The sequence below is a fragment of the Nocardia sp. NPDC059195 genome, from assembly GCF_042754695.1.
Taxonomy (GTDB): domain Bacteria; phylum Actinomycetota; class Actinomycetes; order Mycobacteriales; family Mycobacteriaceae; genus Nocardia.
In genome coordinates this window covers 131022-236480 of record NZ_JBHZBG010000010.1, presented here as the reverse complement: position 1 = coordinate 236480, position 105459 = coordinate 131022, and the positions used below count along the sequence as shown (strand labels likewise).

General features: G+C 67.5%; 103 protein-coding genes and 1 riboswitch. Of the genes, 44 read left to right on the top strand and 59 right to left on the bottom strand.

The annotated features are described in order from the left end of the window. Positions 1-552: 552 nt before the first annotated feature. The 7 genes from tyrS to ACFXKN_RS16015 form a co-directional block, all read right to left on the bottom strand. A complete protein-coding gene (tyrS, locus tag ACFXKN_RS16045; RefSeq protein ID WP_379433263.1) occupies positions 553-1839 on the bottom strand; it encodes a tyrosine--tRNA ligase in 1287 nt (428 codons plus the stop codon). A 28-nt stretch (positions 1840-1867) separates the two neighbouring features. Beyond that, positions 1868-2716 carry an alpha/beta fold hydrolase gene (locus ACFXKN_RS16040; protein ID WP_378955015.1) on the bottom strand — a complete coding sequence of 283 codons (849 nt, stop codon included), beginning with the start codon at positions 2714-2716 and terminating at the stop codon, positions 1868-1870. A gap of 202 nt (positions 2717-2918) precedes the next feature. Next, on the bottom strand, positions 2919-3344 hold the full coding sequence (locus ACFXKN_RS16035) for a DoxX family protein (RefSeq protein ID WP_379433262.1): 426 nt from the start codon (positions 3342-3344) through the stop codon (positions 2919-2921). 74 nt (positions 3345-3418) lie between these two features. Beyond that, positions 3419-4069 (bottom strand): DNA-3-methyladenine glycosylase, encoded by a 651-nt coding sequence (locus ACFXKN_RS16030; protein WP_379433261.1) that lies wholly within the window; start codon positions 4067-4069, stop codon positions 3419-3421. 59 nt (positions 4070-4128) lie between these two features. Then, positions 4129-4485, bottom strand: a complete 357-nt coding sequence (locus ACFXKN_RS16025; RefSeq protein WP_379433260.1) for a DUF4377 domain-containing protein — start codon at positions 4483-4485, stop codon at positions 4129-4131. A 71-nt stretch (positions 4486-4556) separates the two neighbouring features. Beyond that, on the bottom strand, positions 4557-5435 hold the full coding sequence (locus ACFXKN_RS16020; protein WP_379433259.1) for an RNA polymerase sigma-70 factor: 879 nt from the start codon (positions 5433-5435) through the stop codon (positions 4557-4559). A 91-nt stretch (positions 5436-5526) separates the two neighbouring features. Then, positions 5527-6705 (bottom strand): NAD(P)/FAD-dependent oxidoreductase, encoded by a 1179-nt coding sequence (locus ACFXKN_RS16015; RefSeq protein WP_379433258.1) that lies wholly within the window; start codon positions 6703-6705, stop codon positions 5527-5529. A 187-nt stretch (positions 6706-6892) separates the two neighbouring features. Here ACFXKN_RS16015 and ACFXKN_RS16010 point away from each other — a divergent pair, with 187 nt between their 5' ends. From ACFXKN_RS16010 to ACFXKN_RS15995, 4 genes are all read left to right on the top strand, one after another. Then, positions 6893-8407 (top strand): multicopper oxidase family protein, encoded by a 1515-nt coding sequence (locus tag ACFXKN_RS16010; protein ID WP_379433257.1) that lies wholly within the window; start codon positions 6893-6895, stop codon positions 8405-8407. Between the two features lie 73 nt (positions 8408-8480). After that, positions 8481-9215 carry an ABC transporter ATP-binding protein gene (locus ACFXKN_RS16005; RefSeq protein ID WP_379433256.1) on the top strand — a complete coding sequence of 245 codons (735 nt, stop codon included), beginning with the start codon at positions 8481-8483 and terminating at the stop codon, positions 9213-9215. Next, positions 9212-9973, top strand: coding sequence for an ABC transporter permease (locus ACFXKN_RS16000; protein ID WP_378955116.1), 762 nt, complete (start codon positions 9212-9214; stop codon positions 9971-9973). Before ACFXKN_RS16005 ends, ACFXKN_RS16000 begins: the two co-directional genes overlap by 4 nt. Before the next feature lie 29 nt (positions 9974-10002). After that, a complete protein-coding gene (locus ACFXKN_RS15995; RefSeq protein ID WP_378955146.1) occupies positions 10003-10638 on the top strand; it encodes a TetR family transcriptional regulator in 636 nt (211 codons plus the stop codon). 122 nt (positions 10639-10760) lie between these two features. On the opposite strand, the gene ACFXKN_RS15990 is transcribed toward ACFXKN_RS15995, so the two are convergent. From ACFXKN_RS15990 to ACFXKN_RS15980, 3 genes are read right to left on the bottom strand one after another with little or no spacing between them, the layout of a single operon-like run. Continuing rightward, positions 10761-10985, bottom strand: coding sequence for a Trm112 family protein (locus ACFXKN_RS15990; RefSeq protein ID WP_266287518.1), 225 nt, complete (start codon positions 10983-10985; stop codon positions 10761-10763). 9 nt (positions 10986-10994) lie between these two features. After that, positions 10995-11432 carry a GtrA family protein gene (locus ACFXKN_RS15985; RefSeq protein WP_378955173.1) on the bottom strand — a complete coding sequence of 146 codons (438 nt, stop codon included), beginning with the start codon at positions 11430-11432 and terminating at the stop codon, positions 10995-10997. Next, a complete protein-coding gene (locus ACFXKN_RS15980; RefSeq protein ID WP_379433255.1) occupies positions 11429-13669 on the bottom strand; it encodes a hypothetical protein in 2241 nt (746 codons plus the stop codon). Before ACFXKN_RS15980 ends, ACFXKN_RS15985 begins: the two co-directional genes overlap by 4 nt. A 221-nt stretch (positions 13670-13890) precedes the next feature. Between ACFXKN_RS15980 and ACFXKN_RS15975 the strand changes: the two genes are divergently transcribed. Further along, the gene (locus tag ACFXKN_RS15975; RefSeq protein ID WP_378957510.1) at positions 13891-14931 is read left to right on the top strand and encodes a glycosyltransferase; all 1041 of its coding nucleotides are present in this window, start codon (positions 13891-13893) and stop codon (positions 14929-14931) included. After that, a complete protein-coding gene (rffA, locus tag ACFXKN_RS15970) occupies positions 14928-16064 on the top strand; it encodes a dTDP-4-amino-4,6-dideoxygalactose transaminase (RefSeq protein ID WP_378955199.1) in 1137 nt (378 codons plus the stop codon). Before ACFXKN_RS15975 ends, rffA begins: the two co-directional genes overlap by 4 nt. A 138-nt stretch (positions 16065-16202) precedes the next feature. Here the strand turns inward: rffA and ACFXKN_RS15965 are convergent, their stop codons facing one another. Together ACFXKN_RS15965 and ACFXKN_RS15960 are read right to left on the bottom strand one after the other, a co-directional pair. Beyond that, positions 16203-19160, bottom strand: coding sequence for an AMP-binding protein (locus ACFXKN_RS15965; protein ID WP_378955212.1), 2958 nt, complete (start codon positions 19158-19160; stop codon positions 16203-16205). A gap of 128 nt (positions 19161-19288) precedes the next feature. After that, positions 19289-19423 carry a hypothetical protein gene (locus ACFXKN_RS15960; protein WP_378955227.1) on the bottom strand — a complete coding sequence of 45 codons (135 nt, stop codon included), beginning with the start codon at positions 19421-19423 and terminating at the stop codon, positions 19289-19291. Between the two features lie 175 nt (positions 19424-19598). On the opposite strand from ACFXKN_RS15960, the gene ACFXKN_RS15955 reads away from it, so the two are divergent. The 5 genes from ACFXKN_RS15955 (at position 19599) to ACFXKN_RS15935 (ending at position 24505) form a co-directional block, all read left to right on the top strand. After that, positions 19599-21170 carry a family 2B encapsulin nanocompartment shell protein gene (locus ACFXKN_RS15955; RefSeq protein WP_378955254.1) on the top strand — a complete coding sequence of 524 codons (1572 nt, stop codon included), beginning with the start codon at positions 19599-19601 and terminating at the stop codon, positions 21168-21170. A 12-nt stretch (positions 21171-21182) separates the two neighbouring features. After that, positions 21183-22538, top strand: a complete 1356-nt coding sequence (locus ACFXKN_RS15950) for a family 2 encapsulin nanocompartment cargo protein terpene cyclase (RefSeq protein WP_378955287.1) — start codon at positions 21183-21185, stop codon at positions 22536-22538. Further along, entirely contained in the window at positions 22535-23407 is an 873-nt protein-coding gene (locus ACFXKN_RS15945) for a geranyl diphosphate 2-C-methyltransferase (RefSeq protein ID WP_378955326.1), read from the top strand. The genes ACFXKN_RS15950 and ACFXKN_RS15945 overlap by 4 nt, the downstream gene beginning before the upstream one ends. Next, positions 23404-23964, top strand: coding sequence for an isopentenyl-diphosphate Delta-isomerase (idi, locus tag ACFXKN_RS15940; RefSeq protein ID WP_378955342.1), 561 nt, complete (start codon positions 23404-23406; stop codon positions 23962-23964). Before ACFXKN_RS15945 ends, idi begins: the two co-directional genes overlap by 4 nt. A 187-nt stretch (positions 23965-24151) precedes the next feature. After that, positions 24152-24505 (top strand): hypothetical protein, encoded by a 354-nt coding sequence (locus ACFXKN_RS15935; protein ID WP_378955346.1) that lies wholly within the window; start codon positions 24152-24154, stop codon positions 24503-24505. Positions 24506-24512: 7 nt separating this feature from the next. Here the strand turns inward: ACFXKN_RS15935 and ACFXKN_RS15930 are convergent, their stop codons facing one another. From ACFXKN_RS15930 to ACFXKN_RS15920, 3 genes are all read right to left on the bottom strand, one after another. Beyond that, positions 24513-25241: an aspartate/glutamate racemase family protein gene (locus ACFXKN_RS15930; protein ID WP_378955353.1), complete on the bottom strand. Its 729-nt coding sequence runs from the start codon at positions 25239-25241 to the stop codon at positions 24513-24515. Beyond that, a complete protein-coding gene (locus ACFXKN_RS15925) occupies positions 25241-26728 on the bottom strand; it encodes an NCS1 family nucleobase:cation symporter-1 (protein WP_378955360.1) in 1488 nt (495 codons plus the stop codon). Before ACFXKN_RS15925 ends, ACFXKN_RS15930 begins: the two co-directional genes overlap by 1 nt. Before the next feature lie 84 nt (positions 26729-26812). Further along, positions 26813-27535: a GntR family transcriptional regulator gene (locus ACFXKN_RS15920; RefSeq protein WP_378955379.1), complete on the bottom strand. Its 723-nt coding sequence runs from the start codon at positions 27533-27535 to the stop codon at positions 26813-26815. Positions 27536-27641: 106 nt separating this feature from the next. Here ACFXKN_RS15920 and ACFXKN_RS15915 point away from each other — a divergent pair, with 106 nt between their 5' ends. Together ACFXKN_RS15915 and ilvA are read left to right on the top strand one after the other, a co-directional pair. Next, positions 27642-28820 carry a serine hydrolase domain-containing protein gene (locus ACFXKN_RS15915; RefSeq protein ID WP_378955387.1) on the top strand — a complete coding sequence of 393 codons (1179 nt, stop codon included), beginning with the start codon at positions 27642-27644 and terminating at the stop codon, positions 28818-28820. A gap of 80 nt (positions 28821-28900) precedes the next feature. Continuing rightward, positions 28901-30124, top strand: a complete 1224-nt coding sequence (gene ilvA, locus ACFXKN_RS15910) for a threonine ammonia-lyase (RefSeq protein WP_378955407.1) — start codon at positions 28901-28903, stop codon at positions 30122-30124. A gap of 22 nt (positions 30125-30146) precedes the next feature. Here ilvA and ACFXKN_RS15905 read toward each other — a convergent pair whose 3' ends face one another. The 3 genes from ACFXKN_RS15905 to ACFXKN_RS15895 all read right to left on the bottom strand — a co-directional run bounded on the left by ACFXKN_RS15905 (position 30147) and on the right by ACFXKN_RS15895 (position 33326). After that, positions 30147-30461 (bottom strand): DMT family transporter, encoded by a 315-nt coding sequence (locus tag ACFXKN_RS15905; protein ID WP_378955418.1) that lies wholly within the window; start codon positions 30459-30461, stop codon positions 30147-30149. Positions 30462-30471: 10 nt separating this feature from the next. Beyond that, a riboswitch (guanidine-III (ykkC-III) riboswitch) is annotated at positions 30472-30536 on the bottom strand. 63 nt (positions 30537-30599) lie between these two features. Beyond that, on the bottom strand, positions 30600-32018 hold the full coding sequence (argH, locus tag ACFXKN_RS15900; protein WP_378955432.1) for an argininosuccinate lyase: 1419 nt from the start codon (positions 32016-32018) through the stop codon (positions 30600-30602). 105 nt (positions 32019-32123) lie between these two features. Beyond that, positions 32124-33326 (bottom strand): argininosuccinate synthase, encoded by a 1203-nt coding sequence (locus ACFXKN_RS15895; protein ID WP_378955446.1) that lies wholly within the window; start codon positions 33324-33326, stop codon positions 32124-32126. A 268-nt stretch (positions 33327-33594) separates the two neighbouring features. On the opposite strand from ACFXKN_RS15895, the gene ACFXKN_RS15890 reads away from it, so the two are divergent. From ACFXKN_RS15890 to ACFXKN_RS15870, 5 genes are all read left to right on the top strand, one after another. After that, entirely contained in the window at positions 33595-33735 is a 141-nt protein-coding gene (locus ACFXKN_RS15890) for a hypothetical protein (protein ID WP_379433254.1), read from the top strand. A gap of 25 nt (positions 33736-33760) precedes the next feature. Next, complete coding sequence (locus tag ACFXKN_RS15885) at positions 33761-33892, top strand: hypothetical protein (RefSeq protein WP_378955464.1); 132 nt, start codon at positions 33761-33763, stop codon at positions 33890-33892. A 61-nt stretch (positions 33893-33953) separates the two neighbouring features. Further along, on the top strand, positions 33954-34109 hold the full coding sequence (locus ACFXKN_RS15880) for a hypothetical protein (RefSeq protein WP_378917529.1): 156 nt from the start codon (positions 33954-33956) through the stop codon (positions 34107-34109). 73 nt (positions 34110-34182) lie between these two features. Then, positions 34183-34983, top strand: a complete 801-nt coding sequence (locus tag ACFXKN_RS15875) for an aldose 1-epimerase (RefSeq protein ID WP_379433253.1) — start codon at positions 34183-34185, stop codon at positions 34981-34983. Between the two features lie 88 nt (positions 34984-35071). Beyond that, positions 35072-35809, top strand: a complete 738-nt coding sequence (locus tag ACFXKN_RS15870) for a DUF4184 family protein (protein WP_379433252.1) — start codon at positions 35072-35074, stop codon at positions 35807-35809. A gap of 121 nt (positions 35810-35930) precedes the next feature. Here ACFXKN_RS15870 and ACFXKN_RS15865 read toward each other — a convergent pair whose 3' ends face one another. The 10 genes from ACFXKN_RS15865 to ACFXKN_RS15820 form a co-directional block, all read right to left on the bottom strand. After that, positions 35931-36434 carry an arginine repressor gene (locus tag ACFXKN_RS15865; RefSeq protein WP_056824335.1) on the bottom strand — a complete coding sequence of 168 codons (504 nt, stop codon included), beginning with the start codon at positions 36432-36434 and terminating at the stop codon, positions 35931-35933. Positions 36435-36471: 37 nt separating this feature from the next. After that, a complete protein-coding gene (argF, locus tag ACFXKN_RS15860) occupies positions 36472-37404 on the bottom strand; it encodes an ornithine carbamoyltransferase (protein ID WP_378955515.1) in 933 nt (310 codons plus the stop codon). After that, entirely contained in the window at positions 37401-38603 is a 1203-nt protein-coding gene (locus ACFXKN_RS15855; protein ID WP_379433251.1) for an acetylornithine transaminase, read from the bottom strand. The genes argF and ACFXKN_RS15855 overlap by 4 nt, the downstream gene beginning before the upstream one ends. After that, positions 38600-39514: an acetylglutamate kinase gene (argB, locus tag ACFXKN_RS15850; RefSeq protein ID WP_378917517.1), complete on the bottom strand. Its 915-nt coding sequence runs from the start codon at positions 39512-39514 to the stop codon at positions 38600-38602. Before argB ends, ACFXKN_RS15855 begins: the two co-directional genes overlap by 4 nt. Continuing rightward, positions 39511-40737: a bifunctional glutamate N-acetyltransferase/amino-acid acetyltransferase ArgJ gene (gene argJ / locus ACFXKN_RS15845; protein ID WP_379433250.1), complete on the bottom strand. Its 1227-nt coding sequence runs from the start codon at positions 40735-40737 to the stop codon at positions 39511-39513. The genes argB and argJ overlap by 4 nt, the downstream gene beginning before the upstream one ends. Further along, on the bottom strand, positions 40734-41792 hold the full coding sequence (argC, locus tag ACFXKN_RS15840; RefSeq protein WP_378955580.1) for an N-acetyl-gamma-glutamyl-phosphate reductase: 1059 nt from the start codon (positions 41790-41792) through the stop codon (positions 40734-40736). Before argC ends, argJ begins: the two co-directional genes overlap by 4 nt. Positions 41793-41819: 27 nt before the next feature. After that, a complete protein-coding gene (locus ACFXKN_RS15835) occupies positions 41820-43043 on the bottom strand; it encodes a cation:proton antiporter (RefSeq protein WP_378955592.1) in 1224 nt (407 codons plus the stop codon). 55 nt (positions 43044-43098) lie between these two features. Next, on the bottom strand, positions 43099-43653 hold the full coding sequence (locus ACFXKN_RS15830) for a hypothetical protein (RefSeq protein WP_378955600.1): 555 nt from the start codon (positions 43651-43653) through the stop codon (positions 43099-43101). After that, positions 43650-44219 (bottom strand): TetR/AcrR family transcriptional regulator, encoded by a 570-nt coding sequence (locus ACFXKN_RS15825; protein ID WP_378955610.1) that lies wholly within the window; start codon positions 44217-44219, stop codon positions 43650-43652. Before ACFXKN_RS15825 ends, ACFXKN_RS15830 begins: the two co-directional genes overlap by 4 nt. A 195-nt stretch (positions 44220-44414) precedes the next feature. Next, on the bottom strand, positions 44415-44906 hold the full coding sequence (locus ACFXKN_RS15820) for a pyridoxamine 5'-phosphate oxidase family protein (protein WP_378955623.1): 492 nt from the start codon (positions 44904-44906) through the stop codon (positions 44415-44417). Positions 44907-44968: 62 nt separating this feature from the next. On the opposite strand from ACFXKN_RS15820, the gene ACFXKN_RS15815 reads away from it, so the two are divergent. Beyond that, complete coding sequence (locus ACFXKN_RS15815) at positions 44969-45949, top strand: helix-turn-helix transcriptional regulator (RefSeq protein WP_379433249.1); 981 nt, start codon at positions 44969-44971, stop codon at positions 45947-45949. Positions 45950-45992: 43 nt separating this feature from the next. Here ACFXKN_RS15815 and ACFXKN_RS15810 read toward each other — a convergent pair whose 3' ends face one another. Beyond that, positions 45993-46388 carry a MerR family transcriptional regulator gene (locus ACFXKN_RS15810; RefSeq protein WP_379433248.1) on the bottom strand — a complete coding sequence of 132 codons (396 nt, stop codon included), beginning with the start codon at positions 46386-46388 and terminating at the stop codon, positions 45993-45995. Between the two features lie 47 nt (positions 46389-46435). Here ACFXKN_RS15810 and ACFXKN_RS15805 point away from each other — a divergent pair, with 47 nt between their 5' ends. Then, entirely contained in the window at positions 46436-47422 is a 987-nt protein-coding gene (locus ACFXKN_RS15805) for an MBL fold metallo-hydrolase (RefSeq protein WP_379433247.1), read from the top strand. A 166-nt stretch (positions 47423-47588) separates the two neighbouring features. On the opposite strand, the gene ACFXKN_RS15800 is transcribed toward ACFXKN_RS15805, so the two are convergent. Continuing rightward, positions 47589-48686 carry an FAD-dependent oxidoreductase gene (locus ACFXKN_RS15800; protein WP_379433246.1) on the bottom strand — a complete coding sequence of 366 codons (1098 nt, stop codon included), beginning with the start codon at positions 48684-48686 and terminating at the stop codon, positions 47589-47591. 101 nt (positions 48687-48787) lie between these two features. On the opposite strand from ACFXKN_RS15800, the gene ACFXKN_RS15795 reads away from it, so the two are divergent. The 4 genes from ACFXKN_RS15795 (at position 48788) to ACFXKN_RS15780 (ending at position 52529) form a co-directional block, all read left to right on the top strand. After that, complete coding sequence (locus tag ACFXKN_RS15795; protein WP_379433245.1) at positions 48788-49336, top strand: TetR/AcrR family transcriptional regulator; 549 nt, start codon at positions 48788-48790, stop codon at positions 49334-49336. Between the two features lie 93 nt (positions 49337-49429). After that, positions 49430-50842, top strand: coding sequence for a serine hydrolase domain-containing protein (locus ACFXKN_RS15790; protein WP_379433244.1), 1413 nt, complete (start codon positions 49430-49432; stop codon positions 50840-50842). Continuing rightward, positions 50839-51864 carry a sensor histidine kinase gene (locus tag ACFXKN_RS15785; RefSeq protein WP_379433243.1) on the top strand — a complete coding sequence of 342 codons (1026 nt, stop codon included), beginning with the start codon at positions 50839-50841 and terminating at the stop codon, positions 51862-51864. Before ACFXKN_RS15790 ends, ACFXKN_RS15785 begins: the two co-directional genes overlap by 4 nt. After that, the gene (locus tag ACFXKN_RS15780) at positions 51861-52529 is read left to right on the top strand and encodes a response regulator (protein ID WP_379433242.1); all 669 of its coding nucleotides are present in this window, start codon (positions 51861-51863) and stop codon (positions 52527-52529) included. The genes ACFXKN_RS15785 and ACFXKN_RS15780 overlap by 4 nt, the downstream gene beginning before the upstream one ends. Positions 52530-52535: 6 nt before the next feature. Here ACFXKN_RS15780 and ACFXKN_RS15775 read toward each other — a convergent pair whose 3' ends face one another. The 4 genes from ACFXKN_RS15775 to ACFXKN_RS15760 are packed head-to-tail and all read right to left on the bottom strand — an operon-like array spanning position 52536 to position 57533. Further along, positions 52536-53966 carry a GntP family permease gene (locus tag ACFXKN_RS15775; protein WP_379433241.1) on the bottom strand — a complete coding sequence of 477 codons (1431 nt, stop codon included), beginning with the start codon at positions 53964-53966 and terminating at the stop codon, positions 52536-52538. A 10-nt stretch (positions 53967-53976) separates the two neighbouring features. Then, positions 53977-54618: a bifunctional 4-hydroxy-2-oxoglutarate aldolase/2-dehydro-3-deoxy-phosphogluconate aldolase gene (locus ACFXKN_RS15770; RefSeq protein ID WP_379433240.1), complete on the bottom strand. Its 642-nt coding sequence runs from the start codon at positions 54616-54618 to the stop codon at positions 53977-53979. Further along, positions 54615-56228 (bottom strand): amidohydrolase family protein, encoded by a 1614-nt coding sequence (locus tag ACFXKN_RS15765; protein ID WP_379433239.1) that lies wholly within the window; start codon positions 56226-56228, stop codon positions 54615-54617. Before ACFXKN_RS15765 ends, ACFXKN_RS15770 begins: the two co-directional genes overlap by 4 nt. 9 nt (positions 56229-56237) lie before the next feature. Further along, positions 56238-57533 (bottom strand): amino acid deaminase, encoded by a 1296-nt coding sequence (locus ACFXKN_RS15760; protein WP_379433238.1) that lies wholly within the window; start codon positions 57531-57533, stop codon positions 56238-56240. 155 nt (positions 57534-57688) lie between these two features. On the opposite strand from ACFXKN_RS15760, the gene ACFXKN_RS15755 reads away from it, so the two are divergent. The 4 genes from ACFXKN_RS15755 (at position 57689) to ACFXKN_RS15740 (ending at position 60177) form a co-directional block, all read left to right on the top strand. Next, entirely contained in the window at positions 57689-58723 is a 1035-nt protein-coding gene (locus ACFXKN_RS15755) for a sugar kinase (protein ID WP_379433237.1), read from the top strand. Next, complete coding sequence (locus ACFXKN_RS15750; protein ID WP_379433236.1) at positions 58720-59490, top strand: IclR family transcriptional regulator; 771 nt, start codon at positions 58720-58722, stop codon at positions 59488-59490. Before ACFXKN_RS15755 ends, ACFXKN_RS15750 begins: the two co-directional genes overlap by 4 nt. Positions 59491-59495: 5 nt before the next feature. After that, positions 59496-59903 (top strand): RidA family protein, encoded by a 408-nt coding sequence (locus ACFXKN_RS15745; RefSeq protein WP_378955879.1) that lies wholly within the window; start codon positions 59496-59498, stop codon positions 59901-59903. Positions 59904-60009: 106 nt separating this feature from the next. Further along, entirely contained in the window at positions 60010-60177 is a 168-nt protein-coding gene (locus ACFXKN_RS15740; protein ID WP_378869122.1) for a hypothetical protein, read from the top strand. Between the two features lie 3 nt (positions 60178-60180). On the opposite strand, the gene ppc is transcribed toward ACFXKN_RS15740, so the two are convergent. The 3 genes from ppc to ACFXKN_RS15725 all read right to left on the bottom strand — a co-directional run bounded on the left by ppc (position 60181) and on the right by ACFXKN_RS15725 (position 64705). After that, complete coding sequence (ppc, locus tag ACFXKN_RS15735; RefSeq protein ID WP_379433235.1) at positions 60181-62952, bottom strand: phosphoenolpyruvate carboxylase; 2772 nt, start codon at positions 62950-62952, stop codon at positions 60181-60183. A gap of 79 nt (positions 62953-63031) precedes the next feature. After that, on the bottom strand, positions 63032-63589 hold the full coding sequence (locus ACFXKN_RS15730) for a sugar O-acetyltransferase (RefSeq protein WP_379433234.1): 558 nt from the start codon (positions 63587-63589) through the stop codon (positions 63032-63034). A gap of 48 nt (positions 63590-63637) precedes the next feature. Further along, the gene (locus ACFXKN_RS15725; protein ID WP_378955937.1) at positions 63638-64705 is read right to left on the bottom strand and encodes an ABC transporter substrate-binding protein; all 1068 of its coding nucleotides are present in this window, start codon (positions 64703-64705) and stop codon (positions 63638-63640) included. An 83-nt stretch (positions 64706-64788) separates the two neighbouring features. On the opposite strand from ACFXKN_RS15725, the gene ACFXKN_RS15720 reads away from it, so the two are divergent. The 6 genes from ACFXKN_RS15720 (at position 64789) to ACFXKN_RS15695 (ending at position 70532) form a co-directional block, all read left to right on the top strand. Continuing rightward, entirely contained in the window at positions 64789-65820 is a 1032-nt protein-coding gene (locus ACFXKN_RS15720) for a FecCD family ABC transporter permease (RefSeq protein WP_379433233.1), read from the top strand. Next, entirely contained in the window at positions 65817-66899 is a 1083-nt protein-coding gene (locus ACFXKN_RS15715; protein ID WP_378955990.1) for a FecCD family ABC transporter permease, read from the top strand. The genes ACFXKN_RS15720 and ACFXKN_RS15715 overlap by 4 nt, the downstream gene beginning before the upstream one ends. Beyond that, on the top strand, positions 66899-67705 hold the full coding sequence (locus ACFXKN_RS15710) for an ABC transporter ATP-binding protein (RefSeq protein WP_378956004.1): 807 nt from the start codon (positions 66899-66901) through the stop codon (positions 67703-67705). Before ACFXKN_RS15715 ends, ACFXKN_RS15710 begins: the two co-directional genes overlap by 1 nt. A 16-nt stretch (positions 67706-67721) precedes the next feature. Further along, on the top strand, positions 67722-68363 hold the full coding sequence (locus ACFXKN_RS15705) for a TetR/AcrR family transcriptional regulator (RefSeq protein ID WP_379433232.1): 642 nt from the start codon (positions 67722-67724) through the stop codon (positions 68361-68363). A 79-nt stretch (positions 68364-68442) separates the two neighbouring features. Continuing rightward, on the top strand, positions 68443-69825 hold the full coding sequence (locus ACFXKN_RS15700; RefSeq protein WP_378956042.1) for a lipase family protein: 1383 nt from the start codon (positions 68443-68445) through the stop codon (positions 69823-69825). A gap of 80 nt (positions 69826-69905) precedes the next feature. Continuing rightward, positions 69906-70532, top strand: coding sequence for a hypothetical protein (locus tag ACFXKN_RS15695; protein WP_379433231.1), 627 nt, complete (start codon positions 69906-69908; stop codon positions 70530-70532). 64 nt (positions 70533-70596) lie between these two features. Here the strand turns inward: ACFXKN_RS15695 and ACFXKN_RS15690 are convergent, their stop codons facing one another. The 9 genes from ACFXKN_RS15690 to ACFXKN_RS15650 all read right to left on the bottom strand — a co-directional run bounded on the left by ACFXKN_RS15690 (position 70597) and on the right by ACFXKN_RS15650 (position 79510). Further along, a complete protein-coding gene (locus tag ACFXKN_RS15690; RefSeq protein ID WP_378917609.1) occupies positions 70597-71142 on the bottom strand; it encodes an ATP/GTP-binding protein in 546 nt (181 codons plus the stop codon). Between the two features lie 43 nt (positions 71143-71185). After that, positions 71186-71626 (bottom strand): DUF742 domain-containing protein, encoded by a 441-nt coding sequence (locus ACFXKN_RS15685; RefSeq protein ID WP_378956064.1) that lies wholly within the window; start codon positions 71624-71626, stop codon positions 71186-71188. Then, positions 71623-72051, bottom strand: coding sequence for a roadblock/LC7 domain-containing protein (locus ACFXKN_RS15680; protein ID WP_378956074.1), 429 nt, complete (start codon positions 72049-72051; stop codon positions 71623-71625). The genes ACFXKN_RS15685 and ACFXKN_RS15680 overlap by 4 nt, the downstream gene beginning before the upstream one ends. A gap of 28 nt (positions 72052-72079) precedes the next feature. Further along, positions 72080-74938 (bottom strand): nitrate- and nitrite sensing domain-containing protein, encoded by a 2859-nt coding sequence (locus tag ACFXKN_RS15675; RefSeq protein ID WP_379433230.1) that lies wholly within the window; start codon positions 74936-74938, stop codon positions 72080-72082. 309 nt (positions 74939-75247) lie between these two features. Next, positions 75248-76273 carry a hypothetical protein gene (locus ACFXKN_RS15670; protein WP_378956097.1) on the bottom strand — a complete coding sequence of 342 codons (1026 nt, stop codon included), beginning with the start codon at positions 76271-76273 and terminating at the stop codon, positions 75248-75250. Between the two features lie 48 nt (positions 76274-76321). Further along, a complete protein-coding gene (locus ACFXKN_RS15665) occupies positions 76322-76822 on the bottom strand; it encodes a PspA/IM30 family protein (protein ID WP_379433229.1) in 501 nt (166 codons plus the stop codon). Positions 76823-76862: 40 nt separating this feature from the next. Beyond that, the gene (locus tag ACFXKN_RS15660) at positions 76863-77621 is read right to left on the bottom strand and encodes an alpha/beta hydrolase (protein ID WP_379433228.1); all 759 of its coding nucleotides are present in this window, start codon (positions 77619-77621) and stop codon (positions 76863-76865) included. After that, positions 77618-78979 (bottom strand): TerD family protein, encoded by a 1362-nt coding sequence (locus tag ACFXKN_RS15655; RefSeq protein WP_379433227.1) that lies wholly within the window; start codon positions 78977-78979, stop codon positions 77618-77620. Before ACFXKN_RS15655 ends, ACFXKN_RS15660 begins: the two co-directional genes overlap by 4 nt. Before the next feature lie 54 nt (positions 78980-79033). Then, on the bottom strand, positions 79034-79510 hold the full coding sequence (locus tag ACFXKN_RS15650) for a MarR family winged helix-turn-helix transcriptional regulator (protein WP_379433226.1): 477 nt from the start codon (positions 79508-79510) through the stop codon (positions 79034-79036). 80 nt (positions 79511-79590) lie between these two features. Between ACFXKN_RS15650 and ACFXKN_RS15645 the strand changes: the two genes are divergently transcribed. Further along, on the top strand, positions 79591-80166 hold the full coding sequence (locus tag ACFXKN_RS15645) for a hypothetical protein (protein ID WP_379433225.1): 576 nt from the start codon (positions 79591-79593) through the stop codon (positions 80164-80166). Positions 80167-80229: 63 nt separating this feature from the next. Here the strand turns inward: ACFXKN_RS15645 and pheT are convergent, their stop codons facing one another. The 3 genes from pheT to ACFXKN_RS15630 form a co-directional block, all read right to left on the bottom strand. Further along, a complete protein-coding gene (pheT, locus tag ACFXKN_RS15640) occupies positions 80230-82731 on the bottom strand; it encodes a phenylalanine--tRNA ligase subunit beta (protein ID WP_379433224.1) in 2502 nt (833 codons plus the stop codon). A gap of 19 nt (positions 82732-82750) precedes the next feature. Continuing rightward, complete coding sequence (gene pheS, locus ACFXKN_RS15635) at positions 82751-83857, bottom strand: phenylalanine--tRNA ligase subunit alpha (protein ID WP_378956208.1); 1107 nt, start codon at positions 83855-83857, stop codon at positions 82751-82753. 176 nt (positions 83858-84033) lie between these two features. Beyond that, positions 84034-84609 carry a Uma2 family endonuclease gene (locus tag ACFXKN_RS15630; protein WP_378956235.1) on the bottom strand — a complete coding sequence of 192 codons (576 nt, stop codon included), beginning with the start codon at positions 84607-84609 and terminating at the stop codon, positions 84034-84036. A 758-nt stretch (positions 84610-85367) separates the two neighbouring features. Between ACFXKN_RS15630 and ACFXKN_RS15625 the strand changes: the two genes are divergently transcribed. Next, positions 85368-85613 (top strand): hypothetical protein, encoded by a 246-nt coding sequence (locus tag ACFXKN_RS15625; RefSeq protein WP_379433223.1) that lies wholly within the window; start codon positions 85368-85370, stop codon positions 85611-85613. Here the strand turns inward: ACFXKN_RS15625 and ACFXKN_RS15620 are convergent. Then, positions 85598-87031 carry a DHA2 family efflux MFS transporter permease subunit gene (locus tag ACFXKN_RS15620; RefSeq protein WP_379433222.1) on the bottom strand — a complete coding sequence of 478 codons (1434 nt, stop codon included), beginning with the start codon at positions 87029-87031 and terminating at the stop codon, positions 85598-85600. The two genes, ACFXKN_RS15625 and ACFXKN_RS15620, sit on opposite strands and share 16 nt — an antisense overlap. Positions 87032-87133: 102 nt before the next feature. On the opposite strand from ACFXKN_RS15620, the gene ACFXKN_RS15615 reads away from it, so the two are divergent. Then, positions 87134-87706, top strand: a complete 573-nt coding sequence (locus tag ACFXKN_RS15615; RefSeq protein ID WP_378930454.1) for a TetR/AcrR family transcriptional regulator — start codon at positions 87134-87136, stop codon at positions 87704-87706. Positions 87707-87712: 6 nt separating this feature from the next. Here the strand turns inward: ACFXKN_RS15615 and ACFXKN_RS15610 are convergent, their stop codons facing one another. Then, entirely contained in the window at positions 87713-88579 is an 867-nt protein-coding gene (locus ACFXKN_RS15610; RefSeq protein ID WP_379433221.1) for an NmrA/HSCARG family protein, read from the bottom strand. Positions 88580-88683: 104 nt separating this feature from the next. Here ACFXKN_RS15610 and ACFXKN_RS15605 point away from each other — a divergent pair, with 104 nt between their 5' ends. Further along, positions 88684-89163, top strand: coding sequence for a MarR family winged helix-turn-helix transcriptional regulator (locus tag ACFXKN_RS15605; RefSeq protein ID WP_378956320.1), 480 nt, complete (start codon positions 88684-88686; stop codon positions 89161-89163). A 3-nt stretch (positions 89164-89166) separates the two neighbouring features. Here ACFXKN_RS15605 and ACFXKN_RS15600 read toward each other — a convergent pair whose 3' ends face one another. From ACFXKN_RS15600 to infC, 4 genes are all read right to left on the bottom strand, one after another. Next, entirely contained in the window at positions 89167-89964 is a 798-nt protein-coding gene (locus ACFXKN_RS15600) for a TrmH family RNA methyltransferase (RefSeq protein WP_379433220.1), read from the bottom strand. Positions 89965-89999: 35 nt separating this feature from the next. Beyond that, positions 90000-90386, bottom strand: a complete 387-nt coding sequence (gene rplT, locus ACFXKN_RS15595) for a 50S ribosomal protein L20 (protein WP_019046423.1) — start codon at positions 90384-90386, stop codon at positions 90000-90002. A 116-nt stretch (positions 90387-90502) separates the two neighbouring features. After that, positions 90503-90700 (bottom strand): 50S ribosomal protein L35, encoded by a 198-nt coding sequence (rpmI, locus tag ACFXKN_RS15590; RefSeq protein WP_056824456.1) that lies wholly within the window; start codon positions 90698-90700, stop codon positions 90503-90505. 29 nt (positions 90701-90729) lie between these two features. Further along, positions 90730-91461, bottom strand: a complete 732-nt coding sequence (infC, locus tag ACFXKN_RS15585) for a translation initiation factor IF-3 (protein ID WP_378957514.1) — start codon at positions 91459-91461, stop codon at positions 90730-90732. Positions 91462-91795: 334 nt separating this feature from the next. Between infC and ACFXKN_RS15580 the strand changes: the two genes are divergently transcribed. Beyond that, positions 91796-92137, top strand: a complete 342-nt coding sequence (locus tag ACFXKN_RS15580) for a DUF1844 domain-containing protein (RefSeq protein WP_378956366.1) — start codon at positions 91796-91798, stop codon at positions 92135-92137. Between the two features lie 476 nt (positions 92138-92613). Here ACFXKN_RS15580 and uvrA read toward each other — a convergent pair whose 3' ends face one another. Then, positions 92614-95604 (bottom strand): excinuclease ABC subunit UvrA, encoded by a 2991-nt coding sequence (uvrA, locus tag ACFXKN_RS15575; RefSeq protein WP_379433219.1) that lies wholly within the window; start codon positions 95602-95604, stop codon positions 92614-92616. A 229-nt stretch (positions 95605-95833) separates the two neighbouring features. Between uvrA and ACFXKN_RS15570 the strand changes: the two genes are divergently transcribed. Then, a complete protein-coding gene (locus ACFXKN_RS15570) occupies positions 95834-96466 on the top strand; it encodes a response regulator transcription factor (RefSeq protein WP_056824462.1) in 633 nt (210 codons plus the stop codon). 4 nt (positions 96467-96470) lie between these two features. Here the strand turns inward: ACFXKN_RS15570 and ACFXKN_RS15565 are convergent, their stop codons facing one another. Then, positions 96471-97253, bottom strand: a complete 783-nt coding sequence (locus ACFXKN_RS15565) for a sigma 54 modulation/S30EA ribosomal C-terminal domain-containing protein (protein ID WP_379433218.1) — start codon at positions 97251-97253, stop codon at positions 96471-96473. Between the two features lie 139 nt (positions 97254-97392). Between ACFXKN_RS15565 and ACFXKN_RS15560 the strand changes: the two genes are divergently transcribed. Continuing rightward, positions 97393-99216, top strand: a complete 1824-nt coding sequence (locus tag ACFXKN_RS15560; RefSeq protein ID WP_379433217.1) for a GAF domain-containing protein — start codon at positions 97393-97395, stop codon at positions 99214-99216. Between the two features lie 42 nt (positions 99217-99258). Here ACFXKN_RS15560 and ACFXKN_RS15555 read toward each other — a convergent pair whose 3' ends face one another. Beyond that, complete coding sequence (locus ACFXKN_RS15555; RefSeq protein ID WP_379433268.1) at positions 99259-100404, bottom strand: beta-ketoacyl synthase N-terminal-like domain-containing protein; 1146 nt, start codon at positions 100402-100404, stop codon at positions 99259-99261. Positions 100405-100537: 133 nt separating this feature from the next. On the opposite strand from ACFXKN_RS15555, the gene ACFXKN_RS15550 reads away from it, so the two are divergent. The 3 genes from ACFXKN_RS15550 to ACFXKN_RS15540 are packed head-to-tail and all read left to right on the top strand — an operon-like array spanning position 100538 to position 104560. Beyond that, positions 100538-101875, top strand: coding sequence for a diguanylate cyclase domain-containing protein (locus ACFXKN_RS15550; protein ID WP_378956490.1), 1338 nt, complete (start codon positions 100538-100540; stop codon positions 101873-101875). A 13-nt stretch (positions 101876-101888) separates the two neighbouring features. Next, positions 101889-102224, top strand: coding sequence for an antibiotic biosynthesis monooxygenase family protein (locus ACFXKN_RS15545; protein WP_378956533.1), 336 nt, complete (start codon positions 101889-101891; stop codon positions 102222-102224). A gap of 44 nt (positions 102225-102268) precedes the next feature. Continuing rightward, the gene (locus tag ACFXKN_RS15540; protein WP_379433216.1) at positions 102269-104560 is read left to right on the top strand and encodes a HelD family protein; all 2292 of its coding nucleotides are present in this window, start codon (positions 102269-102271) and stop codon (positions 104558-104560) included. Between the two features lie 177 nt (positions 104561-104737). Here ACFXKN_RS15540 and ACFXKN_RS15535 read toward each other — a convergent pair whose 3' ends face one another. Further along, on the bottom strand, positions 104738-105190 hold the full coding sequence (locus ACFXKN_RS15535) for a universal stress protein (protein ID WP_378956561.1): 453 nt from the start codon (positions 105188-105190) through the stop codon (positions 104738-104740). Between the last annotated feature and the right edge of the window lie 269 nt (positions 105191-105459).

The window sequence follows — 105459 nt, the reverse complement described above, 5'->3', positions numbered from 1 at the left end:
TCCGTTGAAGACTCTCAACCAACCCCGAAGGGTCAATCAGAATAATCTAAAGACTAGAGTCCGAAAACCTAGCAAAGCCAAACACCAGCAAAAAAATTCGCTGTTGTTTATGTCCAACCTCCCACGACCGGGGGGTACGCGAAGGTTGGAACCAATATAAATATTGGCACTGACATTCATCGACACACTATTGAGTTCTCAAAGAACACACGCACAACCAGAATGACCGGATCGTTCCGGATCTCCTGAAGGGCAACTGTTCCAGCCTAACCTTGCATCCAGACGAAGTCAATCGTAAGCCTGGTCACAAGATCTTTAGCTCCATCAGGCGCTTCCCCGTACTACCGCGTTTCCCTGGCCCGCCAGCCTCTCGGGCTAGCGTCTCGGCTCCGGGTTGGTGTCCGTGTCGCTCTGACTTCCAATAAGTTACGCGCCGGATAACGCCGCGTCAAATCGCCTGGACAACACCAGATCTCCGCAGGTCACGGTGGTGCGTTCAGCCGATGCGGCTGCCTGAATCACACGGATGTGATTCAGGCCTCCGCAACGACGTCAGGCTATCCGATGCACGCCCGCCATGTTCTTCTTTCCGCGCCGCAGCACCAGCCACTCACCGTGCAGGTAGTCGGCATCGGACGGAGTCCAATCGACGTCGCTGACCCGCTGGTTGTTCACCGACGCGCCGCCTTCGTTGACTGCCCGACGCGCCGCGCCCTTGCTTTCGCACAAACCCGACGCGACGAGCAGGTCGACGATCGTGTTCGGTTCACCCGGCACGACCTCGGCGACCTTGCCGTCGACCGCGGCTTCGCGCAGCGCGGCGCCGAGCGTGGACAGCGGAAGTTCGCCGAGCTCACCGCGACCGAACAGGGCATGGCTGGCCAGTTCCGCCGCGCGGGTCTCGGCCTCGCCGTGCACCAGCGTGGTCATCTCCGCCGCCAGCCGCTTCTGGGCCTCGCGGGCGAACGGACGTTCCGCCGTCGCCTGCTCGAGTTCGTCGAGTTCCTCGCGGCTGAGGAAGGTGAACCAGCGCAGGTAGCGCACGACATCGGCGTCGGCGGTGTTCACGAAGTACTGGTACCAGGCGTAAGGGCTGGTCAGTTCGGGGTCGAGCCACAGGCTGCCGCCGCCGGTGGACTTGCCGAACTTCTTGCCGTCGGCCGAGGTCACCAGCGGCACGGTGAGCGCGTGCACATGCGCGCCGTCGACCCGCCGGTTCAGTTCGACGCCGGCGATGATGTTGCCCCACTGATCGGAGCCACCGACCTGCAGCGTGCAGCCGTGCTCGCGCCGCAACTGCAGGTAGTCGTTGGCCTGCAGCAGCATGTAGCTGAACTCGGTGTAGGAGATACCGTCGCCTTCGAGCCGCCGTTTGACGGTGTCGCGGGCGAGCATGACGTTCACCGAGAAGTGCTTACCGACGTCGCGCAGGAAGTCGACGGTCGACAGCGGGCCGGTCCAGTCCATGTTGTTGACGATCACCGCACCGGTCGGCGAATCGTCGAGGTCGACGAAACGCTCGAGCTGGCCGCGGATGCGCTGCGCCCACTCGGCGACGGTGTCGGTCGAGTTCATGGTGCGTTCGCCCACGTCACGCGGGTCGCCGATCATTCCGGTCGCGCCGCCGGCGAGCACGATCGGCCGATGCCCGGCCAGCTGGAAGCGCTTGAGCGCGAGCAGCGGGACGAGGTGGCCGGCGTGCAGGCTGGCGGCGGTCGGGTCGAAGCCGGCATAGAGCGTCAGGGGCGCGGCGGCCGCGGCGGCGCGCAGCTCGTCCAGGTCGGTGGACTGCGCGATCAGGCCGCGCCAGGTCAGTTCGTCGAAGATGTCGCCGGTCACGCTGACCCATCTTTCCGCATGCGGTTCCTCAGTCGCGTGCGCGGGTGATCCAGGCGAGCAGATCGGCTTCGACCTCGTCGCGATTGGTTTCGTTCAGGACCTCGTGGCGGGCGTCCGCGTAGACCGCGTAGGTGATGTCGTCCAGGCCCGCGTCGCGGTAGCGCCGCACGAGCAGGTCGGACAGGCGGAGCTTGTCGTTGAGCGGGTCCTTGTCACCGACCATCACATAGATCGGCAGGTCGGAGCGCACGGTGCTCGGATCGGACAGGCGGGTCTGGGCGTTGGCGGCGAGTAGGCCCATGTTGGCGTCGTCGATGGCGAAACCACACCAGGGGTCGGCGTTGTAGGCGTCTACCTGGGCTTCGTCGCGGCTGATCCAGTCGGCGTCGGTGCGGGTGGGCTGGAATTGGGCGTTGAAGAAGCCGGTCAGGTCACCGCCGGCGGCCGCGATCTCGCCGAACAGGCCGTCGACGGCGGTCGTGCCGCTCAGGACGACCTCGTCGACGAGGTCGGAACGGTCGAGCAGGTACTGCTGCACGGCGAAGGAACCGAGGCTGTGGCCGATCAGGGTGACGGGCAGGCCGGGATGACGTTCGCGCAGGATCTCGGTGAGCGCGACCTCGTCGGCGACGAGCAGGTTCCAGCCGTCGGGGCCGAGGTCGCCCGGTACTTGCCCCATGGTGAGGCCGTGTCCACGGTGGTCGTCGGCATAGACGGCGAACCCGAGGCCCGAAAGCCGTTCGGCGAGATGGCCGTAGCGGTCGGAATGTTCGCCCATGCCGTGCGCGATCTGCACGACGCCGCGGGGCTCGGTCTCCGTGGGGAGCCAGCTCCGCACGTGGATCGCGGTGCCGTCGCTACTGGGAAAGGTGAACACGGGCGCTCCTGCTCGTACGGTCTTTTCGACGTGGTCTTCGATCGTCGCACCCCCGAGGATTTCGCCATATTGGATTCACAGACGAGATCAGGGCGGTGATCTTGGCTCTGCGGCCGAACCCGCATCGACCGAATGCCTCGACACGCCGATGATCGCCGGAACCCCCCGGGCTCCGGCGATCATCGGCGTGTCGAGTCGCGGTTCATCGCACCAGCGCGGTGATGGTGGCGCGGCGTTCGTAGGCGATCCAGGCGAAGATCGCGGCCAGCACCAGCGGGAAGATCGCCATCGCGGGCTTGTCGGCGATGAAGGCCTGTGTCGCGGCGGCGAGCACGGTGAGCACGGAAAGGCCTACCGCCGCAAGGCCGCTGAGCCGCGGCACCATCAGGCCGATACCGCCCGCCACCTCGACAACTCCGATGAAGATGAGCAGCCCGATGGGGATGGTCAGGTTCTCGGGGGCGTTGTCCATCAGAGTGTTCGGGATGACGAGTTTCGGGCCGCCCGAAGCGATCACGAAGAAGAGGCCGAGCACGATCTGCAGGGTCCACAGGACCCGGTTGCGGATCTTGCCGGGGCGGTAGGTGGCGGCGTCGGAGAAGTTCGCGGAGGGGGTCGCAGTGGTCATTGTCTCGTCCTTCGAGTCGGTCGCGCCGGGTTGGTAGCGCGTTCAACAGATTGGACGGACCGTCGCCCGCAAACTCATCGCTGTCGGCGAAGTCTTTCGGAACCGCTGCTCGGCTCGAACGCACGTGGGCTACGCCGATAGACCGAGACGGCGGGCGAGGCCGGTAGCCAGAACCGCCAGGGGATCTCGGCGGCGACGCTGACGCCCACCCTCGGGCCGGAGGCGATATCGGATTGCGGCACAGCTGGTTTCAGTTCCAGGTGCAGCGCGGAGAACGGATCGAACAGCTCGGTGCCATAGTCGGACATGCTGATGCCGAGCGCGCTGCCGACATTGCCCGGTCCTCGCGCCAGATCGGCGTCCTTGCGCGCGGCGGGCCTACGTTCGCGTGCGATGTCGACGCCCCCGACCACTTCGGCCGCACGCACGAGTACCGCACCGGCCACACCGTCGTAGCCGACGGTCACATTCACACACAGGTGAATTCCGTACGAGCGATAGACGTAGAGCCGCCCGGGCGGGCCGAACATCACCGCGTTGCGGGCGGTCGGCCCCGGCCAGGAGTGCGCGGCGGGGTCGGGCCACGGTCCGGCGGGATCGCTGCCGTAGGCCTCGACCTCCACGATCCGCAGGGCGACCGAACCCGACGTCAGGATGGCGCCGAGCAGTCGGTGCGCGGCGGTGGGCGGATCGACTGCCAGTTCCTGGGCGGACACAACCATCATTGTCGTCCGGGCCCGGTGGCCCGACGCTGCCGGGTCAGGCGCTGTGCAGGCCTCGTGTTTCAGGCCGGGGTTTTGGCCTCGACCTCGATCAGGTCGTATCGGAGCGACGAGTGGTCGGCGGGTGGATTCTCGACCGGGTCGACCCTGACCAGCAGTTCGTAGGTGTAGCCGGGTTCGTAGGTGAATCCGGTGATGCCGTCGTAGAACAGTTGCCACGGCTCATCAGGGGAATAGCGGACCTGCATGCACCGCATGGGTGCGACGCCATGGCAGTCGACCTGCTCAGCGGCGACGAACATCCGGACGGTGTCCCGCTGCTCGGTGGTCGCGGCATCATCGCTGGTGTCCGCGCAGCCCAGGATGCCGAAGCCGGTCGCGAGCACCATGGTGGCGATCAGGGTCGGTCGTCGAGCCATGGTGTCGTCCTCCGGCTGTCGGGTGTCCAGGAAGGGTAGCTGATACGTAACCGGCCGGGGCGGAGGATTCGTCAGCCGAGCAGGTCGGTGCCGCGGTACAGACCGGCCAGCTTGCTGGGGTTGACCTGGAATCGCAGGTTCTGGATGCGTCCGTCGACGAGGTCGAAAGTGAATGCGGCGCCGGGGTTTCCGGCGAAGGACGCCAGGGCGCCGAGCTCGCCGTTGATGTCGGCCGCGGTGAGTTCGAAGCCCGCGGACGACGGTTTGGCGAGGACGCCGAGAATCCAGCGAGCGACGTGGTCGGGGCCGTACAGGGGTCGGCGCGCGGCGGTGACCACGCCGCCACCATCGGACCAGCACGTGACATCGGGGGCGAGCAGATCCATCAGGGCATTGAGGTCACCGCCCGCGCAGGCGGCCATGAATTGTGCGGTGACCTGGGCGCGAGCGGCCTTGTCGGCATCGAATCGGGGGCGGCGGGATTGGACGTGGTTCTTCGCGCGGTGCGCGATCTGGCGCACACCCGCCTCGGGACGGTCGAGGGCGTCAGCGATTTCGGCGTGCGAGTAGCCGAACACTTCGCGCAGCAGGAACACGGCGCGTTCGACGGGGGTGAGGGTTTCCAGCACGACGAGCATGGCGGTGGAGACGGTGTCGGCCAATTCGGTGTCCTCGGCGATATCGGGCGAAGTCAGTACCGGCTCGGGAAGCCAAGGGCCGACATAGCTTTCGCGGGTCGCGCGGGCGGAGGTGAGCCGGTTGAGCGAGAGATTGGTGACGGTGCGGACCAGATAGGCCTTGGGGTGGGTGACCGTGGCGTGGTCGGTGTCGTTCCACTTGAGCCAGGTGTCCTGCAGGATGTCCTCGGCGTCGGTGACCGTACCGAGCATGCGGTAGGCCGTCGCGAACAGCAGGCGGCGGTGTTCGAGGAACGGATCCTGATCGGACATAGGTCCTACCATCTCGCACGCTCCGTCACTGTGGCGAATCAGCGGGCGCCGATGGCTGACCGACGCCCGATCGGCGACGGCGGCAGGTCCCTCACGCGATGGCGCGAGTTACCTTGCCGCCCTTGGACAATTGCACGTTCATGGTCATCTTCTTACTGGCCTTGAACGTCGGAACGGGGCTGCTGCTGACCATCTCCTTGTAGGTGCGCGCGGTCCAGCCGGTGAGGTAGAGGCGGCGCGGGGTGTCGTCGGCGTTGGTGAACTGGATGACCGCGTCGCGACGGCCGAGGCTGACAGGCTGGTGGAAGTAGCCGAAACGGAACGGCCGCGTCTTCTTGCCGCGCAGTTCGGCGGCGATCACGTCGGCGGTGTAGGCGGCGGTGGGCATGCCGCTCTGGCAGGTGCCGTGCACCTGCCCCCATGCCTGACGAACGGCGGCCGCGTCACCGATCGCGTGAATCGTGGGGTGCGACACCGACTTCAGCGTCGGGTCGACGACGATGAGGCCGCGCGCGTCGGTCTCGATACCCGCCTCGGCCGCCAGCGGCGAGACCCGGACCCCGGTGGTCCACAGGGTGAGATCGGCGCCGATCACCGTGCCGTTGGCGAGCTCGACCGCGTCGGGCTGCACTTTGGCGACGCGTACGCCGATCTCCCGGACGATGCCGAGCCGGTCCAGCGCCTTGTTCAGGTGCGCGCGAGCCTTGTCGCCCATCATCGCGCCCGGCTCGCCCGAGCTGATCAGGGTGACGCGCAGACCGGGGTGGCTTTCCGCGATCTCGGTGGCGGCTTCGATGCCGGTGAGGCCGCCACCGCAGACGGCCACAGAGGCGCCCTGGGTCGTGAGAGTGGCCAGCTTGCCTGCGAATTCGTGGGCGCGACGGGGGTTGTCGAGGGTGAAGGCGTGTTCGGCGACGCCGGGCACCACGGTCGTCTCGGCGGTGCTGCCGAGGGCGTAGATCAGCTCGTCGTAAGCGAGCTCGCCCGCACTGTCGACGTGGACGCACTGGCCGGTGGGGTCGATGGCGGTGACCCAGCCCTGGACGAACTCGATGCCGGTGCCGTCGAGGATTTCCGGGATGTCGTGGTGGGCGAGTTCCTGACCCGCGGCGATCTGGTGCATCCGCAGCCGCTCGGTGAAGCGGGCCGACGGGTTGACCAGGGTGATCGCGACATCCAGTTTCCGCGTGCGCCGGGCCAGGCGGATCGCGGCCAGCATGCCGGTGTAGCCGGCGCCGAGGACGACGATGCGGTGCGTGGTGGTGGTCATTGCGGTGCTCCTTGTCGGTGGGGTGTTCATGGGACAAAGCAGCCCGCCGGAACGTGACAACCCTTCATAGTGATCCACATCACATAGCCTGACCTGCGGGAAACCCTGAACACCTCGGTGCGGAATCAGGGACGAACCCGGGATGCACCCCGATGTGGCGCCACGTTTACGTCCCTACCGTCGATGTATGGCTTCTCCCCCACGTCGGCTACGCCGAATCCTGCTCGGCGCGTGCGCCCTCGTCGTCACCCTGCTCACCGCGATCGGCGCCGGGGTGGCGTGGACGTGGTCCGGGGCCAGCGTATCCACAGTCGGCGCAACGGAATTCACCCAGCCGCTGCACATTCCGCCGCTGGCCGATTCGACGGTCGATTCCGCCGGAACACGGGTGTTCTCGCTCGATATGCGCACCGGGACAACCGCGTTCGAACCCGGACGGGAGACCGAGACCTGGGGTTTCAACGGTAGCTATCTCGGCCCGACCCTGCGTGCGGCCCGTGGCGAACGGGTGCGCGTCCAGGTGCGCAACCAGTTACCCGAAGCATCGACGGTGCACTGGCACGGCATGCATCTGCCTGCCGCCATGGACGGCGGGCCACACCAGATGGTCGATCCGGGCGCGTCGTGGACACCGGAATGGACTGTGGCCCAACCGGCTTCGACGCTCTGGTATCACCCACACCCACACGGCGCGACCGAGGACCACGTGCGCCGTGGCCTAGCGGGGATGTTCCTGATCGATGACGCGCCGAGCGCCGAACTGCCGCTGCCGAACACCTACGGTGTCGACGACATCCCGGTGATCGTGCAGGACATGCGACTGCGCGGAAACCGCCTCGACGGCGCGCACACGATCTTCCGCGATACCGGATTCCTCGGTGATCGCACCATGGTCAACGGCACGCTCGCGCCCTACCAGGAGGTCGGCGACGAACTGGTGCGGCTGCGCCTGCTCAATGCGTCGACCGCGCGGATCTACACCTTCGCCTTCGACGATGCCCGCCCGTTCGCGATGATCGGTTCCGACGGTGGCCTGCTCGAACGCCCGACCACCCTGGATCGCATCCAGCTCTCACCCGGCGAGCGCGCCGAGATCGTGGTGCGGATGCGGCCCGGTGAGCGCACCGTTCTCCGCAGCGAGAAGCTCGAGGCGGGCCTGGACTTCTGGTCGAACCGGTTCTCGGGCGGTGACGACAGGTTCGATGTCCTCGAACTGCGCGCCGCGTCCATTTTGCGGCCCTCTCCCGCGCTGCCGGAAACCCTTGTGCCGCCGTCGATTCCCGATGGCACGGACTCGGTCGTACAACGCCGCTTCGATCTGAGCCTGGCCGGTATCAACGGCGAGCGCATGGACATGAGCCGCATCGACACGACCGTCACCCGGGGCACCACCGAGACCTGGGTCGTGCACAACATCGACGGCATGCCGCACAACTTTCACGTCCACGATGTGCAGTTTCGGGTGCTCGACTACGACGGGGCCCCACCCCCACCCGAGCTGGCCGGCGCCAAGGACACCATCTTCCTACCGCCGAATACGGCGGCCACCCTGGTCCTGCGCTTCGACGGGCCTGCCGATCCGACGACACCGTACATGTACCACTGCCACCTGCTGTGGCACGAGGATGTCGGGATGATGGGCCAGTTCACCGTCGTCGAACCAGGTCAGCAGGCTGCGACACCCCCTGGACACGCCCACTGACCCTTGCCACATCGACATCATCGCGCTAAATTCATCACGTAGTGAATTCAACACTCGATGAATTGAGGCGACCATGTCGCACACCGCACCGCCACCGATCGCCGTTCAGGTCGCGGACCTGACCGTCAAGCGCGGAAAACGCGCTGTCCTGCGCGGCCTGACCATGGACATCCCGCGCGGCTCGATCACCGGCCTACTCGGCCCGTCGGGCTGCGGGAAGACCACCCTGCTCCGCAGCATCGTGGGAACGCAGCTGGTGGAATCGGGCACCGTCACCGTGCTCGGGGAGCCGGCGGGTAGCGCCGGATTGCGCCGCCGGGTCGGCTACGTCACCCAGGCGCCGAGCATCTACGCCGACATCAGCGTCCGCGACAATGTGGCCTACTACGCCGCGCTCTACGGTCGCGACCGGGACGACACCGAATCCGCGCTCGTCGCAGTCGGTTTGGCCGATCACGCCGATCAGCTCGGCGATCAGCTCTCGGGTGGGCAGAAGACCAGGGCGTCGCTGGCGTGCGCGCTGGTCGGCAAGCCCGAACTGTTGGTGCTCGACGAACCGACGGTCGGCCTCGATCCGGTGTTGCGGGTGGAATTGTGGAAGCAGTTCCGCGAATTGGCCGCGGCGGGAACGACTTTGCTGGTGTCGAGTCATGTGATGGACGAAGCCGACCACTGCGACAAGCTGCTGCTGATGCGCGACGGCGAACTGCTCGCCCAGGTCAGCCCCGACGAACTGCGCGAGCGTACCGACGAACAGAACCTCGAGGCCGCTTTCCTGACCTTGATCACGATGGGAGAGCACCCATGACCACCCTGCGCCCCTACACCGCCACCACCGGCCGGATCCTGCGGCAACTGCGCAACGATCACCGCACCGTGGCGATGATCCTGGTTGTCCCCGCCCTGCTCATGACCTTGCTGTACTTCATCTATCAGGACGCACCGCGTCCGCCGCATTCCCCGCTCACACTGTTCGATCGGGTCGGCATCACCATGCTCGGGATCCTGCCGTTCATCGTGATGTTCCTGATCACCGCGATCGCGATGCAGCGTGAACGCACATCGGGAACCCTCGAACGGCTGCTCACCACTCCGCTGAGCAAGCTCGACCTGCTCGCCGGGTACGGCAGCGCGTTCTCCCTCGCCGCCGCCGCGCAGGCCGCCGTCGCCAGCGTGGTCGCGTTCTGGCTGCTCGGATTGACCGCTGCGGGCAATCCCGGCTGGGTCCTGCTGATCGCGATGGTCGACGCGGTGTGCGGCGTCGGACTCGGCCTGCTGGCGAGCGCCTTCGCGCGCACCGAGTTCCAGGCCGTGCAGTTCATGCCGGTGATCGTCGCACCGCAGATCTTCCTGTGCGGCCTGCTGGTCCCGCGCGACCAGCTACCCGGCTGGCTGGAGGCGATCAGCAATGTGATGCCGTTGAGTTACGCGGTGGACGCGCTACAGCAGGTGTCGGTCCATGCGGAGCCGACGGGCGCGATGTGGCGCGATATCGCCGTCGTCGCCGGGTTCGCGGTGGTGGCGCTCGGCCTCGCCGCGGCTACTCTGCGTCGACGCACCCCGTAGCGAGCAAAGCCCCGATGAGAGGATCCATGATGAGTGACGGCGAATCCAGTTCCGGCACAGCGAAATCCGGGCGGACCGGGCGCAGGCCGGGCAACGCCGACACCAAGATGGCGATTCTCGACGCGGCGCGGGTGCGGTTCGCGGGCGCTGGGTTCGACAAGACGTCGATCCGCGCGATCGCGGCCGATGCCGATGTCGACCCGGCGCTGGTGCACCACTATTTCGGCAACAAGCAGCAACTGTTCGCCGCGGTGGTGGACTTCCCGGTCGACCCGGACACGACGCTGCGCGCGGTCGACGCCGCACCGATCGAAGAGCTCGGACACACCATCGTGCGCGCGGTCGTCACGGTGTGGGACTCCCCGGCCGGACCCGGCATCGTGGCCATGGTGCGCAGTATTTTCGCGGGCGGCGATCAGAATCTCGCGCGCTCGTTCCTGCTCCAGGTGGTGCTGGAACGGGTCCGCGTGCGCATCGCGACCCCGGATGACGACGGACGGGCCAGGGTCTCACTGGCCGCGGCCCAGATGGTGGGGGTGTTGACCGCCCGCAAGATCATCGCGCTGGAACCACTGGCCTCGATGCCGATCGATGCCGTGGTCGAGGCCGTCGGCCCGGCCGTCCAGCGCTACCTGACGGGCGATATCACCACCGGCAGTTGGTGATCGAACGCGAACTCACCCGTACGACGGCCGGTGGCACATCGCGCGGGATGGGCGTCGAGTCAGCACCTCCGCATGCACCAACTCCGATTCCGGAGGAATGCGGAAGCTACCGGGTGTGCCGGTCAGGATTCGGCGACGAAGAATTCGTGTTCGGCGTCGGTGACGTCGCGGGCCTCGTCGATCAGCAGCACCGGGATGCCGTTGTCGATCGGGTAGGCGCGCCGCAGACGGGGGTTGTAGAGCACACTCACATCGGCTTCGGTGCGCACCAGTTGCAGCGGGCCCTTGTCCTGGGGGCAGGCCAGCAGGCCGAGCAGGGTTGCGTCGATGGTGGATTCGTGCGCCATGTCCCTAACCTACCGCGCCCGGCGAAACGAGATGTAGCGGTGTCCGAAGAAGCTGAGCACCGCGACCAAACCCATAACGATCACCGAGGCGGGCGCGGCGGGGAAGCCGAGAACGGTGACCGCGAGTTCCACCAGGATCACATTGAGCACCAAGCCACTCGCGTTCACGCCGCAGAAGGCGAGGATGTCGCGGACCAGGTGGCCGTGTACCCGGAACACCAGCGTCCGATGCAGGACGAACGCGACGAACGTGCTGATCCCGTAGGCGGCGATGACGGCCAACCCCGGCCTGTCGTCGCCGAAAACGTGCAGCCAGAACACCGCGAGGGCCATGCCCAACAGCGTGTTGAAGCCGCCGACGATCGCGAACGCCAGCTCCTGGCGTTTCACGATCCGCAGCAGCGGACCCGGTGTCTCGAGCACGCCGCCCGCGGCCTCGATCGTCATCGCACCGCGTCCGCGAGCGCGGTGTCGTCATCCGCGATCGACTCCGCCGCCGGGGCGTCCAGTTCCTCGTCGTCAGGCTTGCGTCCGCGCACATACAGCCACTGGAACACGGCGAGACCGAGCAGTCCGAGGCCGATCGCGGCGCCGCCGATCTTCCAGCCCGGCGGACGCCAGGTCAGCTCGAGATCGCCGTTGCGCGTCCCCGCCGGAATATCGACGGCGACGAAACTCTTCGCGACAACCTTGAACGGGATGTCCTTGCCGTCGAGGCTCACCCGGTAACCCGGCCAGCCCAGGCGCGCGAACACCACACGGCCGCCGGTCTCGGAGCTCACGGTGACCCGGCTCGTCGTATCGCTTTCCGACGCCGAGACCGCGGTGGCGTTCTCGACCGCCGAGATCCGGCCGTTGCGGGTGGAGATCAGGCCGTCCTCGCGTTCGAGGACCGAGATGTAGTTCTCGTGGCCGGGGTAGTCGACCCACTTCCAACCGGACGGAGCGGGCTCGGTGCGGGCGGCCGGGTAGAGCGCGCGTTGCAGTACCACCCGGTCGATGTTCATCAGATCGACAACGGTCTTGCCCGTCGACGGCTCGACCGCGAACGCGCGGCGGTAGGCGTCGGGGCACACGCTGGTGTCCCAGCGCATGCAGAGCATGTCACCGAACCAGAAATGGCCGTTCGGGGTGTAGCCGCTCACGTAGGTGCGTTCGATGTCCTTGGCGTAGTTGCCGAACACCAGCGAGCCGTAGGCGCCGTCGAGTGTGCGCTCCCCCGGCTGGATCAGTGCGCGATCACCGAGCTGCAGCGTGGTCCCCGCGAATTCGGGGAACGCCGCGCGCGCCGCGGCTCGATCGCTGGGCAGATTCCAGCTCATCGGCGTCGGCTGCGCCCGTTCCACCTGGACATAGGCGATCGGGGACACCGCGATGATCGCCAGCGCGACCGCCGCCGAGATCCCCTTGTTCACCGCCAGCCACACCATCGCGGCGCCGAGCGCGGCGATGGCCAGTGCGGCGATCACATGCGCGATCCAGTTGTGCGGGTCGGCGGAGAACGACCGCACCCACAGCAGTCCGATCAGCACCGCGGCCGCGGTCCCCCGCGCACGCCAGTCCTTGAAGGTCGCGAACCGTCCGAGCAGCACGCACACCAGCAGCAGCAGACCCAGCGCCACCATCGGCAGCACCCGGGCGGGCCAGCGCAGCGGGCCGATCGTGCCGGGACCGGCAGTCCACATCAGCGCCGCGATCGCGAACAGCCCGATGCCGCTGAGCTCGCGCCAGGCCGCGCGCGCCTTGCCCCAGTCGATGAACGCCAGCGCCGGAATCAGGAACCAGGCGATGTAGACCACCGGCAGCGGCTGGACGTAACCCCACCACGAGGTGAAGGCGGGCAGAGTCGAGGGCAAGCTCGCGTTCAGCGATTCCGACCACGGCACAGTGAGGAACTGGTCGTTGTTGATCTGGGCGGTGCCACGCCAGGTCACCTTCGCCGACAGCATGCTCGGCAGATACGTCGCCGCGCCCGCTAGCGCCGCAAGCCCCGCCACCGTCAGCAGTCTCAGCGATGGACGCCAGGTCCGCTGGTAGATCAGCTCACCGACCGCGACCGCGCCGATCATCAGACCGGCTTCGACCGCCGGGAAGATGTACTGCACCGAGATGGCCAGGTAGAGGTACACAAATACCGGGATCGGGCCGCCGTGACCGCGCGAGTACCGCACCCCAGAAGCCCACGCGTGCACCATCCACGCGGTGCCGGTGAAGGCGGTCATCCAGCTGGCCTCGTCGAAGAACAGCAGCCATCCGGTGAACGAGATCGAAACACCGGCCAGCGCCGCCCACTGCACGCGCGAGCCGTAGGCCAGGCAGATCCGGTAGACGCCGAGGCCGAGGATGATCGCGAAGATCAGCTTCACCACGGTCGCGTACAGCACCAGATTGTCGACCGAGGGCGCGATCAGATCGATCAGCAGCTGCGGCGGATTCAGCAGGCCCGCTTCCTCGATCGCGTAGTTTCCGGCCATCCAGTGCTCGGGCACCATCACCGGCAGATCACCATTGCGGAGCCGGTTTCCGAGCATCACCCACAGCGGGACGTACTGGGATTCGGTGTCGTCGGTATAGAAATGCCGAACGTTGGCGAGGAGAACCGCACCATAGCCCGCGATCACTCCGAGGGCGGTGATCAAGCCCCAGATGTAGACGGAACGACGGGACGGGGTTCTACTTTCCACCACGAGGACCAGACCCTACAGGCACACGCCCGAACAAGCACCGCCGCACAGCGGATCGGCTACCGCCGACCTGTCACGCCCCGGTGTTAAAGTGCGCACACTGTTGGGTCAATTCCTCCGAAACACCGAAAGTGTCCGCGATGCCGATTCCGTCCGCACCCTTGTCCAGGCCCGGCGCTGTGGTGCGTGCGGGCGCGCCCGATCGCAACGGGTCGAGTCCGGTGCACTCGGTGTCGGTGGTCGTTCCGGTGTATCGGGGTGAGGACACGATCGCCGCGCTGGTCGCCGAGTTGGACCGGCTCACTGGCCCGAGCACGACGGCAGCGGGCGCCCGGTTCGCCGTCGAGGAGGTCATCCTCGTTCACGACAACGGTCCCGACCGCTCCGATGTCGTCCTCCAGGAACTCGAGGGCTCCTTCCCGCAGGTGCGCGCGGTCTGGTTGAGCCGCAATTTCGGTCAGGACGCGGCGACGATCGCCGGTATGGCGGCGGCGCAGGGCGACTGGATCGTCACGATGGACGAAGACGGTCAGCACGACCCCGCGTTCATCGCCGACTTCCTCGACGCGGCGCTGGCCTCGCGCGCTGACCTGGTCTATTCGAAACCGTCCAACACCCGCCCGCACGGCTTCCTGCGCAATCTCACCTCGCGCGGCGCCAAAGTCGTCCTCGCGACGGTGTTCGCGTTCCCCGATTCGACACGCTTCGAGAGCTTCCGGCTGATCCGCGGTGACATCGGCCGCCAGCTCGCCGAGGTCGCGGCCAACGGTGTGTACCTCGACGTGGCACTCACCTGGGTCGTCGGCAATACGGTGTCGGTGCCGGTGGTGCTGCGCGCCGAGGGCCGTGAGGAGTCCGGCTACAACTATCGCCGGCTGTTCTCGCTGTTCTGGAAGATGGTGCTGTGCAGCGGCACTCGTGGCCTGCGGCTGGTGAGCATGCTCGGCATCACGCTGGCGCTGGCCGGGGTGATCATGGCCGCGGTGGTCATCGTGCAGGCCCTCACGCAGGACAATCACGATCCCGAGGGCTGGGCGTCGATCATCGTCGTGATGCTGCTGTGCTCGGGCGCGATGCTGTTCTCGCTCGGACTGATCGCCGAGTATCTCGGTGTCGCGCTGCACATCCTGGTCGGCAAGCCGCTCTACCTGACCGTGCAGACCCCCACACCGCGCCCGGATACGATGCATGCGCCGGCCGTGAACCATCTAGTCGACGCCGCGGTACCGGCAGCCGCGACGGAGAAGGGCCACCGCGAGTGAGCGACCGCATCATCTTCAGCAGGCCGTTCCGCGCCGCCGCTGAACGCCCCAATCTGATGACCGTGCTCGATTCCGATCACAGTCATGGCGACGGTCAATTCACCAAGTCGGCGACCGCGAAGATCAAAGCCATCACCGGCGCCGAGCACGCGCTGCTCACCACGTCGTGCACGCACGCACTCGAATTGGGCGCGCTGCTGCTCGAGCTGGGCCCCGATGACGAGGTGATCGTCCCCAGTTTCGCCTTCACCTCCGCGGCCACCTCGATGGCATTGCGCGGGTCCACCTGTGTGTTCGTCGACATCGACGAGGCCACCGGCAATATCGACCCCGCCGCCGCGGCCGCCGCGATCACCGACCGCACCAAGGCCATCGTGGTGATGCACTACGGCGGTGTCGCCGCCGACATGGAACCGCTGCTCGCGCTGGCTGCTGCGCACGGTGTGGCGATCATCGAGGACAACGCGCACGGCCTCGGTGGCACCTGGCGTGGCAGGCAGCTCGGCACGATCGGCACCCTCGGCACGCAGAGTTTCCACGACACCAAGAACGTGCACTGCGGTGAGGGTGGCGCGCTGTTGCTGTCGGACGAGATCCTGATGGGTCGCGCCGAGATCATGCGGGAGAAGGGCACCGACCGCGCTCGCTTCCTGCGCGGTCAGGTCGACAAGTACTCCTGGCAGGACATCGGTTCGAGCTACCTGCCCAGCGAACTCAACGCCGCCGTGCTCGACGCCCAGCTGGCCGAGTTCGACACCATCCAGGCCAACCGCCACCGGGTGTGGAACACCTACGCGGCCGCGCTGCCCGACTGGGCGAGGCGAAACGACGTGCGCCCGATGACGGTGCCCGCCGACGCGGGCCACACCGCGCACCTGTTCTTTTTGCGCATGCCCACCGAGGACAGCCGCGACGGCATCATCGCCCATCTCGCCGAACACGGCATCGTCGCGCCGTTCCACTACATTCCGCTGGATTCGAGCCCAGCGGGCCTCAAGTACGGCCGCACCCCGGTGCCGTGCACGCGCTCGGCGAATTTCTCGGCGACGATCGTGCGTCTGCCGCTGTGGCCGTTGCTCAGTGCGGGTCAGCTGGACCGCGTCATCGACGCGGTCACCGAATACCAGGTGTAGCGGTCGCTGTCGCGCTGCCGATCGAGGATCGCTGCGTTCTGGATACTCACACACGAAGGCCGCCCGGTTTCTGCCGGGCGGCCTTCGTCGTGAGATCGCCAGGGCCGTGGCGAGGCTGTGCCTGCCGCGGCCGACGGGTCAGCTTCCGCCGAACAGTGTTGCCGCCGCGGCGTCGGTGAGCGCTTCGTAGACCTCGGTTTCCCGGTTGTAGATCCAGGTGCCCGGTCCGGCCTTGGGCAGACCGGCGGCCTGCACTGCCGACGCCGAGGGGCGGAAGCTGGAACTGCGGGGGATCTCGTCGACGACGTAGACCAGATCGGGGCGCTGACCGTGCTCCAGCCCGCGCATCGCCTCGGTGACATCGCCCGGTTCGATCCGGAAACCGTGGCGCACGCTCAGCGCTGCCGCCGCGATCGTGCCCGCCGAGGTCTTCAGCCCGAACGCGACCTCCATGTCGACCGGCGTGATGTCATTGAGCACGTCCACGATCGGCTGGGTGAACACCGGCCCGCGCGCGGTGTGGATCACCGTGTCGCGACGGTCGACCAGCCAGTAGTCACCGTCGCTGTCGCGCCGGAACAGGTTCTCCGTCGGCCACCAGGCGTCACCGGCCTGGAATACACCGCGCAGTCCACCGTCGGAGATGTCACCACCGTCGACGGCCTTGCCGAGCAGCAGGCCGGGTTCGTTGTCGGCGCAGCGGCGCGCGAATCCGTCGTCGCCGACGAGGATCTGCTCGCTGACCGGGTCGTAGGCGACCAGTTCCACCCGCGCGGTGCCGGGCACCGGCCTGCCCTTCGAGCCGATCTTCGCGCCGGTGACATTCGCCAGCACCACATCACCGTCGATCGAGGCGTAGAACTCCAGCACACTGGCCGGGACGAACTGTTCGACCGTGCGCCGCCAGAGTCCAGCGGGCATACCGGATCCGATGAACAGCCGGATCGGGTGGTTATGGCCGGCCGGGAAGACCTGGGCGTCGAGCAGATCGCGCAGCATCGTCCAGGTGTAGGTGACGACGGTGACGCCGTAGCGGTGCACCTCTTCGGCGAAGCGGCCCGGGTCCATGCCCATCGGCCTGGCCAGCGCGATCCGGCTGCCACCGGCGATCGCCCCACCGAGGCTCACCAGCAGCCCTGACGAATGATGCAGTGGTGCAAGGCAGTACACGGTGTCGCGCCGGTCGAGATCGGCCGCGCTCGCGGTGCCGAACGCCGACAGCGCCCAGCGATGGTTGGTGATGTACTTCGCCTCCAGGCGGTCGCCGGAGCCGAGCACGAGCACGAACGCGAGTTCGCGCGCCAGACCTGGGTTCGGCCGGTACCAGGCGGGCACCCTGACCTTCACCGGGTCGATCTGCTCGAGGTCGATCACCCGGTCGCTGGTCGCCACCGCGAGCGAACGACTGTCGCCGCCGCCGAGCACGAGCACCCTGGCGGCGGTCGCCGCGGCGGTGCGCAGGTTCTCCGGGTCGGTGATCAACGTCTGCACGCCGGTCAGCTCGATGGCCCGGTCGAGTTCGGCACCCGGTGCGAGCAGCACCGCGACGGCACCGATGCGGGAGAGCGCGGCGACCGAGGCCAGCGCGCTCGGACGCGTCTCCATCATGATGCCGACGCGCATCGCGGGCCGGATCCCGACGGAGATCAGGCCGCGCACCACGTTGTCGACGCGCGCCTCGACGGCGGCATTGGTGTGCACCCGGTCGTCGAAGAGGACCAGGTCCTTCTGCGGCGCACGGCTCGCGTGCTCGCTGAGCAGTTTGCCGAGCGAGATGCGGGTGTGCGGCTGGATCATCCCGAGCCGCGTCAGCCGGGGCAGCGCCCGCGCGGCCTCCCCCGCCATTTCGAGCGAACCGCGAATCGTGTTGCCCGCGATACCTTCCAGTGCTTTGCCGACGCCCGCGCCCGCCTCGGCCAGACCGGCGGCGGTGTGCACCATCCGGGTGGCGGCGGTGCGCGGCGCGTTGCTCGCGACGTGTTCCTGCATGGGCACGATCTGCTCGGGCAGGGTGCCGTTGCCGTCCATCCACGCGATCCAGTCGCACACCATCGGCCAGGTGTGGTTGGTGGCTGTCGAACCGGCGACGAGCCCGAAATGCCCTGCCACCAAACTGGCTTCGTACACCTCGGCGTTGGGGGCGGCCCGCACGATGCCACGCACCGCGGCGGGCTGACCGATGTCGTCGACCTCGCCGACGAACGCCAGGATCGGGCACTTCAGCTCCGCGAGCGATACCGGGTGATCACGAATCACGAAGCCGCCGAGCATCATCCGGTTGTGGGCGACGAACTGCTTGAGCAGATCGGCCACCGCCGGGCCCGAATACCCCACCCAGCCATCGCTGTTGAGGAAGCGGCGCTGACGTTCCTTGGGCAGCAACGCTTCCCGGTCGTGCAGCTGCCGAAGGAAGTCGATCCGCGACTTGGCCGTCTTCACCGGGTCGAGCATTTGGAAGCCGATGCGCACCATCGACTCGGTGATCGGCAGCCGGTGCATCACATGGTCGGCCAGGAAGTCGGCGACCTCGGAGACCAGACCGTAGGGCAGGCCGAACGGCATACCGTTGACGATGTCGACGGGACTGCCGAAGGTGACGATCGAGGCCACGCCCTTGCCGTAGCGGTAGGCGGTGGTCTGGTAGGCGAACATGCCGCCCTGGGAGTACCCCATCAAGTGCAGCTGCGCGCCGGTGGCCTCACAGACGGTGTCGATGGCGGAGTTCACCGCGAGCACGTGGTCGGCCAGGTCGCGTTCCCAGCCGCCCTCCTCCGTCGCGGGCGAGCCGAAATCGATGACCCAGCAGTCGATTCCGCTGGCGTGCAGGATGCCGACCGCGCCGCCTGCCGCATTGACGTCCCAGATGTCGGCGTTCACCATCAACGGCGGCACGAGCAGCGCCACCGGACGGCCGGGCGTCGTATCGTCGGGGAAATAGTGCCGCAATCGATACATGCGTCGACGCTCGACGACCTCGAAGGGCGAGGACTCGACATCGTGTGACAACCCGCCGAAGCGGATCACCTCCAGCCCGTTCTGCGCGGTAGCCAGCAACCGCTGCACCGAACCGACCACACCTTTTGGACTGATATCCACCGTTCCCACCTGGCCCTACCTGCTTAAAGTGACACACCTCACACACCCCGATGTGCTCATATGAGCTAACCACACCGGACCTCCATTATGTGTCGGCTGTGACAGGCCGCATGTTGCGGCGATTCGGGTCACATCGCGCCGAGGAAGAAGCCGAACAGGCTCGTTCCGCCGGGCTCGGGCTCGAAGGCCCGCCGCACCACGCGCGGGCTGAGCAGAATCGCCGACACGGTGAACCGACGGCGGCATTCGACCATAACGACCACGGCCTGTTCACGACGTCGATCGGCAGGCTATCCCCGGACATCTCGCTGTCCGCAATCGCCTCCCGCACAACGGATCTCCCGGTCATCACCATGTTTTCCCGAATTCCCGACGCGCGGCCACTTCGACCACCTACCATCGTTGACGTCCGGAACGTACTGACACACATCAGGTTTCGTGCAACACCGTTTCACATGCCAGACTTCTCCGCGCTGGACCATCTATTTCGCGCAGGACCATTCGCTTCGCACTGTTACCCACCCCTTAAGCCTGTCGCGCACCGTCGCGCCGCACAGGTCGATCGGCCGTGCAAATTTCCGTCCCGAGGTGAGGACCAATGCCATGACCATCGAAATGCCGCTGCCCACAGACAATTCCGTGCGCAAGAGCCTGAGTACCACGGCCGCGCAGAAGCTCACACATACCACCAAGTCCGAACCGCAGATGCAGGGCATCAGCTCGCGCTGGTTGTCGCGCGCACTGCCATGGGTGCAGGTCGCGGGCGGTATCTACCGGGTCAACCGCAGGCTCACCCATACCGTCGGCAACGGGGAAGTCGAATTCGTCGTCGACGGATCCCGGGCCAGGGTGATTCCCCAGGAACTGCGGGAACTTCCGCCGCTGCGTGATATCGACGACGATCAGCTGTTGCGGCCGCTGGCGGAGAACTTCGTGCAATACGACCTCGATCCGGGAACAGTCGTCGCCGAATTCGGCAATCCGATGGATCAGGTGATCCTCGTCGTCCACGGGAAACTCGCCCGGCTCGGCTCCGGTGAGTACGGCGAGTCCACCAAACTCGGCATGCTGTCCGGCGGCGACTATTACGGCGAGGAAATGCTCACCGATCCCTCGGCGATCTGGCCGGACACGGTGAAGACCGTGACCAAAACCACCATTCTCTGCCTGCCTCGACAGCAGTTCGAGCAATTCCTCGAGCTGAACCCGGAATTGGCTCAGATCCGCGCCGAAGCGGCCCAGCTGTCGAGCCGGATCAAGAACTCCAAGGGCGAAGCCGATATCGAGATCTCGTCCGGTCACTCTGGCGAACCCCTGCTCGAGGGCACCTTCGTCGACTACGACGCCAGCCCCCGCGAATACGAACTCAGCCTGGCCCAGAGCGTGCTGCGGATCCACACTCGCGTCGCCGATCTGTTCAACGATCCGATGAACCAGGTCGACCAACAGTTGCGACTCACCGTCGAAGCACTCTATGAGCGGCGCGAGCACGACCTGGTGAACAACCCGGAGTTCGGTCTGCTGCACAACTGCGATCTCAAACAGCGCATCACCACCGAATCCGGAGCGCCGACTCCCGACGACATGGACGAGCTGCTCAGCATGCGGCGCGGCACCAAATTCCTTCTCGCACACCCGAAAGCGATCGCCGCGTTCGGTCGCGAATGTACCCGCCGCGGCCTGTATCCCGATCCCGTGGAGTTCCAGGGGCACCGGGTGCCCGCTTGGCGCGGGGTGCCGTTGCTGCCGTGCGGCAAGATCCCGGTCAGCGATACCCAGACCACATCGATCATGGCGATGCGCATCGGTGAGAAGGATCAGGGCGTCGTAGGTCTGCATCAGACGGGCATTCCCGACGAATACGAGCCGAGCCTCAACGTCCGGTTCAAGCAGATCGACGACCAGTCGATCATGTCGTACCTGGTGAGCTGCTATTACTCCGCAGCTGTGCTCGTTCCCGATGCGCTCGGCGTGCTCGACGACGTGCTCGTCGCGCGCCGAGCCGACTGATCGGCGCGGGCCGTGTCTATCCTCACCAGGGCCGGTGCCCCGATCGCAGCCGGCGATCTGGCGGTCGCGGTGGCGGCCCTGTTACACGGTGCCACCGCCCCGGCCGACCTATTCGCGGGCGCCGCGCCACTCCCCCGGCAAACCTCGTCACTGCTGTCGATACCCCGACCCAGCGCCCCGAAATCACCGCTCACCCAACGGGCTTCACTCTCACCGTCCGAGGCCGCCACCCACGCGCCGCACCGGGTCGACACCATCACGCCACGTCGTCTACTCGGCCCGACCGGGCTGGGCACTGCCGGCCTGCGATTGTTCCCGACGCAGCACTCCCCTGCCGGATCATCGAATTCCGGTGGACCACAAACCATTCCGACGCTCTACTGCCCACCTCCCGAGCGTGACGACCCGGCATTGGCTGAGGCCGTCAATACGGGTCTGCTCGCCTGGGCTGCCGAGATCGGGCTCTACGAAGGACGCCTCGACGAGCTCGGCAAGGCCGATTTCGGACGCCTGATCATGCTCGCCCATCCCGATTGCGACGACCCAGACCTGCTGCTCGGCGCCGCGCGCTGCGCGGTGGCGGAATGGTCGGTCGACGACTACTACTGCGAGGAGGACGCCCCTGGCGACACCGCACCCGACGGCACCCCGTCCAGCGCCGCCGCCGAACTCGGGCCACGGCTCGAATTGGCCGCCGCCGCAATGGATCCAGCCCATCTACCCGTCCGCTACGCACCCAGGCTCGAACAGGCCATGCAGGCCGACCCGATCCTGCGCGCGTTCCGCACCTCGTTCGCGCACCTGGCGGGGTACGCGAGCCCGGCCCAGCTCGCCCGGTTACGCACCGAGATCGCGGGATGGTTCATCGCACTCGGTGCCGAGGCGGGCTGGCGCACGGCGAACCGGATGCCACCGGTCTGGGAGTATCTGACCAATCGGCAGCCACATAGTTTCCTGCCGTGCATGGCACCCATCGACGCGGTCGGCGGCTATGAACTCAGCGCCGCCGACTACGCCGACCCCGCGGTCCGACGGGTGGTCACCACCGCCGCGCTGGCCGCCCAGATGGTGAACGACCTGTATTCGATGGCGCGCGAGGACCTTTCGGGTGGCAGGGAATTCAACCTGCCGACGGTCCTGGCCGCCGAGGAGGGCTGCAGCCGGGCCGAGGCCGTGCAGCGAACAGCCCAGATCCACGACGAATTGATGCACCGCTTCGAACGGGAGGCGGCCCCGCTCGCCGCCTCGGGCTCACCCCAGCTGCGCCGCTTCCTGGCCGGCCTGTGGGCCTGGATGGGTGGCAACCGCGCCTGGCACGCGGGCAGCCGCCGCTACCACGACACCACCCCAGGAGAGGACGACAGATGACCATCGTCAACACCCCCGACCGCACGGTCCTGCGCACCACCTACCAGCGTTCGGTCGCGGCGTACTGGAACAACAATCCCAACGACGACCGGGTCAACACCGAACTGGGCAAGGTCGACGGCCTCTACCACCACCACTACGGCATCGGCGAACCCGACTGGTCGGTGATCGAGGGCCCCGAACAGACCCGCCAGGAACGGATCGTGCGCGAACTGCACCGCCTCGAAACCGCGCAGGCCGACTATCTGCTAGACAACCTCGGCGGCATCACCCCCGACGACCGCCTGATCGACGGTGGATCCGGGCGCGGCGGCACCAGCTTCATGGCCGCCGACCGGTTCGGCTGCCACGTCGACGGGGTGAGCATCTCCGAGTACCAGGTCGGCTTCGCCAACGATCAGGCCAAGACCCGCGGGGTGACCGAGCGGGTCGGGTTCCACTTCCGCAATATGCTCGATACCGGCTTCGCCGACGAGTCGGCCCGCGCCATCTGGACCAACGAAACCACCATGTACGTCGACCTTTTCGATCTCTTCGACGAATTCGCTCGCGTGCTCGAACCAGGCGGCCGCTACGTGTGCATCACCGGCTGTTCCAACGATGTCACCGGTGGCCGGTCCGCCTCGGTCAGCTGGATCGACGCGCACTACGGCTGCATGATCCACCCGCGTAGCGAGTACTTCCGCGCCCTGTCCGACAGCGGCCTTGTACCGACCACGGTTGTCGACCTCACCCCCGACACCATCCCGTACTGGGATCTGCGCACCCATTCCGAGCTCGCCACCGGCGTCGAGCAGCCCTTTCTCACCGCCTACCGCGAGGGGAGCTTCCAGTACCTGATGATCGTCGCCGATAAGGTGGCCAGGTGACCGAACAGCTCGCCGACCCGTCGACCGACCGTGAAGCCCTGCCTGTCGAGTTGGTCGACGAATCAGGTGTAGCGATCGGAGCGTGCTCGGTGGCCGATGCTCATCGGCCACCGGGCACGCTCCACCGCGCCTTCTCCGTGCTGCTGTTCGACCGGGACGGGCACGTCCTGCTCCAGCAGCGCGCCGCGGTGAAGACCAGGTTCCCGCTGCAGTGGGCCAACACCTGCTGTGGGCATCCGGCGCCCGGTCAGGCGGTGACCGAGGCCGCCGCGATCCGGTTGCGTGAGGAGTTCGGGATGGCGGCCGAGCTCACCGAGGTCGGTGTGTTCACCTACCGCGCCGGCGACGAGACGACCGGACGCATCGAATACGAATACGACCACGTCTTGATCGGTGTCGTCGGCGACCTGCCGCCACGGCCGGACCCGGCGGAGATCGCCCACTGGGCGTGGCTCCCTCCACAGGCCGTGCGTGCCGATATGGCGGAGAACCCCGGCAAGTTCACGCCATGGCTCGCCCAGGTGCTCGAGATCGCCGGTCAGGCCCACCAGCCCTGACCGGGCCGTCCCTGCGATCTCTTGCATTCGGGCCTTCCCTGGTCAAAGACCGGATAGATGCGCATATCTACATCTGTCGATGTTTCTTAGTTCCTTGGCGAAATCACAGGCTCACCACAGTCCGCGAACAGGCCACCCGGCGAAGCTGGACTTCGAACGGTCCCCGCGACGGCGAGTGAGGTATGTGATGGTCGAGGTCGAGATCAACGACGACACGGTGACGGTCAATGTGCTCGGTGGGCATCGCCTACTCGCCCTGCGCCAGCAGGTCGTGATCGACCGTGCGGCGATCACCGAGATCGCCACCGCCGAGGTGGACCTGCGGCCCCCGTGGGTCCGCGCTCCCGGCACCTTCATCCCCGGCGTGATCGCCGCGGGGGTCTATCGCGGCAAGGGCCGCAAAGAGTTCTGGGACACCACCTTCGGCGGCAGCGCGGTTCGGATCGACCTGGACGGGCCCGACTTCACCCGCCTGGTCGTCGACGTCGGCGATCTCGAGGCAGTGCTCAACGCACTGAGCATCGAGACCGCCGGCGTCTGAACAGCATTCACGAGCCGAAGGATTCCAGCAGACCCGCATAGATCTTCGGCGGCGGTGTCGCGAACTCTCCCCTACCCGACTTGCGCAACCCCATAGTCAGCAGCGACTGCACGGTCAACGTCGCCGCCGCGACACCGTCGATCACCGGCACCCCGATCTCGTCGCGAATGTGCGCGCACAGATCGGCCATTCCCGCGCACCCGAGCACCACAGCGTCGGACTCGTCCTGCGCGATGGCCGCCCGGCAGGCCTCGGTGACGATCTTGCGCGCGTCCGGGTCGGTATCGAGCGCGAGTACCGGTATCTCACACGCGTGGATCCCCCGGCAGAACCGTTGCATCCCATAGTGTTCCGCCAGATCGGCGGCCCGCCCGATGGTGCGTCCGAGCGTCGTGACGACACTGAATCCGCGACCGAGATGACTCGCGGTGTGCATGGCCGCCTCGGCGATCCCGATCACCGGCCCCGAGGCCAGTTCCCGTGCCGCGTCCAATCCCGGATCACCGAAGCAGGCGATGACATACCCGTCCACGCCGTCGACCTCGCCCTGCCGGATCGCGGCGAGCAGGCCCGGCACGCTCATCGCCTCGTCGTAGTGGCTCTCGATGGAGGCGGGCCCGATCTCGGAGGTAACCGCGTCGAGCAGTGTGCCCCGGCCTGCGACGGCCAGTGCGCACTGCTCGATCGTGTCGGTCATCGCCCGCGTGGTGTTCGGGTTGACGACCCGGATGCGCATCAGACACCGACCTCCTCGGCAGCGGCCGCGCGCCTGGCGCCGGTCAGCAGATAGTAGACAACGAAGCCGATGCCGCAGCCGATGAACCAGCTGTACTGGGCGGCGGTGTGCATGCCGGGCAGGCTGTTGGCCAGCACCGGGAACACCGCGATCACGGCGGCGACGGCGGTCGCGATGATCGCGGCCGGGTGATAGCCCTTCGTGTAGTAGTAGGTCCCCTGCTCCGACATCGTGAACAGATCGTCGACGAATACCTGCTGCTTGCGCACCAGGTAGTAATCACAGATCAGCACCCCGAACAACGGTCCGATGAAGGCGCCGAGCACCTCGAGGGTGTAGTGGATCACATCGGGATTGTTGTACAGATTCCATGGCGTGATCAGCACCGAACCGACCGCCGCGATCATGCCGCCCGCCCGCCAGCTGATCCGCTGTGGACTCACATTCGAGAAATCGAAAGCCGGCGAGATGAAGTTGGCGACGATATTGATACCGATGGTGGCGATGGTGAAGGTGAGCGCACCGAGCACGATCGCGAAAGTAGAGTCGATCTTGGCGACGGTGGCGACCGGATCGGTGATGAGCTCGCCGTACACCGGCAATGTCAGCGAGGCGGTGACCACGACCAGCACCGAGAAGACCAGGAAATTCACCGGGAGCCCGAGGAAATTCCCTTTCTTCACCGCGGCGAAACTCTTGCCGTATCGGGAGAAGTCGCCGAAGTTGAGCATCGGCCCCGAGAAATACGACACCACGAGCGCGATCGCGCCGAGCATGACCGGCACCGACGCCCAGCCGGTGTATCTCACATCGCCGAGGTTCAGGTCGATGGCACTCCAACCGGCCTTCGCGATGAGGTATCCGCAGAGCAGGAACATCACGACATACACAGCGGGGCCGCAGAAGTCGATGAACTTGCGGATCGATTCCATGCCGCGCCAGAACACGCACGCCTGCAGCACCCACAGCAGCAGGAAGCTGCCCCAGCCGAGCGCCGACAGTCCGAGGAAACCGTAATCAGCAGTGATCGCGTAGGGTGCCAACCCCGGAAACAGTTTCACCAGAACGACATCCAATGCCGCCGACGCGAGGAACGTCTGAATTCCGTACCAGGCCACCGCGATCAACCCGCGGATGATCGCGGGGATGTTCGCCCCGAGCACGCCGAACGCGCTGCGGCAGATCACCGGATAGGGCACACCGGTCATCTGACTCGGTTTCGCCACCAGATTGCAGAAGAAATACACGATGGTGATGCCGATGAGCAACGCGGCGAGCACCTGCCAGCTGGCCAGGCCGAGTGCGAAAAGACTTCCCGCCGTGACATATCCGCCGACGCTGTGCACATCCGACATCCAGAACGCGAAGATATTGTAGGTGCCCCAACTCTGCTTGCGGAGCGGCGCCAGGTCCTCGTTCGTCAGCCGCGGATCATAGGTGGGTGGTTCACCGGCGGGAATCGCCGAGGACGTAATGGTGTCGGTCATGATCGTTCCCGTCCGAAAAGGTACATCTGCTGAACTGACGGTAAGTATCAGCGGTTGCCCTGCGGTTTCCCGGGAATTTCACGCCTATTGCACCGAAGATATATCTTCCGGCGCGAGCAGTCCGGTGTCGGTCGGCAGGGTCGCTACCACCGTTTCCAGCCTGCGGTGGTGCTCGTCGGCGGCGACGAGCAGGCGGTCGATATCGCGTGCGAGGAACGCGTCGAGCATGGCGATGTGGTCGATGTGCAGGCGCTCGCGGTCGAGCCGGTCGATGTGGACCATCGACTGCACCGGTTCGGTGACATTCCACGCGGCTTCGAGCATGTGCAGCAGCCGGAACATCCGCGACGGCCTCGTGAGCGCCACATGGAAGCTGCGCGACTGTCGCTGGTAGGCCGCGGGATCGTCGTCGAGGATGGCGCGTTCGAGTAGCTCGTTCACCGCGAGCAGGTGTGCGCGTTCGGGCTCATCGGCGTGCAGCGCGGCGGCGGCAAGTGATGCCGTCTCCAAAGTGTCACGCACGATGTACATTTCGCGCAGTTCACGGGCGGTGAGCTGGGCCACCTGATAGCCGCGCTGCGGGCGGTGGGTGACCAGCCCCTCCCCGATCAGCGTCTTGAGCGCCTCGCGGACCGGGATGTGACTCACCCCGAACAACTCGGCGACTTCGCGCAGCGGGATCACGGTGCACGGCGGTACGGCACCGTCGAGGATCACCCGGCGCAGTTCGCCGAGAATGACCTGCGGTCGGCCTGGCTCATCGACCACAAGCCTTGCCAGCAGCGCCGATCGTCGTCTCGGGGGCATGCGAACATGCTATGGACCGTGTATTGCGCGCGGGCTGTTCGATGTGACAGTTGGGAAACGATCACCGTACCGACCGGTCCCTAGTGCGTGATGGCATGCTCGGAGGATGGGAGTTTCGACAGCGCAGTCGGTGGATCGCCGTTTCGTCCGTTTGGTCAGTGTCTTCGACCATCTGTTCCGCAAGCCCTCGCACGGCGGTGGCGCGCTGTGTGTGTATCTGCACGGCGAGCCGGTGGTTGACGTGTGGGCGGGCTACGCGAGTCCGGGTGTGCCGTGGACAGCCGATTCGGTGGCATTGGGTTTCTCCACCGGAAAAGGCGTGGCTTCCACGGTGATTCACCAGTTGGCCGATCGTGGGCAGCTCGATTACAACAGCCCCGTCGCCGAGTACTGGCCCGAGTTCGCCGCAGCGGGCAAGGCTGACATCACCGTGCGTGATGTGCTCACCCACCGGGCCGGCCTGCACCGGCTGCGCGGTCTGCTGCCGGGCCCGATCGAGAGTTTCCTCGACGACAACGCCGTCACCGCCGCCCTGGCCGCGGCTACTCCCGACCCACGGCGCCAGCTCACCAGCGGCTATCACGGAATCAGCTACGGGCACCTGGCCGCCGAGATCGTCGCGCGGGTCACGGGTCGTGAGTTCGTCGATGTCGTGCGCACCGAGCTCGCCGAACCCCTTGGCGCCGAGGAACTCTGGTTCCGCGTACCGCACGACCAGCGCCACCGCATCGCCACCACCTTCCCGCGGCTGCGCGCCGCGGGCATGGACTGGGACACCGGCTCCGATCTGCTGACCCGCACCCGTTTCGCCGCCGCGGCGGAAACCACCCCGCGCGGGTTCGCTGACCTGATAGTCGATGCGCGCGTCCATGATTCGGTGATGCCCGGCGTGAACGGCGTCTTCTCCGCCCGCGCCTTGGCCCGCGTCTACGCCGCCCTCGCCAACGGCGGTGAACTCGACGGCACCCGCATCCTCTCCCCCGACTCGATCCCCCGGTTCGCCACCCGTCAGGTCTTCACTCCCGACTACGTCCTGGCATTCCGCATCCCCTGGGCCATGGGCTTCCACGGCGTCCCGATGAAACCCTCCAAGGCCGACCCGATCTCCGCCTTCGGCCACTTCGGCCTCGGCGGCTCCGGCGCCTTCGCCGATCCCGAAACCGGCCTCTCCCTCGCCTTCGTCACCAACCGCCTCGGCGGCAAACTCACCCCGCTGGGCGATGCCCGCCTCACCCGCCTCGGCACCATCGCCCACAACATCGCCACATCGTCGCGACTCCCCTGAGCCACTGGCTGGGCGGTTGATCACTGCACAATATGGACGCAACACCTGGATACCCGACTCACGATGCCGAACCTGGCACTATGTGGCCGATGGAGACCGTGGGACTGGAGCGGATCGAGGAAGCCGCGCGACTGCTGGCGCCGGTGATCCGGCGGACGCCGATCGTGGGGTCGCGGGTGTTGTCGGAGCGGGCGGGCACGCGGGTGCTACTCAAATGCGAGAACTTGCAGCGGACCGGGTCGTTCAAGCCGCGCGGGGCCTATAACCGGATCGCGAATCTGCCCGCGGCGGATCGGGCGCGGGGTGTGGTGGCGGCCAGCGCGGGCAATCATGCGCAAGGAGTGGCGTGGGCGGCGAGCGAACTCGGGATCGCCTCGACGGTGTTCATGCCGGTCGGGGCCTCGCTACCGAAGCTGGTCGCTACCCGCGCCTACGGTGCCGACGTGCATCTGGTGGGTGACACAATCGACGAATCCTTGGTCGCCGCACAGGAATTCGCCGATCGGACCGGCGCGACCCTGATCCATCCCTTCGACCATCCCGATATCGTCGCCGGTCAGGCGACGGTCGCGCTGGAAATCCTCGAGCAGGTTCCCGAGGTGGGCACGGTGGTCGTGCCGACCGGTGGTGGTGGGCTGCTCGCGGGTGTCGCGGTGGCATTGCACGCGTTGGCGCCGAATGTCCGGGTGATCGGCGTGCAGGCGGCCGAGGCGGCGGCGTGGCCGGATTCGCTGGTGGCGGGCAGGCCGGTCCGGGTGCCGCGAATGTCGACGATGGCCGACGGTATCGCGGTCGGGCTACCCGGTGCGGTGCCTTTCGCCCACGTCGCCGAGCTGGTGTCCGAGATCGTCACCGTCGACGAGGACGCCCTGTCGAGAGCACTGTTGCTCTGCCTCGAACGGGCCAAACTCGTCGTCGAACCCGCGGGTGCGGCGGGCGTCGCCGCCTTGCTCACCTCCGCTCTCGAGGACCCGCCCGGCCCGGTGGTGACCATCTTGTCGGGCGGAAATATCGACCCGCTGTTGCTCACTCGCGTGATCGGCCACGGTCTCAGCGCCGCGGGCCGCTACCTGGCCATGCACGTCACGATCGATGACCGGCCGGGCGCGCTGTCCGCACTGCTCGCCGTGGTCGGGCGCGCGGGCGCGAGCGTGGTGGATGTCGTGCACTCACGGACGGGTCCGTGGTTGGCTGTCGACGAGGTCGAGGTGTCGCTCACCGTGGAAACCCGCGGCTCCGCGCACCGCGACGACGTCCTGGAAGCACTGCGTGACTCGGGTTTCCGCGTACACGCCGAGCTCTAGAAACCCGTGCGCCCCACCGAGTTCAGTGCGCCATTTTCAGCCCGACCACACCGGCAACGATCATCACCAGGAACACGGCCTTCACAACCGAGAACGCCTCCGCGCCGGTGACCATGGCATAGACGACGGTCAGCACGGCGCCGATGCCAACCCAGACCGCATACGCGGTGCCGACGGGAAGATCGCGCATGGCCAGCGCGAGTCCGGTCATGCTGGCGGCCAGGGCTACGCCGAACACCACGGTCGGAACGAGTCGGGTGAACCCTTCGGTCCGGCCCAGCGCGGTGGCCCACACCGCTTCCAGTACACCGGAGATAATGAGCAGAATCCACGACATGACGAGCCTCCTGTGGCCGTCTTGTCGCACTCCGGGTACGGCTACCCTCGTCCGGGAGCCCCGTTCGGGCTCACTGCCAAGCTGTCACACCGGCAACCACTTGGCAAGCAGGTGGTGGGTGAAGTCACCACCTGCCGGTCAGCGCAGCCAGGCGCGTGCGTCGTCGGCGGTCTTGCGAACCTCGTCGAGCTGCTCGGCCACCCGCGCACCGGCGGTACCGCCGCGTGCGCTGCGCGAGGCGATGGAGCCCTGCACCGTGAGCACTTCGCGCACACCGGCAGTCAGTGCCGGATCGACGGCGGCGAATTCGGCGTCGGTCAGTTCGTCGAGGCCGACTCCACGCGACTCGGCTACCCGCACACACGCACCGGCCGCTTCGTGGGCGACGCGGAACGGAACACCTTGGCGCACCATCCATTCGGCGATGTCGGTGGCGAGAGTGAAACCGGCAGGGGCCAATTCGGCCATTCGGTCGGTGTGGAAGGTGAGAGTGCCGACCAATCCCGCGATGGCGGGGAGGAGCAGTTCCAGCTGAGCGACCGAGTCGAACAGGGGCTCCTTGTCCTCCTGGAGGTCCCGGTTGTAGGCCAGCGGTTGGGCTTTCAGCGTTGCCAGCAGACCGGTCAGGTTGCCGATCAGGCGGCCCGCCTTGCCGCGGGTCAGCTCCGAGACATCGGGGTTCTTCTTCTGCGGCATGATCGACGAACCGGTCGACCAGGCGTCAGCGAGGGTGACGTAGCCGAATTCCGGTGTGCTCCAGATGATGACCTCTTCGGCCATCCGGCTCAGATCGACACCGATCATGGCCAGCACGAATGCCGCCTCGGCGGCGAAGTCACGGGAGGAGGTGGCGTCGATCGAATTGGCCGCGGAAGCAGTGAAATTCAGCTCCGTGGCGATCTGCTCGGGGTCCAGACCCAGCGAGGAACCGGCCAGCGCGCCCGAACCGTACGGCGAGATGGCGGCGCGTTTGTCGAAGTCGCGCAGGCGTTCCAGATCGCGCAGTAGCGGATGCGCGTGGGCGAGCAGGTGATGAGAGAGGAGCACCGGCTGCGCGGCTTGCAGGTGGGTCTTGCCCGGCATCACGGCGTCGGGGTGTGCGGCGGCCTGCGCGACCAGGGCGTCGACCACGTCGAGCACACCGGCGGCGACGCGACGCACACCGTCGCGCAGCCACATCCGGAACAGGGTCGCCACCTGGTCGTTGCGCGAGCGACCGGCCCGCAGCCGACCACCGAGCTCGGTGCCGACCCGCTCGATCAGCCCACGCTCGAGCGCACCGTGTACATCCTCGTCGGAATCGGCCGGGCCGTAGGCGCCCGAGGCGACGTCGGCGGCGAGCGCGTCCAGACCGGCGAGCATGGCGGGCAGATCATCGTCGGCGAGCAGCCCGGCTTTGTGCAGCACCCGGGCGTGCGCCTTGGAGGCGCGAATGTCATAGGGCGCCAGCACCCAGTCGAAGTGGGTCGACTTGCTCAATGCCGCCATCGCCTCGGCCGGACCAGAAGCGAATCGCCCACCCCAGAGCGCACCTTCGTTGGTTCCACTGTGGGTCATAGTCGATGTCTCCTCCGGTCGGGATGGCGGGCATGGATGATGACGACACCGGCCGATCCGTGGGGACCGGCCGGTATCGAGACTACGAGGGCGGTTCTCCCCGTATTATTTCTGATTCAGGTCGCGGCGGGCGGCGACCTTCGAGGACAGGCCGTGGATCTGGACGAAGCCCTTGGCCAGGGACTGGTCGAAGGTGTCGCCCTCGTCGTAGGTGGCCAGGTTGAAGTCGTAGAGCGACTGCTCGGAACGACGGCCGTTGACGACCGCGGACCCACCGTGCAGCACCATCCGGATCTCGCCGGTCACGGTCTGCTGGGTGTCGGAGATGAAGGCGTCGAGCGCGCGCTTGAGCGGGGAGAACCACAGGCCGTCGTAGGCCAGCTCGCCCCAGCGCTGCTCGACCTGGCGCTTGTAGCGGGCCAGTTCACGCTCGACGGTGACGGCTTCGAGAGCCTGGTGCGCGGTGATCAGCGCGATGGCGCCCGGTGCCTCGTAGATCTCGCGGCTCTTGATGCCGACGAGCCGGTCCTCGACCATGTCGAGACGGCCGACACCCTGACGACCCGCGCGCTGGTTCATCTCCTCGATGGCCTGCAGCACCGAGACCGGGCGGCCGTCGATGGCGACCGGCACACCCTTCTCGAAGGTGATGATGACCTCGTCGGGCGCCTCGAAATTCACCGTCGCGTCGGCGGTGTAGTCGTAGACGTCCTTGGTCGGCGCGTTCCACAGGTCCTCGAGGAACCCGGTCTCGACAGCGCGACCCCACACGTTCTGGTCGATGGAGAACGGCGACTTCTTGGTGACGTTGATCGGCAGGCTGTTCTGCTCGGCGAAGGCGATGGCCTTCTCGCGGGTCCAGGCGTAGTCGCGAACCGGGGCGATGACCTCGAGGTCGGGCGCGAGCGCGCCGATGCCGACCTCGAAGCGGACCTGGTCGTTGCCCTTGCCGGTGCAGCCGTGCGAGACGGTGGTGGCGTTGTGGAACTTCGCGGCCTCGACGAGGTGCTTGACGATCAGCGGACGGCTGATGGCCGAGACGAGCGGGTACTGGCCCATGTACATGGCGTTGGCCTGGATGGTGGGCAGGCAGTACTCGTCGGCGAACTCGTCGCGCGCGTCGACCACGATGGCCTCGACGGCGCCGCAGTCCAGTGCGCGCTGTCGGATCGCGCTCATGTCCTCGCCGCCCTGGCCCAGGTCGATGGCCACGGCCACCACCTCGGAACCGGTCTCCTTCGCGATCCAGCTGATGGCGACGGAGGTGTCAAGCCCACCGGAGTAGGCGAGTACGACGCGATCGGACATGTCTGTTGTGCTCCTCGAAGTCTGGTACGTAAAGGGCTGCCCTGAGCAGTATGGATGCTCCGGCCGCCGGTTCGGCTCACGCCGTTGCTACAAATGATTATGCATGATGATGCAATCTCATTCATAACTGGGGGGGTGCCGCATCGGTCCGCAACGCCGAAATGGCCGATTACCTGCGACGACACCGTCGCAACCCTTGGCGAGTACCCTCGGCTGTGAGACGCTGGTCACAGCAGATAGCTATGGGTCGGGACCGAGAGGAGCCATCATGCAGTCGCTACGTGATTTCGCCGAGGCCAACTACGACCTGATCGGAACGGTGGTCATCGGCCTCGGGAACATGAGTTTGACCGTGGCCAAGGTCGTCATCGAGCTGGGCACTCCCCTGCTCCAGGGATTCTTCGCCTGACCCACTTCGATCAGAGGAGCACACCGTGGACGACGCCCTGCAGTATCTCTCCGACAACTATGCCGCCATCGCCGGTCTCGGGCTGTACGTCTTGCAGACAACCTTCGAGATCACCGCCCCGTTGACGCTGCTGATCCTGAACTTCCTCAACTCCTGATCGCCGCGTGTGGCACGCTGGGAGAGCACTATTCGGCTCGCCACACGTGAGGACGAACAAGATGCTCCACTACATCGCGCAGGAATTCTCGACCCTCGGCAACGGTGTTCTCGATGTCGGCCGGGCCGTCGTCGAACTGGTCCAGAACATCATCGACATCGCCACGCCGAACAACCAGGGTGGCGGCGCGGGCGGCGGGCAGTACCCGTTCAACTGAGAGCCGCACCCTCGCCCCAGCTTTCGGTGCGAGTTGCCGCCGATAGCGGAGCCGCGCAGCTAGGGTGCGAATCATGACCGACGATGTGCGGCTCGATGCGGGCTCCGCGGGTCTCACGATCGCCCCGGGTGACGGCGGCGCGATCCACAGCCTCACCGTCGACGGCACCGAACTGCTCCGGCAAGACCCGGGAACAGGCTGTTTCGTCATGGCGCCGTGGGCTGGTCGGCTCGGCAACGGCGAACTGACCGTCGGCGACCAGGCGTATCGGATGCCGATCAACAATCCCCCGCACAGCATCCACGGCACCGCGCGCGACGGGGCGTGGGACGTAATCGCGACTTCGCCGACCGCGGCGACGATCAGTCACCGTCTCGATGACCCGTGGCCGTTCGCGGGCACCGTCACCCAGACGTTCACCCTCACCGACATCGGCCTCACCCTGGCGATGCGCATCGCCACCGACCACGAAGTCTTCCCCGCCCAGGGCGGCTGGCATCCGTGGTTCCTGCGCGAAGTCCCGCCCGCGACCGGGCCGGTGCGCCTCGATTTCGACCCGGCATGGCAGTACGAACGCGGCGACGACTACCTGCCCACCGGCCGCGAGATCGCGCCGACGCCACCACCATGGGACGACTGCTTCGCCATGCCCAACGGCGTTCTCGCCCGCCTCACCTGGCCCGGGTTCCTCGAGTTCACCATCACCAGCCCGGTACACGACGTCGTCATCTGGACGCTGCCGGAGCAATCACTGTCCGTAGAGGCCCAGTCCGGCCCACCCGACGGCCTCAACACCGAACCCCGGCTGGTCACGCCCGACTCACCCCTCGATATCCGCGTCGATTGGACCTGGCAGCGCCTGTCGCAGAGCTGACAGCTCGACCGGTCCGGCGCCAACGACCAGCGCCCCACCGCGTTCGAGGGCCGAGTAGCGCAGTACCGCAACCGATTACGGTGGCTGAGTGCCGATCACGTTCGCCCACCCGATTGCGGTGCTGCCCTTTGCCAGGCACCTTCCCCTTGCCGCCCTCGTCGCCGGGTCTGTCGCCCCGGATGTCGTCTACTACCTGCCGGTGTCGCTGTCCGGCTCCACGACCCACTCGGTCATCGGGATCCTGTGGTGGGACCTGCTGGTCGGTCTCGTGGTGCTGTCGGCATTCCGCTTCTCCGAAGGCCCTGCCGGTGCGCTGCTGCCCTTGTCGCTATCCGTCCCGGCTGGTTCCGGACGGGCGTGGCGCGGCGTGGCGCGGACCGTTACCGCCGTTCTCGTCGGCGCCGCGACACACGTACTCTGGGATTCCTTCACTCAGACAACGGGTTTCGCTGTCCAGCACTGGGATGTCTTGCGGACGACGGTCGTCGAGCCACACAAGACCTATAACGTCCTCGGTTACGTCTGCTCTCTCGCCGGAACGGCGGCTCTCGCCTATCTCTTGGTGCGCCGTACCCGCCGCACCGCCGCCGCTTCGATGCGGTGGCGGTGGGCCGTCATAGCCGTTCTCCTCGCGGCGGCCACGATCGGCGCGGGGCTCTCTGTCGACGATCCGGTCACTCGAGTCAGCACCTACGACCTGGTTCGCCACACGATCGTCGGTGCCGCCCAGGCGACTGCTTGCGCCTGGGTGATCTACGCCGTGCTGTGGCATATCGGTGCGAGTCGAGCACGGCCATCGGGGCGAGCGGATGCCGCGGAAGGGTAAAGGCGACGCCGCCTGCCGCCGCCCCACTCCTCACCGTCGTGGCCTCACCGGCCTGCGCGCCCAGCGCGGCACATAAGCCTGCATGGTTGAGCAACGGCACGGCAAGCCAACCGTGGTCGGCTCAGGCCAGGTCTTCGATTTTCGCGGCCAGTTCGGCGCCGGTGAGTGGCTCGCGGGCGATGACGGCGATGGTGTCGTCGCCGGCGATGGTGCCGACGATGTAGGGCAGGGCGGCGCGGTCGAGGGCGCTGGCCAGGAAGTGGGCGGCGCCGGGCGGGGTGCGCAGGACGGCGAGATTGCCGCTGGCGTCGGTGGAGACGAGCAGGTCACCGAGGAGCTTGGACAGGCGGCCGGTGCCACCGGTGACACCGCGGACGGGGCTGCCGTCCTCGGGGACGATGTAGACGCCCGCGCCGCCGTCGGCTGCCCGCAGCTTCACCGCGCCGAGTTCGTCGAGGTCACGCGACAGGGTGGCCTGGGTGGTTTCGATGCCCTCGGCCGACAGCAGGGCGGCGAGTTCGGTCTGGCTGCGGACCGAGTGGGAGGTCAGCAGTTCGATGATGCGCGACTGGCGGCCGGCGCGGGTGCGGGCGATCGCGGGCGAACCCTTCTCGGGTGCACTCATGATCGCACGGCCTCCACACCGGCCCCGGTTCGCGGTCTCACGCGGCGGCTTTCGCGAGCAGCCACACCAGCAGCGCCTTCTGCGCGTGCAGGCGGTTCTCGGCTTCGTCCCAGACCACGCTGTGTCCGCCGTCGAGCACCTCGTCGGTGATCTCCTCGCCACGGTGGGCCGGAAGACAGTGCAGCACAATCGCTTCCGGTTCGGCGTGAGCGAGCAGCTCGGTATTGAGCTGGAACGGGCGGAACGGACCGACGCGGTCGAGACCGTCGTTCTCCTGACCCATGGAGGTCCAGGTGTCGGTGACGAGCACATCGGCGCCGGTCGCGCCGACCACCGGGTCACCCGTGACCGACACAGTCGCACCGGTTTCCGCGGCCCGCTTGGCAGCGGCGTCCAGGATCCACGGCAGCGGCTCGAAGCCCGCGGGCGCGGCCACGGTCACATTCATTCCAGCGGTCACACCACCGAGCAGCAGCGAGTGCGCCATATTGTTGGCGCCGTCACCGAAGTAGGTGAGGTTGCGCCCGGCGAGCGAACCCTTGCGCTCGCTGATCGTCTGCAGATCGGCGAGCACCTGGCAGGGATGGAACTCGTTGGACAGCGCGTTCACCACGGGAACCGTTGCGGTGACCGCCATCTCGTCCAGGCGCGACTGTTCGAAGGTCCGCCACACGATGGCGTCGACGTAGCGCGAGAGCACGCTGCCGGTATCGCCGAGGGTTTCCTCACGACCCAGCTGGGTGTCGCGGCCGTCGACGACCACGGCGTGGCCGCCGAGCTGAGCGATGCCGAGCTCGAACGAGAAGCGGGTGCGGGTGGAGTTCTTCTCGAAGATCACCCCGACCCCGCGTGGGCCGTCCAGTGGCCGGTACGCGAAGGGGTCCTTCTTCAATTCGGCGGCGATGGCGAGGATTTCGGCCTGCTCGGCCTGGGTCACATCGTCGTCGCGCAAGAAATGACGCAGGGTCATGCGGTCGCTCCCTTAGCATCGGCGGCGGTCTTGTCGAGGATCTCGGGCAGGTCGGCGACGAAATTGTCGGCCTGGGTTTCGGTGAGCACCAGGGGTGGTGCCAACCGGATCACGTTGGGCTTGGCGGGGTTCAGCAGGTAGCCGGCCTCGCGCGCCCGTTCGTCGACATAGGCGGAGATGTCGTTTTTCAGCACGATGCCGATGAGCAGGCCCGCGCCACGCACGTGGTCGATTTCAGGGTGTTCGAGCAGGGCGATCCCATCGCTGAGTCGCTTGCCGATCCACTCCACATGGGTCAGCAGGTCCTCGGAGTCGATCGTCCGCAGTACCGCCAATGCCGCTGCGGCGCACACGGGATTGCCGCCGAAGGTGGTGCCGTGCAGGCCGGGCGTGAGCAGTTCGGCGGCCCGGCCCTGCGCCAGCACGGCGCCGATCGGCAGACCACCGCCGAGGCCCTTGGCCAGGGTGATCGCGTCGGGCACGATGCCCGCCGCCTGGTGCGCGAAAAACGTTCCGGTGCGGCCGATTCCGGTCTGCACCTCGTCGAGGATCAGCAATGCCCCGGCCCGCGAGGTGATCTCGCGCGCCCGAGCCAAGTAGTCGTGCGGCGGGACCACCACACCGCTCTCCCCCATCATCGGCTCGAGGAACACCGCGGCGGTGTCGGAATCGACGACGGCTTCGAGTGCGGCGGCGTCACCGTAGGGCACGTGCACGACACCGGGCGGCATCGGCTCGAACGGCGCCCGCTTGGCAGCCTGACCGGTCAGGGCGAGCGCGCCCATGGTGCGCCCGTGGAACGCTTCCTCGGCGGCGACGATCTTGGACCGCCCGGTGAGCCGCGCGATCTTGAACGCGGCTTCGTTGGCCTCGGTGCCGGAGTTGCAGAAGAACGCCTTGCCCTCGCCGTCGCCGAAGTGGGCCAGCAGCTTCTCGGCGAGCTCGATCACGGGCTCGCTGGCGTACAGGTTCGACACGTGGCCGAGGGTGCCGAGTTGCTGGGTGACCGCTTCCAGGATGGCGGGGTGGGCGTGGCCGAGGCTGTTGACCGCGATGCCACCGAGGAAGTCGATGTAGCGCTTGCCGTCGGCGTCGTAGAGCACCGCACCGGCGCCGCGCACCAGCGCGACCTTCGGGGTGCCGTAGTTGTCCATCATCGCGGCCGACCACCGCTGCTGCAGCATCTCTGTTTCGCTCATGATTGCGTTCCATCCGGCGACCCGGCGGGGGTCACCATGGTTCCGATTCCTTCTCCGGTGAACAGTTCCAGTAGTACCGAATGCGGCACGCGCCCGTCGATCACGTGGGCACTGGGGACCCCGCCGAGCACGGCGCGCAGACACGCTTCCATCTTCGGCACCATGCCCGCATCCAGGCGCGGCAGCAACTTCGCCAACGCGTCGGCGTCGATCCGGCTGGTCAGCGAGGAGCGGTCCGGCCAGTCGGTGTAGAGGCCCTCGACGTCGGTGAGCACGACGAGTTTCTCCGCGCCGATGCCCTCGGCCAGTGCGGCGGCGGCGGTGTCGGCGTTGATGTTGTGCACCACGCCGTCGGCGTCGGGGGCGATGGTGGAGACCACCGGGATGCGGCCCGCGTCGATCAGGTCGAGCACAGCGCCGGGGTTGACCTCGGTGACGTCGCCGACCAGGCCGATATCGGTGGCGACGCCCTCGACCGCGACGGTGCGCCGGGTGGCGGTGAACAGGTGCGCGTCCTCGCCGGAGATGCCGACCGCGTACGGCCCGTGCGCGTTGATCAGCCCGACGAGCTCACGGCCCACCTGACCGAACAGCACCATCCGCACCACGTCCATCACCTCGGGGGTGGTGACACGGAAGCCGCCGCGGAATTCACCTTCCATCCCGAGCCTCTTCAGCATGGCGTTGATCTGCGGGCCGCCGCCGTGCACCACCACGGGGTGCACGCCGACGGTGCGCAGGAACGCCATGTCGGCGGCGAAGGCCGACTTGAGTTCGTCGTCGATCATGGCGTTGCCGCCGTATTTCACGACGACGATCTTGTCGCGGAACTTCTGCAGCCACGGCAGCGCGTCGGCGAGCACGTGCGCCTTGTCCAGTGCCGAAAGGGTGTGCACCACACTGCTACTCATGAGCTGTACGCCGAGTTCTCTTCGACGTAGGCGTGCGAGAGGTCGGTGGTGCGCACCATCGCGGTGCCCTCGCCCACATTGAGCTCGATCAGTACGTCGACGTCTTCGCCGGACAGGTCGACCTCGCGGGCGCCGGGCGCGCCGACACTGTCGACACAGACCGGATTGCCGTTGAACGACACCGCGATCCGGTTCGGATCGAGGGTCACCGGCGCGATGCCGACCGCGGCGAGCACGCGGCCCCAGTTCGGATCGGAGCCGAACAGCGCGGTCTTGACCAGACTGTCGCGGGCGACAGCGCGAGCGGCGGTCAGTGCCTCGTCCTCGGAGGCCGCACCGGTAACGGTGACCTGGACCCGCTTGGTGACACCCTCGGCGTCGGCCATCAGCTGCGCGGCCAGGTCGTCACAGACGGTGAACACCGCGGCGTCGAGATCTTCCTGCGAGGGCGCGACGCCACTGGCGCCGTTGGCCATGAGCAGCACGGTGTCGTTGGTGGAGCACGAACCGTCGACATCGAGCCGGTCGAAGGTGTATTTCGTGGCCTTGCGCAGCGCGGAGTCGAGTTGGTCGGGCGTGGCGACGGCGTCGGTGGTGAGCACGACGAGCATGGTGGCCAGCGACGGCGCGAGCATGCCCGCGCCCTTGGCCATACCGCCGACGTTCCACTTGTCCTCGCTGTGGAACGCCGACTCCTTCGGGACGGTGTCGGTGGTCATGATGGCGTGGGCGGCATCGGAGCCACCCGACATGCCGCCGCCCATCTCGTGCACGATCTCGGTGATCGCCGGAATCAGCTTGTCCATCGGCAGGCGGTCACCGATGAGCCCGGTCGAGCAGACCGCGATCTCGCCCGCGCCCGTCTCGGTGCCCCAATTGCTCAGTGCCGCGGCGAGTTCCTCGGCGGTCTTGTGGGTGTCCTGGAAACCGCCGTGGCCCGTGCAGGCGTTAGCGCCGCCGGAGTTCAGGATCACCGCGCGCAGGTGACCGGTCTTCAGCACCTGCTGCGACCACAGCACCGGCGCGGCCTTGACCTGATTGCTGGTGAAGACACCGGCCGCCGAGTACTCGGGGCCCTCGTTGAGCACCAGCGCGAGGTCGGGCTTGCCGCTGACCTTGAGGCCGGCCGCGATGCCCGCCGCGCGGAAACCCAGCGGCGCGGTGACGCCCTGGGTGTGGATCAGTTTGCCGTGGTCCGGGGTCTGCGGATCAGGGGTCGTCACGGTGCCACTCCTACGGTGGAAAGTCCTGCGGTCTCGTCGAATCCGACGGCCAGATTCATCGATTGCACCGCGGCGCCCGCGGTGCCCTTGGTCAAGTTGTCGATCGCGCCGATCACTACGAGCAGACCCGCGTCGGCGTCGACGGTGACCTGCAGGGTGATGGCGTTGGAGCCGAGCACCGAACCGGTCTGCGGCAGTACGCCTTCGGGCAGCAGGTGCACGAAAGGTTCGTCGGCATACGCCTTTTCGTAGACGGCACGTGCCTGCGCGGCATCGACCTTCGTCGGGGCGGTGCAAGTGGCGAGGATGCCGCGCGGCATCGGCGCGAGCACCGGGGTGAACGACACCGAGACGTCGACGCCGCCTGCGGCTTTCAGGTTCTGCGCGATCTCGGGGGTGTGCCGGTGGGCTCCCGCGACACTGTAGGCCCGAACGCTGCCCATCACCTCGGAACCGAGCAGACCGACATCGAGCTTGCGTCCCGCACCCGAAGTACCGCTCACCGCAACCACATTCACCGCGGGCTCGATGATCCCGGCGGCGATCGCCGGGGCCAGCGCCACACTCGACACGGTCGGATAGCAGCCGGGAACGGCGATCCGCCGGGCGCCGGTGAGCTTCGCCCGCGCACCGGGCAGTTCGGGCAGACCGTAGGGCCAGCTGCCCGCGTGGGGGCTGCCGTAGTACTTCTCCCAGGCGGCGGCGTCGGTGAGCCGGTAGTCGGCGCCGCAGTCGATGATGACCGTCTCGTCGGACAGCGCTTGCGCGATCGCGCCGGACTGGCCGTGTGGGAGGCCGAGGAACACGATGTCGTGACCGGCCAGGATGTCGGGGGTGGTCTCGTCGAGGATCCGGTCGGCCAGCGGCAGCAGGTGCGGCTGTAGCGCGCCCAGCGCGGTACCCGCGTTGGAACCGGCGGTCAGCGCCCCGATCTCGAGGCGCCCCGCTCGGTATTCGGGATGCCCGAGCAGTAGTCGCAACACTTCGCCACCGGCGTATCCACTCGCACCGGCAACCGCCACCCGCAACACGGGTCCTCCCGACGAATCAACCATGTGATGATTATGCACGACTATGCAAGCTCATTCATGAGCGGGTGTGACCGACTTCGCCTCCGACGCCCCGATCAGGCGTGCTACCAGCGGAAACACCAGAACCGTCGTCGCGCCCGCCGCAACCAGGATCGAGGCGACATCGGCGGTCAACAGGCCGGTCTGGGTGGCGACCTGGGTCACCGCGACGATAATCGGCAGTCCGGTCGCGGCATAGAGGGCCAATTCGACGCGCTCGCGTCCGGTCGTCAGGTTGTCCCCGCGCGGCACGAACCGCTCGCTCAGCCAGACGGGCAAGCCGCGTGCGATCGCGATGGTGACCACGAACCACAGCCACAGCGCCGGATTCCGCCCGACCGCCGCGACATCGATACCCATCCCCGACACCACGAAGAACACCGGGATCAGCAGCCCGTACCCGATGGCCTCCAGCGACGAGTCCACATCCGGGTGCCCCGCCGCGATGAGGCGCCGCAGAATCATGCCCGCGGCGAACGCGCCGAGCACCACATCCAGATCGAAGACCTCGGCGACCACCATCAGCACCAAGAGCAGCAGCACCACCCCGCGCACCGGCAGTTGCGAGGTACCGCCGCCCAGCTTGGCCATCGCGGCGCCGAGATCAGGGGTGCGGTCGAGCATCCGCAGCGGCACGAATCCGACGACCACGGCCGCCGCCACGAACATCAACACGACCACCACCGCACTGCCCGCATCTCTACTGGTGAGCAGCACCGACATCGCCACGATCGGCCCCAGCTCACCCACCGCGCCGTGCGTCATCACCGCCCGGCCCAGCGGTGAGTCGACGATTCCCGCCTGCTTCAGAATCGGCACCAGGGTGCCCAGCGCCGTGGAGGTCAGCGCGATGGCGACCGCGACGCGCGTGCCGCTCGACGTGTCCGTCGCCACCAGGACAATCGCGACAGCGAACACCAGACACACGATCCACACGACCCACGCCGTCCGCCCCGATCGGCCACCCAGCAATCGCGGATCGAGCTCGTAGCCCGCCAGCAGGAACAGCATCCCCAGTCCCAGCTCGCTGACCAGGTCGACACCGCCCGCGCTGCTCGCCCACCCGAGCACATGCGGCCCGACCACCGCGCCGGCCACCAGCAGGATCACCACATCCGGCAGGTACCCGCGCACCAGTCTCGACAGCAGCGGCGCGACCACCGCGATGAGTGCGATCCAGAACAGCGAGACGATCGGCGAGGGATCGCCGACACCAGCGGACGCGAGCAGATCCATGCGGCTCATCGTGGCACAGCGGCACGTCCGATCTCCGAAACCGCGCGGCCGATCGTCACCCCACTATCGGCAGCCGGTCGTCGGCGGTGCCCGGTTCCGGCAGCAGGTGGGCGAGCAGGAGTTTGATCAGCAGGACGGGTCCGAACCAGAGCAGGAACGTGGGAACCGTGAGCACGGCAGTGGTGATCGTGGTACCGAAGACAGTGGCGGCGAAGGCAACCGGTGTGCGGAGGTCGTGCGGCACCGCGGTCACCACGACGGCGGCCACGACGACGAGCCCATAGATCGCGGCCGCCGTCCACCAGCCGAACCCGGGCACCACCAGTGCGAGCAGGAACGGCTGGCCGTGGATCGCCACGAACGCGAGGTGGTGGCGGGCGTCGCGGCCGGGCCGATGGAACCAGCGCTTCGCCGATGCCGTCGCGTTCACGACCGCGCCGCCGAACAGGTCGAAGCCGACGAGCGCGACCACGGCGATCACCAGCGCGGACCCGCCCGTGTGCCCGGCGAGCAGACCGGCTGTCGCGCCACCGGCCACCGCCGCCGAATAGCACAGGGTGGCTTCACTTCTCGTCGCGTTCGGGGCGATCAGCCGGTCGGTGATCGTCATCGCCGCAGACCGTCCACGCACACGGCCACGAGGGGTTCGGCCAGGTCGGCGAACCGGACCTGATCGTCGGCGAGCCACTGCACCAAGCACCCTTCGATCGCGCCGACGATCACCGCCGCGTGCCCCTCCCCGATCCCCGCCCGCAACTGCCCCTCGGCGCCCGCCTCGCGCAGCAACTCGGCGATCGCCGCGCGGTAGTCCGCGTACACGGCGGCCATATCGATCGGCGTGCGGGCGGCCCACACATCCAGCAGCACGCGCGCGTGGTCGGGATGAGCCGCCAGCATCGTGACCGTCGCCCGGATCAGCTCGGCCAGCCGATCCAGCGCCGACCCGGTCGCGGGAATCGCGAGCTGCTCCTGCGCGCGAGCGCGGTACTGGTCGAACGCCGCGGTCAGCAGCTCCTCCCTACTGCTGACCGCGAGGTAGACACTGCCTTTCGCGACACCGGCCTCGGCCGCGACATCCTCGATCCGGGACGAGGCGAACCCCTTGCGCGCGAACACCCGAACGGCCGCATCCAGGATTTCGGTGCGCCGGGCATGCACATCCACTCTCTTCGGCATGTTCCGATTATGACTGACCAGACAGTCATAATCAACACGCCGTCGACTGAGGGCCGCCGCCGAACAGCGCTCTCGGCGTCCCGAGGGTTTCGTGGAGACCGGATTCACCGGTCGATGTCAGGCGGACGGCGCGACCGGCGCCGGAACGGGCGATCCAGCCGAGACCGTTCGCGCGGGCATGCGCGGCGAGATTACTCAGTGCTTGCGGACGATCGTTTCGCCTGCGCCGGGTTTCCAGACGGTGATGTCGAGGTGGTCGTCGCTGGTCTCGACGGTGGATGCCCCGGTGAGATCGGCGACGTAGAAGTGGTCGAACTTCTCGCCGCGGATGTCGAAACCGCTGTCGTCGAACAGCTTTTGGGCGAAGCGGGCATGGACCGCCTCGTCGTGCAGATCGGCGACGGTGCCGAAGAGTTTCGCATCGCCGTCGGAGACCATGGTGTCGACGGTGGCGGTGTGCAGGCAGAAGCGCGGGTCGCGGGCGAGGTCGTCGAATTTTCGGGTGTTCGGCATGCCGGCCAGCACGAGCATGCCTTCGAAGATCATCGGTTCGATCGGGCTGATGCGAGGCGATCCGTCGGCGCGCAGAGTGCCGAGCATGCACAGGTTGCCGGTGGCCTGGCGCCGGCGCAGGAACAGCGCGGCGATGGTGGGTGCTTCTTCGGTGAATTGGCTCCACGTGGTCATATCTCGTACGGTACGACGCAACCTTGACATCCTGTGTCAGGTTTTGCGGCTAGTCTCGGGATATGCGAGCGAGCAGGCTGGTGCAGCTGCTGCTCCTGTTGCAAGCGGGCGGCGGCGCGACCGCGAGCCAGCTGGCCCGGGAGCTGGAGGTGTCGGTGCGCACGGTGTACCGGGACGTGGAGGCGCTGTCGGCGGCGGGCGTTCCGGTGTACAGCGAGCCGGGACGCGGCGGCGGTGTGCGGTTGATCGACGGCTACCGCACCCGGCTCACCGGCCTCACTTCCGACGAAGCCGACGCTGTCCTCCTCGCCGGCCTCCCCGGTGCCGCTGCAGACCTGGGCCTCGGCACCGTCCTGGCCACCGCCCAGCTGAAAATGCTCGCCGCCCTCCCGCCGGAACTCCGCGGCCGGGCCACCCGAATCGCCGAACGCGTCCACATCGACATGCCCGGCTGGTTCCAGCGTCCCGACGAAACCCCCACCCTCGCCACGGTTGCCGACGCCCTCTGGCACGACCACCGCCTCGCGATCACCTACCGCCGCCGCGACCGCACGGTCGAACGGACACTCGACCCGCTCGGCCTGGTCATGAAGGCAGGCACCTGGTACCTGATCGCCCGCGACCGATCCGATATCCGCTCCTACCGGGCGAGCCGGATCGCCACCGCCGAGCCCACCGGCGAATCCTTCAGCCGCCCGGCCACTTTCGACCTCGCCGACCACTGGCAATCCGCGGCCGAGGAGTTCGCGCGATCAATGCTGCGAGTCAGCGCACGCTGCCGGATCGCCACCGACCGGCTGAGCCTGCTGCGCCTCATGAACGACCCGGCGGCAGTGCGCGAGGCCCTCGCATCCGTGGGAACCCCCGACGCCGACGGCTGGACCGACATCACGATTCCCGCCGAGTCCTACGAAGTCCTGGCCCACGCCCTACTCCCCCTCGGCGAACACATCGAAGTCCTCGCCCCATCCGAACTCCGCGCGGCCATGACCGCCACCGCCGCAGCCATGCTCGCGCGCTACCACCGATCGACGGGCATATAGGCAACGCCCTAGTGCATCGACGCCGACACAACGTCCGCCTCATTCATCGAGCCGGACGACTGAACTCGACGCAGTCCGGGCATTCGTCCACGAGCGGGTGGGTGCAGCGCAGAACGTGGGCGAGGAAGTCGATGGTTCGGGTGAGATCGTCGACGCGAGCTTGCAGTTGCGCTTGTTTGTCGGCGAACAGTGCCACCCGGCGGGTGCGGGACCTGGTCGCGAACAGATCTTTGATCTCGGCCAGGGACAGCCCGGCACGTTGGCAGAGCTGGACGAGACGGGCTCGGACGATCAGTTCGCCGTCGTAGATTCGTTGACCGCCGGACGCGCGGGGTGGAACGAGTACGCCCGCGTCCTCCCAGTGACGCAGGACGTGAGTGGCGACGCCCAGTTCGGCGGCGGCGTCACCGATGCGACGCGACTCTGCGGTATCCGACACCTTCGCCCCTTTACTTCAGGTCGACCTGAAGTATTAGCTTAGTTCGCATGGGACACAACGGTAATCGGACACAGATGATCGACTCGGTCGCGGCACCGGACTTGTGGCGGTGTTGCCGATCGGTGGGGTCGGCGGTGACGGGTGCCGTGCGGCCACGACGACCCGACCGCCGGTTCCTCGCCTCGCTGCCCGACAACGGCCTGCCCCGCGGCACGGCGACAGTCGAGCTGACAGTTCTGGCGCAGAATGCCAGGAGTGTGCCGACGGCGGCCGTCGTCGAAGGCCTGTTCACCCCGCGGCGGATCGAGTCCGCGATGACGGCCTTCGTCGTCCGGCATCCCGAGGCGACTTTTCTCGTCGACCCCGGCATCTGCGTCGATGTCAACGGCCAGGCGGTGGTCGAACTCCCCCAGGTTCTGCGGCTCGCGGTGACGCCGCCGAAGGACGTCCTCGACATCCGAGAGTCCCTGCACCGCAGTGGTATCGAGGCACACGCCATCGACTTCGCCCTACCGACACACCTGCACTGGGACCATATCGCCGGCCTCCTCGATCTACCCGGGCTGCCACTGCGGCTCCACCGACCCGAACACAGCTGGGCGATGGCGGGTCCGGTGGCGCCGGTCGGCGGAGTGCGGCGAGCCGTTCGTGAACGACCGCTCGACTGCTACGAGCTCGACGGTCCGCCCGTTCTCGCCTTCGCCCGCAGCCACGACCTGTTCGGCGACGGCGCGGTCATGCTCGTCGACCTGTCCGGTCACACCCCCGGCAGCATCGGCTTGCTCTTACGCACCGAACGCGGACCGGTGCTGCTCGCGGGAGACGCGATCTGGCACAACCTCCAGGCCGAGGAACTGCGGCAGAAGTCGGGCTATCCGGGCATGCTGGCCGACGATAACCGCACCGAGACCTGGCGAACCGTCCACCGCCTGCATGCGATCCGCGGCGCCGTCCGCATCATTCCCAGTCACGACCATCGGGCGGCGTGCGCATGGAACGAGGACGCGCACTCGCACCGGCCGAGCGAGATCTGACCAGCTCGTGCCGACGCTCACCGCCGCTCTGATCCTGTCTGCCTGCACGACGAGCGGGCGGGTGCGGGCACCCCGCATAGCGGCCAACAGCACCGCCGTGACGACGAACCAGACGACCGCCGGGTCGGGCTTCAAGGCTGTCGGCGGAGCGGCCGCTGAGCGCGTCTCAGCAGGTCCAGTCGAGAACCTCTGCCATCGAACGGAGCTGGGTCGATGCGGGCGTGAGGCGTAATGCCGTGTTGCGCAGGGCAACCAGGGGCCGCGCGGACAGTTGGGCGATGGTGCCGATCCGGGCGGAGCGTCCGGCGATCAGCTGGGTGCGCGGGCGGCGTTCGCGGTCATAGCGAGCGAGGCCGTCGGGCTCGCCTGCCAGCTGGGCAAGGACCACCGCGTCCTCGAGGGCTTGGCAGCCGCCCTGGCCGAGGTTCGGCGTCATCGCGTGGGCGGCGTCGCCGAGCAGGGCGACACGGCCCGCGGTGAAGGTGGGCAGGGCAGGTAGTTCGTAGGTATCGTTGTGTAGCACCGTGTTCGGGTCCACGGCGGCGAGTAACGCGGGGATCGGGTGGTGCCAGTTCTCGAAGAGATCGCGGACTTCGGCCAGGCTGCCGGTGGTGTTTTCGGGGGCGTTGTAGACGGCAAAGCAGTAGACGCGACCGTCCGCGAGCGGGGCAATGCCGAAACGCGCCCCGCGACCCCAGGTTTCGCCGAATTCGGTGAGCGGCTCCTCGGCGTCGACCACGGCGCGCCAGACGGTGTAGCCGGCGTAGCGCGGTGCGACTTCGCCGCAGACCGCACGTCGGACGACACTGTGAATCCCGTCGGCACCGACGACCAGATCGGCGGATGAGGTGCCCGCCGAGTGGACCACCGTCCCGTCGGCGAGCACCTCGCGCACAGTGACGCCGGTGCGCACGATGCCGTCATCGAGCGCCGCGCGCAGAATGTCCAACAGCCGGGCCCGGTGGATCACGACCGGAGCTCCGAACCGCGCGCGCAACGTCGCCACATCGGTGCGCGAGAGCCATCGCCCACGGTCGTCTCGAATTCCGGCCGACACTTCCGCCATTCCCTGCGCACGGACCGTCTCGCCGACGCCGAGAGCGTCCAGTGCGCGTAACGCGTTGGACCACAGGGAAATCCCGGATCCCACCTCCGCGACCTCCGGCGCTCGTTCCAGCACCTGAACAGACCAACCCCTCGCGGACAGCGCGAGCGCCGCGGCCAGGCCGCCGATTCCGCCACCGACGACGATTGCTGTAGACATCGCGCACTCCCTCGTTTTCAGGTACCACCGTGACCGTACTACTGCTGTAGTGCCAGACACTATGAATGTAGTGCGGCTCACTACGGGCGTAGTATCGGCGCGTGGTTACCAAACGCGAGCAGGTCCTCGATGCCGCTATCGAGGTACTGGGCACCGGCGGGTCGCGTGCGCTGACTCACCGCGCGGTGGACCGGACCGCCGACCTGCCGCCGGGTTCGACATCCAACTACTTCCGTACTCGCGAAGCGCTGCTCTGTGGTGTCGCGGAGCGCCTCGAGCACCGCGATCACGCCGACTGGGAGACGCTGAACCGCACTCTGGGCCCCGCCACGGTGGAGCACCTCATCGACGGCCTCGCCCTGTTCGTCACTCACGCGACAACCACCGACCGCATCCGCACGCAGGCACGCCTAGCCCTGTTCGGCGAGTCGCAGACGATGCCCACTCTCGCCGAATCAGTGCATCGAGGACACCAGCGGCTGCGTGCCTGGGCCGTCGAGATGGCCGCGGCTGTCGGCCTGGCCGCGACCGATACCGGCATCCTCGTCGACTATCTGGACGGCGCCGTCGTACACCGGCTGACCGGCGCGGAGGCGGGCAAGGACCCGCGCGAAGCGCTCGCCCGGCTGACGCGCGCGCTACTGGCCTGATCGATCTCGCCCGGCATTTCCCGACTTTCGTCTAGGCAGGTCGTGGCCGTTCGTCGGATCCGGTTCCGGCGCACCGCTTCTAGCGTTTCAGCTATGCATCGTGTACTGATCACGGCCGCCATCCTTGTCGGCCTAGTCGCCGCGTCGAGTGCGGCCGCCGCGCCTGCCTCGGCCGAGTTCTCTCCTGCTGCCATCGACGCCTATCTAGCGGACGCGATGGATTCGACCGGGCTGCCGGGGGTGTCGCTGGTGGTCACCCATGGCGACAGTGTTGTGTATGCCACCGGGGCGGGGCGGGATTCGCGCGGGGAGGCGATGACGGCGGATTCGCCGATGCGGATCGCTTCGCTGAGCAAGTCGATCACGGCGACCGCGGTGATGATGCTGGTCGACGACGGGCGGCTCACGCTGGATGCGCCGGTGGTCGCGCAGTTGCCCGAGTTTCGGATGGCCGATCCTCGAGCGGAGCGGATTACCGTGCGGCACTTGCTGAATCAGACCTCGGGACTGTCGGATCGGACGGTGGACATCGGTGCCACCGACGAGGCGCGGTCACTGACCGACTACGTCGCCACCTTGCGCACCGGCACGCTGGGCGCCGAGCCGGGGAGCCGGTGGGCCTACTGCAATGTCAACTACGACATCGCGGCACGACTGGTGGAAGTGGCCAGCGGTCGCAGCTTCGGCGACTTTCTGCGGGAGCGGGTCTTCGGACCGCTGGGTATGACCGCCAGCGGCACCGATGCCGACCTGTCGGCACCGCCTGGCTTCAATTCACTGTTCGGGCAGTGGATTTCGCGGCCCGACCTCCTCGGATTCGAAGGCGGCGGAGCAGGTTCGGTCATCACGACGGCAGCGGACATGGGCCGATGGCTGATCAGTAACACCGGTAACGGCCCGCAGCTCGTCACCGCGCAGAGCCTGACGACCATGCACACCCCGGCCCTGCATCGATACGGAATGGGTTGGGGCACCGAGGAAGAAGGAGATCTGCTCGTTCATTCCGGAAACCTGTTCACCTACAACGCCGCGCAGGGGATCGACCCCGACACCGGATACGGCTTCGCGGTGATGACCAACAGCGCCGGACTCGCCGATGACACCTACCCGATCATGCTCGGGCTCGCCGCGATGAGCCGCGGCGAGACACCGGAAACGCCCGGCGGCACCCGAGGGTGGACCGAGGTCGCGCTCGCGGTGACCGCGATGGCGGCACTCGGACTCGGCGTACTCGGTGCTATCCGGGCGCGACGGTGGGCGCGCGCCAGGCTCGGGAAATCGAGTTGGTGGACCGGCGCGCGCCTGTTGCCCGCGCTGATTCCCGTCCTGCTGTTCGCCGGTTTCCCCGCGGTCATCTCGATCATCATGGGCGGGCGAACGGTCACCTGGGCGCAACTGACCTACTACGCGCCGCTCCCGATCGCGGTCGGCATCGCAGGCGCGGCCGGGCTGGTCACCATGGTGGCTCGGCTGCATCAGCTGCGATCGGTAGGGTCGGGAGAATGAGGAACGGGGCCGCACTGGTGCTGCTCGCGGGAGCAACCCAGATCAACGGGCTGTTCCTCGACGATCTTCCGCTGTGGCGGCAGGTGCTGTATCTCGTGCTCGCCGTACCCGCCTATCTGCACGGACGGCGGCTGCCGTTCCCGCACGAATGGACGGTGCTCGCCGTGCTGGCGGCGCCGGGGGTGGTGCTCACGCTGGTCGACTTCTCGGTCGGCAGCGGCGTGCTCGCATCGTTCGTTCTCGCCTGCGCGCTGCCCTGGTCGGCGGGCCGGTTCCGGCGTCAGCAGGCCGAACTGCTGACGGCGAGCGCCGAGCGCGTCACCTCTCTGGAACAGGAGCAGCGGCTGATCACCGAGCGCGCCGAACTGCGCGAACGCACCCGGATCGCCGCGGACATCCACGACAGCCTCGGCCACGATCTGGCGCTGATCGCCTTGCGAGCCGGTGCGCTGGAACTGGCCGGTGACCTGTCCGAGCGGAACCGGCAGGCGGCGGCCGAACTGCGGGCATCCGCGGCGACAGCCACCGATCGGCTCCGCAACACGATCGGGGTGCTACGTCGGGCGGGCCCGACCGATCCGCACATCGAGCACGTCACCACGGTGGTCGACAATGCCCGCAGCGCCGGAATGACCGTCACCACACAGGGTTTCGACGGAGATCCGATGCCGCCGCTCGTCGAGCGGACCGTGTCCTACATAGTGCGTGAGTCACTGACGAACGCAGCGCGCCATGCCCCCGGCGCCGAAGTCGTGATTCGCGTGCGGCGCACCCCGACACTGGTCGAGGTGACGATCGACAACCAACGCAGTGCGTCGATCGGCGCCATGCCATCCCCCGCACCCGGCACGGGCCACAACCACCTGTCGGACAGTCCACCGGATGCGGCGACCGGGGTCGGTCTCGCAGGCCTGCGGGACCGAGTCCACTTGCTGGACGGCACATTTCACGCCGACGCCGAGAACGACCGATTCGTCGTCCGGGCTCAGATCCCGCTCGACCGGAACAGGGGAAGCCGATGACGATCCGGGTGCTGCTCGCCGACGACGAACCGTTGATCCGCGCCGGAGTCAAGGCCATCCTGGCGACGGACTCGGAGATCGATGTGATCGCCGAGGCGGGCGATGGGCGCGAAGCGGTCGAGTTGGCTCGACACCACCGGCCCGACATCGCGCTCCTCGATATCCGCATGCCCCGGCTGGACGGCCTCGGTGCCGCCGCCGAGCTACGCGCCACCCTGCCCGCGACATCGGTGGTCCTGCTGACCACCTTCGACGAGGACGACTACGTCGATGCCGCCATGACGCACGGCGTCGACGGTTTCCTGCTCAAGGCCGCCGACCCCCGTGAACTCCTCATCGGTGTTCGGGCCGTGGCGGGCGGCGCGGCCTACCTGTCCCCGCGAATCGCACAGAAGGTCATCGCGCGGTCCGGCAACGCCGCACCCGTTGTCACGGCGGCGCGCCGTCGCATCGAAGCGCTGACCGGCCGCGAACGGGACGTACTCGCACTGGTCGGGCGTGGACTGTCGAACGCTGACATCGGCCGCAGTCTGTTCCTCGCCGAGGCGACGGTGAAATTCCACGTCAGCGCGATCCTGCGGCGACTCGGCGTGGACAACCGCGTGCAGGCCGCGATCCTGGCATACGAAGCCGGGCTGACCCGTGGGGACAGCCCGGCTTCCTGACAGGTGTCAGACGATCGAGAACAGCAGGGCGGCGACCGCGAAACTCACCACGGACAGAATGGTTTCCAGGACCGTCCAGGTTTGGAGGGTCTGCTTGACGGTCATGTTGAAGTACTTCGCAATGATCCAGAAGCCGCCGTCGTTGACGTGGCTGAGAATGATCGAGCCCGCCGCGATCGCCATGGCGATCAACGCGATCGACATCTGCGAGTAGCCCTGCTCGGCGACCAGCGGTGCGACGATGCCACCGGTGGTGACGATCGCGACCGTCGCCGAACCCTGCGCGATGCGCAGTCCGCAGCTGATCAGGTAGGCGAGCACGATGATCGGCAGACCTGCCGCCGACATCGTGTCGGCCAGCGCCGCGCCGATACCGGTGGCCGAGATGACCTTGCCGAAGAAGGCGCCCGCGCCGACCACCAGCAGCACCATGCCGACCGGCTTGAGCGATTCGGCGGTGATCGTGCTCAGTTCCTGCACCGTCGAGCCGCGCCGGATTCCGAGTAGATAGAACGCGACGAGCACGGTGATCAGCAGCGCGACGGCGGGGGTACCGAAGAAGGTGAGCACCTGCAGCAGCGCCGAATCCTTGTCCAGGAGTTGGTAACCGAAGGTGGCACCGAGGATCAGCACCAGCGGGATCGCGATGATCGCACCGATCAGCGCGACCGAAGGCGGCGCCTTCGTGACGACGGCGGTGCCGCCGGACCCCGCCGAGCCTTCGGCCTCGTCCGGCTCCAGTGGCACGAACTCCTCGGGCACCGACACCTGAACGCGCTTGCCGATGTAGGAACCCCAGACGATGCCCGCGGCGATGAAACCCGGAATACCGCAGACGAATCCCATCAGGATCAACCAACCCAGGCTCACCCCGAGCAGCCCACCGAGGGCGACGGGACCGGGGTGCGGCGGCAGGAACGCGTGCGTCATCGACAGCCCGGCCAGCATCGGCATCGCGTAGAGCACCAGCGAACGCCCACCACGCTTGGCGGCGACATAGATCAGTGGCGCGAGCACGAAGATGCCGATGTCGAAGAACACCGGGATGCCGAAGATCAGGCCGAGCAGGCCCATCGCGATGGGAGCGCCCTTCTCGCCGAACACCTTCAGCAGCTTGTCGGTGAGAACGTCGGCGCCACCGGATCTTTCGAGGATGGCGCCGAGCACGGTACCGAGGCCGATGATCACCGCGATGTGGCCGAGGATGCCACCGAAGCCTGTTTCCAGTAGTGACTCACCGGCTTTGAGCGGTGTACCGACGATCTGGGAGATCGGCAGCCCGGCGGCCAGCGCCAGCAGGAGTCCGGTCAACAGCAGCGCGACGAACGGCTCCAGTTTGACCTTGATGATGGCGATGAGTAGTACTGCGATCGCGAGACCGCACAGCACCAGCAACCCGGGGGTGGTGGTGCGCAACCAGTCGACGGTGGCGCCCATGGAAAACCTCTCAATCAAGCGAATGAACGAAATGCGCGGCTTTGGAGCCGATGTGCGCCCAGCGCGCGGCCTCGACGTCGGACGGGGCGACCACTTCGGTGCCCGCGGTGACGGCGATCGCGCCCGCTCGGAGGAAGTCGCGGGCGTTGTGGGAATTGACCCCGCCCGAGGGGATCAGGAACATGTGCGGGAACGGCCCGAGCAGATCTTTGACGTACTGCGGACCCAGCGCGCGGGCCGGGAAGATCTTCACCGCCGCCGCCCCCATCTCCGCCGCGGCGAGGACCTCCGACGGTGTGAACGCACCCATGATGACCGGGATCGTGTGTGCGACAGCCACTTCCGCGACCTCGGGGCGCAATGCGGGTGTCACCAGGAACCGGGCACCGACCTCGATGGCGGCCTCGGCCTGCTCGCGGGTGGTCACCGTGCCGACCCCGATCACGGCGCCGGTGGCCGCGGTGGCCTTGCTGATCGCGTCGAGCACACCGAGGGTGGTGAAGGTCAGTTCGACCGCCCGCAGCCCGGCACCCGCGAGCGCTCCGGCGAGCGCGGCCGGGTCGGGGATGTCGGGGGCGCGAACCACCGTGAGGGCACGGTCCGCGCGGATCACTTCCATGGCTTCCGACGACGAGCTGAGCAACGGGTTCATCGGGTCCGCTCCTTCGTGGTGTCAAGGCGCAGGGCACGACCGGCGCGTACTCCGGTCGCGGTGGCGTTCTCCACCGCGAATTCGCCGTTGACCAGCACGTGCTGGATACCGCGAGCCTGCTGTTTAGGGTGTTCGAACGTTGCCGTGTCGTGGATCGTCGCCGGATCGAAGACGACGAGGTCGGCGGCGTAACCGACTCGGATCAGGCCGCGTTCGGCCAGGCGGAGCCGGGCGGCGGGGCGGCCGGTGAGGTGGTGCACGCAGTCCTCGAGGCCGAGCACACCCAGTTCCCGGACGTAGCGCGAGAGGTAGCGCGGAAAGGTGCCCCAGGCGCGCGGGTGTGGTCGGGCGCCGACGAGCAGACCGTCGCTACCGCCCATGTGGCCGGGGTCGACCATGATCGCGCGCACGTTCTCCTCGTGACCGACGTGCTGCAGGATCGTGGTGGCGAGTTGGTCGCGGCGCAGCAGATCGAAGAACACTGCCACCGGGGCGATGCCACGCTCGGCCGCGATCTCGGCGAGCGTGCGGCCCACCACGTCCGACAATGCGTCGTCGCCGACGCCGCTGATCTGGATGGTCTCCCATTCGACCGTCACGCCGTGGCAGCCGTCGGAGCCGTTGACGTCGACATCGTCGGTGATCCGCGCGCGCTCGGCCGGATCGTCGAGGCGGGCCAGTGCGGCGTCGGGCCCGCCGGACATCGCCCAGCTGGGCAGCAACGCGGACAGCGTGGTCGAGCCGGGCAGATAGGGATAGGTGTCGAGGGTGATGTCGCACCCGTCGGCGCGGCCCTGCGCGAGCATCGCGAGGAATTCCGGTGCGCGGCCGCGGTTCACGCCGAAGTTCATGGTGGCGTGGGTCAGGTGCAGCGCGCAGCCGGTGGCCTTCGCCAGGCCGATCATCTCCGCGTAGGCCTCGAGTGCGCCCGCACCGTAGGAGCGGGTGTGCGGTGCGTAGAAGCCGCCGTAGGACGCGACCACCGCGCACAACGCGGCGAGTTCGCCGGTGTCGGCATACATTCCGGGTGTGTAGGTGAGCCCGCTGGACATCCCGACCGCGCCCTGTTCGAAGCCCTCGGCCAGCAGCGCGCACATCCGGTCGATCTCGGCGGCGGTGGCCACCCGCTGTTCACTGCCGACGACGAGCATGCGCAGCGTGCCCTGCGGAACGAGGTATGCGGCGTTGGGCGTGATCCCCTGGTCGAGGCGGTCCAGGTATTGCGCGACGGTGCGCCAGTCGAAGTCGAAGTCGCCCGGGTTGCCGTTCCAGCCGGCGATCTGCTTGCGCACCACCGCGAGCACCGCGTCGTCGATCGGCGCGTAGGACAGCCCGTCCTGGCCGATCACCTCGGTGGTGACGCCCTGGGTGATCTTCGGGAAGTGGTCGGGATGGGTGAGCAGAGACAGATCGGAATGCGCGTGCATGTCGATGAATCCGGGCGCGATGACCGAACCCGGTTGTACCGGAACGACTCTCGCGTCGGATTCGATGGTGCCGGGTGGCGCGATCTCGGCGATATGGCCGTCGCGGACCGCAACGTCGCCGCGGGTGCGTGGGGCACCGGTGCCGTCGACGATGTCGATGTCACGAAAGAGCAAGTGCGTCATGGTTATCCGTCAGAAGTAGGTGCGAATCAGGTCGACCACGCGCGGGTCGGTCGCGTCGACGCTGTCGATCACCGGGATGTGGCGCCACTTGTCGAACGCGGTGCAGGGGTGCGAGAGACCGAGCCGCACGACGGAGCCGACCGGTAGATCGGCCGCATCGGCACCGGGCAACCGCAGAAAGGTGTGCTGATCGTTGAGCGCGGTGACCACCGCGTTCGATGGGAGGGTGCCGCCGATCACGTGCTGGGCCACCGGCAGTCCTTCGTCGAAGGGGAAATCGCGTTTGCCGCCGTCGAGCAGGGCCAGTTCCGGTTCGGGCCGCGAGACCACCCGGGCCCAGCCGTGCATGGCCGAACGAAGGCCGGGTTGCTTCGCGGGCGCGGCCAGCGGAGAGATTCCCGCGTAGAAGCCGTCGTCGTGGACGAGGTAGGCGCCGCTGCGCAGGACCACGGTGGTCGGCACGCCGCGCGCGCCCTCGGGATCGGCCAGCCCGGCGAGTTCGTCGACCACGAGTTCGGGGTAGGCGCTACCACCCGCGGTGACGACCGCCGGACCCGAATAGGCTCCCGCCGCACCGAGTTCGGTGTGCAGAGCGGCCAGTTCGCCGAGATAGCCGCGTACCGCCGCGACACCATCGATGCTGCGATCGTGAGCCAGCGCGCCCTCGTAGCCCGCGACACCGGCCAGGCTCAGACGCTCGCTCGCACCTATGGCGGCGGCGACCGCGCGTGCTTCGGTTCGGGTGCGGGCGCCGGTCCGGCCGTGCGGTCCACCCAGTTCGACCAGCACCCGCACACGCGGACCCGCGGCGGCGTCGCACAGGATCTTGTCCATCAGTTCGACGGTGGCGACGCCGTCTGCCCAGCAGTAGATCTCGAAGTCGGCGTCGTGCGCCGATTCCGCTGCGGCCCAGGCCAATCCGACCGGGTCGACCAGGGTATTGGCGAGCATGATCCGGCCGAGCCCGAACGAGCGCGCGAGCTGCGCCTGCCACGCGGTGGCCAGGGTGATCCCCCACGACCCGGCCACGAGCTGCTCGCGCCACAGCCGCGGCGCCATCGTCGTCTTGCCGTGGGGGGCGAGCGCGACGCCCGCCGTGGCGGTCCACTCGGCCATGAGGTCGCGGTTCGCGTCGAGCCTGCCGCGGTCGAGCGTGAGCAACGGCGTCTGCCACTGATCCAGACGCGGTGCGCCGGCGAGGTATTCGCGCACGGTGCTCCCCCACGCCGCAGGCGGCGCGCTCTTGTCACGGGGTCCGAGCAACTCGTCGGCGAGGGCGTCCACGACGTCGTTGTCGATGATCACAGCATCCCTTTCTCTTCGACCGAACCCGGGGTGGCGGCTCGATCGGTTATATCGGATAAACATTGCATATGTTGCAACGGTGGTTGCGCTTAATGTTTCTGCTCGTTATTGTGCATCTCCAGGGCAGTGACCGCAAGCACGAAAGGGTGAATAAGGTGACCCAGGCAACAACCGCTCAGCCCAGGGCGGTCACCGTCGGCGAGGGACTGGCCGTGCTGATCGCGGGCGCGGGGCCCCTGGAACAGTCCGCGCGGTTCGATCGCGGCGCGGGCGGCGCCGAGGCCAACGTGGCCGTCGTGCTGGCTCAGCTCGACGTGTCGGTGGCCTGGCTGTCGCGGGTCGGCGACGACGGATTCGGGCGGTATCTGTGTGCCGAACTCAGCGCGCAGGGGGTGGATGTCGCGGCGGTCGCCATCGATCCCACGCGGCCCACCGGCCTGTACGTCAAGGAACGTGGTGCGGGCTCCGGCGCGGCCAACGACCTGGATGCCGACGCCAGCCGCATGCACTACTACCGCACGGGTTCAGCCGCCAGCGCGCTGTCGCCTGCCGACCTCGCGGCCGAGGCGCCCCTGCTCGACGGTGCCGATCTCGTGCACTTCACCGGCATCACCCCGGCACTGTCGGAGTCGGCGACCGAGCTCACCCACGCACTGCTCACCCGGCCCCGGCGCGGGCTGGTCAGCTTCGACCTGAATTACCGTCCGGCAGTGTGGGGTTCGCGCATCGACGAGGCCGCCGACGAACTCGACGCGCACCTTCGCGGCGCCGACGTGGTGTTCCTCGGCGCCGACGAGGCCGAGGAGATCTTCGGCACCGGCGACCCGGCCGCCTTGCGCGCGTTGTTCCCCGAGCCCGCCCAGCTGATCGTCAAGAACGACAAGCACACCGTCACCGGCTTCGAGGGCGAGTCCTCGATCGAGGTGCCCGCGCTGAGGCTGGCGATCACCGAACGCATCGGTGCCGGTGACGCCTTCGCCGGCGGCTACCTCGCCGCCCTGCTATACGGCGCGGACCTGCGCACGCGCCTGCGGTACGGCCACCTGTGCGCCGCGGCCACGCTGACCGCGACCGGAGATTCCGCGAAACTGCCACCGCTGGAGGATATTCAGCGCCTCGCGCTACTCCCGGACGATATCTGGGCCACACTGCGCTACCCCGCGGCGCTGGATGAAACGATCAGCTCATGAGTCAAAGCGTGTCGCGGGCCCTGTCCATTCTCATCGCCCTCGGCGAGAGCTCGCAGTCCCTCGACGAGCTGGCGGTCCGGCTCGGTGTCCACAAGTCGACGGTGCTGCGGTTGCTGCAGACCATGCAGGCCGATCGGTTCGTCGTGCACGACAACGCGCACCGCTATTCGCTCGGTACCCGGATGTTCGAATTGGCCAGTCGCGCACTGGAGAACCGTGATGTGCGCACCGTAGCCCGCCCGCATCTGAGCGCGCTGGGCGCGGCCACCGGGCAGACCGTGCACCTGGCCGCCTACGAATCCGGCGACGCTGTCTACATCGACAAGGTCGACGCCGAGCAGGCGGTGCGGATGTACTCGCGGATCGGCAGGCCCGCCCCGCTGCACTGCACCGCGGTCGGCAAGGTGCTCGTGGCCGCGCTGCCACGCAGCGAATGGCCCGCGGTGGCAGCACGATTGGACTACCACCCCTTCACCACCCGCACGCTGCGCACACCCGAGCAGTATCTGGCCGAATTGAATCTCGTTGCCACGCAGGGGTTCGCCGAAGACCACGAGGAACACGAGAGCTTCGTCAACTGCATCGGCGTCGGCGTGCGCGACGGGATCGGTTCGGTAGTCGCCGCCGTGTCGGTCTCGGTTCCCGACGTGCTGCTCGACCATGATCAAGTGCTGGCATTGTTGCCGCAGGTCAGGGCGACGGCCGACGCCATCTCCACCGAACTCGGCTGGGACCCCCACCGAGACGTGACCGCGAGGAAAGGCTGAACCCCATGTCCGACAAGACCGCCGTGCGTACCTCCGACGCCCCGGCTCCCGCCCACACCTTCTCCCAGGGCGTGCGCAAGGGCCCGTTCGTCCAGGTGTCCGGTCAGGGCCCGGTGGATCCCGAGACCAACGAGTACCTGCATCAGGGCGATGTCGCCGCGCAGACCACCCGCACCCTGATGAACGTCAAGGCGATCATCGACGCCTCCGGTGCCACCTTCGACGATGTGCTGATGCTGCGCGTCTACCTCACCAAGCGCGAAGATTTCGCGGTCATGAACGAGGCGTACGGCGAGTTCGTCACCAAGCACACCAGCAACGGCGTGCTGCCCGCGCGCACCACCGTCTTCACCGGCCTGCCGCGCGCGGAGATGCTGGTGGAGATCGACGCGATCGCCGTCGTCACCGACTGAGCCACCGCGATTCCCCTCATGTCGTGGACGCCGACGGTGCGTGCGTGTTGAGATGGGGACGCCCCCGCACGGGGGTGTTCGCCCCGTCCTACCCGAGGATCAGCTTATGTTCGCCAAGTTCGCCCGCCCGCTCGCCGTCGCCGCCCTTGCCCTGTCCGTGACCGCGATCGGCGCCGGAACCGCATCGGCCGCCCCCGCGCAGCCGGTCGTCGGCTCGGTGTCGATCTGCACCGGCATCCCGGTCGGCCCGTTCACCATCAGCGTCTGCCTCTGAGCACTAACCCGAGTTGCGCAGGGCGGTGGCCAGGCCGTTCATGGTGAGCAGGATGCCCCGCTTCACCAGTTCGGAATCGTCACCGCCGCGCAGCCGGGCCAGCAGGTCTACCTGGAGCTGGTTCAGTGGCTCCAGGTAGGGGAAGCGGTTGTGGATCGACTCGGCCAGCGAGGGGTTGTCGCTGAGGAGTTCGGTGTGGCCGGTCACCGCCAGGTACATGCGGATGGTGCGGGCGTGTTCATCGGCGATCATCGCGAAGATGTCGGCGCGCAGGGTTTCGTCGGTGACGAGTTCGGCGTAGCGGGCGGCGATGTCGAGGTCGCTCTTGGCCATCACCTGGGCCAGATTCGACAGCACAGTGTTGAAGAACGGCCAGTGCTGGTAGAGGTCGGTGAGACGCGCGAGGCGGGCCGGGTCGTCGCCGACCCAGTCTTCGAGTGCGGTGCCGGTGCCGTACCAACCGGGCAGCATGACCCTGGCTTGGCTCCAGGCCATCACCCAGGGGATGGCGCGCAGGTCCGAGACCGAATTGGTGGGTTTGCGGGAGGCGGGACGGCTACCGATATTGAGGTCGCCGACCTCGGCGACCGGCGTGGATTCGCGGAAGTACTCGACGAAGCCCGGGGTGTCGTGCACCAGGTTCGCGTAGGCGGCACGGGCGCGGGCGGCGAGATCGTCGAGGAGCTCATAAGCCGGTTCGGCGTCGGCGCCGAGGCCCTCCACATCCAATAGCGTCGATTCGAGCGTGCCCGCGATCAGCGATTCCAGATTGCGATGTGCCGCACCGGATTCGGAATACTTCGCGGCGATCACCTCGCCCTGCTCGGTGAGTCGCAGCGAACCCCGCACCGCGCCCGCGGGCTGGGCCAGAATGGCGTCGTAGCTGCGGCCGCCGCCGCGACCGACAGTGCCGCCGCGACCGTGGAACAGCCGCAACCGGATTCCCGATTTCCCGGCCACCTCCACCAGGTCCAGCTCCGCGCGGTAGAGCGCCCAGTTCGCGGCGAGGTAGCCACCGTCCTTGTTGGAATCGGAGTAGCCGAGCATCACCTCCTGGCGCATGCCCGCCGCCTCGACCAACTCGCGATAGACCGGAACCTCCAGCACCGCGGCCAGAGTCGACGCACCAGCGCTCAGGTCCTCGATGGTTTCGAACAGCGGGACGATCCCGACGGGGCAACTCGGCGCGGTATCGGCCGTGCCCGGATCGAGGATGCCTGTTTCCTTCAACAGCAAGGCCGCTTCGAGCATGTCGCTGACCGAGGTACACATGCTGATGATGTAGTTCGGGATAGCAGCGGCACCGAGGGTATCGATGACCTCCTTCGCCGCGCTCAAAACCCCGAGCTCCTTGGTGGCGAGCTCGCTCAACCGCGCATTCGGCCCGAGAAGTGGTCGGCGCGTGCGCAATTCGGCGGCGAGCAACTCCACGCGCGCGGCTTCGGACAGGCTCGGATAGTCGGGGTGCACCCCCGACCAGGCCAGCAGTTCGGTGACGACCTGTTCGTGCACCTCGGAGTTCTGGCGCAGATCGAGACTCTGGAGGTGGAAGCCGAAGGTTTCGATGGCATGGCGCAGGGCGGCGAGACGGTCGTCGGCGAGCAGCCCGTCGCCGCTGGCGCGCATGGATTCATCGATCGCGTCGAGGTCGTCGAGGACGGATTGGGGTGTCGGATACGGGGCGGCACCGGCATCGAAGCCCTGCTCGGGCAGTTCACCGAGGGCCAGTTCGGCGGTGGCACTGAGACGGCCCCGAATCGCGTGCAGCGCACGACGATACGGTTCGTCGGCGAACAGGCCGGGGTCGGGATAGCCTGCGGCCGCGAGCTCGGCGACCGCAGGTGTCACCTGCACCAGGCGCGCCGATTGCGACAGGGTCTTCTCGAGTTCGACCAACTCGTCCAGGTACCGGCCGAAGGCATAGGCGGCGGCTTGTTCGGCCGCGGTGTGCACGACTTCCGCTGTGACGAACGGGTTTCCGTCGCGGTCACCGCCGATCCACGATCCGGGGCGCAGGATCGGGCGTGGCAGGAGATCTTCGGAAGGCCAGCGCGTCCGCAGCGCGGCCCGCACCTGCGCGTTGATCGCGGGGATCACGTCGTAGAGAGTCAGGTCGTAGTAGCGCAGACCGACGGAGATCTCGTCCTGGATCCGCAAGCGCGCCAACCGGATCAGCGCCGTACGCCACAGGGTGAGCACTTCGCGCCGGATCCGCAGTTCGGATTCGTCGAGACCGGATTCGCCGGGTTCGAGCCTGCGACGCAGGCGCATCAGCTCGGTGATCTTGGACTGCACGTCGAAGACGGTGCGCCTGCGGGTTTCGGTCGGGTGCGCCGTGATCACCGGGGAGACGAGCGCGTCGGTGAGCAGGTCGGCCACCATCGCACCGTCGAGCCCTGCCGCGTCGAGTTTGTCGTAGGTGGCGGCCAGCGAGGAATCCTGCGGCGGCTCACCCGCCGCCACGTGCGCGGCGCGCCGCCGGTCACGCTGGATGTCCTCGGCCAGATTGGCCAGCAGCACGAAATAACTGAATGCCCGGATCAGCGGGATCGCGACCTCGGTGGGGGTGCCGTCGAGCATATCGGCGACGGCGCTGCGCTCGACCTCCTCGCGGCGCACCCGGAACGCCTCGATGCGAACGCGCTCGATCAGGTCGAACACCTCGGGACCTTCGTGGTCACGGATGGTGTCGCCCAGGATGCCACCGAGGAAGCGGATATCCTCGCGCAGCGGCCGGGTTGCTTCGGGTTCCATCTCGATTCGCGATTCGCCCATGGTCAGACAGTATGGCCGCGGACTCGCGGACGCGACCCGACACCGCACCCGCCCCGCATGTCGGCCTCAGCCGGCACACCTAGAGCTGCCTGATCACCCGTGCCGGATTGCCCGCCGCGAAGACCCGATCCGGCAGGTCGCGGGTCACCACACTGCCCGCGCCGACCACCACGTCGTCGCCGATGGTCACGCCGGGGCACACGATCACCCCGCCGCCGAACCAGGCGTTGTTCCCGATCCGGATCGGGGCCGCGGATTCCCAACGCTGCCTGCGCTTTTCGTGATCTTGCATCGGATGCAGCGCGGTGAGCAGCTGACAGCGCGGCCCGATCGAACAGTCGTCCCCGATGGTGATCGGCGCACAGTCGAGCAGAATCGCGTCGTAGTTGAGGAAGCTGTTGGCCCCGATCTCGATCAGGTACCCGTAGTCACACTGGAACCGGGGCATGATCCACGAGCCCGCCCCCAGCTTGCCGAGGAGATCGCCCAGCAATTCGGTGCGCCGCCCGGTCTCATCCGGCCCGGTCCGATTGAACTCGTCGCACAACCGTTGCGCCCGCTGCCGTTCGGCCACGAGTTCTGGATCGTTGTCCCGATACAGCTCCCCGGCCAGCATCCGCTGCTTCTGTTCGCCCACCCCGCCGAGTGTAGGGGCGGGCGAACAGTGCACGGCGTGATGTTTCGGCTACTTCGCCGGGTCGACCTCGAAGGTCTTGGCGATGTCGTCGAGCACCTGGTGCGCGCCGGTGAGACCGACCGAGGTCAGCCAGACCAAGTCGTCGACCGGAGTGACCTTGCCCCGCAGCTGATTCCACAGCGGGTTGGCCTCGGCGGCCGCCTTGCGCTGGGCGGCGGCGTCCTCACCGTTGCTGGTGAGGAAGACGTAGTCGGCGTCGGCGTCGAGCAGACGCTCGGGGCTCAGCGTGATCGAGAAGTCGTTCTTCGGGTCGGCGGACTTGTCGGGCTGGTTCAGGCCGGTGTCGGCGAAGATGTCGCCGATGAAGCTCACCCGCTGCATCAGCCGGTCTTCCTTGGGCAGGAAGCGCAGCAGCGACACGGTGGGCGCGTTGCCACCGTTCTTCGCCTTGATCGCCGCGCCGATCTTGGCGGCACGGTCCTGGTAGGCCGCGAGCTTGGCCTGGGCGAGGTTCTCCTTGTCGATCGCCTTGGCGAGCAGCAGGAGGTTTTCCTTCCAGGTGGCGCCGGTGGTCTGGCTGAACACGACCGGGACATTGCCCGAACCGAGCTTGATGCCCTTGAACTGCTCGTACTGCTTCTCGTGGCGCACCTTCGCCGACACGATCAGGTCCGGTCGGGCACCGGCCAGCTTCTCGATATCGGGGGTCTGCAGGTTGCCGATATTCACCGCTCGCGCGCCGCAGGTCTCGGCGGCCGCGCCGAGGAACGCGGGCAGCTTCTCGCCCATGGCCTGGTACGTCGTGTACGCGACCAGCTCGGTGTTCAGCACCAGGGCGGCGTCGACGAAGGTCTGATCCAGTGCCGCGACCCGGACCGGTCGGGTGGTGATGGTGGCGGGGTCGACCACCGTGCCGACATTCGTGCCCGCCTTGTCCTTGACCGCCCCGGCCTCGATGGTGCGCGGGTAGGCGCCGCCGTCGAGGTTGCTCGAGGTATCACAATCGCTGCCCGCGGCGCCGGTGGTTGCCCGGTCCTGGCCGCACGCGGACAGACTCAGTACGGCCGCGGCGACGACCGTGGCGGCGGCGAGCCTGCGGCTCAGTGGGGTGTTCATCGACGTCTCCCGGTTGGTTCAGAGTTTCTCAGGGTTGCTAACCTAGCGAAGCCTTACCTAATTACCAACTATGAAGAGGGATAGTGACCGCATCGCCGCCCGGAGTCGTGTTCGCCAACACGCGGTCTCGCCGGTTGCTCCTGATCGCCGGACTGTTGGCCGCGGTACTCGCGGCCGTTCTGCTCAGCTTGGCCGTCGGATCCAAATTCATTGCTCCCCTTGATGTTCTGGGCGCGCTCGGCGGCACGACCGACACCGAGACCGGCGCCATCGTCAACGGCCTCCGCCTGCCACGCACCCTGCTGGGGATCCTCGCCGGCCTCGCGCTCGGCATCGCGGGCGCGGTGATCCAGGGTCACACGAGAAACCCCTTGGCCGACCCGGCGCTGCTCGGTATCACCCAGGGCGCGGCTCTCGGCATCGTCTTGGCGGTGATGGTCGGCGGCATCTCGAGCCTGTTCGGTTACGTGTGGTTCGGCTTCGCCGGGGCGCTGATCGCCACCATCACCGTGTTCGTCATCGGCGCGACGGGCCGCGGCGGACCCACCCCGGTGACCCTCGCCTTGGCGGGCGCCGCCGTCAGCTACCTGTTGCAGGGCCTGATCTCGGCGGTGGTGCTGTTCGACACCGACGTCACCGATATCTACCGCTTCTGGAAGGCCGGTTCGCTGGTCGGGTCCAACCTCGACCTGCTCGGTAAGGCCACACCGTTCATCATCGTCGGAATCGTCCTCGCCCTGGCCAACACCTCCGCGCTCAACGCGCTCGGCCTCGGCGAGGACACCGCCCGCGCACTCGGCCATCGCGTCTTCCTGGCTCGCACCGTCGGGATCGCCTCGATCGTGCTGTTGACCGGCGCGGTCGTGGCGATCGCCGGGCCACTGGGCTTCGTCGGGCTGGTCGTTCCGCACCTGGCGCGCGGCATCACCGGTCCCGACTACCGCTGGCTCGTGCCGGTCGCCGGGCTGCTCGGCGTGGTCATGGTGCTGGTCGCCGACATCGCGGGGCGGCTGGTCCTGGACAAGGGCGAACTGCCCGCGGGCATCATGCTCGCCTTCGTCGGCGTCCCGTTCTTCGTCGTCCTGGTCCGCCGTCGCAAGCTGGTGAGCATATGAGTACCGTCCGAGCGGTTCGACTGGGACCGGTGTCATGGCAACTGCGATTTCGCACGACCGCCGTCCTGGTGGTCGGACTCGGGATACTCGGTGCCGCGAGTTGCGTCGCGCTCGCGCTGGGCACCTACACGATGCCCGACGGAGGTCCGGTCACACCGTGGGACGTGCTCGCCGTGCTCACCGGTGGTGGCGACGACGGCCTCGCCTATGTGGTGTGGGATCTGCGACTGCCCCGAATTCTCACCGGCGCGCTGGTCGGCGCGGCGCTGGCGTTGTCGGGCGCGATCACCCAGGGCATCGCCCGTAACCCGCTGTCGAGTCCCGATATTCTCGGCGTCACCGCAGGCTCGAGCGTCGCCGCGGTCGCGGTGATCGCCCTGTCCGGCAGTCGCGGCCAGCTCAGCGGCGCCGCCGCCGCGATCGGGGTACCGGTCGCGTCGATGCTCGGCGGATTGCTCGCCGCGCTCGGCGTTTTCGCCCTGGCCTGGCGCGGGGGCATCGAAGGCTATCGGCTCGTCCTGGTCGGTCTCGGCGCCGGGTCACTGCTCTCCAGCGTGACCTTCTGGCTGCTCAGCGTCGGCGAAGTCGATATCGCGGCACGGGCGGTGACCTGGCTGACCGGCAGCCTCAACGGCAGTAGCTGGATCCAGGTGACACCGGTGGCGATCGCCCTCGCCCTCCTGGTGCCGGTGGTGCTGGCGAGCACCCACCTGCTCGGCGCACTGCACTTCGGCGACGACACCGCCCGCTCGCTCGGCGTGCGGCTCAACGCCGCCCGCCTGACACTGCTCGTCCTGGCCGTGCTGTTGGCCGGGGTCGCCACCGCCTCGGCGGGCGCCATCATCTTCATCGCACTCGCCGTGCCCCAGGTGGCGCTGCGACTCACCGGGTCGGCGCAGCCACCGCTGCTGACCTCGGCGCTGCTCGGCGCGGCCTTCACCGTCACCGCCGATCTCGTCGCCCGCACGCTGCTGCCCGCGGGCGAACTCCCCGTCGGCGTGATCACCGCCGTGCTCGGCGCGCCCTATCTGATCTATCTGTTGATGCGGCGCAATCGTGCCGGGAAAGCGGGCGTGTGATGACCGTTCGGCTGCAGGCCAGCGACTTGACCCTCGGCTACGGGCCGACGACTGTCGTCGATGGCCTGAACCTCGACATCACCGGCGGCACCGTCACCGCGGTGATCGGACCCAACGGTTGCGGCAAATCCACGCTCCTGCGCGCGATGGCCCGGCTGATGCGCCCCACCGGTGGTCAGGTCCACCTGGACGGCAAACGGATCGACCGCATGTCGACCAAGGACGTGGCGCGCGTTCTCGGCATCCTGCCCCAATCACCGCTCGCTCCCGAGGGTCTCACGGTCGCCGATCTGGTGGCCCGCGGCAGGCACCCGCACCAGCGCTGGTACCGCCAGTGGTCCGATGACGATGAATCCGCCATCAACGAGGCCCTGACCTGGACCGACATGGTCGAATTCGCCGATCGCTCACTCGACGAGCTGTCCGGCGGGCAACGCCAGCGCGCGTGGATCTCGATGGCGTTGGCCCAGGACACCGACCTGCTCCTGCTCGACGAGCCGACCACCTTCCTCGACCTCGCCCACCAGATCGAGGTGCTCGACCTGGTCCGGCGCCTACACGCCGACGCGGGCCGAACGGTGGTGATGGTGCTGCACGACTTGAATCTCGCCGCGCGCTACGCGCATCGACTGGTCGCGATGCGCGCGGGCCGCGTGGTTGCCGCGGGAACGCCCGCCGAAGTCCTCACCGAAGAAGTGGTGGCGGAGGTCTTCGGGCTGCGCGCGAAGGTGATCGACGACCCGGTCACCGGAACCCCGCTGGTAGTCCCGATCGGACCGGTCGACACCGATGCGACAGAACCCTGAACAGTAGGGTCATAGGGTGACATCTGGGCGGACCCGACACAACTACACCGGCACCTCGGTCGCCGAACGACAGGTCGAGCGCCGGGCACTGTTCATCGACGCGGGACTCACCGTTTTCGCGGAGAAGTCCTACGCCAACAGTTCGCTGACCGATGTGTGCGCGGTCGCGGGCTTGTCGCGTCGGCAGTTCTACGAACAGTTCGCCGGGCGCGAGGAATTGCTCGTCGCGGTGTACGACTCCGTGCAGGACAAGGCCGGGGCGGCCGTGGCCGAGGCGCTGACGGCGGCGGAATCCGACGATGTCCACGCGCTCATCGATGCGGCGGTGCGGGCGTATACGAAGGCGATCACCGACGATATCCGGTGTGCCAAAGTCGCTTTCGTCGACATCGTCGGGGTGAGCCCCGAGATCGAGGAGTATCGGGCGCAGGTCAGGGATCGGTGGGGTGAGGTGGTCGCCGCGATCGCGGCCGGGCGCGACGGGGTGCGGTTGCCGCCGGGCGGCTGGCGGGTGCCGATGGCGGCGTTCATCGGAGCGGTGAACGGTGCCGTGCACCAGTGGAGCCTGGACGACCCGCGCCCACCCGTCGACGAGTTGGTCGATGTCTTCTCCACCATCCTGAACAGCCTGATCTCAGCGGTTTCTCCCGGCAGCTGATTGCGATCTACGCCACACCCGTGTCATAGTAGCCGCTATTGAGACGAAGGCGTCTCAATTCATGTGAGGACTGTGCGCGATGAGATCTCCCTTCGTTCAGCGATGGCTGGCCCTGGCCACCGGCTTGCTCGCGGCGGCAACGGTTTTGACGGCCGGGCCGGTCACGGCCGAGCCGTCGGCCCCACCCCCACCGGTGATTCCACTACCGCCCGAATGGGATCCGGGCTTCTATCTACCGCCCGCCGACGTGGTGGCGGCGACGGAGCCGGGTGCGATCATCGCGGTCCGGCAGGTACGGATCGCCGACTTCGGGCTCCTGCCGATCGATGTCGACGCCTGGCAGGTGTCGTATCGCTCCAACAACAGCCGAGATGAGGCCATCCCCGCTGTCGCTACCCTGATCAAGCCGCGCGGGCAGGCGCCGTCGCCGCGCAAGCTGCTGTCGGTGCAGTTGGCCGAGGACTCGACCGCGGGCTATTGCGCGCCGTCCTATGCGCTGCAACACCTTTCGGTGGCCGCGGTGGCGGGTCAGATCGTGGTGCCCGCCGAATTCCTGTTCGCCCAGGCCGCGCTGTCGCAGGGCTGGGCCGTGGTCATCCCGGACCACCAGGGCCCGGATTCGGCCTATGCGGCCGGACCATTGGCGGGGCGGATCACCCTCGACGGCATTCGCGCGGCGACCAGCTTCGCCCCGCTCGAGGCGGGACCGACCGCGCCGGTGGGGCTCTACGGCTACTCCGGCGGTTCTATCGCGACCGGGCATGCCGCAGAACTGCACAGCACCTACGCACCCGAACTGAATATCGTCGGCGCGGCCGAGGGTGGCGTCGGCGCCGATCTCGGCGCCGCGCTGAGCATGGCGAACAACCAGCTCACCTCGGGCCTGGTGTTCGCCGCAGTTCTCGGCCTCACCCGCGAGTACCCCGATTTCGCGGCCTACCTCGACCAGCGGCTCGACCCGCTCGGCAAAGCGTTGTTCGCGATCAAATCGCCGCTGTGCGTGCAGTATCAGTCGGCGCTGCTGCCATTCCTGAACCTGACCGGCATGATCGGCTCCGACGGGAACCCCCTCGATGATCCGCCGGTCGCAGCCATGCTCGACGACACCCGCATGGGCAAGTCCGTGCCCGACATGCCGTTGTTCGTCTGGCATTCCGCGTGGGACGAGATCCTCCCCCTCGCCGCCACCGACACCCTCGTCGACACCTACTGCCGCGACCCCGCCACCTCGCTCACCTACACCCGCGATCACGCCAGCGAACACATCATCGCCGAAGTCGTCGGCGGCCCCGCGGCCCTGCTGTGGCTGCGCGACCGGCTCGACGGCGTCCCCGCTGCCCCCGGCTGCACTATCAGCGACGCGGGCACGATGGGCGCCACTCCCGGCGCGCTCGACTTCCTGGGCGAATCGCTCGCCGCGAAGTTCGCCACACTCTTCGGCACTCCACTCGGCGCTCGCTGAGATCGGCGATACATATTGACGTTTGATGTCGATTTGTATCATACTCGGCCGGATCGTCGAGCCCGAGCAGGAGAGAGTCGTTGACCGATAGCGCGCTGGCAGCACTGGAGATTCTTCGCGACGCAGGTCAGTTCAAGTGGTATGTCATTCCGCTCTTACTGATCGTGGTGTACATCTATTCCGTCGAGGTCGAGCGACGGAACTGGAATGTGCTGTTCGCCGGACTCGCGCTCTGGGGCATGGACTGGTTCAACGAGATCTGGAACGCGCTCGTCTTCCACTTCACCGAACGGGCGCCGGTCTGGGCCGCGAGCGGACCGACGGCCTATCAGATCCTGATCGGGCTGAATATCGAGATCTGCTTCATGTTCGCCATCATGGGGATCGCGGCGGCGAAGATGTTGCCGCCGAAACAGACTCGGATCTTCGGGCTGCCGAACCGGCCGGTACTGATCGCGGTCAACTCGGCCGCGGCGGTGGGTGTCGAGGTGCTGCTGAACAAGGCGGGAGTCCTCACCTGGGATTGGTCGTGGTGGCAGCCGAGCTTCCCGTTCTTGATCTGGATCATCGGGTACGTGCCGTTCTTCACCGCCTGCTTCTTCGTGCACGATCTGCCGACCGTGCGAAGCAAGGCGCTGGTGGTCGGCACGATCTTCGGGATCGACGCGATCGCTCTCCTCGGATTCGGCGCGGCGGGATGGCTGTGAGACACGGGCACACCCCTTATCGGATCTCACCCTGAATCGGCACTGATCGACACCGGGGTTGGGCTCAGCTCACCTCCCGTTGGCGGGGTTGGACGCGGTGCAGGAGGACCTGCTCGAGGAGTGCGACGAGGACATCACGGACCGAATCGCGGTCGCGGGCATCGCAGTCCAGTACCGGGATCCAGTCGTCGAGACCGAGGGCCTCGCGGACCTCGCCGAGGTCGAAGCGGGTGGCGTCGGCGAAACGATTGACCACCACGACGAAGGGCGTGTGGTGTTCTTCGAAGTAGTCCAGGACCGGGTAGCAGTCCTCCACCCGGCCGGTATCGACGACGATGACCGCGCCGAGTGCGCCGTCGACCAGGTCGTCCCAGAGGAACACGAACCGGTCCTGGCCTGGTGTGCCGAAGAGGTAGAGGATCAGGGACTGGTCGAGGGTGATCCGGCCGAAGTCCAAAGCCACTGTGGTCGCGGTCTTCTCGGCGCGGCGACCGGGATCGTCGATGCCGATGGAGACCTCGGTCATCGAGGCTTCGGTGACCAGTGGCTCGATTTCGGAGATGGCGCCGATGAAGGTGGTCTTGCCGACGCCGAAGCCGCCGCTGACCACGATCTTCACCGAGGACGGCATAGCCGGTGCGGTGGTGCGGAGTTCAGAGTGCGCGGACAAGGTCGCGGATCCTCTCGATGGCGGCGGTCGACAGTTCCGGCGCGTCACGGACGGTCACATGCCCCGCCGCCGCCAGATCGCTGACGATCACCTTGGCGATGCCGATCGGAACCCGCAGAGCGGCACCGATTTCGGCGATGGAGTGCGGTGTCAGGCACAGCTGGACAACGGTGCGCTCCTCGAACCGCAGCGGAGCCGACAGCGCGGACGGCGGTGCCTGGACGAGGGTTTCGATGCGTAGCCCGTCCAGCACCGGAACGGTGCGGCCCGCGGTGAGCACGAACGGGCGAACGAAGCGGTCGTCGGCATCGTCGTGATCGGTGGGGGTCACCGGCACCGTCGGGACGGGCCCACGCCAGCCCGCCGGCTGGTGCATCGGGATCATGCGCGGGTCGGGCAACCGCGGGAGATCGGGATCTCTCATCTGCGCAACGACTCTCGCAATTCGCTGATCAGCAGCGGGTCGAGCAGTGATCCGGCGCGTTCGGCGAGGACGGCCATCTCGTAGCCGACCAGGCCGACATCGCAGCCACCGTCGGCGATCACGCCGAGGCAGCTGCCGTCGCCCAGCGCCGACACCAGCAGGAAGCCGCGTTTCATCTCGATCATGATCAGCTTCAGGCCATCGAAATCGTAACTGCGCGAGGCACTCCGGGCGAGGCTGGACAGACCCGACACCATCGCGGCGAGCCGGTCGGCGCCGGTGCGGTCGAGGCCGTCCGACATCGCGATCAGCAGCCCGTCGGAGGAGACGGCGACGGTGTCGCGCACCCCGTCGGTGTTGCGGACGAAGTTGCCGAGCAGCCAGTTGAAGGTGTGTGGATCGACGGTCGATAGGTGGGTGGTCACCGGGTCTCCTGGGGTCTGGTCCGATCGGTCAGCGGATGGGATCGAGTGGGGTGGACGATGATTCGGTCGCGCCGCCGCGTTCGTGGCCGGTGCGGAACGACGAGAGCATGCTGCGGGTCTGGTCGGGGGTCCGTTCCACGACCGGTGGCCGTTCCTGCCGGTCGGCCGGATCGCGGCGGGTTCGCTCCGGTGCGCCGGTGATCTTGGCGCGCTTGCCGCGTTTGACCAGGCCGTTGCGGGTGCGTTCGACGGCGGGGGCGCCGATGGACTCGACGGCGGGTAGCTCGCGCGGTTGCGGTGCCGACGAGCCGTTGCGGTCTCGGGACACCGACTCGGGGCGCTCCGGGGCTGTCGCGCCGAAGTGATCTGCGCCGTTGCGCGACGGGTGCACGGAATCGGGTGTGCTGCTGAGGAACTGCGCATAGACCGAGCCGCCGGATGAGTGGTTCGCCGAGCCCTGAACGCTGCCGTTGGCGCTGCTGCTCGGTCCGGATTCCATGTTTCGGCTGTGCCGGGATCGACCGTTGGTGTCGGTCGGCCGCGCGGTGCCGTTGCGGTAGACGGCGTGGGACGAGTCGTCGGGAATCTCGACCGGGCGACCGTCGGCCCACTCTGAACCTGCCGCACCGGTCAGGTTCCCGTGCTGTCGCGGCGTCGCCGCGCCGACCGTGGCGCCATTGCGCGCTGACCCCGTCGAGTAGCCAGCAGCATCGCCGCGCCCAGCGATAGCCGCGCCGAGGTCGGCGCTGCTGTCCGCGGCCGCGACCGCGCCGCTACTCGTCGGCGTCGCCTCGTCAACCCGAGCAGCACTGGATGAATGCGTGTCCGCGACGCCGGAGGTGGTGCTGCGCCCCAGCGCCGTGCGGTCAGCCGTGGCCCGGCCCGCACCCTCCCCGGGGCCTGCGGCAGTGCCGCTCCTCGAATCCGCTGTCTGCCCGGACTTTTCGTCGGTGAGAAGGGACGGCGGGAGGAGCAGGCGGGCGACGATGCCACTGACCGGTGACGTGTTCAGTTCCACGTCGATGCCGAGACGACCCGCCAGCCGACCGACCACGTAGTGGCCCAGGTAGCGAGTGGAGGCGACGATGAAGTCCTGCTCGCCGCGCAGCCGGGCGTTGGCTTCGGCCAGTTGCTCGGCGGGCATGCCGACACCGTGGTCGACGACGGCGAGCAGGTAGCCGCCGGCGACCTTGCGCCCGTATACCTCGACCTCGAGGTCGGGCGGCGAGAAGGCCAGCCCGTTCTCGATGAGTTCGGCCAGAATATGCGCCAGTTCACTCACAACGGCGCCGGTCACCGCGATGTCGTCGATCCGGCGCAGCACCACCCGCCGGTAGTCGTCGACCTCGGACAACCCGGCCCGGATCACGTCGGTGAGCGCGATCGGTTCGGCCCACCGACGCGGGCTGGCCTCGCCGACCAGCACCAGCAGGCTTTCGGCATTGCGCCGCATGCGGGTGGCCAGATGGTCGAGTTCGAACAGGTTCGACAGCGCCTTCGGGTCGAGTTCCTCGCGTTCGAACTCACTGATCAATCCCAGCTGACGCCGCACCAGGTTCTGATTGCGGCGGGCCAGATTCGCCATCGATTCCGTGGTGTTGCGCCGCACCAGCGCCTGCTCGGAAGCGAGGTCGAAGGCGGTGGTCTGCACCCGATCCAAAGCCCCAGCGACAGCGGCGATCTCGATGCTCGCGCCGCGGGGTGTGCGGACCGGTGCGGGCGGATCGGGTTGGGCGTCGGCGGCACTGTGCCAGGCCTCGATCACCTCGGGCAGTCGCGTGGAGGCGACGTCGTCGGCCTCGGTGGCCAGTCGAGCCAGCGGGCGGACGATGGCCCTGATGCTGGCGAAGACCAGCGCGACTTCGGCGGCGATCGCCAGCAGCGCGGCCAGGGCGAATCCGGCGAGAATCAGCGCGGCATCGCGGCGAAGTTTCTCGGCCCGCGCGCCGACGTCATCGCCGATGACCTGCTGCACGGTGCGCTGTTCGTCGATGACCGCGGTCATCTGCGCCCACCAGACGGCCGGGTCGACCGGCTGGATCAGCGGTCCCAGCGTCGAGGCGATCGCGATGTTCTCCGATTCGGTTGCCCGCCTGGCGTTCTCACTCGCCAGCACCGCGTCGAGCTGAGCCTGCTGGGCGGGGGTCGCGTCGTGGCCGAACTCGGTGAGCGCGGCATTGCGGGCGGCGCGGATGTCGAGGAACTGCACGTACTCCCCCGACACGAATTCCCCGGCGGCGAAGACGCCGTTGAGGAACCCGCGCTCGCGGGCCGCGAACTCCTTCGCGTCACCGAGGGCGTAGAGCGCTTGTAGACCGTGCCGGACGGCCGGATCGCGCGCCTGATCGAGACCGAGCGAGAGGCGGTTCAACGCGTCGATACCGTCGGTATAGAACTGGAACGCCGCCTGCCGGGTGACATTGCGATTGTCGACCTGGGAGCGGATCGCGGGCATCCCCGCCAGATGACCCAGCGCCGAACGCACCTCCCCCGCACCCGGTGGGTCGCCCGCGACGGTGTTCACCAGGGCGCGCAGGGCCGCGTCGGTGCCCGCGCGCTGGTCGGTGACGGGTTGGCGCAGGCGTTGATCACCGCCGAGCAGGCCGTTGCTCAGACCGCGCTCGCGCTGCACCTGCTGCACGAGGTCCTGCGCGGCCAGCGCGACCACCACGGCGTCCACGGTCTCACCACTGCGGTGGTAGGCGCTGACCTGCGTCGACATGGTCAGCCCGAGCAACGCGAGCACCAGGATCAGCGACACCGCCAAGATCCGGGCGAGCTGACCGGAAATGGTGCGCGGCCGGATCAGCCCGGCGCCGGCCACCTGTCCGCCGACGCCGTCGTCCGATCGGGTTCCGGTCGGGGTCGGCCGGGAACGTGCACGCACACCTACTCCTTTGCAATGCCACCGCGAGGTAATTCGCGATGGCCCACGGAAAGTCAGGTGCAAACTCGCACTCCGCGCACTGCGCGGTCAATGCGGAACGGTGTAAAGCAGCATTTCGTCGGCTGATCTAAACATGCCGGAAATCCAGCGGGGTTTGTGTAGCCGAATACTCACAGCCGGGCCGGCAGCGAGGTGGTCGGCCGGTGCGCTGCCGGATACATACAGGTCACCACAGATAGTGACACGCAACACATTTCGTTCAGGCGATCAGAATTCACCACAGCGAATGGTCGAACACCATTCGGGGAATTACTCGCCGCCGAGAATTCCCAGCACCTGATCCGAGGAGAAGAACGGCTCGAGGCGTTCCCTGATCAGCCCGGCCAGCACACCGTTGCGCTTGGCCGACTCGATGACGGCCGGGCCGTAGCGCAGGATCTCGGCACTGATGTCGTCGGCGTCGAGGCCGAGCTCGGGCAGCATCGCCGAGAGCGTGTGGTTGCTGTACCTGGCGTAGAACACCGCGACGCACTCGCGCACGAGCAGGCCGAAGTACTCCTTCTCCCTGGTGGTCACCGCGATCTCGTAGCAGATCTGGACCAGCTCGTTGAGGTCCTTCTGGGTGAGGTATTCGCGCAGGCCCGCGACGGGCTCGTCGGCGTGCAGGTCCCAGAATTCCATCGCCGCCGAGTGCACCGGGGCGTCGCGCAGCATGTCGCGGATCGCGTTGTTGGTGCGCTTGAGCGCGAACAGCGCGCCCTTGCCCGCGAGATCACCGACGAAAGTGCTGTCGGCCGCGACCTTCTTGGCCCGGTTGGCCGCGGACTGACCCAGCGACATCAGCGAGGAGACGCCCGGAATCTTCTCGGCGCGTTCACGATTGGCAGCCATGAAGTCGCCGATCAGCTTGTCGACGAAACGCGAGGCCACGGTGGCGACGAGGGGGCTCTCGGTGAGCCGGTCCAGAATCCGCTCCTGGGCCTGGTGCATGCCGAAGATCTTCTCCAGCAACGCTTCCACCGGTTCACGGTCGACGACGTCACCGAGGGTGTATTCGGTGTTCGACGCGATGTGGTCGTAGATGGCGTCGGAGAAGATGCCGACGGTGTCGGCGATCACGGGGCTACCGCCGATGCGGTCGAACACCGTGGCCACGGTCTGCTCGCCCTGTTCCAGGGAGACCACGTCACCGAATCGGATCGTCTCACCGACGGCCAGCACGGCGGCCACGTCGCGGGCGATCACCTCGGCGAACCGGTCACCGGTCACCTCGGCGAGCAGGAATTCCACCTGCGCGTCGAGCAGTCGGTCGGCGATCTGGCGCGCCTGCGTCATCTTCTGTGTCCACCCATCACGGTCGTTGCTGAAAGGGAGGACGGGTGGCTACTTGTCGCCGGAATCGTTGCCCTGCACCGATTTCCGGATCTGATCAAGGCGCTCACGCGCGGCTTTTTCCCGCGCCTCCCACTGTTCGTCGACGCTGCGACCCGCGGGAGTCTGCCGGTCGAGCTCGTCCATTCCCTGCGCGGTGCCGAAACGCTGCTCGACCTTATCTCGAACCGAGTCGAATGTCGGCACTCCCGAAGTGGAATACCCGCCGGTGGCGGTGGGTGCGCCGGTCACCGGTAGCCCGGACGGTACCGGCGGTACCGGCATCGCGCCTCCGACCTGCCCGGATGCGACGGGCACCACATCCGCGTCGATGACGTTCGTGTCCAGAGTCACAGGGCCCCCGGTTTCGGCATGACCGGTTTCGGCCTGGGCCAGTGCGGCGGCGACGGCGCCGAGCCCGGGGCGTGCGGCCACCGCGGCGCGCAGCACCGAAACCAGCTCGTCGTCGGGCAACGCGGCCAAGCGGCCGAGGAGTTCGCTCGTTTCGCTCATACCGCCAGGCTACGCAGAATCGGCTGCCACCAGGTGCCCGTTATCGGTCCGCCCAGTCGGCGATGATCTTCGCCCATTCCGCGCCGAGGGTGTCGATCACATCGTTGTGGCCCGCACCGGGGACCACGATCAGCTGTTTCGGTTCCCGCGCCGCCGCGTACAGGCGTTCGGCGTGGCGCAGCGGGAGGAGTTCGTCGCGGTCGCCGTGCATCATCAGGACCGGGACGCGCAGGTTCGCGATGCGCCGCAGGCTCGGGTACGCGTTCGGGATCAGCGGGGCGGGCAGCAACGGGTAGACCGAGCGGGCGGCGGCGCGCATGCCGCTGAACGTCGACATGAGGATCATGCCCGCGGGCGGATGTTCGCCCGCCAGTTCGAGCAATACCCCGCCGCCGAGGGATTTACCCAGGTAGTAGACCCGCCCGGGATCGACTTCAGGTTGGTCGAGCAGGGCCTGGCGGGCGGCTCTGGCATCGAGGTAGGTGCCCTGTTCGCTCGGGGTGCCCGCGCTGTGACCGAAACCCCGGTAGTCGAAGGCAAGCACGTCGAAACCGGCTTCGACCAGCAGCGCGATGATCGAGACGCGGTCGCCGATGGTGCCCGCGTTGCCGTGCGCGTAGAGGATGTGGCCGCGTGGCCGATCGGCGCGCACGAACCAGCCGTGCACGTCGAGGCCGTCGGCGGTCCGCATGGTCAGATCCCGGTAGTCCAGGCCCAGCGCCGCCGGGGTTTGGGCGAGGTGTTTTTCGGGGTGGTAGACCAGCGCGTTGAGCACACGCGTCGCGGGGTGTCGCATCATTTGCCGCGCCCAGACTGGAAGCCGAAGTCCCAGTTGTAGAGGCGGGCGATCTCCACCACGCCACCGCCCGGCTGACCGGCGGGCGGGCGAACGAAGGCGCCCTCGCGACGCACCACGAACTCGCCGTTGACGTTCTCCAGCGCGAACAGCACCGCGTCGCGGGAGTTGTCGGTGCAGCCGTCGAGGGTCATCTCGATGGGCGCGGAGTTCACGGTGTTGAGGGTGACGGTGGCGTGCACGTTGCGGAAATCGCTGGCACCGTCGTAGATCGAGGCGAACACGAGGATGCGGCGGATGAACTGCGTGCAGTCGAGGTTCACCGACAGGTTCTCGCCGGTGATGCTGGCACCGGTGCGGTCGTCCTGGTCGAGGTGGATGAACGGCGGTTCGTAGAGGGCACCGAAGCGTCGGTCGAGGGCGCGCACGGAACCGATCGCGCCGTTGACCAGTTCGAAGAAGCAGCACAGGTCGAGGTCGATGTTCTTGCCGCGGAGTTTGCCGAAGAGGCGGCCGGTGGCGGCCATCGAGGTCCAGTTGAGGTTCACGCGCATGACGCCGCCGGTCGCACCGTGCTTCGTCAGGGAGACCGACGGGGCTTCTTTGGTGAGCGACACCTTGGCGAGGTTGACCGGAGGTGGTGGGGGCGGGGCGAATTGGGGGTTCTGCTGTGGCGGCGCGTGCTGCGGCTGCTGATTCGGCGGGAACGCAGGGGCCGGCGGCGCAGGCGGTGGGGTGTGGGGCTGGTTCGGCTGGGGCGCGGGGGTAAACGGCTGCGTCGGCGGAGCGTACGACTGATTCGGCTGGCCGGAGGCGAAGGACTGGCCCTGCGGGGGCGCGGGCGGAGCATCGTCGACGGAGATACCGAAATCGGTAGCGAGCCCGGCCAATCCGCTGTCGTACCCCTGACCGACGGCACGGAACTTCCACGCACCCTGGCGGCGGTACAGCTCACCGAGCACGAACGCGGTTTCGGTGGTCGCCCCACTGCTGTCGAAACGCGCGACCTCGGCACCGTTCGCGGCATCGATCACCCGGATGTACAGCCCATGGAACTGACCGAAGGTCCCCCCGTCGGCAGACGCGGCGAGCACGATCGTCTCGATCTGCGGCTCGACCTGCCCGAGATTCACCGACAGCGCGTCGACAACGGTCTGTCCCTGCTGTTTTCCTTCGTACCGAACCGCCCCCGAAGGATGCACGGCCTGGTTGTAGAAGACGAAGTCGTCATCGGAACGCACCTTCGCCCCGGCAAGCAACAGCGCGGACGCATCAGCATCGGGCACACCCTGCCCCGACTGCCAACCCAATTCGACGCGGACCGCGGAGGCAGGCACCGCAACATTGGCGCCTTTCGTCATCGACACATCGTCCAACCTATCCCGCGCGCCCCGACCGGACCCAACCCGTCGCCCCTACTCGAGCCGCATGACGGCCGAATTCTGGCGTCGCGCCGTGTAGGTGGACCCTTCGCCCGCGATGATGCGCGTGAGGATTTCGCGCAACCGGTCGACCTCGGCATCGCCGATCACCTGATCGAGGTGCCGATCGAACTGTTCGACCACCCGGACGCCCGCCTCGACCGCCGACCACCCGCGTTCGGTGAGCCGTACCAGCCGCGCCCGGCCGTCGGCGGGGTCCGGTCCGACCTCGACGTAGCCGCGGTCGGCCAGGTGCCGAATCAGCTCACCCACCGCCTGCTTGGTCATTGCCGCCCGCTCGGCGAGCACGGTGAGGCGGGTGCCCTCGGGGTCGATCACCTGGAACACCGGCGCGTGGGCGGCGCGGATGTCGTCGAACCCGGCGGCGAGCAGGCCCGCGTCGAGTTCGGCGGACAGGGTGCGAGCGGCCGCGGACAGCAGGTTTCCCAGCGGTGCCGGTCGATCGAGCAAGGGATTAGTCAGGTGCTTGACCAAATTCTTCCGCCTTTCTATGGTTGGTCAAGAACCTTACTAGTTGAGAGGCGGAGGCGATGCGCACAGCGGCGGCGGTTTTCACGAGCGTGGCGGTTCTGGTCGAAGTCGCGTGGCTCGCGTTCGGGGATGCGACGATCGGGCCGGTCACGATAGGGGTTGTGGCGCTGGTCGCGGTGACGGCGGTGACGCTGGGGCGCGTGCGGGCGCTGGTGGTCGTGACCGGGGTGGCGCTGGGCGTGCTGTTCGCGGGTTCGGTCGCGGACCGCTTCGGGATGTTCGGCGGTCCGGGCAGCGCGGGGGTGTCGTGGGGGTCCTACGCGGAGTTCGTCGACTACACCCGGACACTGCTACCGGCGTTCGCCGCTGACGCGGCGCCGATCGCGGCGGGTGCGGCGACGGTCGCTGAGGCCGTGCTCGGCGCGGCGTTGATCTTCGCGGTGCGGCCCCGGATCACCGCAGCGGCCGCGGCAGCGCTGTTCACGATGTTCACGGTGGCGATGGTGACCTCGGTCGGGCTCGCCGAGACGGCCGACTACGCGGTGCCGGTGATGATCGGCGGTGCGCTACTGGTGAGCGCTGCGCCCGCGCCGCAGAGTCGGCGATTCGGGTTAGGGAGACGCGAAATCGCCTGAGGGACTCCAGCATACGACGAAGGCCGCCCGGTGGAACCGGACAGCCTTCGGTGTCGAGCGGGATCAGCCGCGCAGTTCGGCGCCGACCGCGGTGGTGGCCGAGGCGACGGCGGCGTCGCGGGCGGCGCTGGCTTCGTCTTCGGTGAGGGTGCGGTCGGGGGCACGGAAGCGCAGGGCGTAGGTGAGGGATTTGCGGCCCTCGCCTGCCTGGGCGCCTTCGTAGACGTCGAACAGGGCGATGCTCTCGAGCAGGTCGCCGCCGCCGGTGCGGAGCGCGGTTTCCACCTGCGCGGCGGGGACGGCCTTCTCGACGCTGATCGACACGTCCTGCAGGACGGCGGGGAACGCCGAGATCGTCGGGGCAGGCAGGGATTCATCGAGCGGCAGGGCGTCGAGATCGACTTCCAGCGCGCAGGTGCGCGGCGGCAGACCGGCACGCTCGAGGACGGCGGGGTGCAGTTCGCCCGCGTGTCCGACGACCACGCCGTCGACGAGCAGTTCCGCGCAGCGACCGGGGTGCCACGGGAGGTAGGCGGCGGAACGCCGCTCGATGACGACGCCCGCCGCATCGGCGAGGTCGTCGACCAGCGCGAACGCATCGGCGGCCTCGGCCGGACGGCCCGGACCCCACGGCCCGCGCGGATCGTGCTTACCGCTGAGGACCGCGGCCACGTGCACCGGCTGGGCGGGCAGCGACGCGTTCAGTTCGGCGATCTGCTCGTCGGTGGGACGACGATCCACCGGCAGTGCCTCGACCGCGTGGGTCTGCGCGCCGGGCCGCACCACCTGGGCGATGCCGTAGATGGTCAGGTCGCGCGCACCACGAGAGATGTTGCGGGCGGCCACTTCCAGCAGACCCGGCAGCAACGTGGTCGCCAGCTCGGGGCGGTCGCTGTCGAGGGGGTTCAGCACGCGGGTGGTGTTGCGGCGCGGGTCGTCGGCGTCCAGACCCCACACCTCGAACACACCGCCGGGCAGGAAGGCAGGCGGCGGCACCTCGACGGCACCGGCGAAGGCCAGTGCCCTGCTCACCGCGCGGCGACGCTGCTGCTGCACGGTCAAGCCCCGGCCACCCGGCGCGGTCGGCAGGATGGACGGGATCTGCTCGAGGCCTTCCAGCCGCAGGACCTCTTCGACCAGGTCAGCGGGCTGAGACAGGTCGGGGCGCCAGCTCGGCGGGGTCACCAGCAGCTGGGTCTTGCCCGCGTCGTTGACCTCGATTTCGACGCCCGCGCCGATCTGGGCGAGCCTGCGCACGGAGGTGCCCGCCGGGTAGGTGACGCCGGCGATGCGGTCGGGCAGGTCGATATCCATCGCGATCGGCGCGACCGCCGCCAGGGGCACCCGGATGTCGGTGAGCGCGGATTCGATGGTGCCGCCGGTGATGTCGGCGAGCAGGGTCGCGGCGCGGTCGAGCGCGGCGATATTGATCTCGGGATCGACGACACGTTCGTAGCGCTTGCCCGCCTCCGAGGAAAGCTTGTGGCGGCGCGAGGTCCGGTACACCCGCAGCGGATTCCAGACCGCGGCTTCCAGGACCACATCGGTCGTCCCGGCGGCGACCTCGGTGCTCGCGCCACCCATGACACCGGCGAGGGAGATCACGCCGGAATCATCGGCGATCACCACGTCCTCGGCGTCGAGGGTGCGCTCGGTGTCGTCGAGGGTGCGCAGGGTCTCACCCTTGTGCGCCGAGCGAACGACCAAGCCGCCGTGCAGTTTTGCCGCGTCGAAGGCGTGCAGCGGCTGGCCGAGTTCGAGCATCACGTAGTTGGTGACGTCGACAGCCGGGGAGATCGGGCGCATGCCCGACAGCATCAGCCTGCGCTGCAACCACAGCGGGCTCACCGCGTTCGGGTTCATCCCGGTGACGCGGCGCGCGCCGAAGCGCGTGCAGTCCGAGTCGTCTTCCAGGCGGACTTGCCAGGCGAGCGCGTCGGCCTCGGGCAGCGTGCGCACGGCGGGGTCGGCGTATTCGAGGTCGAAGCCGCAGGCCAGTTCGCGGGACAGGCCGCGCACCGAGAAGCAGTAGCCGCGATCGGGGGTGATGTTGAGTTCGATGATGGTGTCATCGGTGCCGAGCAGCACGTTCGCGTCGTCGCCCGGCTGGGCGGAACCGGGCTCGAGCACCAGGATGCCGTCGTGATCCTTGCCGATGCCGAGTTCGGCGACCGAGCAGATCATGCCGTTGGAGGTGTGGCCGTAGGTCTTGCGCGAGGAGATCTTGAACCCGCCGGGCAGCTCACCACCGGGCAGCACGACCACGACGAGGTCGCCGACGGCGAAATTGCGTGCGCCACAGACGATTTCCTGCAACTCGGGGTTACCGACGTCGACCTTGCAGAAGCGGATCGGCTTCTTGAACTCGGTGAGCTCGGTGATCTCGGCGACGCGCCCGACGACCAGGGGCTTGTCGATCTCACCACCGATCGGCTCGAGCTTGTCGACCTCTTCGACTTCCAGACCCACCCGGACGAAGCCCGCGTCGAGCTCTTCCGCCGACACCGACCACTCGGGGGTGGTGCGCTGCAGGATCTCGGTCAGCCAGGACTGTGCTACTCGCACTTGACGTTTCGCTCTCTCTCTAAGACCGGATACCGAAGGGCAGGGTGAACCGCACGTCACCCTCGACGATGTCGCGCATGTCGGGGATGGTGGTCTGGAACTGCAGAGTGCGCTCCATGCCCATGCCGAACGCGAACCCGGAATACACCTCGGGGTCGATGCCGCTGGCGATGAGGACCTTCGGGTTGACCATGCCGCAGCCGCCCCACTCGATCCAGCCCGCGCCGCCCTTCTTGTTCGGGAACCACACGTCGACCTCGGCCGATGGCTCGGTGAAGGGGAAGTAGTTGGGGCGCATGCGCGTGCGGGTCTCGGGACCGAACATGGCGCGCGCGAAGGCGTCCAGGGTGCCGCGCAGGTGGGCCATGGTGAGACCCTTGTCGATCGCCAGACCCTCCACCTGGGAGAAGACCGGGGTGTGGGTCGCGTCGAGCTCGTCGGTGCGGAAGGTGCGGCCGGGGCACGCGATATACATCGGCACGTCACGGGTCAACATGGACCGCACCTGCACCGGGGAAGTGTGCGTGCGCAGCACCTGACGCGAACCCTCCGGGGCGATGTGGAAGGTGTCCTGCATGGTGCGCGCCGGATGATCGGGCAGGAAGTTCAGCGCGTCGAAGTTGAAGTGCTCGGTCTCCACCTCGGGACCATCGACGACCTCCCAGCCCATGCCGACGAAGAAGTCGGCGATCTGCTCGGAGATGACGGTGATCGGGTGCCGGGCGCCGACAGGCCGACGACGGGCGGGCAGCGTGACGTCGATCTTCTCGGAGATGAGCACAGCCTGGTCGCGCTCCTCCAGGAGTGCGGCACGGCGTGCCTCGAACGCATCGGAGACCCGCTTGCGCGCGACATTGACCCGCTTACCTGCCTCGGCCTTCTCTTCCTTGGGCACACTGCCCAGCCCACGCTGCGCGAGTGCGATCGGCGACTTGCCGCCGATGTAGTCGGTCTTGGCGACCGCCAGCGCATCCAGATCAGCCGCCGCGGAGAAGGCCTTCTCGGCTTCCGCCGCCGCTGCCGCGAGCGCCTCCTCGGTCAAAGAGGCGTTTTGCTCGACTCCACTGTTGTCGTCGGCCACGATCTTCTCGACTCTCCCCTGGGGATCGGTTCGCGGGCGCGTCATTGCCATCCCGCATCGGTGCTGCGTAAATCCTATGGGATGGGGTTCGCGCGATTCATCCGGATTACTCGCGGGGCGATCACTGCTGGTCAAGAGGGTCGCGATATGGACTTGATCCAGGTCAGCGCGATACGTCAGCGGTCTCGATGCCAATTCACCGGGACCCGACGCTGATGGCCTTATTGCTCGTCGTACCGGGGAAGGCAGGCAGTATCCAGGGAGATCGTCAGCGGGGAGAGGAGCACGATCGAGTCGCCATACGCGCCTTCGATCAACTCGGCGTAGCCGCCTGCGGCGGGACCGGCGAACAATGCCCAGCGGCCGACGCGAGGGTCGATGACGAGGAGGGCGCGCACGCCCGCCGCGGCGTACCAGCCGTTCTTGCCGTTGATCTGGGCCGCCCGCTCCGATTTCGAGATCACCTCGACGGCGAGTTCGACATCGAGTGGGTCGGCGAGCCAGTCATCGTCGGTGTCCCAGGTATCAGGGAGGATGACCAGGTCGGGAGTGCAGTAATCGTCGTCATCATCGGGCATCGCGATCGAGGTGACCTCATACGCGGCCAGCCCATCCGGCATCGATGCCTCCAACTGCTGACGCAGGCGGCGGATGGAACCCGCGTGTTTTCCACGCGGGGTCGGTGACATCACGAGCGCCCCTCCCAGAATCTCGACACGCAGACCGGTCGCGCGCTCGATCTCCTCGGCCACCTCACGGAGGTTGCCTGGCCGAGGATGCATCGAGGGAAGGGTCATGCGCCTCGCTCCATTCGTGCGGACTGCCGTGGTCAACAATACCGCGATCTGGTCAAGCCAATGATCAACCGGCTCAGCTTCGTGACCTGGCTACCTCGCGGCTCACGGGGACGTCTCTGGCCAGCCAGGTGCGTCGCATTCCCCCATCGATCCCACGGACTGCACCGTACCGCGCAACACCGGGTAGAGCGTGGTGCCGGGTGCCGCGCCCGAAATCGCCGGTTTCCCAGGGCAATCGGAAATCGATCGGAGATCGAGGGAACCGAATGGGGTCGGGGCGCGTCCAAATGATCAAACACACCAGCGTGTTCGACTCGAGAACAGGACGACTCGATGGCTGAACAGACAGGCGATCCGACGTCTCCGCAGGGGCGACGTGCTCGACTCACCGCTCCGGGGAGCGGTCTTGCGTTGTGTGGCTTCGGGATTCGGTCGGTGGAGCGGCGGCCTTTCCCCCGTGCGGCGGGGTTGTGCGCGCACCGGCCCGAGCAGCAGGCGGCTCCGGAGCAGGGGCAGCACCCGGACAGTGTCGGATGACAGGGCTCAGCGACCGGCGGTTCCTATCGGCCGGCGAACCGTCCTACGTTCGATTCCAGGCTGCGCGACCCCATCGACACGGTCGGTATCCGGGTGTGTTCGGCCTGGTGAACGGGTTATGGGCCGCAGGGCATTTGAGTGCCCGGGAGGTGCGGTTTCGCCGTGGCGGAAACGACTGGTTCAGCGAGAATCTGACGAATCCGAGCCAGGTGGATCCGCGCGTGTACGACCGTGAGCTGTATCCGGGCGCGGCCTCGTGGTTCAAGGCGAGTGCGGTGTCGATGATCGAGCGGGTCGAGGGATATCTCGCGATTCTCGATGCGCACGGAGTCGGGTGGGAGCGGTTGGACTCCGCTGCGCCGGGGGACATCATCTACGACGATGCCGAGCAGGTGGTTGTCGTGCCGTTCGGCGACAACCACCTGCTCCGGGATCCGTCTGCGATCAGCGGCTATTCCGCGGGGTGAGTGCGCCGGGGAAGGAAGGCCGCTACCACCGCGGCGCAGGCGACCAGGGCCGCACCGACCCAGACCGCCGGGACCAAGCCGTCCACGTAGGACTGGGGGTCGGTATAGGAGCCGTAGGAGGCGAAGACCGAGGCAAGGACGGCGATGCCCATGGCTACGCCGACTTCACGGACGGTACTGCTGATTCCTGAGGCCATGCCCTGGTCAGCGGGCGATGCGCTGGCCATGACGATAGTGGAGGAGGGGGCGAAGGTGAGGCCCATGCCGATGCCGCCGAGGACGAAGGGGGCGACGAAGGCGAGATAGGGGACGTCGGCGGTGGTGATCATCGCCATCCACGCGAGGGAGACAGCCAGGCAGAGCTGACCGATCGCGATGAGGGTGCGGGCGCCGACGCGGTCGACGATCAGGCCGGCCAGTGGTGCGACGACCATCGGGACCATCGTCCACGGCATCGTACGGATCCCCGATTCCAGCGGCGAGTAACCCTGCACCACCTGGAAGAACTGGGCGAGCAGGAAGATCGAGCCGAAGACGCCGGACGAGAAGCCGAAGGACACGATGAAACTGAGGCTCAGGCCGCGGGATCTGAACATGCGCAGCGGGAGCATCGGGTCGGTGGCGTAGGTTTCCCAGGCCACGAACGCCACGAGCAGCGCGGTGCCGCCGATCAGGGCGGTGAGGACCTGCGGTGCGGTCCAGCCGTCTTCGACACCGTGGATGACGCCCCACACCAGCGCTAGCACGCCACCGGCGGAGAGCAGCACGCCCAGATAGTCGAGTTTCCTCGCCGCGCCCCGTGATTCAGCGAGCATGCGGGCGGCGAAGGGCAGCGCCAGCAGACCGATGGGGACATTGAGCCAGAAGATCCACTGCCAGTTCAGGCCGTCGACCACCGCACCGCCGACGACCGGCCCGACCGCGACACCAAGGCCCGCGATGCCACCCCAGATGCCGATCGCGGCGCTGCGCATCTTCGCGGGCACCGCGGCGGCGAGCAGAGTGAGTGACAGCGGCATGACGGCCGCGCCACCGACGCCCTGCACCGCGCGGGCGGCGATGAGCATCCACGGCTCGGTGGCCAGCGCGCACGCCGCCGAGGCAACGACGAAGATCCCGATACCGGCCAGGAACACGCGGCGACGGCCGATCCGGTCACCCAGGGCCGACGCCGACAGCAGCAGCGCGGCGAAGGACAGCGTGTAGGCGTTGATGAACCACTGCAGGTCCGAAAGCGACGCTCCCAGTTCGGTTTTGATCACCGGCAGCGCGTTCGTCACGACGAGGTTGTCCAACGTGACCATGAACATCGGAATGCCGACGGCGGCGATGACCGCGCCGAGCGGCTTGTTCTTCACCCCGGGGTTCGCGGGCGCAACGGCGGCTCGCGCGTCGCCGGATTCGAGTGTCTGCGTCATGCCAAGCCCTTAGTTGTTATTGACTGATAACTTCCCTGTCCATGGTTATGCATCGGCTGATAACATGTCAAGAGGCAAACGAACGAGGAGGCAGTGGCGCCCATGACGAGAACCCGGATGACGGCGACCGAGCGCAGCGCCCAGGTGCTCGAAGCCGCGATCCAAGCGTTTGCCGAAACGGGTTATGCCGCAACGAAAACCGATGAGATCGCCAGGCTGGCCGGCGTGTCGCAGCCCTACGTGATCCGCCTGTTCGGAACCAAGCAGCAGCTGTTCATCGCCTGCCTGCTCGAGGTGTGCACCCGCATCGAGCAGGTGTTCCGCGACGCCGAGATCGCCCCCGATGCCGACACCGCGGAGGCATTGCGCTCCCTCGGCCACGGCTTCGACGTCTTCCTGGCCGAACGCGAACTCCCCCTCGTCCTGCTGCACGGCGCCGCCGCCAGTGCGGATCCGGCGATCGGCGACCACATGCGGGAACGCTTCGGGCGGATGTATCGCCTGATCGGCGAACTCACCGGCGCCGACACCCTGCAATCACGCCGCTTCGTCGCCACCGGGATGCTGCTGACGATCATGACCGCGATGCAAGTCGCGGGCAGCGACGCGATCCCACTCCCCTGGGCCACCGAAATTCTCAACGACCTGCACAGCGCCACCACGCCCGAGTGCTGAAACCGTTCAGCGCGCGAGCAGGGCGGGCCAGTTCTGCCCGCGGGCCCAGTCGGCGAACGAGTGCCAGGCGACGTCCGGGTAGTCACGGCGCAGGCCGGTGACGTCGACATCGAGTCCGACGGTGCCGAAGTATTCGAACATGGCGGCCAGATCTTCGGAGTGGCGGCGGACGACGAACAGCGGGACTTCGTGGTGCGCGATCGGTCGATCGATGGCGACGGCCAGTGTGGCAGCAAGTCGGGCCGGGGTGAGTTCGTCGGCGGCCAGGTCGATGCGGCGGTTCGCGAATTCGGCACGGCGATCGAAGGTGAGCGCGGCGAAGGCACCGATGTCCTCGGCGCAGATGAGGGTGAGCGGCTGGTCGGCGGGCATCGGCCAGGCGAAGGTGCCGTCCCGGAGGGCGTCGAGGGTCCAGCCGGTGGCGTAGTTGTCCATGAAGGCGGCGGGTGCGATGACGGTCCACGGGACACCGCTCGCACGTAGGTGCTCTTCGATCGCGAATTTGCTGTCGTAGTGCGGGATTCCGGTGGCGCGGTCGGCGTGCGCCGCGGAGGTGAAAACGATGTGGCCGATGTGCGCGGCGACAGCGGCGTCGACCAAGGTGATGCCATGGCGGGTCTCGACGGTCGTGTCGGTGCCGAAGGGCGTGGTCACGGCGAACAGGGAATCAGCGCCCGCCAGGGCGGCATCGAGAGAATCGCGGTCGCCGAAGTCCGCATAACGGACCTCGGCACCGAGATCGCCGAGCGCGACAGCGGCCGGGCTTTGGGGAGATCGGGTGAGCGCGCGGACGCGATGACCCATGGCGAGCAGGGCACGAGCGGTGGCGCCGCCCTGCGCGCCGGTGGCGCCGGTGACTGCGATGGTGAGCATGATGTCTCCTCCGGTATGATTTTACTGTGCGGCGCATTAACTGCGCCACGCAGCAATCTAACCGTTTTAACTGCGCCGCGCAGCTGATTAGGAGTGCGATCCGGATGACAGAGCGGAGTCGACGTGCCCGCTACGCGGAGTTGTCGCGCGTCTCGCGGCAGTACATGGCCTCGTATGTTCTGTTCAACCAGGCTGTCGCCGACCATCTGGGCTTGCACCCCACCGATCTGCAATGCCTGAGCCTGCTCACCGCCGAGCCGCAGCCACTCACCGTCAAGCAGATCGCCGACATGACCGGACTCACCACCGGCTCGGCCACCCGCTTGGTCGACCGGCTCGAACGCGACGGCTATGTGGTGCGCGAACCCGACGCCGAGGATCGTCGTCGGGTCCTGGTCTCCCCCGTACCTGATCGCGTCGCCCGCGTCACCGCCGTGTGGGATGACCTCGGCGAAGGTTGGGAGGCGCTACTCGACACCCATACGACGGACGAGCTCACGGTGATCACCGAGCACATGCGCAAGGCCGAGCAGCTCAGCCACACCCAGATCGAACGTCTGCGTGGCCGTAGCGCGCCGTCGTAAGAACTACTTCGCGTGCTGGACGCGCGCGCTGGCGTAGAGGCAGATCGCCGCTGCCGCAGCCAGATTCAGGCTTTCGGCGCGGCCGTGGATGGGGATGCGGATGCGGTGGTCGGCGCGGGCGGCGACGGCGGGGTCGAGGCCGTGGGCCTCGTTGCCGAAGAGCCAGGCGACCGGTCCGCGCAGGATGTCATCGGCGGCGTCGAGGTCAACTTCGCCGTTGGCGGCGGTCGCGAGGATCGTCACGCCCGCGGCGGAGATCGCGTCGAGAGTCGCGGTGATATCGCGGCTGCGGGCTACCGGGACATGGAACAGGCTGCCCGCGCTGGCGCGCACGCATTTGCCGTTGTGTGGGTCGACGGTCTCCCCCGCCAGCACCACACCATCGGCGCCGACGGCATCGGCGACCCGGATCAGAGTGCCCGCGTTGCCGGGTTCGGCGATCTCGACGGGAACGGCGAGCATGCGCGGACCGCGGTCGAGGATCTCGCCGAGCGGCACGTCGATGAGTTCGCAGACAGCGACAAGGCCGGGCGCGGTGACGGTTTCGCCGAGATGTTCGGCGGCGCGGTCGCTGACCAGCGTGGTGCGGATGCCGTCGGCGGTGGCACCGGCGATCAGCGCGTTATCCCGACCGGCGGCCGCGAGCGAGTAGAAGATCTCCCGGACCCGGCCGGTCTCCAGCGCGGCGGACACGGCGTTGGTGCCCTCGGCGAGGAACAGGCCGGACTTGCGGCGCTGGGCCGCGCGCTGGAGCTTGACAGCGGAAACGACCCGCGGATTGCGCTCGGAGAGCGCGTCCACGGGTCGTTCCGACAGATCACTGTGTGTTGTCAAGCTCAGGCAGCGGTGGCCGGGGCGTTGACGTCGGCCGGCAGTGCGGCCTTGGCGACAGCCACCAGGCCGGCGAAGGCCTCGGCGTCGGAAACAGCGAGCTCGGCGAGGATCTTGCGGTCCACCTCGACACCAGCGGCCTTGAGGCCCTGGATGAAGCGGTTGTAGGTGATGTCGTTCAGACGCGCGGCGGCGTTGATACGAGCAATCCACAGCTTGCGGAAGTCACCCTTGCGCGCCTTGCGGTCACGGTAGGCGTAGGTCAGCGAGTGGAGCTGCTGTTCCTTGGCCTTGCGGTACAGGCGCGAACGCTGGCCCCGGTAGCCCTTGGAGGCCTCGAGGATGGAACGGCGCTTCTTCTGAGCGTTGACGGCCCTTTTGACGCGTGCCACTTTGGTAGTCCTTGATCATCTAGGGGCGCGGCGGCGCCCGAATTCGGTAGTTGTCGGCGTCCGGTTATCCCGGCCGCGGAATCGTCGGGTTGCGACGGTCGAGCTGACCGGAAAGGTCAGGCGAGACCGAGCAGCCGCTTCACGCGGGGGACGTCGACGGAAGCGACGGACTCCGTGCCTTCCAGACGACGAGTCCGGCGAGAGGACTTGTGCTCCAGGAGGTGGCGACGGTTCGCCTGCTCGCGAAGCAGCTTGCCCCGGCCGGTCACCTTGAATCGCTTCTTGGCGCCGCTGTGGGTCTTGTTCTTCGGCATGGATTCCTCTATCTAGTCGTTGAAATCGTTTACTGCGGGTCGGCCGGCGCAGCCTGCTCGGCAGGCGCGGCCTGCTCGACCGGTGCTGCCTGCTCGACCGGTGCGGCCGGTTCGGCACCGGCGGGACCGGTCGGCAGCGGCGCACGTGTCGCCGCCGGTGCCGAGGAGTCCTGCTGGGCCTTCACCCGCGTCTTCGCACCCTTGTGGGGAGCGAGGACCATGGTCATGTTGCGGCCGTCCTGCTTGGCCGAGGTCTCGACGAATCCGAGATCGGCCACGTCGGAGCCCAGACGCTGGAGCAACCGGAAGCCGAGTTCGGGACGCGACTGCTCACGACCGCGGAACATGATCGTGACCTTGACCTTGGACCCGGCTTCGAGGAAGCGAACAACGTTGCGCTTCTTGGTCTCGTAGTCGTGGTCGTCGATCTTCGGACGGAGCTTCTGCTCCTTGATCACGGTCTGGACCTGGTTCTTACGGGACTCACGCGCCTTCTGCGCGGTCTCGTACTTGAACTTGCCGTAGTCCATGATCTTGCAGACCGGCGGACGGGCATCGGGTGCTACCTCGACGAGGTCGAGGTCGGCTTCGAGCGCGACGCGTAGTGCATCTTCAACACGCACGATCCCAACCTGTTCGCCGCCGGGTCCGATGAGACGAACCTCGGGAACACGGATGCGATCGTTGATGCGGGTCTCAGTGCTGATGGGGCCTCCTAGGTCAAGCGGTGTCGTCTTAACGACCGCACGCAATAACTGCAACCCCTGTTTCAACACGAAAGCCCCGTTGCGGTATTTCTCCGCGACGGGGCCCGATGTCGACCGATCGCCCACAGCCGATGCCCTCACGAGCTCGGTTGTCGACCCCCGCGTGCCAGGCACACGGGAAACCCACCACAATGAGCGGGTGACCGGGACCGTATATCCGAACGATTGCTCGCCGGTAACGGTGGGAGTCGGGCTCCACTTATCTGCCCCACGGATGCATGACACATCCAGGGGCGGTCGTCAGCGGAAAGTCTAGCATGGCGTTGGGCTATCACCGAATCAGCCGGGCGCGAGCATCCGGAATCGGGCCCGCTATAGCCTGATCAGCATGACTGACGAGCTCGATCCCCCTGTGCGCGACCTGGCCGACATCCCCGCCGTCGAGGTGATCAGCCGGGCCGCCGTGATGCTGATGAGCTCGGCCGCGGAGAAGCTGGGCCTGGCCGGGGAGAACCCCCATTCGGGCGCTGGCGTCGATCTCGACGAGGCGCGCCGGGTGATCACCGCGCTGGCCGGGCTGGTCACGGCGTCGGTGGAGTACCTCGGCCCGCACGCGGGTCCGATCCGCGAGGGCTTGCAGGCGCTGCAGCGCGCGTTCCGCGAGGCGTCCTCGGTGCCGGACGCGCCGGGGATGGGTCCGGGCGAGAAGTACACCGGTCCGGTGCACTGAGTTCGGTGTCAACGAAAAGATCCGCCGACGCGATGCATCGGCGGATCTTTTCTGTGCTGCGAACGGAGTCGCGACTCAGACCACGGGGGTCGGGGTCGGAGTCGGAGTAGGACCGCCGGGGGTGACCGACACGGCCGAGCCGGAGGTGATCATATTCGCGATTGCGGCCATCATGGCCGCGCTTCCGGTATCCATTACAGGCGTTCCTTTCGAATCCAGGTCAGACAGTCGGCTTGGTGGGCTCGTAAGCCAGCGATGACCCGCCTGCGAGGAAACCGAGAATCTGGGCGATGAGCGCCGTGGTGGCTTCATCCATGAGGACGTTCCTTTCGAGCTACACGACGATCGAGCCGTCGACAAACCGCTACTTCCCGGTATTCCGGGGACGGTGAGGCGAATGTTACCTACGGCTGTTTCACTTTGTGGCGGTTTCCGAAAGTCCCTGCCGGGATGTCTCGAAAGGAAGGTAGCCCGGCTCAGCGCAGCGCGGCCGCCTTTCGCGCCAACCGCTTGGCCGCGGTCGTCTCCGCCGGTGCCTTCTTCGCCGCGGGTGCGGTTTTCTCGGCTGCCTTCTTCGCGGCGGCCTTCTTCGGTGCGGGCTTCTTCGGCGCGGGCGCTGCCAGGACTTCTTTGAGGAACTGCCCGGTGTAGCTCTCGGACGCCGCGGCGATGTCTTCCGGCGTGCCGGTAGCGACCACGGTGCCGCCGCCGGAACCGCCCTCGGGGCCCATGTCGATGACCCAGTCGGAGGTCTTGATGACATCGAGGTTGTGCTCGATGACGATCACCGTGTTGCCCTTGTCGACCAGCCCGTTGATCACCTTGAGCAGTTTGCGGATGTCCTCGAAGTGCAGACCGGTGGTCGGTTCGTCCAGGATGTAGACCGTCCGCCCGGCGGATCGTTTCTGTAGTTCAGCGGCAAGTTTCACCCGCTGGGCCTCGCCGCCGGACAGGGTCGGCGCACTCTGGCCGAGCCGCACGTAACCCAAGCCGACCTCGACCAGTGTCTTGAGGTAGCGGTGGATCGAGGTGATCGCCTCGAAGAAATCGGCGGCCTCGTCGATCGGCATATCGAGCACTTCGGCGATGGTCTTGCCCTTGTAGTGCACCTCGAGGGTTTCCCGGTTGTAGCGGGCGCCATGGCAGACCTCGCAGGGGACGTAGACGTCCGGCAGGAAGTTCATCTCGATCTTGAGCGTGCCGTCGCCCGAGCACGCTTCGCAGCGGCCGCCTTTGACATTGAACGAGAACCGGCCGGGTTGGTAGCCGCGCACCTTCGCCTCGGTGGTGGAGGCGAACAAGGTGCGGATCTTGTCGAAGACGCCGGTGTAGGTGGCCGGATTCGAGCGGGGAGTGCGACCGATCGGCGACTGGTCGACCTGCACCAGCTTGTCGAGGTTGTCGAGACCGTTGATCCTGGTGTGCCTGCCCGGCACCTGGCGGGCGCCGTTGAGCTTGTTGGCCAGGACGGTGGCCAGGATGTCGTTGACCAGGGTCGACTTACCCGAACCCGAGACACCGGTGACCGCGGTGAGCACACCCAGCGGGAACGCCACGTCGACGTTGCGCAGGTTGTGTTCGGTGGCGCCGACGACGGTGAGCCTGCGCTTCTTGTCGATCGCGCGGCGCACCAGCGGCAGCTCGATCTGCTCGCGGCCCGAAAGGTAAGCGCCGGTGAGGGATTCGGGCACTTCCAGGAGTTCGGCATACGGGCCGCTGTGCACCACCCGGCCACCGTGTTCGCCGGCCAGCGGACCGATGTCGACCACCCAGTCCGAAGCTCGGATGGTGTCCTCGTCGTGTTCGACGACGATCAGGGTGTTGCCCAGTTTCTTCAAGCGCAGCAGCGTCTCGATGAGCCTGCGGTTATCGCGCTGGTGCAGGCCGATCGACGGCTCGTCGAGGACGTAGAGGACACCGACCAGGCCCGATCCGATCTGGGTGGCCAGCCGGATGCGCTGGGCCTCACCGCCGGACAGGGTCGCGGCGGCGCGCGAGAGCGTCAGATATTCGAGGCCGACGTCGAGCAGGAAGCCGAGCCTGGCCTGGATCTCCTTGAGCACCTGACCGGCAATCGCAGTCTCGCGCTCCCCCAGCGTGAGCGAGTTCAGGAAGTGCGCGCAATCGCCGATGGACAGCTCGCTGACCTCGGCGATCGACTTGTCGGTGCCGTCCGCGGCCAGGGTGACAGCCAGGATCTCCGGGCGCAGCCGGGAGCCGTTGCAGACCGGGCACGCCACATCGCGCATGTAGCCGTCGTAGTGCTCTTTCATCTGCTCGGACTCGGTGTTGTCCATGCGCCGCTGCAGGAACGGCATCACACCTTCGAAATCGGCGTAATAGGAGCGCTTGCGGCCGTAGCGGTTGGTGTAGGCCACGTGTACCTGGTCGGAGCTGCCTTCCAGTACCGCCTTGCGCGCCTTCGCCGGCAGGTCACGCCACGGGGTGTCCATGGAGAAGCCGACCGCCTCGGCCAGGCCGGCGAGCAACCGGTTGAAGTACTCGGCGGTCTGCCCGCGCGACCACGGGGCGATCGCGCCGTCGGCCAGGCTCAGATCCGGGTCGGGCACGACGAGTTCCGGGTCGACTTCCTTGCGGATGCCGAGGCCGGTGCAGTCGGGGCAGGCGCCGTAGGGCGAGTTGAAGGAGAACGAGCGGGGCTCGAGGTCTTCGATATCGAGCGGGTGGCCGTTGGGGCAGGCCAGGCGCTCGGAGAAGCGGCGCTCACGGTCGTGGGCGTGCTCGTCGCGGTCGACGAAATCGAGCACGACGATGCCGTCGGCCAGCCGCAGCGCGGTCTCGATCGAGTCGGTGAGGCGCTGCTTGGAGGCGGCCTTGACCGAGAGCCGGTCGACGACCACCTCGACGTCGTGCTTCTCCTGCTTCTTCAGCTTCGGCGGATCGGTGAGCGGATACACCACGCCGTCGACCCGCACGCGCGAGTAGCCCTGGGTCTTGAGCTGGTCGAACAGATCGACGAACTCGCCCTTGCGGGTACGTACCACCGGCGCGAGGACCTGGAACTTGAGGCCGTCGTCCATGGCGAGCACCTGGTCGACGATCTGCTGCGGGCTCTGCTTTTCGATCAGCTCGTGGCACACCGGGCAGTGCGGCGTGCCCGCGCGGGCGTAGAGCAGGCGCAGGTAGTCGTAGACCTCGGTGATGGTGCCGACCGTGGACCGCGGGTTGCGGTTGGTCGACTTCTGGTCGATCGACACCGCGGGCGAGAGGCCCTCGATGAAGTCGACATCCGGCTTGTCCATCTGCCCGAGGAACTGTCGCGCGTAGGCCGACAGCGATTCGACGTAGCGGCGCTGCCCCTCGGCGAAGATCGTGTCGAACGCCAGGCTCGACTTCCCGGAACCGGACAGACCGGTGAACACGATCAGGCTGTCGCGTGGCAAATCCAGGTCGACACCTTTCAGGTTGTGTTCCCGAGCTCCGCGCACAGTGAGGCGTTCCGCCACCTGGTGAATCCCTTCTCCATCGTCATCCGCCGACCGGACATAATCCCCCGCTGACAATGCTAGGCGGGGGGTCCGACAAGTTTCGGTGCGCGGGGCGAACGGACCCCCGGACGGGGCGCGCTGCGCAGGGGACGTGACGAACCTCGTTCACCGACCCGCCCCACAACCCAGATGCGCGGATTATGTTGGACCACAAGGGTGGATCGTTCGACATGATGAAGGAGCCGACGTGCTCGAGGTGTTCCTGGTCGACGACCACGAGATCGTGCGGCGTGGGTTGATCGACCTGCTCGAGGGTGATCCAGAACTCACTGTGATCGGTCAGGCGGGCGGCGTCGCCGAGGCGATGGTGCGCATCCGCGAGGCTCGCCCCGACGTCGCGGTCCTCGATGTGCGGTTACCCGACGGCAACGGCATCGAACTGTGCCGCAACCTGCTGGCCGAGTTCGACGACCTGCACTGCCTCATCCTGACCTCGTTCTCCGACGAGCACGCGATGCTCGATGCCATCCTGGCCGGTGCCAGCGGCTATGTGGTGAAGAACATCGACGGGATGAAACTGGCCGACGCGATCAAACAGGTCGGCGCGGGCCACTCGCTGCTCGATACCCGCGCCGCCGACGCGCTGCGCGCCCGGCTGCGCCGCAGCGCCGAACCATCAGGGCCACTGGCCGGGCTCACCGACCAGGAACGCCGGCTACTCGAACTGCTCGGTGAGGGCCTGACCAACCGGCAGATCGCCGCGCGCATGTTCCTCGCGGAGAAAACGGTCAAGAACTATGTCTCGCGACTGCTGGCGAAACTGGGTGTCGAACGCCGCACCCAGGCCGCTGTCCTGGCGACCAAACTCCGCGAGCCGTGACAGCTCAGGACGGGACGACGATGGTCAGGTCCCCGTCGTAGCGACGGTAGAGCAGGTTCCCGCGGCCGGTGTGGCTGTCGGTGAAGAACAGGTAGGGCAGTCCGGCGGCGCACAGCGCGTCGGAAGCCTCGTCCTCGGCGAAGACGGGAGCCGCGTCCTGAACCACCCGCACCGGCATCGCGCTCGCGGTCAACGGCAGTTCGGCCGGCTGGTCCGCCGCGGCGGTGAGCCGCTGCCGGGCCAGCGCGACACCGTGCGGGTCGGCCCAGGTGACGATGGCGTCCTCGCCGGTGTCGGCGTCGGTGAACAGGTAGGCGTCGTAGTCCATCGCGTCCAGGACGGTGCTGGCTTCCAGCGGGGTGCCGGTCATCAGGGCGCAGTCCTTGCGGCGGATGATCGGCCGCGTCTCGGTGATCTGGGCCAGCGGGCGGCGGGCCGGATCGGGCCACGCGCCGCGCGCTTCCTTGCCCGCGCGGCGGGCGAGCTGGCGGTCGAGCCGTTCGGCGGCGAAGGTCACCGCGAAGCCGCCGGGACCGGTGACCTGGACCCGGGTGAAGGTGTCGTTGGTACGGATATTGGCCTGCACAAGGGTCGGCTCGTCGTAGCCCTGCGGCGCGGTGACGCGCACCCTGGCCGGGCTGTCGAGGTGATGCCTGCGCATGACGCGGGTGATGGCCCGGACGGCACGGGTGACGTCCTGGGCCGGTACTTCGCCACGCGTGGTCACGGCCAGCTCCGGGTCCGCGGCGGTCGTCCAGTGCTGGGTGCTCGACAACGAATTCATCATGTGCCCCACTTCTCGATCCCAATTCCCGGTGCCCAATGCCACCACTACCGCCGGTGCGAGTGAAGGGCCGAAAGTCCCCTCATTGCGGACTAGACTTTGTTGCGACTCACTCGAGGAGCTGCGAAGACGGGATACTGCGATGGCGAATGACGGTCGAGGCGGCCGCTATTCGGCTGACCAGACGGTGTCGCGGCAGATGTTGCGCAGCCTGCTCGGCGAGGTCGCCGATCGGGTCGAAGTGATGATCGGCTCGCGCGACCGGATGGACGGCCTCGTCGAGGCCATGCTCACCGTCACAGCGGGTCTCGACCTGGACGAAACCCTGCGCACCATCGTGCGGACCGCGATGAACCTGGTCGACGCCCGCTACGGCGCGCTCGCGGTGCTCGGCCACGATCAGCAGGTCGCGCAGCTCATCGACGAGGGCATCCCGGACCACATCAGAGAACAGATCGAGTCACAACCGGTGGGGCACGGCGTACTGGGCGCGGTGTTCGCGCAGACGACTCCACTGCGACTCGACGATCTCACCGAACACCCGACATCGGTGGGTTTTCCGGTGGGCCATCCACCCATGCGCACGTTCCTCGGTGTGCCGGTACGCATTCGGGACAAGGCATTCTGCAGTCTGTACCTGACCGAGAAATCCGACGGACAGCCGTTCACCGACGAAGACGAGATCCTGGTGGGGGCCCTGGCCGCCGCGGCGGGCATAGCGGTCGACAACGCGCGGCTCTACGAGCAGGCACGCACCAGGCAGGCCTGGATCGAGGCCACCCGCGATATCGCGACGGAATTCCTGGCCGGTACCGAATCCGACCGGGTGCTCGGCCATGTGGTCGACCGCGCGCGCGGGCTGACCGGATCGCATCAGGCCTTCCTCGCCGCGGTGCCTGTCCCCGACGAATCGCCGGGCGAGATCGCCGAATTGGTGGTTACCCACTGGACCGGCCCGGACGCGGGGCAGGACTGGCAGACCATCCCGATCGCGGGGACGGTGGTGGGTGACGCGTTCAGCAGACGCACACCCCTGCGCTTCGATGACGTATCGCAGGTGAACCTGGGCGTCGAGTTTCCCGTGGCCGAATTGCCCGGTGCCGGACCGGCGCTCGTGCTGCCGCTGTGCACCCCCGATGCCACCCTGGGCGTCCTGGTAGCCTTCCGGCCGCCGGGTTTCGCACCATATTCCGACGAGATGCTCGAGCTCACGGCCGCGTTCTGCGATCAGGCCGCGCTGGCGGTGCGACTGGCCGGCGCGCAGCAGCGGATGCGCGAACTCGACCTCGTCGCCGACCGCGATCGGATCGCGCGCGACCTGCACGATCATGTGATCCAGCGCCTGTTCGCGATCGGCCTCACGGTACAGGCCACCCTGCCCAAAGCCGTGGTTCCCGAAGTGCGGCAACGGCTTTCGACGGTGATCATGGATCTGCAAGAAGTGGTGCAGGAGATCCGCACCTCCATCTTCGATCTCCACGCCAGCGGCTCGGGCCACAGCGAGGGGCTGCAGCAGCGCCTCGAGGTCGCGATCCGGCGCCAGACCGCCGACATCGCCCTGCGCGCGACGATCCAGGTGTCGGGCCCGCTGTCGGTACTCGATCCGCAGCTGGCCGACCACGCCGAGGCGGTGGTGCGCGAGGCGGTGAGCAACGCGGTGCGCCATTCCGGCGCCGACACCGTCGCCATCGTGATCGAGGTGGCCGACGATCTGGTGATCACGGTGTCCGACAACGGCTGGGGCATTCCGAACCACGTCATCCGCAGCGGGCTGCGCAATCTCGAGCAACGCGCGCAGGAGGCGGGCGGGCACTTCGAGGTCGGTCCGGCCGAGCGCCCCGACGCCGACGGCAACCACCCGGCGATGTCGGGCACGCAGCTGCGCTGGTCGGTGCCACTCCCCCAGGACGCGCCGACGACCGGCGGGTTCGCCCTCGCAGGCGGACCCGAGACCGGCGAGGACTGAGTCTGAACCGGCGGCGTTGTCGCCACCCATCCGAAGACAGGGTCAGACCTGGGCCAGGATCACGGCCGCGTTGTTGCCGCCCATACCCATCGACAGTTTGAGAGTCGGGCCGTCGAGCATCGGGGTCGGGCCGTCGAGCAGTCGCGGGTGCGCGGGCGCCACGATCGGCGCCGATGCGGCGATGCCACGCTCGTAGGACAGTGCGATCGCGGCGACTTCGATCGCCGCGCACGCGCCCTGACAGTGCCCGGTGAGCGGTTTGAGCGCGGCGATGGCCGGACGGTCATCGAAGACAGTGGTCATGACGTCGCGTTCGGCGGCATCGCATTGCCGGGTCCCGGTGCCGTGCGCGTTGTAGTACGCCACGTCGGCGGCATCGATCCCGGCGTTCGCCAGCGCGCGCTGGACGCAGGCGATGATCTGGGCGTGGGTGGGATCGACCGAGACGACATGGAAGGCGTCGTTGGTCATCGCGCCGCCGAGTACCCGGGCATAGGGCAGCTCGACCGCGTCGGTGAGCAGCAGCGCCACCGACGCCTCGGCGATGGTGAAACCGAGCGTGCCCTCCTGAAAGGGCCTGCAGGCGGTGAACGGGTCGGCACCGGCGATCGCGGCACCGAGACCGACGAAATGTTCGAGCATTTCCGAGGTGGCCGAGAGGTCGGTCGTCACGCACAGAACATCGTCGACCAGACCCGCATCACGCCACATCTTCGCCGTCAGCAGGGCGACATTTCCCGAACTGCAGGCCGCCGACACGTTCATCGCGGGCCCATGAAAACCGAACTCCTGCATCACCACCGAGATGGCTGTCGAGGGCAGCATCCGCAGATAGTCACGCGAGCGCCGGTGGCCGTCGTCACGAAGGTAGAAATCGCGCCAGTCGGCGACATCGCCCAGGGTGAACGCGTGGACGAGGCCGACGGTGCGGCCTTCGCGGCGCCACCCACGGGCCTGCGCGTCGGCGATCGCCTCGGTGGCCGCGGCATGCACGGCACGCCCGAACAGACCGGTTCCGTAGGCCGGGTCACCGCCGTCGGGAATCCGGCCGACCCAGGCGTGTTCATCGCGTCCCGGCCCGTAACCGGGGTACAAACGGGCCGCCGGTTTGCCCCCCAGCAATCCCTGCCACAGGAATTCGCGGCCCCACCCGTAACCGGAGACGACACCGATGCCGGCTATCGACATAGAATCGAGGCGGTGGGCCATGCCGCCCGTGAGCAGGTCCGGTATCACATCGCTCCTCGCGGATCTCATGAAGGATCACCAGACTAGTCCGATACGCCGTCCGCCGACGCAGGCCGAGATCGGGGGTTTCGCAGTGGGAGAACGAAAGACCGACGCGGCGAGCGCCGAACAACTCGCGCAGCGCTATCGGTCGCTGGTCGAACACACCCCCGACGCCATCTGTGTGCACGAATCCGGAACCGTCGTCTACGTCAATCCGGCCATGGTGCGCCTACTCGGAGCCCGCTCGGCCGAAGAACTACTCGGTTTGTCGATCACCACCTTCGTTCATCCCGCTTCCGTGGCCGCCATGCTCGACCGGATCAACCAGCTCACCGCCGAGGGATCGGCCTCGCCACCCTCCGATATGGACCTGGTTCGGGTGGACGGGCGCGCGGTGCCGGTGCAGACGGTGTCGGTGCTCACGGTGTGGCAGGGCGAACCGGCCTACCAGGTGGTGGTGCACGATCTCACCGCGCAGCGAGCCGCCGAGGCATCGGCGCGGCGGGCGGAAGCACATTTCACCACCGTGGTCTCCCAACTGGAGGAGGGCGTGCTCGTCGTCGATCGGCGGGGCCGGATCGAATCGATCAACCCGGCGGGCATACACATACTCGGCATCGACGACGTCGGGCCGGTCCTCGGCTGCCTCATCGACGACCTGCCGATGACGATGATCGACAGCGACGGACGGCCGCTACCGCCCGGAAAACACCCGATGGCGCACACGCTCGCGACCGGTGAGGTGATCACCCAGTTCATCTTCGGTGTCGAGCACGCCGACGGCCACCAGGTGTGGTTGTCGTGCAACTGCAGGCTGCTCAACCCGGACAGCCCGGATTCGTCGGGGGTGTCCTCGTTCGCCGACATCACCGAGTTCCGGGCGAGCAGGCGCCAGCTCGAATTTCAGGCCACCCACGATGCGCTGACCGGGCTCGCGAATCGGTCCCTGATCCTGTCGCAGCTGTCCTCGGCGCTGGCCGACGAGGGCGGCAGCCTGGTCACCACGGTGCTGTTCATCGACCTCGACGGCTTCAAGGCGATCAACGACACGCTCGGGCACGCCATCGGCGACACGGTGTTGCAGATCGTCGCCCAGCGGCTACAGCAGTCGTTGCGCAGCGAAGACCTGGTCGGACGGCTCGGCGGCGACGAATTCCTGGTGCTGCTGTCCGGTCATCCGCAGCGCGCCGACCTGCCCGCGCTGGTGGAGCGGCTGCGCGGCACGATGTCGGAACCGATCATCGCCAGCGGTCACCGGCTCGAGGTGAGCGCCTCGGTGGGTATCACCGAACTCGGCCCGCACGAGAACCGCACCCCTGAGGCCGTGCTGCACGACGCCGACCTGGCGATGTATCGCGACAAGCCGTCGGCGCATCGTGAGCTCGGTCTCGGTCAGAATCGACGCTCGAACAACACCCACGCCTCCTGACAGACTGGTCGGCGTGATCGTCGAACACGCGCTGTTACCCGTTCGCCCCGGTGCCACCGCCGCTTTCGAAGCGGCCTTCGCGCAGGCGTATCCGATCATCGCGGGAATGCCCGGTTTCGGTGGGTTGTCTTTGTCGCGGTGTGTCGAGCGGCCCGAGTGCTTTCTGTTGCTGGTGCGCTGGGAGCGGCTGACCGATCACACAGTGGGATTCCGGGAGTCGCCGGAATATCAGCGCTGGCGTGCGCTGTTGCACCACTTCTATGAGCCTTTCCCGGTGGTCGAACACTTCACACCGGTCCTGGGCGACGAAGTCTTCCCGGTCGCGGCGGCCATGCCGGCGGGCACGTAGACTCGACAACTCTGTTCTCAACGCGGTGACAAAGGAGTCCTGTTTTGCCCGACCGCCTCGCCGACGCCTCCCCGGCCGCGCACGACCGCGAGATCGAACATGAGCAGAAGTACGTTTCGGTGCTCTACGACCGGCTCGACGGCATGCGCGACTACGCGCAGAACCGGCTCAAGACCGTGCTCCTCGAAGCCGGTGGCACACCGCAGGCGCGCAGCGAACGCGAGTCGTTCACCCAGCTCTACAGCGAGGACCTGTCCAAATACGACGCCGCCGAGCACGGTCTGTGCTTCGGCCGGATCGACCTCGATGGCACCGAGGAGGAGGCGCGCTACATCGGCAGGCTCGGCATCCTCGACGAGGACAACGACTACGAGCCGCTGCTGCTCGACTGGCGCGCACCGATGGCCCGCCCGTTCTACCTGGCCACCACCGCCAACCCCGAGGACGTCACCCGCCGCAGGCACATCCGCTCGCGCAACCGAGCGGTGACCGCAATCAACGACGAGTACCTAGATCTCGGTGCCGCCCAACGCGACGGTGTGGTCGGCACCGACGACGGCGTCGGTGGCGAGAGCGCGCTGCTGGCGGCGCTCAACGCCGCCCGCACCGGGCACATGAACGACATCGTCGAGACGATCCAGAGCGAGCAGGACGCGATCATCCGCTCCGAGCACAAGAGCGTGCTCGTGGTGCAGGGTGGGCCGGGCACCGGCAAGACCGCGGTCGCGCTGCATCGGGCGGCGTTCCTGCTCTACACCTACCGTCAGCAGCTGGCCAAGAGCGGCGTGCTGATCATCGGCCCGAACGCCACCTTCCTCGACTACATCGGCCAGGTGCTGCCCTCACTCGGTGAGACCGGTGTGCTGTTGTCGACCATCGGCGACCTGTATCCGGGTGTGAAGGCGGTGCGCGAGGATTCGTTGCGCGCCGGGGAGATCAAGGGCTCCCTCGACATGCTCGAGGTGCTCAAGCAGGCCGTGCGCGACCGTCAGGAAGTGCCGTCGGAACCGGTCCGCCTCGCTTTCGACGGCTATCCGGTGACCCTGGATCGCAAGATCGCGACCCGGGCCCGTGGCCGGGCCCGCTCCTCGCGGCGCCCGCACAACCTGGCCAGGCCGATCTTCGCGTCGTCGGTGATCGACGCGCTCACCGATCAGCTCGCCGCGACGATGGGTGCCGACCTGTCCGGTGGCAAGAGCCTGCTCAGTTCCGCCGACCTCAGCGAGATCGGCGACGAGATGCGCGGCGACCCGCACGTGCAGGCCGCGATCAGCGCGCTGTGGCCGGTGCTGTCGCCCCAGGAAGTGCTCGCCGATCTCCTCGCCGACCCCGCCCGCCTCGAACGTGCGGCCAAAACGTTGAGCGGTGCGGATCGCGCCGAGCTGGTGCGTTCCGACGACGGCATGTTCGGCGCGGCCGACGCCCCGCTGCTCGACGAGCTGGCCGAACTGCTCGGCGTCGACGACACCGAGGAACGCGAACGCTCGCGTCGCCGGTGGCGGGCCCAGATCGAGGAGGCCCAGGACGCCCTCGACATCCTCACCGGTTCGGCACCGCAGGACATCGAGGACGAACTCGATCCCGAGATCCTGATGGCCTACGACCTGATCGACGCCTCCCAGCTGGCCCAGCGCCAGGAATTCGGCAACCGGCAGACCACCGCTGAACGCGCCGCGGGCGACCGGACCTGGACCTATGGTCATGTGATCGTCGACGAGGCACAGGAACTCTCGGAGATGGCGTGGCGAATGGTGATGCGGCGCATCCCGAATCGCTGGATCACCGTCGTCGGCGATGTGGCGCAGACCGGCGACCCGGCGGGTGCGTCGTCCTGGCAGCGGGTGCTCGAACCGTATGTGGCCAATCGCTGGAAGCTCACCGAGCTCACCGTGAACTACCGCACCCCCGCCGAGATCATGGCGGTCGCGGCCGACGTGCTCGCCGCGATCGATCCCGGCACCCAGGTGCCGCGCTCGGTCCGCGAAACCGGCAATCCCCCACGCGCCCACCGGGTTCGGCCCGCCGACCTGGCGGGCGAGCTGGCACGCTTGCTCGAAACCGAACACGGCCCCGGCACCAGCGCGGTCCTCGCTCCAGCCGCCCTCGTGCCGGAACTATCTTCCCTGGCAGGCGAATCCGTTCAGGTGCTCACGGTGCACGACGCGAAAGGTCTCGAGTTCGACCGCGTGTATCTCGTTGAGCCACAGGCGATCCTGGACGAATCCCCGCGCGGCCTCAACGACCTGTACGTCGCACTCACCCGCGCGACACAGCGGCTGACAGTCGTGCACGCCGAACGACTGCCGGAGACCCTCGCCGCACACTTCGCCCAATGAAAAAACGTGGCGTCGCACGATCCGCGACGCCACGTTCCTTCCTTTACACAAGCCCACCCATGATCTCGCAAGCACATGGGTAACTCACCGGGACGGGCTAACGCCCCCGCGCTCTACCGCCGGCCGCCTACGCTCGCAACTCCCACCTAGGTCTGGCCTGAATACCCGGAGAGGCGGTCAGCGCACGGTGTGGACGATCAGCACGTCCGAACGGGACTTGCGGGCTACGTCCGAGGGGACGGAGCCGAGCAGGCGGCCGGTGAGGGTGTTGAGGCCTCGGTTACCGACGACGAGCAGATCCGCGTCCACCTCGTTGACGAGGTCGAGCAGCGAATCGACCGGCTCGCCGACGATCGCGCGATCGACGATGTTCTTCGCACCGGCGGCCAGGGCCTTCTCCCGGGCGATGTGCAGGATCTCGTTGGTCGGGGCCGAGCCACGGACCTGGTAGGCCTCGTCCTTGAGCACATCGGCGGCGGCGGCGACGTCGCGGTCGTCGGTCGGGAAGTAGGCGCAGGCCAGCACGAGAGTTGCCTCCGCGTCCCCGGCGAGCGCCGCGGCCTTCTCCACCGCCACATACGACGAATCCGAGCCATCAGTACCGACGACAATGGTCCGGTAGGCGGTCATCTCTCCTCCAACTTGGTCGGTGCCAGCACCGAACCACTCGGGAATCGAGCGTCAGCGCGGCAATCGGCTCGACCCTAACGCCAAATCAGGCCGATTTATCGACAATTCGCAATAGATCACATCCCGGAGTGTTGGCGTGTGTGCCGATGTCACGGTGGCTTTCGCGACAGTCGAGAACATCCACCTGCGGCGATAGAACCGCAGGTCGAAGAAATTGTGGCCTATCACAACACGATCAACGACGCAGTGCGGCTGGGACTTCGATCACA

What these genes read in the sequence shown, in the direction of transcription:
- ACFXKN_RS16035 (WP_379433262.1), bottom strand. Translation starts at nt 3,344, where the DNA reads ATGACCACTGCGACCCCCTCCGCGAACTTCTCCGACGCCGCCACCTAC.
- ACFXKN_RS16030 (WP_379433261.1), bottom strand. Translation starts at nt 4,069, where the DNA reads ATGATGGTTGTGTCCGCCCAGGAACTGGCAGTCGATCCGCCCACCGCC.
- ACFXKN_RS16025 (WP_379433260.1), bottom strand. Translation starts at nt 4,485, where the DNA reads ATGGCTCGACGACCGACCCTGATCGCCACCATGGTGCTCGCGACCGGC.
- ACFXKN_RS16020 (WP_379433259.1), bottom strand. Translation starts at nt 5,435, where the DNA reads ATGTCCGATCAGGATCCGTTCCTCGAACACCGCCGCCTGCTGTTCGCG.
- ACFXKN_RS16015 (WP_379433258.1), bottom strand. Translation starts at nt 6,705, where the DNA reads ATGACCACCACCACGCACCGCATCGTCGTCCTCGGCGCCGGCTACACC.
- ACFXKN_RS16010 (WP_379433257.1), top strand. Translation starts at nt 6,893, where the DNA reads ATGGCTTCTCCCCCACGTCGGCTACGCCGAATCCTGCTCGGCGCGTGC.
- ACFXKN_RS16005 (WP_379433256.1), top strand. Translation starts at nt 8,481, where the DNA reads ATGTCGCACACCGCACCGCCACCGATCGCCGTTCAGGTCGCGGACCTG.
- ACFXKN_RS16000 (WP_378955116.1), top strand. Translation starts at nt 9,212, where the DNA reads ATGACCACCCTGCGCCCCTACACCGCCACCACCGGCCGGATCCTGCGG.
- ACFXKN_RS15995 (WP_378955146.1), top strand. Translation starts at nt 10,003, where the DNA reads ATGAGTGACGGCGAATCCAGTTCCGGCACAGCGAAATCCGGGCGGACC.
- ACFXKN_RS15990 (WP_266287518.1), bottom strand. Translation starts at nt 10,985, where the DNA reads ATGGCGCACGAATCCACCATCGACGCAACCCTGCTCGGCCTGCTGGCC.
- ACFXKN_RS15985 (WP_378955173.1), bottom strand. Translation starts at nt 11,432, where the DNA reads ATGACGATCGAGGCCGCGGGCGGCGTGCTCGAGACACCGGGTCCGCTG.
- ACFXKN_RS15945 (WP_378955326.1), top strand. Translation starts at nt 22,535, where the DNA reads ATGACCATCGTCAACACCCCCGACCGCACGGTCCTGCGCACCACCTAC.
- ACFXKN_RS15935 (WP_378955346.1), top strand. Translation starts at nt 24,152, where the DNA reads ATGGTCGAGGTCGAGATCAACGACGACACGGTGACGGTCAATGTGCTC.
- ACFXKN_RS15930 (WP_378955353.1), bottom strand. Translation starts at nt 25,241, where the DNA reads ATGCGCATCCGGGTCGTCAACCCGAACACCACGCGGGCGATGACCGAC.
- ACFXKN_RS15925 (WP_378955360.1), bottom strand. Translation starts at nt 26,728, where the DNA reads ATGACCGACACCATTACGTCCTCGGCGATTCCCGCCGGTGAACCACCC.
- ACFXKN_RS15920 (WP_378955379.1), bottom strand. Translation starts at nt 27,535, where the DNA reads ATGCCCCCGAGACGACGATCGGCGCTGCTGGCAAGGCTTGTGGTCGAT.
- ACFXKN_RS15915 (WP_378955387.1), top strand. Translation starts at nt 27,642, where the DNA reads ATGGGAGTTTCGACAGCGCAGTCGGTGGATCGCCGTTTCGTCCGTTTG.
- ilvA (WP_378955407.1), top strand. Translation starts at nt 28,901, where the DNA reads ATGTGGCCGATGGAGACCGTGGGACTGGAGCGGATCGAGGAAGCCGCG.
- ACFXKN_RS15905 (WP_378955418.1), bottom strand. Translation starts at nt 30,461, where the DNA reads ATGTCGTGGATTCTGCTCATTATCTCCGGTGTACTGGAAGCGGTGTGG.
- argH (WP_378955432.1), bottom strand. Translation starts at nt 32,018, where the DNA reads ATGACCCACAGTGGAACCAACGAAGGTGCGCTCTGGGGTGGGCGATTC.
- ACFXKN_RS15895 (WP_378955446.1), bottom strand. Translation starts at nt 33,326, where the DNA reads ATGTCCGATCGCGTCGTACTCGCCTACTCCGGTGGGCTTGACACCTCC.
- ACFXKN_RS15890 (WP_379433254.1), top strand. Translation starts at nt 33,595, where the DNA reads ATGCAGTCGCTACGTGATTTCGCCGAGGCCAACTACGACCTGATCGGA.
- ACFXKN_RS15880 (WP_378917529.1), top strand. Translation starts at nt 33,954, where the DNA reads ATGCTCCACTACATCGCGCAGGAATTCTCGACCCTCGGCAACGGTGTT.
- ACFXKN_RS15875 (WP_379433253.1), top strand. Translation starts at nt 34,183, where the DNA reads ATGACCGACGATGTGCGGCTCGATGCGGGCTCCGCGGGTCTCACGATC.
- ACFXKN_RS15865 (WP_056824335.1), bottom strand. Translation starts at nt 36,434, where the DNA reads ATGAGTGCACCCGAGAAGGGTTCGCCCGCGATCGCCCGCACCCGCGCC.
- argF (WP_378955515.1), bottom strand. Translation starts at nt 37,404, where the DNA reads ATGACCCTGCGTCATTTCTTGCGCGACGACGATGTGACCCAGGCCGAG.
- ACFXKN_RS15855 (WP_379433251.1), bottom strand. Translation starts at nt 38,603, where the DNA reads ATGAGCGAAACAGAGATGCTGCAGCAGCGGTGGTCGGCCGCGATGATG.
- argB (WP_378917517.1), bottom strand. Translation starts at nt 39,514, where the DNA reads ATGAGTAGCAGTGTGGTGCACACCCTTTCGGCACTGGACAAGGCGCAC.
- argC (WP_378955580.1), bottom strand. Translation starts at nt 41,792, where the DNA reads ATGGTTGATTCGTCGGGAGGACCCGTGTTGCGGGTGGCGGTTGCCGGT.
- ACFXKN_RS15835 (WP_378955592.1), bottom strand. Translation starts at nt 43,043, where the DNA reads ATGGATCTGCTCGCGTCCGCTGGTGTCGGCGATCCCTCGCCGATCGTC.
- ACFXKN_RS15830 (WP_378955600.1), bottom strand. Translation starts at nt 43,653, where the DNA reads ATGACGATCACCGACCGGCTGATCGCCCCGAACGCGACGAGAAGTGAA.
- ACFXKN_RS15825 (WP_378955610.1), bottom strand. Translation starts at nt 44,219, where the DNA reads ATGCCGAAGAGAGTGGATGTGCATGCCCGGCGCACCGAAATCCTGGAT.
- ACFXKN_RS15820 (WP_378955623.1), bottom strand. Translation starts at nt 44,906, where the DNA reads ATGACCACGTGGAGCCAATTCACCGAAGAAGCACCCACCATCGCCGCG.
- ACFXKN_RS15815 (WP_379433249.1), top strand. Translation starts at nt 44,969, where the DNA reads ATGCGAGCGAGCAGGCTGGTGCAGCTGCTGCTCCTGTTGCAAGCGGGC.
- ACFXKN_RS15805 (WP_379433247.1), top strand. Translation starts at nt 46,436, where the DNA reads ATGGGACACAACGGTAATCGGACACAGATGATCGACTCGGTCGCGGCA.
- ACFXKN_RS15800 (WP_379433246.1), bottom strand. Translation starts at nt 48,686, where the DNA reads ATGTCTACAGCAATCGTCGTCGGTGGCGGAATCGGCGGCCTGGCCGCG.
- ACFXKN_RS15790 (WP_379433244.1), top strand. Translation starts at nt 49,430, where the DNA reads ATGCATCGTGTACTGATCACGGCCGCCATCCTTGTCGGCCTAGTCGCC.
- ACFXKN_RS15785 (WP_379433243.1), top strand. Translation starts at nt 50,839, where the DNA reads ATGAGGAACGGGGCCGCACTGGTGCTGCTCGCGGGAGCAACCCAGATC.
- ACFXKN_RS15780 (WP_379433242.1), top strand. Translation starts at nt 51,861, where the DNA reads ATGACGATCCGGGTGCTGCTCGCCGACGACGAACCGTTGATCCGCGCC.
- ACFXKN_RS15775 (WP_379433241.1), bottom strand. Translation starts at nt 53,966, where the DNA reads ATGGGCGCCACCGTCGACTGGTTGCGCACCACCACCCCCGGGTTGCTG.
- ACFXKN_RS15770 (WP_379433240.1), bottom strand. Translation starts at nt 54,618, where the DNA reads ATGAACCCGTTGCTCAGCTCGTCGTCGGAAGCCATGGAAGTGATCCGC.
- ACFXKN_RS15765 (WP_379433239.1), bottom strand. Translation starts at nt 56,228, where the DNA reads ATGACGCACTTGCTCTTTCGTGACATCGACATCGTCGACGGCACCGGT.
- ACFXKN_RS15750 (WP_379433236.1), top strand. Translation starts at nt 58,720, where the DNA reads ATGAGTCAAAGCGTGTCGCGGGCCCTGTCCATTCTCATCGCCCTCGGC.
- ACFXKN_RS15745 (WP_378955879.1), top strand. Translation starts at nt 59,496, where the DNA reads ATGTCCGACAAGACCGCCGTGCGTACCTCCGACGCCCCGGCTCCCGCC.
- ACFXKN_RS15740 (WP_378869122.1), top strand. Translation starts at nt 60,010, where the DNA reads ATGTTCGCCAAGTTCGCCCGCCCGCTCGCCGTCGCCGCCCTTGCCCTG.
- ppc (WP_379433235.1), bottom strand. Translation starts at nt 62,952, where the DNA reads ATGGGCGAATCGCGAATCGAGATGGAACCCGAAGCAACCCGGCCGCTG.
- ACFXKN_RS15725 (WP_378955937.1), bottom strand. Translation starts at nt 64,705, where the DNA reads ATGAACACCCCACTGAGCCGCAGGCTCGCCGCCGCCACGGTCGTCGCC.
- ACFXKN_RS15715 (WP_378955990.1), top strand. Translation starts at nt 65,817, where the DNA reads ATGAGTACCGTCCGAGCGGTTCGACTGGGACCGGTGTCATGGCAACTG.
- ACFXKN_RS15710 (WP_378956004.1), top strand. Translation starts at nt 66,899, where the DNA reads ATGACCGTTCGGCTGCAGGCCAGCGACTTGACCCTCGGCTACGGGCCG.
- ACFXKN_RS15700 (WP_378956042.1), top strand. Translation starts at nt 68,443, where the DNA reads ATGAGATCTCCCTTCGTTCAGCGATGGCTGGCCCTGGCCACCGGCTTG.
- ACFXKN_RS15685 (WP_378956064.1), bottom strand. Translation starts at nt 71,626, where the DNA reads ATGAGAGATCCCGATCTCCCGCGGTTGCCCGACCCGCGCATGATCCCG.
- ACFXKN_RS15670 (WP_378956097.1), bottom strand. Translation starts at nt 76,273, where the DNA reads ATGACGCAGGCGCGCCAGATCGCCGACCGACTGCTCGACGCGCAGGTG.
- ACFXKN_RS15665 (WP_379433229.1), bottom strand. Translation starts at nt 76,822, where the DNA reads ATGAGCGAAACGAGCGAACTCCTCGGCCGCTTGGCCGCGTTGCCCGAC.
- ACFXKN_RS15660 (WP_379433228.1), bottom strand. Translation starts at nt 77,621, where the DNA reads ATGATGCGACACCCCGCGACGCGTGTGCTCAACGCGCTGGTCTACCAC.
- ACFXKN_RS15655 (WP_379433227.1), bottom strand. Translation starts at nt 78,979, where the DNA reads ATGACGAAAGGCGCCAATGTTGCGGTGCCTGCCTCCGCGGTCCGCGTC.
- ACFXKN_RS15645 (WP_379433225.1), top strand. Translation starts at nt 79,591, where the DNA reads ATGCGCACAGCGGCGGCGGTTTTCACGAGCGTGGCGGTTCTGGTCGAA.
- pheS (WP_378956208.1), bottom strand. Translation starts at nt 83,857, where the DNA reads ATGACGCGCCCGCGAACCGATCCCCAGGGGAGAGTCGAGAAGATCGTG.
- ACFXKN_RS15630 (WP_378956235.1), bottom strand. Translation starts at nt 84,609, where the DNA reads ATGACCCTTCCCTCGATGCATCCTCGGCCAGGCAACCTCCGTGAGGTG.
- ACFXKN_RS15620 (WP_379433222.1), bottom strand. Translation starts at nt 87,031, where the DNA reads ATGACGCAGACACTCGAATCCGGCGACGCGCGAGCCGCCGTTGCGCCC.
- ACFXKN_RS15615 (WP_378930454.1), top strand. Translation starts at nt 87,134, where the DNA reads ATGACGAGAACCCGGATGACGGCGACCGAGCGCAGCGCCCAGGTGCTC.
- ACFXKN_RS15610 (WP_379433221.1), bottom strand. Translation starts at nt 88,579, where the DNA reads ATGCTCACCATCGCAGTCACCGGCGCCACCGGCGCGCAGGGCGGCGCC.
- ACFXKN_RS15605 (WP_378956320.1), top strand. Translation starts at nt 88,684, where the DNA reads ATGACAGAGCGGAGTCGACGTGCCCGCTACGCGGAGTTGTCGCGCGTC.
- rpmI (WP_056824456.1), bottom strand. Translation starts at nt 90,700, where the DNA reads ATGCCGAAGAACAAGACCCACAGCGGCGCCAAGAAGCGATTCAAGGTG.
- ACFXKN_RS15580 (WP_378956366.1), top strand. Translation starts at nt 91,796, where the DNA reads ATGACTGACGAGCTCGATCCCCCTGTGCGCGACCTGGCCGACATCCCC.
- ACFXKN_RS15565 (WP_379433218.1), bottom strand. Translation starts at nt 97,253, where the DNA reads ATGATGAATTCGTTGTCGAGCACCCAGCACTGGACGACCGCCGCGGAC.
- ACFXKN_RS15560 (WP_379433217.1), top strand. Translation starts at nt 97,393, where the DNA reads ATGGCGAATGACGGTCGAGGCGGCCGCTATTCGGCTGACCAGACGGTG.
- ACFXKN_RS15555 (WP_379433268.1), bottom strand. Translation starts at nt 100,404, where the DNA reads ATGTCGATAGCCGGCATCGGTGTCGTCTCCGGTTACGGGTGGGGCCGC.
- ACFXKN_RS15535 (WP_378956561.1), bottom strand. Translation starts at nt 105,190, where the DNA reads ATGACCGCCTACCGGACCATTGTCGTCGGTACTGATGGCTCGGATTCG.